The organism is Mycobacterium sp. IDUB_39 (assembly GCF_055419205.1).
In genome coordinates this window covers 453,830-568,648 of record NZ_JBVAXF010000005.1, presented here as the reverse complement: position 1 = coordinate 568,648, position 114,819 = coordinate 453,830, and the positions used below count along the sequence as shown (strand labels likewise).

108 protein-coding genes, 2 tRNA genes and 1 pseudogene (2 of these 111 only partly in view) are annotated in these 114,819 nt (G+C 67.9%); 49 read left to right on the top strand and 62 right to left on the bottom strand.

The window, feature by feature from the left end:
• Together ispF and carD are read right to left on the bottom strand one after the other, a co-directional pair.
• A protein-coding gene (ispF, locus tag ACZY0X_RS21445; protein WP_463773218.1) for a 2-C-methyl-D-erythritol 2,4-cyclodiphosphate synthase crosses the window boundary here: on the bottom strand, nt 1-175 show its 5' end (the start). It extends 320 nt beyond the left edge of the window; 175 of the gene's 495 nt are visible here — the first part of the coding sequence; its start codon is at nt 173-175; its stop codon lies off the left edge, out of view.
• A gap of 14 nt (nt 176-189) precedes the next feature.
• Nucleotides 190-678 (bottom strand): RNA polymerase-binding transcription factor CarD, encoded by a 489-nt coding sequence (gene carD / locus ACZY0X_RS21440; protein WP_043412998.1) that lies wholly within the window; start codon nt 676-678, stop codon nt 190-192.
• Nucleotides 679-1,027: 349 nt separating this feature from the next.
• Between carD and ACZY0X_RS21435 the strand changes: the two genes are divergently transcribed.
• The 3 genes from ACZY0X_RS21435 to disA are packed head-to-tail and all read left to right on the top strand — an operon-like array spanning nt 1,028 to nt 4,211.
• Nucleotides 1,028-1,642 (top strand): copper chaperone PCu(A)C domain-containing protein, encoded by a 615-nt coding sequence (locus tag ACZY0X_RS21435; protein ID WP_463773217.1) that lies wholly within the window; start codon nt 1,028-1,030, stop codon nt 1,640-1,642.
• A gap of 44 nt (nt 1,643-1,686) precedes the next feature.
• Nucleotides 1,687-3,075, top strand: coding sequence for a DNA repair protein RadA (radA, locus tag ACZY0X_RS21430; RefSeq protein WP_463773216.1), 1,389 nt, complete (start codon nt 1,687-1,689; stop codon nt 3,073-3,075).
• Between the two features lie 14 nt (nt 3,076-3,089).
• Nucleotides 3,090-4,211: a DNA integrity scanning diadenylate cyclase DisA gene (gene disA, locus ACZY0X_RS21425; RefSeq protein ID WP_241402838.1), complete on the top strand. Its 1,122-nt coding sequence runs from the start codon at nt 3,090-3,092 to the stop codon at nt 4,209-4,211.
• Nucleotides 4,212-4,214: 3 nt separating this feature from the next.
• On the opposite strand, the gene ACZY0X_RS21420 is transcribed toward disA, so the two are convergent.
• The 3 genes from ACZY0X_RS21420 to ACZY0X_RS21410 are packed head-to-tail and all read right to left on the bottom strand — an operon-like array spanning nt 4,215 to nt 8,231.
• On the bottom strand, nt 4,215-4,982 hold the full coding sequence (locus ACZY0X_RS21420) for a hypothetical protein (RefSeq protein ID WP_463773214.1): 768 nt from the start codon (nt 4,980-4,982) through the stop codon (nt 4,215-4,217).
• 59 nt (nt 4,983-5,041) lie between these two features.
• Nucleotides 5,042-7,858, bottom strand: coding sequence for an MMPL/RND family transporter (locus ACZY0X_RS21415; protein WP_463773213.1), 2,817 nt, complete (start codon nt 7,856-7,858; stop codon nt 5,042-5,044).
• On the bottom strand, nt 7,851-8,231 hold the full coding sequence (locus ACZY0X_RS21410) for a hypothetical protein (protein WP_463773212.1): 381 nt from the start codon (nt 8,229-8,231) through the stop codon (nt 7,851-7,853). Before ACZY0X_RS21410 ends, ACZY0X_RS21415 begins: the two co-directional genes overlap by 8 nt.
• 132 nt (nt 8,232-8,363) lie before the next feature.
• On the opposite strand from ACZY0X_RS21410, the gene ACZY0X_RS21405 reads away from it, so the two are divergent.
• Both ACZY0X_RS21405 and ACZY0X_RS21400 read left to right on the top strand, forming a co-directional pair.
• The gene (locus ACZY0X_RS21405) at nt 8,364-9,566 is read left to right on the top strand and encodes a sensor histidine kinase (RefSeq protein ID WP_463773210.1); all 1,203 of its coding nucleotides are present in this window, start codon (nt 8,364-8,366) and stop codon (nt 9,564-9,566) included.
• A complete protein-coding gene (locus tag ACZY0X_RS21400; protein WP_463773209.1) occupies nt 9,560-10,228 on the top strand; it encodes a response regulator transcription factor in 669 nt (222 codons plus the stop codon). The genes ACZY0X_RS21405 and ACZY0X_RS21400 overlap by 7 nt, the downstream gene beginning before the upstream one ends.
• 9 nt (nt 10,229-10,237) lie before the next feature.
• Here ACZY0X_RS21400 and ACZY0X_RS21395 read toward each other — a convergent pair whose 3' ends face one another.
• Nucleotides 10,238-10,858, bottom strand: a complete 621-nt coding sequence (locus ACZY0X_RS21395; protein WP_463773208.1) for a carbonic anhydrase — start codon at nt 10,856-10,858, stop codon at nt 10,238-10,240.
• Here ACZY0X_RS21395 and ACZY0X_RS21390 point away from each other — a divergent pair.
• Both ACZY0X_RS21390 and ACZY0X_RS21385 read left to right on the top strand, forming a co-directional pair.
• Nucleotides 10,857-11,783, top strand: a complete 927-nt coding sequence (locus ACZY0X_RS21390; protein WP_463773206.1) for an HhH-GPD family protein — start codon at nt 10,857-10,859, stop codon at nt 11,781-11,783. The genes ACZY0X_RS21395 and ACZY0X_RS21390 overlap by 2 nt on opposite strands.
• A gap of 9 nt (nt 11,784-11,792) precedes the next feature.
• Complete coding sequence (locus ACZY0X_RS21385) at nt 11,793-13,154, top strand: adenylate/guanylate cyclase domain-containing protein (RefSeq protein ID WP_463773204.1); 1,362 nt, start codon at nt 11,793-11,795, stop codon at nt 13,152-13,154.
• A 20-nt stretch (nt 13,155-13,174) separates the two neighbouring features.
• Here the strand turns inward: ACZY0X_RS21385 and ACZY0X_RS21380 are convergent, their stop codons facing one another.
• Entirely contained in the window at nt 13,175-14,146 is a 972-nt protein-coding gene (locus ACZY0X_RS21380) for a GlxA family transcriptional regulator (protein ID WP_463773203.1), read from the bottom strand.
• 71 nt (nt 14,147-14,217) lie between these two features.
• On the opposite strand from ACZY0X_RS21380, the gene ACZY0X_RS21375 reads away from it, so the two are divergent.
• On the top strand, nt 14,218-14,439 hold the full coding sequence (locus tag ACZY0X_RS21375) for a hypothetical protein (RefSeq protein WP_241402833.1): 222 nt from the start codon (nt 14,218-14,220) through the stop codon (nt 14,437-14,439).
• On the opposite strand, the gene ACZY0X_RS21370 is transcribed toward ACZY0X_RS21375, so the two are convergent.
• Nucleotides 14,413-15,183 (bottom strand): alpha/beta fold hydrolase, encoded by a 771-nt coding sequence (locus ACZY0X_RS21370; RefSeq protein ID WP_463773201.1) that lies wholly within the window; start codon nt 15,181-15,183, stop codon nt 14,413-14,415. The two genes, ACZY0X_RS21375 and ACZY0X_RS21370, sit on opposite strands and share 27 nt — an antisense overlap.
• 41 nt (nt 15,184-15,224) lie before the next feature.
• Between ACZY0X_RS21370 and mhuD the strand changes: the two genes are divergently transcribed.
• On the top strand, nt 15,225-15,542 hold the full coding sequence (gene mhuD, locus ACZY0X_RS21365) for a mycobilin-forming heme oxygenase MhuD (protein ID WP_241402831.1): 318 nt from the start codon (nt 15,225-15,227) through the stop codon (nt 15,540-15,542).
• Entirely contained in the window at nt 15,517-16,875 is a 1,359-nt protein-coding gene (locus ACZY0X_RS21360; protein WP_463773200.1) for a serine hydrolase, read from the top strand. The genes mhuD and ACZY0X_RS21360 overlap by 26 nt, the downstream gene beginning before the upstream one ends.
• A 90-nt stretch (nt 16,876-16,965) precedes the next feature.
• On the opposite strand, the gene ACZY0X_RS21355 is transcribed toward ACZY0X_RS21360, so the two are convergent.
• The 17 genes from ACZY0X_RS21355 to ftsH all read right to left on the bottom strand — a co-directional run bounded on the left by ACZY0X_RS21355 (nt 16,966) and on the right by ftsH (nt 33,678).
• Complete coding sequence (locus tag ACZY0X_RS21355) at nt 16,966-17,517, bottom strand: histidine phosphatase family protein (protein WP_463773198.1); 552 nt, start codon at nt 17,515-17,517, stop codon at nt 16,966-16,968.
• Between the two features lie 24 nt (nt 17,518-17,541).
• Complete coding sequence (locus ACZY0X_RS21350; RefSeq protein ID WP_463773197.1) at nt 17,542-18,345, bottom strand: CbtA family protein; 804 nt, start codon at nt 18,343-18,345, stop codon at nt 17,542-17,544.
• Nucleotides 18,346-18,382: 37 nt separating this feature from the next.
• The gene (locus ACZY0X_RS21345; protein ID WP_241402827.1) at nt 18,383-18,601 is read right to left on the bottom strand and encodes a CbtB domain-containing protein; all 219 of its coding nucleotides are present in this window, start codon (nt 18,599-18,601) and stop codon (nt 18,383-18,385) included.
• Between the two features lie 219 nt (nt 18,602-18,820).
• The gene (clpC1, locus tag ACZY0X_RS21340) at nt 18,821-21,373 is read right to left on the bottom strand and encodes an ATP-dependent protease ATP-binding subunit ClpC (protein WP_463773195.1); all 2,553 of its coding nucleotides are present in this window, start codon (nt 21,371-21,373) and stop codon (nt 18,821-18,823) included.
• 274 nt (nt 21,374-21,647) lie between these two features.
• Nucleotides 21,648-21,989, bottom strand: coding sequence for a histone-like nucleoid-structuring protein Lsr2 (lsr2, locus tag ACZY0X_RS21335; protein WP_463773194.1), 342 nt, complete (start codon nt 21,987-21,989; stop codon nt 21,648-21,650).
• A gap of 102 nt (nt 21,990-22,091) precedes the next feature.
• The gene (gene lysS / locus ACZY0X_RS21330; RefSeq protein WP_463773192.1) at nt 22,092-23,600 is read right to left on the bottom strand and encodes a lysine--tRNA ligase; all 1,509 of its coding nucleotides are present in this window, start codon (nt 23,598-23,600) and stop codon (nt 22,092-22,094) included.
• A 79-nt stretch (nt 23,601-23,679) separates the two neighbouring features.
• Nucleotides 23,680-24,483, bottom strand: a complete 804-nt coding sequence (locus tag ACZY0X_RS21325) for a type III pantothenate kinase (protein WP_241402823.1) — start codon at nt 24,481-24,483, stop codon at nt 23,680-23,682.
• A gap of 3 nt (nt 24,484-24,486) precedes the next feature.
• Nucleotides 24,487-24,894 carry an aspartate 1-decarboxylase gene (gene panD, locus ACZY0X_RS21320; protein ID WP_463773191.1) on the bottom strand — a complete coding sequence of 136 codons (408 nt, stop codon included), beginning with the start codon at nt 24,892-24,894 and terminating at the stop codon, nt 24,487-24,489.
• Nucleotides 24,894-25,838 carry a pantoate--beta-alanine ligase gene (gene panC, locus ACZY0X_RS21315; RefSeq protein WP_463773399.1) on the bottom strand — a complete coding sequence of 315 codons (945 nt, stop codon included), beginning with the start codon at nt 25,836-25,838 and terminating at the stop codon, nt 24,894-24,896. The genes panD and panC overlap by 1 nt, the downstream gene beginning before the upstream one ends.
• A complete protein-coding gene (locus tag ACZY0X_RS21310) occupies nt 25,835-26,764 on the bottom strand; it encodes a Rossmann-like and DUF2520 domain-containing protein (protein WP_463773189.1) in 930 nt (309 codons plus the stop codon). Before ACZY0X_RS21310 ends, panC begins: the two co-directional genes overlap by 4 nt.
• An 80-nt stretch (nt 26,765-26,844) precedes the next feature.
• Nucleotides 26,845-28,332 (bottom strand): DUF6779 domain-containing protein, encoded by a 1,488-nt coding sequence (locus ACZY0X_RS21305; RefSeq protein ID WP_463773188.1) that lies wholly within the window; start codon nt 28,330-28,332, stop codon nt 26,845-26,847.
• A gap of 77 nt (nt 28,333-28,409) precedes the next feature.
• Nucleotides 28,410-28,886: a DUF3180 domain-containing protein gene (locus tag ACZY0X_RS21300; RefSeq protein WP_463773187.1), complete on the bottom strand. Its 477-nt coding sequence runs from the start codon at nt 28,884-28,886 to the stop codon at nt 28,410-28,412.
• Nucleotides 28,886-29,401: a 2-amino-4-hydroxy-6-hydroxymethyldihydropteridine diphosphokinase gene (folK, locus tag ACZY0X_RS21295; RefSeq protein ID WP_463773185.1), complete on the bottom strand. Its 516-nt coding sequence runs from the start codon at nt 29,399-29,401 to the stop codon at nt 28,886-28,888. The genes ACZY0X_RS21300 and folK overlap by 1 nt, the downstream gene beginning before the upstream one ends.
• Nucleotides 29,398-29,781, bottom strand: coding sequence for a dihydroneopterin aldolase (folB, locus tag ACZY0X_RS21290; protein WP_463773184.1), 384 nt, complete (start codon nt 29,779-29,781; stop codon nt 29,398-29,400). Before folB ends, folK begins: the two co-directional genes overlap by 4 nt.
• Entirely contained in the window at nt 29,774-30,601 is an 828-nt protein-coding gene (gene folP / locus ACZY0X_RS21285) for a dihydropteroate synthase (protein ID WP_463773397.1), read from the bottom strand. Before folP ends, folB begins: the two co-directional genes overlap by 8 nt.
• Nucleotides 30,602-30,621: 20 nt before the next feature.
• The gene (gene folE, locus ACZY0X_RS21280) at nt 30,622-31,233 is read right to left on the bottom strand and encodes a GTP cyclohydrolase I FolE (protein WP_463773182.1); all 612 of its coding nucleotides are present in this window, start codon (nt 31,231-31,233) and stop codon (nt 30,622-30,624) included.
• 18 nt (nt 31,234-31,251) lie between these two features.
• Nucleotides 31,252-33,678, bottom strand: a complete 2,427-nt coding sequence (gene ftsH / locus ACZY0X_RS21275; protein WP_463773181.1) for an ATP-dependent zinc metalloprotease FtsH — start codon at nt 33,676-33,678, stop codon at nt 31,252-31,254.
• A 163-nt stretch (nt 33,679-33,841) separates the two neighbouring features.
• Here ftsH and ACZY0X_RS21270 point away from each other — a divergent pair, with 163 nt between their 5' ends.
• Together ACZY0X_RS21270 and ACZY0X_RS21265 are read left to right on the top strand one after the other, a co-directional pair.
• Complete coding sequence (locus ACZY0X_RS21270; protein ID WP_463773179.1) at nt 33,842-34,810, top strand: alpha/beta fold hydrolase; 969 nt, start codon at nt 33,842-33,844, stop codon at nt 34,808-34,810.
• A gap of 22 nt (nt 34,811-34,832) precedes the next feature.
• Nucleotides 34,833-35,576, top strand: a complete 744-nt coding sequence (locus ACZY0X_RS21265; RefSeq protein WP_463773395.1) for an SIMPL domain-containing protein — start codon at nt 34,833-34,835, stop codon at nt 35,574-35,576.
• Nucleotides 35,577-35,595: 19 nt separating this feature from the next.
• Here ACZY0X_RS21265 and ACZY0X_RS21260 read toward each other — a convergent pair whose 3' ends face one another.
• Genes ACZY0X_RS21260 through dacB form a run of 5 tightly spaced genes read right to left on the bottom strand, consistent with a single transcriptional unit; the run spans nt 35,596 to nt 41,949 of the window.
• A complete protein-coding gene (locus ACZY0X_RS21260; protein WP_463773178.1) occupies nt 35,596-37,881 on the bottom strand; it encodes a molybdopterin-dependent oxidoreductase in 2,286 nt (761 codons plus the stop codon).
• 18 nt (nt 37,882-37,899) lie between these two features.
• Complete coding sequence (hpt, locus tag ACZY0X_RS21255; protein WP_463773393.1) at nt 37,900-38,523, bottom strand: hypoxanthine phosphoribosyltransferase; 624 nt, start codon at nt 38,521-38,523, stop codon at nt 37,900-37,902.
• A 23-nt stretch (nt 38,524-38,546) separates the two neighbouring features.
• Nucleotides 38,547-39,524, bottom strand: coding sequence for a tRNA lysidine(34) synthetase TilS (tilS, locus tag ACZY0X_RS21250; RefSeq protein WP_463773177.1), 978 nt, complete (start codon nt 39,522-39,524; stop codon nt 38,547-38,549).
• A complete protein-coding gene (locus ACZY0X_RS21245) occupies nt 39,503-40,564 on the bottom strand; it encodes a zinc-dependent metalloprotease (RefSeq protein WP_463773175.1) in 1,062 nt (353 codons plus the stop codon). The genes tilS and ACZY0X_RS21245 overlap by 22 nt, the downstream gene beginning before the upstream one ends.
• The gene (dacB, locus tag ACZY0X_RS21240) at nt 40,561-41,949 is read right to left on the bottom strand and encodes a D-alanyl-D-alanine carboxypeptidase/D-alanyl-D-alanine endopeptidase (RefSeq protein ID WP_463773174.1); all 1,389 of its coding nucleotides are present in this window, start codon (nt 41,947-41,949) and stop codon (nt 40,561-40,563) included. The genes ACZY0X_RS21245 and dacB overlap by 4 nt, the downstream gene beginning before the upstream one ends.
• Before the next feature lie 132 nt (nt 41,950-42,081).
• On the opposite strand from dacB, the gene ACZY0X_RS21235 reads away from it, so the two are divergent.
• Both ACZY0X_RS21235 and ACZY0X_RS21230 read left to right on the top strand, forming a co-directional pair.
• Nucleotides 42,082-42,570 carry an inorganic diphosphatase gene (locus tag ACZY0X_RS21235; RefSeq protein ID WP_463773173.1) on the top strand — a complete coding sequence of 163 codons (489 nt, stop codon included), beginning with the start codon at nt 42,082-42,084 and terminating at the stop codon, nt 42,568-42,570.
• 92 nt (nt 42,571-42,662) lie between these two features.
• Nucleotides 42,663-43,178 (top strand): 2-oxo-4-hydroxy-4-carboxy-5-ureidoimidazoline decarboxylase, encoded by a 516-nt coding sequence (locus ACZY0X_RS21230; RefSeq protein ID WP_463773172.1) that lies wholly within the window; start codon nt 42,663-42,665, stop codon nt 43,176-43,178.
• A gap of 29 nt (nt 43,179-43,207) precedes the next feature.
• Here ACZY0X_RS21230 and ACZY0X_RS21225 read toward each other — a convergent pair whose 3' ends face one another.
• Nucleotides 43,208-44,512, bottom strand: a complete 1,305-nt coding sequence (locus ACZY0X_RS21225; RefSeq protein WP_463773170.1) for an acyltransferase family protein — start codon at nt 44,510-44,512, stop codon at nt 43,208-43,210.
• A 665-nt stretch (nt 44,513-45,177) separates the two neighbouring features.
• On the opposite strand from ACZY0X_RS21225, the gene ACZY0X_RS21220 reads away from it, so the two are divergent.
• Genes ACZY0X_RS21220 through ACZY0X_RS21200 form a run of 5 tightly spaced genes read left to right on the top strand, consistent with a single transcriptional unit; the run spans nt 45,178 to nt 52,759 of the window.
• The gene (locus ACZY0X_RS21220) at nt 45,178-49,119 is read left to right on the top strand and encodes a Pls/PosA family non-ribosomal peptide synthetase (protein ID WP_463773169.1); all 3,942 of its coding nucleotides are present in this window, start codon (nt 45,178-45,180) and stop codon (nt 49,117-49,119) included.
• The gene (locus tag ACZY0X_RS21215) at nt 49,116-50,447 is read left to right on the top strand and encodes a M1 family metallopeptidase (protein ID WP_463773168.1); all 1,332 of its coding nucleotides are present in this window, start codon (nt 49,116-49,118) and stop codon (nt 50,445-50,447) included. Before ACZY0X_RS21220 ends, ACZY0X_RS21215 begins: the two co-directional genes overlap by 4 nt.
• The gene (locus tag ACZY0X_RS21210; RefSeq protein WP_463773391.1) at nt 50,414-51,715 is read left to right on the top strand and encodes an MATE family efflux transporter; all 1,302 of its coding nucleotides are present in this window, start codon (nt 50,414-50,416) and stop codon (nt 51,713-51,715) included. Before ACZY0X_RS21215 ends, ACZY0X_RS21210 begins: the two co-directional genes overlap by 34 nt.
• A gap of 4 nt (nt 51,716-51,719) precedes the next feature.
• Nucleotides 51,720-52,421, top strand: a complete 702-nt coding sequence (locus tag ACZY0X_RS21205) for a glycosyltransferase family 2 protein (RefSeq protein ID WP_463773390.1) — start codon at nt 51,720-51,722, stop codon at nt 52,419-52,421.
• A complete protein-coding gene (locus ACZY0X_RS21200; protein ID WP_463773166.1) occupies nt 52,418-52,759 on the top strand; it encodes a DUF2304 domain-containing protein in 342 nt (113 codons plus the stop codon). Before ACZY0X_RS21205 ends, ACZY0X_RS21200 begins: the two co-directional genes overlap by 4 nt.
• On the opposite strand, the gene ACZY0X_RS21195 is transcribed toward ACZY0X_RS21200, so the two are convergent.
• The 3 genes from ACZY0X_RS21195 to ACZY0X_RS21185 form a co-directional block, all read right to left on the bottom strand.
• Nucleotides 52,756-53,349, bottom strand: coding sequence for a TetR/AcrR family transcriptional regulator (locus ACZY0X_RS21195; RefSeq protein WP_463773164.1), 594 nt, complete (start codon nt 53,347-53,349; stop codon nt 52,756-52,758). The genes ACZY0X_RS21200 and ACZY0X_RS21195 overlap by 4 nt on opposite strands.
• 1 nt (nt 53,350) lies before the next feature.
• The gene (locus ACZY0X_RS21190; RefSeq protein WP_463773162.1) at nt 53,351-55,138 is read right to left on the bottom strand and encodes an N-acyl-D-amino-acid deacylase family protein; all 1,788 of its coding nucleotides are present in this window, start codon (nt 55,136-55,138) and stop codon (nt 53,351-53,353) included.
• A gap of 113 nt (nt 55,139-55,251) precedes the next feature.
• Complete coding sequence (locus ACZY0X_RS21185; protein ID WP_463773160.1) at nt 55,252-56,187, bottom strand: NAD-dependent epimerase/dehydratase family protein; 936 nt, start codon at nt 56,185-56,187, stop codon at nt 55,252-55,254.
• A 47-nt stretch (nt 56,188-56,234) separates the two neighbouring features.
• On the opposite strand from ACZY0X_RS21185, the gene ACZY0X_RS21180 reads away from it, so the two are divergent.
• Nucleotides 56,235-58,040 (top strand): hypothetical protein, encoded by a 1,806-nt coding sequence (locus tag ACZY0X_RS21180; protein ID WP_463773158.1) that lies wholly within the window; start codon nt 56,235-56,237, stop codon nt 58,038-58,040.
• Nucleotides 58,041-58,070: 30 nt separating this feature from the next.
• The gene (locus tag ACZY0X_RS21175) at nt 58,071-58,448 is read left to right on the top strand and encodes a carboxymuconolactone decarboxylase family protein (protein ID WP_463773157.1); all 378 of its coding nucleotides are present in this window, start codon (nt 58,071-58,073) and stop codon (nt 58,446-58,448) included.
• Nucleotides 58,449-58,533: 85 nt separating this feature from the next.
• On the opposite strand, the gene ACZY0X_RS21170 is transcribed toward ACZY0X_RS21175, so the two are convergent.
• Nucleotides 58,534-58,609: transfer RNA gene (locus ACZY0X_RS21170), tRNA-Thr, on the bottom strand.
• A 111-nt stretch (nt 58,610-58,720) separates the two neighbouring features.
• On the bottom strand, nt 58,721-59,938 hold the full coding sequence (locus ACZY0X_RS21165) for a DNA polymerase III subunit delta' (protein ID WP_463773156.1): 1,218 nt from the start codon (nt 59,936-59,938) through the stop codon (nt 58,721-58,723).
• Nucleotides 59,939-60,021: 83 nt separating this feature from the next.
• On the opposite strand from ACZY0X_RS21165, the gene ACZY0X_RS21160 reads away from it, so the two are divergent.
• Entirely contained in the window at nt 60,022-61,647 is a 1,626-nt protein-coding gene (locus ACZY0X_RS21160) for an adenylate/guanylate cyclase domain-containing protein (protein WP_463773154.1), read from the top strand.
• Nucleotides 61,648-61,672: 25 nt separating this feature from the next.
• On the opposite strand, the gene topA is transcribed toward ACZY0X_RS21160, so the two are convergent.
• Entirely contained in the window at nt 61,673-64,519 is a 2,847-nt protein-coding gene (gene topA / locus ACZY0X_RS21155; RefSeq protein ID WP_463773153.1) for a type I DNA topoisomerase, read from the bottom strand.
• Nucleotides 64,520-64,651: 132 nt separating this feature from the next.
• On the bottom strand, nt 64,652-65,242 hold the full coding sequence (locus ACZY0X_RS21150) for a hypothetical protein (RefSeq protein ID WP_463773151.1): 591 nt from the start codon (nt 65,240-65,242) through the stop codon (nt 64,652-64,654).
• A gap of 181 nt (nt 65,243-65,423) precedes the next feature.
• Between ACZY0X_RS21150 and ACZY0X_RS21145 the strand changes: the two genes are divergently transcribed.
• The 5 genes from ACZY0X_RS21145 to ACZY0X_RS21125 all read left to right on the top strand — a co-directional run bounded on the left by ACZY0X_RS21145 (nt 65,424) and on the right by ACZY0X_RS21125 (nt 73,035).
• The gene (locus ACZY0X_RS21145; protein WP_463773150.1) at nt 65,424-67,751 is read left to right on the top strand and encodes a DEAD/DEAH box helicase; all 2,328 of its coding nucleotides are present in this window, start codon (nt 65,424-65,426) and stop codon (nt 67,749-67,751) included.
• Between the two features lie 182 nt (nt 67,752-67,933).
• On the top strand, nt 67,934-69,001 hold the full coding sequence (locus ACZY0X_RS21140) for a PAS domain-containing protein (protein WP_463773148.1): 1,068 nt from the start codon (nt 67,934-67,936) through the stop codon (nt 68,999-69,001).
• Nucleotides 69,002-69,123: 122 nt separating this feature from the next.
• Entirely contained in the window at nt 69,124-70,035 is a 912-nt protein-coding gene (locus ACZY0X_RS21135; RefSeq protein WP_463773146.1) for a helix-turn-helix transcriptional regulator, read from the top strand.
• 175 nt (nt 70,036-70,210) lie between these two features.
• Nucleotides 70,211-71,689 (top strand): amidase, encoded by a 1,479-nt coding sequence (locus ACZY0X_RS21130; protein ID WP_463773145.1) that lies wholly within the window; start codon nt 70,211-70,213, stop codon nt 71,687-71,689.
• Between the two features lie 260 nt (nt 71,690-71,949).
• Nucleotides 71,950-73,035 carry a hypothetical protein gene (locus ACZY0X_RS21125; protein WP_463773144.1) on the top strand — a complete coding sequence of 362 codons (1,086 nt, stop codon included), beginning with the start codon at nt 71,950-71,952 and terminating at the stop codon, nt 73,033-73,035.
• On the opposite strand, the gene ACZY0X_RS21120 is transcribed toward ACZY0X_RS21125, so the two are convergent.
• The 7 genes from ACZY0X_RS21120 to ssd form a co-directional block, all read right to left on the bottom strand.
• Nucleotides 73,027-73,434, bottom strand: coding sequence for an Rv3654c family TadE-like protein (locus ACZY0X_RS21120; protein ID WP_463773142.1), 408 nt, complete (start codon nt 73,432-73,434; stop codon nt 73,027-73,029). The two genes, ACZY0X_RS21125 and ACZY0X_RS21120, sit on opposite strands and share 9 nt — an antisense overlap.
• Entirely contained in the window at nt 73,382-73,624 is a 243-nt protein-coding gene (locus ACZY0X_RS21115; protein WP_463773141.1) for a TadE family type IV pilus minor pilin, read from the bottom strand. Before ACZY0X_RS21115 ends, ACZY0X_RS21120 begins: the two co-directional genes overlap by 53 nt.
• A gap of 85 nt (nt 73,625-73,709) precedes the next feature.
• Entirely contained in the window at nt 73,710-73,916 is a 207-nt protein-coding gene (locus ACZY0X_RS21110) for a DUF4244 domain-containing protein (RefSeq protein ID WP_463773139.1), read from the bottom strand.
• A gap of 60 nt (nt 73,917-73,976) precedes the next feature.
• Entirely contained in the window at nt 73,977-74,555 is a 579-nt protein-coding gene (locus ACZY0X_RS21105; protein WP_463773138.1) for a type II secretion system F family protein, read from the bottom strand.
• A complete protein-coding gene (locus ACZY0X_RS21100; protein ID WP_463773136.1) occupies nt 74,552-75,337 on the bottom strand; it encodes a type II secretion system F family protein in 786 nt (261 codons plus the stop codon). Before ACZY0X_RS21100 ends, ACZY0X_RS21105 begins: the two co-directional genes overlap by 4 nt.
• The gene (locus ACZY0X_RS21095) at nt 75,334-76,497 is read right to left on the bottom strand and encodes a TadA family conjugal transfer-associated ATPase (protein WP_463773134.1); all 1,164 of its coding nucleotides are present in this window, start codon (nt 76,495-76,497) and stop codon (nt 75,334-75,336) included. Before ACZY0X_RS21095 ends, ACZY0X_RS21100 begins: the two co-directional genes overlap by 4 nt.
• Nucleotides 76,494-77,570: a septum site-determining protein Ssd gene (ssd, locus tag ACZY0X_RS21090; protein WP_463773132.1), complete on the bottom strand. Its 1,077-nt coding sequence runs from the start codon at nt 77,568-77,570 to the stop codon at nt 76,494-76,496. The genes ACZY0X_RS21095 and ssd overlap by 4 nt, the downstream gene beginning before the upstream one ends.
• Nucleotides 77,571-78,075: 505 nt before the next feature.
• On the opposite strand from ssd, the gene ACZY0X_RS21085 reads away from it, so the two are divergent.
• Nucleotides 78,076-78,864: an HAD-IB family hydrolase gene (locus ACZY0X_RS21085; RefSeq protein ID WP_463773388.1), complete on the top strand. Its 789-nt coding sequence runs from the start codon at nt 78,076-78,078 to the stop codon at nt 78,862-78,864.
• A 438-nt stretch (nt 78,865-79,302) separates the two neighbouring features.
• Here ACZY0X_RS21085 and ACZY0X_RS21080 read toward each other — a convergent pair whose 3' ends face one another.
• Nucleotides 79,303-80,049 carry a Fic family protein gene (locus ACZY0X_RS21080; protein ID WP_463773131.1) on the bottom strand — a complete coding sequence of 249 codons (747 nt, stop codon included), beginning with the start codon at nt 80,047-80,049 and terminating at the stop codon, nt 79,303-79,305.
• Nucleotides 80,050-80,207: 158 nt separating this feature from the next.
• On the opposite strand from ACZY0X_RS21080, the gene acs reads away from it, so the two are divergent.
• Nucleotides 80,208-82,160 carry an acetate--CoA ligase gene (acs, locus tag ACZY0X_RS21075; protein WP_463773129.1) on the top strand — a complete coding sequence of 651 codons (1,953 nt, stop codon included), beginning with the start codon at nt 80,208-80,210 and terminating at the stop codon, nt 82,158-82,160.
• 18 nt (nt 82,161-82,178) lie between these two features.
• On the opposite strand, the gene ACZY0X_RS21070 is transcribed toward acs, so the two are convergent.
• On the bottom strand, nt 82,179-82,850 hold the full coding sequence (locus ACZY0X_RS21070; protein ID WP_463773386.1) for a S1 family peptidase: 672 nt from the start codon (nt 82,848-82,850) through the stop codon (nt 82,179-82,181).
• A gap of 197 nt (nt 82,851-83,047) precedes the next feature.
• Between ACZY0X_RS21070 and ACZY0X_RS21065 the strand changes: the two genes are divergently transcribed.
• Entirely contained in the window at nt 83,048-83,557 is a 510-nt protein-coding gene (locus ACZY0X_RS21065) for a phage holin family protein (protein WP_463773127.1), read from the top strand.
• Entirely contained in the window at nt 83,557-84,519 is a 963-nt protein-coding gene (locus tag ACZY0X_RS21060; RefSeq protein ID WP_463773125.1) for an alpha/beta fold hydrolase, read from the top strand. Before ACZY0X_RS21065 ends, ACZY0X_RS21060 begins: the two co-directional genes overlap by 1 nt.
• 8 nt (nt 84,520-84,527) lie before the next feature.
• On the opposite strand, the gene marP is transcribed toward ACZY0X_RS21060, so the two are convergent.
• From marP to nth, 4 genes are read right to left on the bottom strand one after another with little or no spacing between them, the layout of a single operon-like run.
• Nucleotides 84,528-85,715, bottom strand: a complete 1,188-nt coding sequence (gene marP, locus ACZY0X_RS21055) for an acid resistance serine protease MarP (RefSeq protein ID WP_463773124.1) — start codon at nt 85,713-85,715, stop codon at nt 84,528-84,530.
• Nucleotides 85,712-86,503 carry an NUDIX hydrolase gene (locus ACZY0X_RS21050; RefSeq protein WP_463773122.1) on the bottom strand — a complete coding sequence of 264 codons (792 nt, stop codon included), beginning with the start codon at nt 86,501-86,503 and terminating at the stop codon, nt 85,712-85,714. Before ACZY0X_RS21050 ends, marP begins: the two co-directional genes overlap by 4 nt.
• Entirely contained in the window at nt 86,500-87,150 is a 651-nt protein-coding gene (locus ACZY0X_RS21045) for a TlpA family protein disulfide reductase (protein WP_463773121.1), read from the bottom strand. Before ACZY0X_RS21045 ends, ACZY0X_RS21050 begins: the two co-directional genes overlap by 4 nt.
• Nucleotides 87,150-87,830, bottom strand: coding sequence for an endonuclease III (gene nth / locus ACZY0X_RS21040; protein WP_463773120.1), 681 nt, complete (start codon nt 87,828-87,830; stop codon nt 87,150-87,152). Before nth ends, ACZY0X_RS21045 begins: the two co-directional genes overlap by 1 nt.
• 185 nt (nt 87,831-88,015) lie before the next feature.
• Between nth and ACZY0X_RS21035 the strand changes: the two genes are divergently transcribed.
• Nucleotides 88,016-88,345: a hypothetical protein gene (locus ACZY0X_RS21035; RefSeq protein WP_463773118.1), complete on the top strand. Its 330-nt coding sequence runs from the start codon at nt 88,016-88,018 to the stop codon at nt 88,343-88,345.
• A 104-nt stretch (nt 88,346-88,449) separates the two neighbouring features.
• Nucleotides 88,450-89,124, top strand: a complete 675-nt coding sequence (locus tag ACZY0X_RS21030; RefSeq protein ID WP_241402751.1) for a Crp/Fnr family transcriptional regulator — start codon at nt 88,450-88,452, stop codon at nt 89,122-89,124.
• A 60-nt stretch (nt 89,125-89,184) separates the two neighbouring features.
• On the opposite strand, the gene ACZY0X_RS21025 is transcribed toward ACZY0X_RS21030, so the two are convergent.
• The 3 genes from ACZY0X_RS21025 to ACZY0X_RS21015 are packed head-to-tail and all read right to left on the bottom strand — an operon-like array spanning nt 89,185 to nt 90,601.
• Nucleotides 89,185-89,973 (bottom strand): MBL fold metallo-hydrolase, encoded by a 789-nt coding sequence (locus ACZY0X_RS21025; RefSeq protein WP_463773117.1) that lies wholly within the window; start codon nt 89,971-89,973, stop codon nt 89,185-89,187.
• On the bottom strand, nt 89,970-90,443 hold the full coding sequence (locus ACZY0X_RS21020) for a RidA family protein (protein WP_463773115.1): 474 nt from the start codon (nt 90,441-90,443) through the stop codon (nt 89,970-89,972). Before ACZY0X_RS21020 ends, ACZY0X_RS21025 begins: the two co-directional genes overlap by 4 nt.
• Nucleotides 90,440-90,601: a DUF4177 domain-containing protein gene (locus ACZY0X_RS21015; protein WP_241402748.1), complete on the bottom strand. Its 162-nt coding sequence runs from the start codon at nt 90,599-90,601 to the stop codon at nt 90,440-90,442. The genes ACZY0X_RS21020 and ACZY0X_RS21015 overlap by 4 nt, the downstream gene beginning before the upstream one ends.
• Before the next feature lie 48 nt (nt 90,602-90,649).
• Between ACZY0X_RS21015 and bagA the strand changes: the two genes are divergently transcribed.
• Nucleotides 90,650-91,690 (top strand): ATPase BagA, encoded by a 1,041-nt coding sequence (gene bagA / locus ACZY0X_RS21010; RefSeq protein ID WP_463773113.1) that lies wholly within the window; start codon nt 90,650-90,652, stop codon nt 91,688-91,690.
• A complete protein-coding gene (bagB, locus tag ACZY0X_RS21005; protein ID WP_463773112.1) occupies nt 91,691-92,809 on the top strand; it encodes an ATPase BagB in 1,119 nt (372 codons plus the stop codon).
• 17 nt (nt 92,810-92,826) lie between these two features.
• Here the strand turns inward: bagB and ACZY0X_RS21000 are convergent, their stop codons facing one another.
• Nucleotides 92,827-93,186: a WhiB family transcriptional regulator gene (locus ACZY0X_RS21000; protein WP_463773110.1), complete on the bottom strand. Its 360-nt coding sequence runs from the start codon at nt 93,184-93,186 to the stop codon at nt 92,827-92,829.
• A 312-nt stretch (nt 93,187-93,498) separates the two neighbouring features.
• Between ACZY0X_RS21000 and ponA2 the strand changes: the two genes are divergently transcribed.
• The 4 genes from ponA2 to ACZY0X_RS20980 all read left to right on the top strand — a co-directional run bounded on the left by ponA2 (nt 93,499) and on the right by ACZY0X_RS20980 (nt 98,469).
• Nucleotides 93,499-95,955, top strand: coding sequence for a transglycosylase/D,D-transpeptidase PonA2 (gene ponA2 / locus ACZY0X_RS20995; RefSeq protein ID WP_463773108.1), 2,457 nt, complete (start codon nt 93,499-93,501; stop codon nt 95,953-95,955).
• 98 nt (nt 95,956-96,053) lie between these two features.
• Nucleotides 96,054-97,013, top strand: a complete 960-nt coding sequence (locus tag ACZY0X_RS20990) for a metallophosphoesterase (protein ID WP_463773107.1) — start codon at nt 96,054-96,056, stop codon at nt 97,011-97,013.
• Nucleotides 97,010-98,116 carry an L-cysteine desulfhydrase Cds1 gene (gene cds1, locus ACZY0X_RS20985; RefSeq protein WP_463773105.1) on the top strand — a complete coding sequence of 369 codons (1,107 nt, stop codon included), beginning with the start codon at nt 97,010-97,012 and terminating at the stop codon, nt 98,114-98,116. Before ACZY0X_RS20990 ends, cds1 begins: the two co-directional genes overlap by 4 nt.
• A 279-nt stretch (nt 98,117-98,395) precedes the next feature.
• Nucleotides 98,396-98,469: transfer RNA gene (locus tag ACZY0X_RS20980), tRNA-Pro, on the top strand.
• 89 nt (nt 98,470-98,558) lie between these two features.
• Here ACZY0X_RS20980 and ACZY0X_RS20975 read toward each other — a convergent pair.
• Nucleotides 98,559-100,004 (bottom strand): cytochrome P450, encoded by a 1,446-nt coding sequence (locus ACZY0X_RS20975; RefSeq protein WP_463773103.1) that lies wholly within the window; start codon nt 100,002-100,004, stop codon nt 98,559-98,561.
• A gap of 160 nt (nt 100,005-100,164) precedes the next feature.
• Between ACZY0X_RS20975 and ACZY0X_RS20970 the strand changes: the two genes are divergently transcribed.
• Entirely contained in the window at nt 100,165-100,818 is a 654-nt protein-coding gene (locus tag ACZY0X_RS20970; protein ID WP_463773385.1) for a TetR/AcrR family transcriptional regulator, read from the top strand.
• A gap of 27 nt (nt 100,819-100,845) precedes the next feature.
• On the opposite strand, the gene ACZY0X_RS20965 is transcribed toward ACZY0X_RS20970, so the two are convergent.
• From ACZY0X_RS20965 to ACZY0X_RS20955, 3 genes are read right to left on the bottom strand one after another with little or no spacing between them, the layout of a single operon-like run.
• Nucleotides 100,846-101,832 (bottom strand): LLM class F420-dependent oxidoreductase, encoded by a 987-nt coding sequence (locus ACZY0X_RS20965; protein WP_463773102.1) that lies wholly within the window; start codon nt 101,830-101,832, stop codon nt 100,846-100,848.
• 36 nt (nt 101,833-101,868) lie between these two features.
• On the bottom strand, nt 101,869-102,333 hold the full coding sequence (locus ACZY0X_RS20960; protein ID WP_463773100.1) for a GatB/YqeY domain-containing protein: 465 nt from the start codon (nt 102,331-102,333) through the stop codon (nt 101,869-101,871).
• Between the two features lie 22 nt (nt 102,334-102,355).
• A complete protein-coding gene (locus ACZY0X_RS20955) occupies nt 102,356-103,291 on the bottom strand; it encodes an SRPBCC family protein (RefSeq protein ID WP_463773098.1) in 936 nt (311 codons plus the stop codon).
• 82 nt (nt 103,292-103,373) lie between these two features.
• Here ACZY0X_RS20955 and ACZY0X_RS20950 point away from each other — a divergent pair, with 82 nt between their 5' ends.
• Genes ACZY0X_RS20950 through ACZY0X_RS20930 form a run of 5 tightly spaced genes read left to right on the top strand, consistent with a single transcriptional unit; the run spans nt 103,374 to nt 108,771 of the window.
• Nucleotides 103,374-104,687: a hypothetical protein gene (locus ACZY0X_RS20950; RefSeq protein ID WP_463773096.1), complete on the top strand. Its 1,314-nt coding sequence runs from the start codon at nt 103,374-103,376 to the stop codon at nt 104,685-104,687.
• A 1-nt stretch (nt 104,688) separates the two neighbouring features.
• Nucleotides 104,689-105,342 (top strand): DUF4129 domain-containing protein, encoded by a 654-nt coding sequence (locus tag ACZY0X_RS20945; protein ID WP_463773095.1) that lies wholly within the window; start codon nt 104,689-104,691, stop codon nt 105,340-105,342.
• Nucleotides 105,324-106,484 (top strand): DUF4350 domain-containing protein, encoded by a 1,161-nt coding sequence (locus ACZY0X_RS20940; protein WP_463773093.1) that lies wholly within the window; start codon nt 105,324-105,326, stop codon nt 106,482-106,484. Before ACZY0X_RS20945 ends, ACZY0X_RS20940 begins: the two co-directional genes overlap by 19 nt.
• Nucleotides 106,481-107,449 (top strand): AAA family ATPase, encoded by a 969-nt coding sequence (locus tag ACZY0X_RS20935; RefSeq protein ID WP_241402736.1) that lies wholly within the window; start codon nt 106,481-106,483, stop codon nt 107,447-107,449. The genes ACZY0X_RS20940 and ACZY0X_RS20935 overlap by 4 nt, the downstream gene beginning before the upstream one ends.
• Nucleotides 107,449-108,771, top strand: coding sequence for a DUF58 domain-containing protein (locus ACZY0X_RS20930; protein WP_463773092.1), 1,323 nt, complete (start codon nt 107,449-107,451; stop codon nt 108,769-108,771). The genes ACZY0X_RS20935 and ACZY0X_RS20930 overlap by 1 nt, the downstream gene beginning before the upstream one ends.
• 1 nt (nt 108,772) lies before the next feature.
• Here ACZY0X_RS20930 and ACZY0X_RS20925 read toward each other — a convergent pair whose 3' ends face one another.
• Nucleotides 108,773-109,765, bottom strand: coding sequence for a stage II sporulation protein M (locus tag ACZY0X_RS20925; protein WP_463773091.1), 993 nt, complete (start codon nt 109,763-109,765; stop codon nt 108,773-108,775).
• A 29-nt stretch (nt 109,766-109,794) separates the two neighbouring features.
• Between ACZY0X_RS20925 and ACZY0X_RS20920 the strand changes: the two genes are divergently transcribed.
• The 3 genes from ACZY0X_RS20920 to lfrA are packed head-to-tail and all read left to right on the top strand — an operon-like array spanning nt 109,795 to nt 113,036.
• Nucleotides 109,795-110,700 (top strand): RDD family protein, encoded by a 906-nt coding sequence (locus ACZY0X_RS20920; RefSeq protein WP_463773089.1) that lies wholly within the window; start codon nt 109,795-109,797, stop codon nt 110,698-110,700.
• A gap of 48 nt (nt 110,701-110,748) precedes the next feature.
• On the top strand, nt 110,749-111,324 hold the full coding sequence (locus ACZY0X_RS20915) for a TetR/AcrR family transcriptional regulator (protein ID WP_463773088.1): 576 nt from the start codon (nt 110,749-110,751) through the stop codon (nt 111,322-111,324).
• Between the two features lie 56 nt (nt 111,325-111,380).
• The gene (gene lfrA, locus ACZY0X_RS20910) at nt 111,381-113,036 is read left to right on the top strand and encodes an efflux MFS transporter LfrA (RefSeq protein WP_463773087.1); all 1,656 of its coding nucleotides are present in this window, start codon (nt 111,381-111,383) and stop codon (nt 113,034-113,036) included.
• On the opposite strand, the pseudogene ACZY0X_RS20905 reads toward lfrA, so the two are convergent.
• Nucleotides 112,999-113,223 (bottom strand): annotated as a pseudogene (locus ACZY0X_RS20905) (anthrone oxygenase family protein); the annotation flags it as partial. The gene lfrA and the pseudogene ACZY0X_RS20905 sit on opposite strands and share 38 nt — an antisense overlap.
• 264 nt (nt 113,224-113,487) lie before the next feature.
• Between ACZY0X_RS20905 and ACZY0X_RS20900 the strand changes: the two are divergent.
• Nucleotides 113,488-114,420 (top strand): AraC family transcriptional regulator, encoded by a 933-nt coding sequence (locus ACZY0X_RS20900; RefSeq protein WP_463773086.1) that lies wholly within the window; start codon nt 113,488-113,490, stop codon nt 114,418-114,420.
• Here the strand turns inward: ACZY0X_RS20900 and ACZY0X_RS20895 are convergent.
• Nucleotides 114,399-114,819, bottom strand: partial view of a cation:proton antiporter gene (locus ACZY0X_RS20895; protein ID WP_463773085.1) — the 3' end only. Its footprint extends 728 nt past the window's final position; only the last 421 of its 1,149 coding nucleotides appear in the window; its start codon lies off the right edge, out of view; its stop codon occupies nt 114,399-114,401. The two genes, ACZY0X_RS20900 and ACZY0X_RS20895, sit on opposite strands and share 22 nt — an antisense overlap.

Genomic DNA, 114,819 nt, shown 5'->3' with positions numbered 1-114,819 from the left:
GGTCGCCGAGACCGGCCGCGCTCAGCAGCGCATCACATAGAGCATGGGCGGCGACGTCGCCGTCGGAGTGACCGGCGCAGCCGTCAGCACCATCGAAGTGCAGGCACAGCAGCCAGCACGGACGGCCAACCTCAATGGGATGGACGTCGGTGCCCAGGCCGATCCGCGGTATCACCTACAGCGGTGTCGTCAGGACGCGGCGGCCAGCGCCTCATCGAGAATGGTCGCAGCCTTCTCGTCATCCGTGTTCTCGGCGAGCGCGAGCTCGCCAACCAGGATCTGACGAGCCTTGGCAAGCATCCGCTTCTCGCCTGCGGACAGCCCGCGCTCCTGATCGCGGCGCCACAGGTCGCGGACGACCTCGGCCACCTTGTTCACGTCACCGGAAGCCAGCTTCTCGAGGTTCGCCTTGTAGCGGCGCGACCAGTTGGTCGGCTCCTCGGTATGCGGGGCACGCAGCACCTGAAATACCTTGTCGAGACCCTCTTGGCCAACCACGTCACGGACGCCCACGTACTCGGCATTGTCTGCGGGAACGCGAACTGTGAGGTCACCCTGCGCGACCTTCAAGACGAGGTATTCCTTCTGCTCGCCCTTGATGGTTCGGGTTTCGATCGCCTCGATCAACGCTGCGCCGTGGTGTGGATAAACGACGGTGTCTCCGACCTTGAAAATCATCAGATTAGAGCCCCTTTCACAACCCAATGGTAACACGGCGCCAAGACACGCGCGGATCAACGATGCAGGTCAGGGGCATTGCAGGTGGCGACGAGGGGTTGACAGGGCGAAGAATACGTGCACTGTGCAGGGGCGCGGGCAAACCCCCGCGGGCTATTGTGCGGCCGCTCCCGACGCCGCTTCGACGACCGTTGTCGTGTAATTTCGGGCAGTTTCGGACACCACACGCACACCCGGTGACCGCCCGGCCCCACCTCGGCTACCGCGCTCGAGGCGCACCTACTACTCTGCATAGTCGAAGCGTCGGACGCCCGTCCGCATGCTGCCGTGGCCCTAGCAGGAGGCTTCTGTGAACCGCCCCAGATCTCGCACATTCGCCGTCACCTCTGCCGTGGCGGCCTGCGGGCTCGCCGCGACAGTCGTGTTGTCCGGCTGCAGCGCCGGCCAGGTGTCTCAGACGGCGACGCAGCATCCGGCCGTCAATGGCAACAACGCCTGGGTCGGCGAGGAGAACTACGGCATCGCCCTGCGCAACCTTCACCTGAGGGCGGCGCAGACCTCCGACTTCGTACAGCCCGGCAGTTCCGTCGACTTGCTGTTTGTCGCCGCCAACGGCTCCGCCGAAGAGGGCGACAAGCTGGTGTCGATCACCTCCGACGTCGGCACGGTGTCGCTCACGGGCGACACCGAGGTCCCGATCGCGGGCACGCTGGTCGTCGGCACTCCGGACGGGCAGATCAGCCCGCTCGAAGCCGTCGAGAACGCCGAGACGGCAGAAGCAACGGTCACTCTGACCAAGCCGATCACCAACGGCATCAACTACGACTTCACCTTCACCTTCGAGCGCGCGGGTTCGCGCACCGTGCCCGTGCCGATCTCGGCGGGCGAGACACCGCGCCGCGACGGCGAGCCCAACGGCGGCAGCGCGAGCCACGGCGGCGGCGACACGGGCGGCGGCCACTAGCTCGGCTCAGCCGTTCTGTCGGTGCCGCCGGATAACGTCACGGCGTGGCACGGAGCAGCTCGAAAACGCGTTCGCAGTACCGCTGCTCGGAATGCAGTCACGTAGCGGCCAAGTGGGTCGGCCGCTGTCCCGACTGCGGTACCTGGGGCACGGTCAACGAGGTCGCGGTGCTGGCGGCGCTGGGCGGATCGTCGGTACACCGTGCCGTCACACCCACGTCCCCCGCCGTCCCGATCACCTCAATCGATCCTGGGTCGACGCGCCACTTCCACACCGGGATATCCGAACTGGACCGCGTGCTGGGCGGTGGACTGGTGCCGGGATCCGTCACATTGCTGGCAGGCGATCCCGGGGTCGGCAAATCGACGCTGCTGCTCGAGGTGGTGCACCGCTGGGCCGAGACGGGCCGTCGCGCCCTGTACCTGTCGGGTGAGGAGTCGGCGGGCCAGATCAGACTTCGTGCCGAGCGCACGGGCTGCACCCACGACGAGGTGTTCCTGGCCGCCGAGTCCGACCTGCAGACCGCATTGGGGCACATCGAGGAGGTGCGTCCCTCACTGGTTGTCGTCGACTCCGTGCAGACCATGTCGACCGCCGAGGCTGACGGCGTCACGGGCGGCGTCACCCAGGTGCGTGCCGTGACGTCGGCGCTGACCATGACCGCCAAGACCACCGGCATCGCGATGATCCTGGTCGGCCACGTCACCAAGGACGGCGCCATCGCGGGCCCGCGCTCGCTGGAACACCTCGTCGACGTCGTGCTGCACTTCGAGGGAGACCGCGCGACTGCGCTGCGAATGGTGCGGGGTGTGAAGAACCGCTTCGGTGCCGCCGACGAGGTCGGCTGCTTCCTGCTGCACGACAGTGGCATCGAGGGCGTCGCCGACCCGTCTGGCCTGTTCCTCGATCAGCGGCCCGCACCGGTGTCGGGCACCGCGGTCACGGTGAGCCTCGACGGTAAGCGCCCACTGATCGGCGAGGTTCAGGCGCTCATCGGCTCGGCGGCGACCGGCAGCCCCCGCCGCGCGGTCAGCGGTATCGACTCCTCACGCGCCGCCATGATCACCGCGGTGCTCGAGAAGCGTGCGCACCTGTCGGTCGGAACCTATGACATCTACCTGTCCACGGTCGGCGGTATGCGGCTGACCGACCCGTCATCAGATCTCGCGGTCGCGCTGGCGATCGCCTCGGCGTACGCAGATCTGCCGATGCCCTCGACAACCGTGGCGATCGGCGAGGTCGGCCTGGCCGGCGATCTGCGACGCGTCACCGGCATGGATCGGCGCCTGGCCGAGGCGGCTCGGCTGGGGTTCACGTGTGCGGTGGTCCCACCCGGCGTGCAGGATGGTCCGGCGAGTCTGCGGCTGATGAATGCGGACAATATCGGCGGGGCGTTGCGGGTTCTGCGGCAAATCGCGGAGAATGGCGGCTGATCCGAGGAGGGACGATGGGCGTGAAGTCCACCGGCAGGGCCACGCGGGGCAACGTCGTTCAACTGGCACGGCCCACACTGCGTGAAACCCTGGGGCGGCTCGCGCCCGGCACACCGCTGCGCGACGGTCTGGAGCGCATCCTTCGTGGCCGGACCGGCGCCCTCATCGTGCTGGGCTATGACGACAGCGTCGAGGCCATCTGCGACGGCGGGTTCTCCCTCGACGTCCGCTATGCCCCCACTCGCCTGCGGGAGCTGTCGAAGATGGACGGCGCCGTGGTGCTGTCCAGCGACGGCGCACACATCCTGCGCGCCAACGTCCAGCTGGTACCCGATCCGACAATCCCCACCGATGAGTCCGGCACCCGGCACCGTTCAGCTGAGCGCACCGCCGTGCAGACCGGTTTCCCGGTCGTGTCGGTCAGCCACTCGATGAGCATCGTGACGGTCTATGTGGCGGGCGAGCGTCACGTGGTGCCCGACTCCGCGACGATCCTGTCGCGGGCCAACCAGACCATCGCCACACTCGAGCGATACAAGACCCGGCTCGACGAGGTCAACCGGCAGCTGTCCACTGCGGAGATCGAGGACTTCGTCACGATGCGCGACGTGATGACGGTGGTGCAGCGCCTCGAGATGGTTCGCCGGATCAGCCTCGAGATCGACGCCGATGTCGTCGAACTCGGTACCGCAGGCCGTCAGCTCAAGCTCCAACTCGAGGAACTCGTCGGCGATAACGACACCGCGCGCGAGCTGATCGCCCGCGACTATCACGCCAATCCCGACCCGCCGACCGCCGCGCAGGTGACGGCGACCCTCGACGAACTCGACGGCCTCTCCGACAACGAGCTGCTCGACTTCACCGTTCTGGCAAGGGTTTTCGGCTATCCCTCAACGCTTGAGGCCCAGGACTCGTCGATGAGCTCACGCGGCTACCGCGCGATGGCGGGCATCCCCCGTCTGCAGTTCGCCCACGTCGATCTGCTGGTGCGCTCGTTCGGCTCGCTACAGGGCGTGCTGGCGGCCAGCGCGAGCGATCTGCAGTCGGTCGATGGCATCGGGTCAATGTGGGCGCGCCACATCCGAGAGGGGCTCTCGGCGCTCGCCGAGTCGACAATCGCCGACCAGCTGGCCTGATCCCTACCCGACGGGTGCCTCACCCTCGGGCGCGGGTGGCGGTGCGTCGCCGGGTGCCGGCGGCGCGGCCTCGGCGAGGATGAACGGGACTGCCGCGGACCGCAGATTGCCCAGCTGGACCACCAGGTTGTAGGTACCTGGGCCAATGGGTTCGCGGGGCAGCGGGCAGTTCGGCGCCGACCCCATACCGGTCCAGGTGACCTCGGTGGTCACCTGCTCTCCCGGCTTGAAGGTCTTGACCAGCGTCTCGTTGGATGGCGCGCAGTCGAGGTTGGACCACAGCCGGTTGTTGTCCAGCGAGTACACATAGGCCGCGAGCACGGCGGCGCCGACATCTCGCTGGCACCCGACCAGGCCGATATTGGTGACCACCATGGTGAACTTCGGCTGATCGCCGACGACGTAGTTGGGCTGGCTGGTGATGCCCTTGACCGCGAGTGTGGAATCGGGGCAGTCGTCGCCCTCGGTGAGCACTGGAGGCGGCGTGACGGCAGCGGACGGTGTGGGTGTCGGAGGCGGAGCTTGCTGCGCCGGCGGCTGGACCGGCGTCTTGACCTCAGGATTCTCACCCGGCAATGGAGTCGGCGGCGCCTGGCCCTCCGACGCGGAGGTGTTCTCCGCTGGCTTCGAGTCACCGGTGGCGTTGGACACGACGACGATGACGAGGATGGCGACTATCAGGATGACCAGCGCCGAGACACCGATTGCGAGCATCCGACGCCGCCGGTAGATCTCCTGCGGCAGCGGGCCGTTCGGTTCTAGATCCAGCACAATGTAACGGTAAGGCCACGTCATGACCGAGCGTTCGACCCGGCTCGGCGTGTCGCCTCTCAGGCTCGTGTGATGTCACTCAAAGTCGACGGCCGGATCGGCCACCAGAACCAGCGCCCCAGCAACGCCACCAGCGACGGCACCACGAACGTCCGGACGATCAACGTGTCCACCAGCAATCCGGCGCCGACGGTGAAACCGATCTGGGCGACGCTGCGCACACTACTTCCGACAAGGGCGAACATCGTGATGCCGAACACCAATCCGGCGGTGGTCACCACGCCGCCGGTGCCGGCGAAGGCCCTGACGATGCTCGTTCCGACGCCCGCCCGCGCCTCCTCCCGGATTCGCATCGTCAACAGGAGGTTGTAGTCGGCGCCTACGGCGACCAACGCTATGAACGAGATCGGGGCGACTGCCCAGTGCAGGTCGTGACCGAGCAGGTGCTGCCACACGAGGACGCTCACTCCCAGCGCCGATGCGTAGGACACGACGACGGTCCCGACCACCGCGAGGCCCGCCACCGGGCTGCGGAGCATCAACGTCACGATCAGGAAGACCAGGGCCAGGGTCGCCGCGACCAGCAGCACGATGTCATCCCTGACCGACTTCTGCAGGTCGCGGGTCGCCGGTCCGACGCCGGCGAGGTCCACTCCCATCGGTGTCAGCGTGCCCTCCTTCGTGGCCTCGGTGATCGCGGTGTCTATCTGCCGGGCGCGCTGGGCACCGTCGGGACCCCACTCGTGCCCATCGCCGAACACCAGGAGATAGGTCGCGCGGCCATCCGGCGACATCAGGCTGCGCAGCGCCTGCCGCAGGCGTGGGTCCGCCAGTGCGCGCTGAGGCAGGTAGAAGCCGCCGGTCCCGCTGCCCTGGAACTGGGCGTCGATCTCGGCTAGGTACTCCGTCAGCTCGCGCACTTGCGGCCCGATCGAGTTCACCATGTCCGACACATCGCCGATGGCCGATCTCGCCTCGCTGAGGCTTGCGCTCATGGTGCGCACGGTGGCGGGAAGTCCGGCCAGCGCCGCGGTTGCGGTGCCTGAACCCTCTGTCAGTTTGGCTGCGCCACTGGTCAATTCCGCCGAGCTGCGGACGACGTCGTCGACCGGCGCGACCAGCCGCGACACCACCGAGCAGATCGGGTTGGTCGGGCAGCCGGGCGTCGTGTCGACGAAGCTGCGCAACGGATCGAGATACCCCGACATCGACGTCATGTTGCCTTGCAGCCCTTGCATTCCCGCCTGCATGTCATCAGCGGCCGACCGAACCCCACCGAGTCCATCGGCGCCGCGCTGGAGTCCCTGGCCGAGTTGGGTCACCGCGGACGACATCTGCGCCAACATGGCATCCAGGTCGGCCACGCGTGCGAGCCGCTCGGTCAGCGTGTCGATCCCGTTGTCGAACCGTGCGCCCATCAGCCCGACCTGATGACTCAGGGTCGCCTCGTCGGGCACCCTGCCCGCGGGTCTGCTGGCGGACTGCACCATCCGCACCCCGGTAATCCCCATGATCTGGCGGGTGATGCGCTCGATGGCGATCAACCCGGCCGGGTTGCGCATGTCGTGCCCGGCCTCGATCGTGACGACGTCTGGCAGCAGCCGGTTGACTGGGAAGTGGCGGTCCATCGCCGCGTACCCGCGGTTGGATTCCACATCCGGCGGCGTCGCGGCCTGCTCGTTCCAGCCCATCCGCAGGCCCGTCAACGGCAGTGCGAGCAGGACGATGAGCCCGACGCTGACCACGAACAGCGGTCCGGGCCACCGCGCGCTTGCCACCCCGATGCGCCGCCAGCGCCGCGAGACAGCGGAGCGCCGAGGTTCCAGCAGCCCGCGCCCCGCCGCCAGCCTGATCAGCGCGGGCGTCAGCGTCAACGACGCGAGCATGGCGACCAGAACGCCGATGGCGCAGGGGATCCCCGCGCTGCGGAACACGCCGACCTCGGCGAAGCTCAAACACGCCAGCGCCACGGCCACCGTCAGCCCCGAACCCGCGATGACGGGCGCCACACCGCGGTACGCGTCGACCAGGGCAGCGGCCGGGTCGACGCCACACCGGCGACGCTCGTGGTAGCGGCCGATCAGGAATATCGCGTAATCGGTTCCCGCGCCCAGCATCATCGCCGCGATGAGGGCGACCGAGAACAGCGAGACCTCGATGAGTTCGGCCTGGCCGAGCAGTGCGACGATGGGCCGGGCGACGGCCAATGCCAACCCCACCGAGATCAGCGGGACCGCCGCGGCGACGGCGGACCGATACACGACGATCAGCAACAGCAGGATCAGCGCGACGGTGGCGGCGGTGATGCCCAACATCTGCCGATCGATCGCGGCGAACTCGTCGACGATCGTGCTGCCCGGTCCGGTGACGTGGACGTCGAGACCTTCGGGGGCGGAGAGCCCGGCCACCATCCCGCGGACTGCGCTGACGGACTCACTGGCCTGCGTCGTGCCCAGCATCCCCGTGAGCCGAAGCATGACGTTGACCGCTCGGCCGTCCTCGCTTTGAGCCACCGTCTCGGTGACCGGATTTGCCCACAGGTCGGTCACCGAGTGAACATGGGCGGTGTCGGCACGCAACGCCGAAACCAATGCGTCGTAGTATCGCCGGTCTTGCGGCTGCAGCGGTTTATCACGTTCCAGCACAACGTAGTTGAGGTTGTTTGTTGCCGCGTCGCCGAACAGCTCAGCCGATCGCTGCACGGCGATGGAGCTCTCCGCCTCGGCCGGCATGAAGGACCGGCTGTGCTGGGCGACGACGGTCTCCAGCTGTGGCACCAGCAGATTCCCCACACCGGCGGCGACCACCCAGCAGCACAGGATCAGCGGGGCGTACCGGCTGGTGAGCCGGGCAAACCGGTCGGCGACGTCACGCAACGGTCAGCCGGCCTTCCGAGGACCTGCCGTAGTAGTCGAGAATGCGCTGCTCGCCCCGCTGAATCGCGTGGACCCGCACCGACCTGAGCGCACCGGCGTCGAGCAGAGCGCGCAGCCCGGGCTGTCGGGAACCCAGTTCGGCACGCACCCGATCTACGGGGATGTCGTCGCGGACAGCCTGATCCAGCTTGGCGGTGAGCATCGTCGTCCAGCGCTGCTGCAACGCAAGCAGCAGGCCATCCACACTGCCGAACAGTCGTTCCACCTCGGAGAGGTCGCCGTTGAAGCCAAGTGCCCCTTCGACGTCCACAGCGGCCTGTTCGATCAGGTCGGCGATGAACGCCATGCGCTCGTGCAGTTGTGACCATGTCATGTCCCCCACGCTAGGAACGCCCCGCCAGCGGCACATCGTGCCCACGTCGACTCCTGCCCTCCACCCGTGGGCGGAGTGCGAGACCGACCGCGGCATGATGTCTGCCGCGCGTAGCCCTTCTACGATGGGTCGGTGCCACGGGCCGTGACGACCTACGTGCGTGACCGGATTCGCCAGCGGGGTGAACTCATCCCGGTGGGATTCACGTGGGCCGTGGTCATCGTGACCGACATCGCCATGCTGGTGGCCGTCGTCGTGGCGTCAATACAGCGACCGGGTTCTGACTGTGCGCTGGCACTCGGCGCCTGTGTCATCGCGATCAGCCCGTTCGTGCTGTTCTTCGTGTCCGGGATCCGCTTCAATCCCCCGCTGATCTCAGCGACGTCGTTGGCGTCGACGGCGATACTCCTGTTCGCCACGTCGACTCCCATTCCCGGCGATTTTGCCCCGCTGATCCTGGTTCTCATGGTCGGCGTGGTCGGGTCTCTGGCATCGGTGCCGGGCGGTCTGCTGGCCGCCGCACTGGCGGCCGCTCTGCTTGGGATCGCCGCCATGATGCACCGCCTCGACGGAATCGCCCTGTACCTCAGCTTCGTCGCCATGGGCTGGCTGGTGGGTTTCCTATTGCGGACGCAGCGGGAGCTGCTGGTCAGACAGCATGAGATGCAGGCGGATCTGGCCGCGCACGCCGCCGCCGACGAGCGCCGACGTATCGCCAGGGAGGTGCATGACGTCATCGCTCATTCGCTCACCGTCACGCTGCTGCATGTGACTGGAGCCCGCCGGGGCCTGCAGGAGGATCGCGATATCGATGAGGCGGTTGATGCGCTGCGCGACGCCGAGCGACTCGGACGCCAGGCGATGGCCGATATCCGTCGCACGGTCGGCCTGCTGGACCAGGGCCCGTCCAGGATCGTCCCTGAACCCGGCATCGGCGATATCGCGGTGCTCATCGCCGATTTCAGCCAGGCCGGACTCACCGTCACCTTCGACACCGATGGACCATACGAGCAGGTGTCGGCGGCGGTCGGCCTTGCGCTCTATCGCATCACGCAGGAATCGCTGGCGAATACCGCCAAGCACGCCCCCTCTTCCAATACCGCTGTGCGACTGTCTATCTCACGCGCCAACGCCACACTCTCCATCGTCAACGAACTGCCCGTCTCGTTCACCGCCCAACCCGAGTCCGACGGGCGTGGCCTGCACGGGATGCGCCAGCGCGTCGAACTCCTCGACGGCGCAATCGAGATCGGCCCCATCGGCAACGACTGGTCGGTACGGGCGAAGATCCCATTGACCGCTGTCGAGGCACCGGGAGCCGGGTGCAAATGGTGATCGCCGAGGGCGCCGACATCTCGGTCCTGCTGGTGGACGACCAGGACCTGGTGCGTTCCGGGTTGCGCCGGATCCTGCGCCGCAAGGACGGTTTCGTGATCGTCGCGGAGTGCTCGGACGGTGACGAGGTGCCCGCCGCGGTGGCCACGCACCGTCCGGACGTGGTGGTGATGGACCTGCGGATGAAGCGGGTCGACGGGATCGAGGCGACCCGCAGGCTGACCGGTGCGGATTCACCGCCCGTGCTGGCGCTCACCACGTTCAACGAGGATGAGCTGCTGTCCGGCGCACTGCGCGCGGGCGCCGCGGGCTTCGTCCTCAAGGACTCGTCGGCCGAGGAGTTGATCCGGGCGGTGCGGGCGGTGGCCAGGGGCGACGGCTACCTGGATCCGGTGGTGACCGATCGAGTTCTAAGCACCTACCGGCGGGCCGCCGGCGAACGGCGGACCTCCGATGCCGTGGCCCAGCTGACGGTGCGCGAACTGGACGTGCTGACCCTCATCGGCGCGGGTCGCTCCAACACCGAGATCGCCGAGGAACTCTTCATCTCCGCTGTCACCGTGAAGAGCCACGTCGGCCGGATCTTTCAGAAGCTGGACCTACGCGACCGCGCAGCGGCCATCGTCTACGCCTACGACCACGGTATCGTCGCGCCGCGCTGACGAGCCCCCTCAGGCCTCGCCGATGTTGCCCAGATGATCGCGCAACGCCACCCTGCCGTCGGCCAGGTGGTAGGTGAGGCCAACGATCGCCACCTTGCCCTCGATGATTCGCTGGGCGATGGCCGCTGAGCGGATCCGCAGCTGGGCGACGGTCTCGTTGACGTGCCGGGCCTCGAACTCATCGACGCGGCTCATCCCCATCTGGCGTCCCAGCAGGATGGACGGTGTGACCCGTTCGACAATGTCACGGACGTACCCACCGGGTACCTCGCCCTCATCGAGTGCTGCCAGGGTCGCCTTCACCGCGCCGCAGCTGTCGTGGCCCAACACCACGATCAGCGGCACGTCGAGCACCGTGACGGCGTATTCGATGGAACCCAGCACGGCAGAGTCGGCGACGTGGCCGGCGGTCCGCACCACGAACATATCGCCGAGCCCCTGGTCGAAGATGATCTCGGCGGCGACCCGGCTGTCGGCGCAACCGAACACCACCGCGGTCGGCTTCTGCCCGTGAGCCAGCCTCGCCCGGTCCTCGATGCTCTGGCTCGGATGCTGTGGCTGGCCGGCGACGAACCGGTCGTTACCATCCTTGAGTGCCTTCCAAGCGGACACGGGGTTCGAGTTGGGCATGTTCGCCATTCTGCCCGAGGCCGCGGTGACGGTCGACGCGGGTGAGCTTCTGACGTGGTATGACGCTCAGAAGCGGGACCTGCCGTGGCGACAACCACCCACCAGCGCCTGGCAGATCCTGGTCAGCGAGTTCATGCTGCAGCAGACCCCGGTGGCTCGGGTCGAGCCGATATGGCTCGACTGGGTGGCGCGCTGGCCGACACCGTCGGCGACGGCGGCGGCCTCGGCTGCCGACGTGCTGCGGGCCTGGGGCAAGCTCGGCTATCCGCGCAGGGCGAAGCGATTGCACGAGTGCGCGCGCACCATCGCCGTCGACTACGACGACCGCGTGCCCGACGACGTCGAGACGTTGCTGACGCTGCCCGGCGTTGGCGCCTACACCGCGCGGGCCGTGGCGTGCTTCGCCTACGGGCACAACGTCCCGGTCGTGGACACCAACGTGCGCCGCGTCGTCGCGCGTACGGTACACGGTCGGGCGGATTCACCGGCGAGCGTTCGCGACCTCGCCGACGTGGCGGCACTGCTTCCCAATGGCGATGAGGGACCGCGCTTTTCGGTTGCCATCATGGAACTCGGTGCCACGGTGTGCACGGCGCGCTCGCCGCGATGCGGCGTGTGTCCGCTGAGCCGGTGCGCGTGGCGGTCCGCTGGCTTCCCTCCGGCGAGCGCACCGGCGCGGCGGCCACAGCGGTATGCAGGCACCGACCGGCAGGTCCGCGGGAAGCTGCTGGACGTGTTGCGCGGCAACACCGTCCCGGTGACCCGCGCCCAGCTGGACGTGGTGTGGCTCTCGGACACCGCGCAACGGGACCGGGCGCTGGATTCGCTCCTGGTGGACGGCCTGGTGGAACAGACCGCGGATGGGTTGTTCGCACTGGCGGGCGAGGGTGGGGAATCGCAGTCGCCGAGGCACGCAGTCAATTAGCCTTTGCATGTGGCCGGACGTGGTTCGCAGACTCCGCGGACTCACTATGCATCCCGCGGCGATCTGGACATCGCCTATCAGGTACTCGGCAGCGGCCCCGTCGATCTGGTGGTGATGCCGGGTCCGTTCGTTCCGATCGACTCCATCGACAGCGAGCCGTCGATGTACCGCTTCTACCGCCGTTTGTCGTCGTTCTGCCGGGTGATCCGCTTCGACCACCGCGGCATGGGAATGTCCTCTCGCATCGGTTCGGCCGCCACCGTCACACCGTCGTGCTGGGCGGAGGACGCCATCACGGTCATGGACGCCGTCGGGTGTGAACGCGTCGCGGTGCTGGGGTCGGGATTCACCGCGGTCAGCGCGCTGCTGCTGGCCGCCGACCACCCCGACCGGGTCAGTCATCTGGTGGTGCTGAACGGCAGTGCCCGGGCGCTGTGGGCGCCCGACTACCCCGTCGGCGCCGAGGCCAGCGGCGCCAGTCCGTTCACCACGGTCGTCATCGAACCCAATGCGCTCGAGCAGGGTTTCGACGTGCTGTCGGTTATCGCGCCGTCGGTCGTCGGCGACGGCCCGTTCCGCACCTGGTGGGATCACGCAGGCAATCGTGCCGCCTCACCGAGCATGGCCCGCATGGCAAATCGGGTGCTCGCCGAAGCCGATGTGCGAGAGAAACTTCCGTCGGTCACCGCACCGACGCTGGTGATGCACCGGGCCGCGTCGAAATTCGTCAATGTGGGCCACGGCCGGTATCTGGTCGACCACATCGCCGGGGCGCGCTTCGTCGAACTCGACGGCGCCGACACGCTCTACTGGATCGGTGACACCACGCCCATCCTCGATGAGGTCGAGGAGTTCATCACCGGCGTGCGCACGGGATCAGAGGCCGAGCGTGTCCTGACCACGATCGTGTTCACCGATATCGTCGGATCCACGGCGCGGGCCGCGACCATGGGCGACGACCGCTGGCGCGACCTACTGGATCATCACGACGCCAGGATCCGACACGAACTCGAGAGGTTCCGCGGCCGCGAGGTCAACACCGCCGGTGACGGTTTCGTCGCGACCTTCACCACGCCCAGCGTCGCACTCGACTGCGCCGAGGCGATCGTCGACGCCGTCCGACCGCTTGGCCTCGAGGTCCGCGTCGGGATACACGCCGGTGAGGTCGAGATGCGCGGCGACGATATCGCGGGCATGGCCGTGCACATCGGCGCACGGGTCGCCGCACGCGCGGGCGCGGGTGAGGTGCTGGTGTCCTCGACGGTGCGTGAGATCGTCACCGGTTCGCACCACGAGTTCACCGATCGCGGTCAGCACGAACTCAAGGGCATTCCCGGGCAGTGGCGGCTGCACGCCCTGTCATCCCCCTGAGCCAGCCCCTAAGCCAGCCCCTAAGCCGTTGCCGCGCAGGTGGAGCCATCGCAGGCGAAGCTGCGCCGGTAGTCCGACGGCGTGACGCCGATGATGCGCCGGAAGTGGTGGCGCAGCAGTGTGGCGGTACCGAACCCGGACCGGTCAGCGACGCGGTCGATGTCCAGATCCGTCTGCTCGAGCAGCGTTCGCGCGTAGAGCACCCGTTGATCGGTGACCCACTGCATCGGCGTGCGGCCGGTCTCCTCGACGAAGCGGCGCGCAAACGTGCGGGCCGACATGCTCGCCCGCTTGGCCAGGCTCGCCACGGTGTGAGGGGTCTCGAGGTTGGCCAAGATCCAGTCCAGATGCGGCGCGAACCCGTCGGAGCAACGCACCGGGATGGGCTGTTCGATGTACTGGCGCTGCCCGCCGTCACGCTGCGGCGCCACCACCATCCGACGCGCGATCTTGTTGGTGACCTCACTGCCCAGTTCGCGACGGACCAGATGCAGGCACGCGTCGATACCCGCGGCGGTGCCCGCGCTTGTGATCAGGTTGCCGTCGTCGACGAACAGCACGTTGCGGTCCACGCGTGCCGTGGGATATGCCCGCGCGAGTTCATCGGCGTGCATCCAGTGCGTGGTGCAGGGTCGGCTGTCCAGCAGCCCCGCCGCACCCGCGACGAAGGCGCCTGAGCAGACGGTCAGGATGATCGCACCGCGCTGTGCGGCTCGGCGGATCGCGTCGAGCGCCTCGGGCGGGTAGTCGGGTCCGGCGATGGCGGGGATGGCGACCAGGTCGGCGTTGACCAGGTCCTCGAGGCCGTGGTCGGGGATCAAGGTGGCGCCGACCGACGTCCGCACCGGCCGCCCAGGTTCCGGACCGCACACCTTGAAGTCGAAGTTCGGCACGCCATCCGCCGCCCGATCGATGCCGAACACCTCGCAGATGACGCCGAACTCGAAGACGGCGGTTCCGTCCAGCACCAGCGCGGAGACACTCTTGATCATGGCAGTATCTTATCTCCCGAGGTCACTTCTGCCACTGTTGGCGGAATGTATTCGACCGAATAATTGCTGCCATGGACATGTTGTTGACCTTCCTCATCCTCGCCGCACCTTTCGCCGTGGCCGCCGTGGCGAGCTGGTCGGCACACCGCAGCCAGCCGACCCGCGGCTACCTTCAGGGCCTCGTCGACGACCCCGACTGGTACCGCATCCAGCACGACGCCGACGCGGCACGCACCCGCTTCGAGCAGGCCCCGACGTGGCCCGTCTCAGGAGTGCGCGGCGAACGTCGCTAGAAACGCCTCGACCGCGTCCCGGTATTCCCGCGGACGGTCGTCATGCACCAGATGGCCGGCTCCGGGAACCTTCAGATACGTTGCCCGGTGGCCGATTTCACTCATCCGGGCCATCTGTCCGGGCGGGGTGACGCCGTTGCCCGCCTCGATCAGGAGCGCAGGCGCGCGCACCGACTGCCACTGGCTCCAGTAGTCCCGGGTGCCCCACTCCGCGGCGATCTGCACCCATCGCTCGGGGTCCCCGTGCAACCGCCAGCCGCCCGGGGTCCGATCGAATGCCTCCATGAAGTACTGCCCCGCGACGTCACCGAACTCATCGAATATCGCCCGCTGGGAGGTGAACTCGACGGGGAGCGCGTGCACCCACGGCTCCCAGGGACCAGTGGTGCGGCCGCGGAAGTCGGGAGCCATGTCCTCGACGATCAGCGCACGAACCAGATCGGGGTGCTCAGCTGCCACACACCACGCGTGCAGGCCTCCCATCGAGTGGCCGATCAGCGTGGCCGGACGCCCCAGCGCCGCGACGGCGTCAGCGAGGTCGGCGACGAAGCGCTCGGTGGCGATCGGCTCGGAGTCGGTCACATCGCGTCCCCTGTGCCACGGCGCGTCGTAGGTGAACACCTGTGCGGACGCCGTGAGCCACGGCAGTTGACGCGACCACGTGCTGCCACGCCCCATCAGCCCATGCACGAGGACCACGGGCTGACCCCGGCCACCCCGATCCGTCAGTAGTTCGGAACGCATGGGTCAATCCTGCCCGCAGGCGTAGCGGTAGCCTGAAGCGCATGGCAGTGGTGAAGATCAACGCGATCGAAGTTCCGCCCGAAGCTGGCCCCGAGTTGGAGAAGCGCTTCGCCAACCGTGCCCACTCCGTCGACAACCAGCCCGGATTCCTGGGCTTTCAGTTGCTCCGTCCGGTGAAGGGCGAGAATCGCTACTTCGTCGTGACGCAGTGGGAGTCCGATGAGGCCTTCCAGGCCTGGGCGGGCGGCCCCGCCGCTGAGGCACATGCCGGGCAGCGGGCGAATCCCGTGGCCACCGGCGCATCGTTGCTCGAGTTCGAGGTTGTGTTGGACGTTGCGGGGCCCGGCACCTCGTCGTAGCGCAGGCCGGTCGCGACAACGAAGGATCGGCGCTGCGCTCGCCACCGCTCTCGTCGTGACCGTGGCCTGCGGTTGTGGACACACCGGTCCGGCACCGGCCGAGGCGCGCGCATACGTCGACACGAACACACCACAGGGGCTGCGCGCCAAGCAGACCCTCGACATGATCAACTCCGATTGGCCCATCGGCACCGTCGGCGTCCGCACGCTCGCCTCACCCGACCAGGTCCAGGACGTCACGGGGAAGATGGACCGGCTGTGGTGGGACCGCCCGTTCACCGTCACCGGTGTGGACATCGGCGCGGGACACGCCACACTGCGAGTCCTCACCTCGTACGCGGTCGCGCAGACCATCGAACTGCGCACCGATGACGCGGGGCTGGTCGATCGCTTCGACGTCTCACTGCAGCGCCCCGTCATCCGGCAGTGGTCAGATATCGACGCCGAGCTGACCAAGTCGGGCGCGCGCTACTCCTACCAGGCCTCGAAGGTCACCGATGGCCGGTGCGAGGCGGTCGCGGGCACCAACCTCGACGAGTCCCTGCCTTTGGCGTCGATCTTCAAGCTGTACGTGCTGCTGGCGGTGGCGAACGCGGTCAACGCCGGGACACTGCAGTGGACCGACCAGATGACGATCACGGCGGAGGCCAAGGCCGTCGGCTCCGCGGGTCTGGACGAACTGGAGCCCGGCGCCACGGTGTCGGTGCGCGAGGCTGCCCAGCAGATGATCTCGGCCAGCGACAACATGGCCACCGATCTGCTGATCGCCCGGCTCGGACCGGGTGCGGTCGAACGCGCGCTGGCCGCAGCCGGCCACCACGACCCGGCGAGCATGACGCCGTTCCCCACCGCGCACGAGCTGTTCTCCGTCGGATGGGGTGAACCTGATCTGCGCGAGCAGTGGAAGGAGGCCACCCCACAGGGCCGCGCGCGGCTGCTCCAGCAGACCAATGAACAACCCTACGAACCGGATCCGCAGCGCACCCACACGCCCGCATCGCCGTACGGCGTCGAGTGGTACGGCAGCGCGGCCGACATCTGCCGGGTGCACGCGGCGCTGCAGGCGGCCGCCGTCGGCCCCGGCGCACCGGTGCGAGAGATCCTGTCGGCGATCCCCGGAATCGAACTCGACGGCAAGACGTGGCACTACATCGGCGCCAAGGGCGGAAACCTGCCCGGGGACCTGACGTTCAGTTGGTACGCCGAGGACCGCACGGGACAAGCCTGGGTGGTCAGCTTCCAGCTGAACTGGCCGAGGTATACGAGTCAGACGGCCGCGGGTTGGTTGCTCGCCATCGCCGAGCAGACGTTCGGGCTGATCCCCGTCCACTAGCCCGCTCAACGTGACACCACTGCGAAGAATCGGCGAAACTTTCGCAGTGCGTACACGTTCGACGACGTGGCGACCGCGTCATCGAAGTGCCTAGCCTGTCGAACGCAGCGTCCAGGCGTGCCCGCGCCGATGCATGACGGTTCGGCTGGCCGGAGCAATGTCGATGCGCCAGAACGACTTCGGTGGAGAATCGAGGGTCGCCAGGATGGCGGCGCGGATGACCGCCGGATGTGTCACGGCCACCAGTCGGCCCGGCCGGGTGCCCACGGATTCCAGCCACTCCCCAACCCGCACGATCAGGGCCACAACCGACTCGCCGCCGTGCGGTGCCTGTGTGGGATCGGTCAGCCACACCGTCAGGTCGCCGGGTGGGACCTTTGAGATCAGGCTGCCCCGCCACGCCCCGTGATCCAGATCGGCCAGCCGCGTATCGGTCTCGGCGCGCAGGCCCAGAAGTTCGGCGGTCTGCCGCGTCCGCTTCTCCGGGCCGCACCACACCGCATCGACCGGGCCCAGGTCCATTGTGGCGTCGACCTGGCGGTGGCCCAGCGCATTGAGTGGTTCGTCGGTGGGAAACCGTCCGGCTGACATGGCGTCGGTCATTGCATGCGACACCAGGGTCAGCCGGACGATCTCACTCACGGACGCTCACGCGGACCGTTCTTCTCACGCGACGGCGGGCTCTCGGCGCTTGCCCTCGAGCAGACGGGAAGCGAGCACTCCGAACACCAATCCGATCGTCGCGTAGATCACGACCTGGGTGCCCAGCGCGTAGAGCCGGAAGTCATACAGCAGGTCGGCGGGGAAACCCTCGTAGACGATCGTGCCCGCGTCGTTCTTCAGCGGTGCCGGTGTCTCATCGATGGTCGGCAGCACCAGCATCACCACGGCGACCGCCACGATGTAACCGGCGCCGGCGGCCAGCGTGGCGTTCCACGCCCCGAGCTTCTCGACGAGCCGCCCGCGCAGATAGACCGCTGCGACGAACAACGCCACCGACAGCACCACCATCAGCAGGTACAGCAGCGTCCGCTGGCGGATCGTCTCGTCGAGGCTGAGCGCGGGCGGGCTCGGCGGGTACTTCAGCGCCGGGACGATGAACGCGCTCACCAACATGCCGCCCGCAACATACAGCGACAACAGCTTGGCCGACACGTTGCCGACCCTGCCGTAGGCCACCGCGAAGACCACGGCGAACAGCGCTCCGATCGCGACGCTGAACAGCAGCACGCCAAGACCCATCCCGATGTTCATCTGGATGGCGCGGGTGAATCCCCCGCCCTCCTCACCGTGACTGTGCCCGGCGGCACCTGCCGCTGTCTCCAGGGCCTCGTGGGCCGCGCCGATACCGTCCTCGTAGCCGATGGCCAGTTCGATAACCGGCTCAAGGAAGATCCGAGCGAAGACGAACGCGAGCACTCCAGCTAGGGCGCCGGCCAGGAGGCCGCGCCCGATGATCTGTTTCTCCATATTTTTCTCTGACGTCCTTTGTCCCGGTACCGATTCGTCAGTGGCAGGGGAAGCCGAGGAGATGGCGGGCGTCGTGGATGAACTCGTGGATCGTGGTGTTGTCGGCGCCGAACACCGACGTCGCCCCCTGATCCATGCCGACGAAGTAGAGCACCAGAAGCGCGAGGAATGCGGTGGCCGACAGCCACACCGCCGCGCTGGCAGCGGAGAGGTCGATGGCGGGAGCCTTGGCCACGCGGGCCTTGGAGGGAGTCATGTCTACGTTCCTTTCGGGAATTCGCGTCCCGTATCACAGGGGTGACGGCGTCGGGTCTGACTATTCACAGTGGCGCGACCGTTCTGGATTTCCACCAGATTCCTTTATCCGTCGATTACAGCAGCATTCTATGCAGAGGGAGTGCCGGATCGAACAGTCCAGTGCCTGCGGAGACGAAAAGGGCCCCGACTCGCGTCGGGGCCCTTCCGTGATTCGTCGCTACTCGGCGGCTGTCGTCGCTCCGGCCGCGGCGCCGCCCGTTCCGGCACCAGCCAGATCGGGCTCGACGACCGGTTTGCGCGCACCGGCGAACGTGAACACCGCGTTCTCGATGTTGGCGCTCTCGCCGTCCCAGCCCTCGACGTCGACGGAGACGATCTGACCGGGGCCGATCTCCTCGAAGAGGATCTTCTCCGACAGGGCGTCCTCGATCTCGCGCTGGATGGTCCGGCGCAGCGGCCGGGCTCCCAGCACCGGGTCGAAGCCGCGCTTGGCCAGCAGCGACTTCGCCTTGTCCGTCAACTCCATGGCCATGTCCTTGGCCTTCAGCTGCTTCTCCACACGGCCGATCATGAGGTCGACCATCTGGATGATCTCCTCCTTGGTCAGCTGGTGGAAGACGATGATGTCGTCGATGCGGTTGAGGAACTCCGGGCGGAAGTGTTTCTTCAGCTCGTCGTTGACCTTCTGCTTCATCCGCTCGTAGTTGTTCTCGCCACCACCCTGGGTGAAGCCGAGCCCAACCGCCTTGCTGATATCGGACGTACCGAGGTTGGAGGTGAAGATCAGCACGGTGTTCTTGAAGTCGACCGTGCGACCCTGGCCGTCGGTGAGGCGGCCGTCCTCGAGGACCTGCAACAGGCTGTTGTAGATCTCCTGGTGGGCCTTCTCGATCTCGTCGAACAGCACGACGCTGAACGGCTTGCGACGCACCTTCTCGGTGAGCTGGCCGCCCTCCTCGTAGCCGACGTACCCGGGAGGGGCACCGAACAGCCGCGACGCGGTGAAGCGGTCGTGGAACTCGCCCATGTCGATCTGAATGAGCGCGTCGTCGTCGCCGAACAGGAACTCGGCGAGCGCCTTGGACAGCTCGGTCTTACCGACACCGGACGGGCCGGCGAAGATGAACGAGCCCGACGGGCGCTTCGGATCCTTGAGCCCCGCACGGGTACGGCGGATCGCCTTGGAGACGGCCTTGACGGCATCCTCCTGGCCGATGATCCGCTTGTGCAGCTCGTCCTCCATGCGCAGCAGGCGCGTGGTCTCGGCCTCCGTCAGCTTGAACACCGGGATGCCGGTCCAGTTGCCGAGGACCTCGGCGATCTGCTCGTCGTCGACCTCGGCGACCACGTCAAGATCACCGGAGCGCCACTGCTTCTCCCGCTCGGCGCGCTGCGCGACCAGCTGCTTCTCCTTGTCGCGCAGATTGGCGGCCTTCTCGAAGTCCTGCGCGTCGATCGCAGACTCCTTCTCGCGGCGCGCATCGGCGATCTTCTCGTCGAACTCGCGCAGGTCTGGCGGAGCCGTCATCCGGCGGATTCGCATCCGGGCGCCGGCCTCGTCGATCAGGTCGATGGCCTTGTCCGGCAGGAACCGGTCGTTGATGTACCGGTCGGCCAGTGTCGCCGCGGCGACTATCGCGCCGTCGGTGATCGAGACACGGTGGTGTGCCTCATACCGGTCACGCAGACCCTTGAGGATCTCGATGGTGTGCTCGACGGTCGGCTCGCCCACCTGAACCGGCTGGAAGCGGCGCTCGAGGGCCGCGTCCTTCTCGATGTACTTGCGGTACTCGTCGAGAGTGGTGGCACCGATGGTCTGCAGCTCACCGCGAGCCAGCTTCGGCTTGAGGATGCTTGCGGCGTCGATCGCGCCCTCGGCGGCACCCGCGCCGACGAGCGTGTGCAGCTCGTCGATGAACAGGATGATGTCGCCGCGGGTGTTGATCTCCTTGAGCACCTTCTTGAGGCGTTCCTCGAAGTCACCGCGGTAGCGGCTGCCCGCGACCAGGGAACCCAGGTCGAGGGTGTAGAGCTGCTTGTCCTTGAGCGTCTCGGGAACCTCGCCGTGCACGATGGCCTGCGCGAGACCCTCGACGACGGCGGTCTTGCCGACGCCGGGCTCACCGATCAGCACCGGGTTGTTCTTGGTGCGGCGGCTCAGCACCTGCATGACCCGCTCGATTTCCTTCTCGCGGCCGATGACCGGATCGAGCTTGCCCTCCATGGCAGCAGCGGTGAGGTTACGGCCGAACTGATCCAGGACCAGCGACGTCGACGGGTTACCCGCCTCGCCGCCACGGCCTCCGGTACCGGCCTCGGCGGTCTCCTTGCCCTGGTAGCCGCTCAGCAGCTGGATGACCTGCTGGCGCACCCGAGTGAGTTCGGCACCAAGCTTGACCAGCACCTGGGCTGCGACACCCTCGCCCTCGCGAATCAGCCCCAGCAGGATGTGCTCGGTACCGATGTAGTTGTGGCCGAGCTGCAGCGCCTCGCGCAGGGACAGCTCAAGGACCTTCTTGGCCCGCGGCGTGAAGGGGATGTGTCCGGACGGCGCCTGCTGGCCCTGGCCGATGATCTCCTCGACCTGGCTGCGCACGCCCTCCAACGAGATGCCGAGAGATTCCAGCGACTTGGCCGCCACGCCCTCGCCCTCGTGAATGAGTCCCAAGAGGATGTGCTCGGTGCCGATGTAGTTGTGATTGAGCATCCGGGCCTCTTCTTGGGCCAGGACGACGACGCGCCGTGCGCGGTCAGTGAAGCGTTCGAACATCGGTGGTTACCTGCTCTCGATCAGATAGCGCAGCTCGTCACGCGGTAGCACCGCGTCCTGCACCTGCCGTCCACTGTAGTGGGCGGCAGCCCCGGCTGCCCTGGGTGTCTCCGGCAACCGAGCGCTACGCAATTGGCCTGTTACGTGACCAACGCCAGGTAGGCGCCGAACGTTCCGCAACAAAGTCCAATCGGTACGCCACGAGCGAACGCCAATCTGCGCCCAATGACCGGCGCAGACAGAATCGGCAATGTCTGTCTACGTTGCCGTCTGCCTACGTTGCCGCGTGGAACGCGTCGATGACGTCTGCCGGGATACGGCCGCGCGTCGACACATTGTGTCCATTGCGGCGTGCCCACTCCCGGATGGCAGCGCTCTGCTCCCGGTCGATCGAGGCCCGGCCACGGCCAGTGCCCACAGATCGGCCACGTCGACGGCCGCCGACACGACGCCCCGCCTCGAGCCATTGCTTCATATCGTTGCGCAACTTCGCGGCATTCTTGGACGAAAGGTCGATCTCATAACTCACGCCATCGATCGCAAATTCGACGGTTTCGTCTGCAGCACCTTCACCGTCGAAATCATCGACCAACGTGACGGTTACCTTCTTCGCCATAAGTCCACACTGACCCTTCTGCTGCACTGACGGGTCCAACGAACCCTCACGGCAATATTGGCACAAGAACTCAAATCATTCAACAAGTATGATATCTGGAGATCAGTTCCCGTGACGACGGACAATCGGGAACAAAACCGTCTCCCTAATCGACAAGCCCGTCAATGCCATCAATAATCGGTCGATACCCATTCCCGTTCCCGTGGTGGGCGGCATGGCGTACTCCAATGCGGTCAGGAAATCCTCGTCGAGAAGCATTGCCTCGTCGTCACCCGCCGCGGCGGCACGGGCCTGAGCCGCGAATCGCTCGCGTTGGATCACCGGATCAATGAGTTCGGAGTATCCCGTCGCCAGCTCGAACTTGCGGATGTAGAGATCCCACTTCTCGGTGACACCGGGAATGGTGCGGTGTTCACGTGTGAGAGGCGACGTCTCGACAGGGAAGTCCCGCACGAACGTTGGGGCCCACAGCTTGTCGCCGACCTGGTGCTCCCAGAGCTCCTCGACCAGCTTGCCGTGGCCGAAACCGCGGTCTCGGGGAATCTCCACGCCGAGGCCATCCGCGATCGCCCACAACCGATCGACACCGGTGTCCGGGGTGATCTCCTCACCCAGGGCCGATGACAGGGACGGGTACATTTCCACCATGTCCCATTCGCCGTCGAGATCGTAGGTGGACCCGTCGGGCAGCGGGACGTTTCTGGTGCCAATCGCCTCGTCGGCGACCTCCTGAATAAGCTCCCGCGTCACGATCGCAGAATCGTCGTAGGTGCCGTACGCCTGATAAGTCTCCAACATCGCGAATTCCGGCGAATGCGTGGAATCCGCGCCTTCGTTACGGAAAACCCGATTCAACTCGAAGACTCTCTCGAATCCTCCGACCAAGCATCGCTTGAGGAACAACTCAGGTGCGATCCGGAGGAACAGGTCGGTGTCGAGGGCATTCGAGTGGGTGACGAATGGCCGCGCCGCGGCACCGCCGGCGAGCGTCTGCAGTATCGGCGTCTCGACTTCGAGAAATCCGCGGCGCTCCAGTGCGGAGCGAACGGCACGGACAACCGCGATGCGCTGGCGGGCAATGCTGCGCGCCTCCGGGCGGACGATCAGATCGACGTAACGCTGACGGACCCGCGACTCCTCACTCATCTCCTTGTGCGCGACAGGGAGTGGCCGCAGAGCCTTCGAGATTATTTGCCACGAATCCGCAAGCACAGAAAGTTCACCGCGACGGGAGCTGATCACCTCGCCGTGCACGAAGACGATGTCGGCAAGATCGACATCGCCCTTCCACGCATCGAGGGATTCCTGGCCGACCTTGTCGAGGCTTAGCATCACCTGGAGTTGGGTGCCGTCGCCCTCCTGCAGCGTCGCGAAGCACAACTTCCCAGAATTGCGGGCGAACACCACGCGCCCGGCGACACCCACGTACTCGCCCGTCTCGACCGCGGGCTCGAGGTCGGGGTAGGAAGCCCGAACCTCGGCGAGGGTGTGGGTACGTGGCACCTCCACCGGGTACGGGTCGCGGCCCTCGGCGAGCAGTCGCTCCCGTTTGGCCTGACGGATCCGAAACTGCTCGGGGACGTCGGACTCGAGATCATCTGCAGTGCTCACGACGTGCCAGCTTAAATGAAGTCGCGCCCGGGCCCACCGACGCGACCGCTGAGGCCACGCTCCTCACGCCCAGGCGCGGTTAGCGCTTGGCCCGTTGGTTGTCTCTATTGCGCTCGAACACCATGCGCAGCCCGTCCAGTGTCAGGTGCTTGTCGTAGTGCTCAACGGTGCGCAGATCGGGCAGCACCAGCGGCGCGGTGTGTCCGGTCGCCACGACCGCGACGTCGTCGCCGCCGAATCCGTCGATATCGTCGCGGATCCGGTTCACCAACCCGTCGACCAGACCGGCGAAGCCGAACACCGCACCGGACTGCATCGACTCCACGGTGTTCTTGCCGACGACCGAACGCGGCCGAGTCAGCTCGACTCGGCGCAGCGCGGCCGAGCGCGCCGCGGCCGCATCCGAGGACACCTGCACGCCGGGGGCTATGGCACCGCCCAGGAACTCCCCCTTGGCCGACACGACGTCAACGCATATCGACGAGCCGAAGTCGACGACGATCGCGGCACCGCGGAACCGGTGATAGGCGGCAAGACAGTTGACGATGCGGTCGGCCCCAATATCCTTCGGGTTGTCGACGAGCAGCGGAATACCGGTTCGCACACCAGGTTCGATGAGCACGTGCGGAACAGAGGGCCAGTACTGCTCGAGCATCACCCTGATCTCGTGCAGCACCGACGGCACCGTGGACAGCCCGGTGGCGCCGGTGAGGCGTTCGGCGTCGTCGCCGATCAGGCCGTCGATGGTGAGCGCCAGCTCATCGGCGGTGACCTCCGACTCGGTGCGAATTCGCCAGTTGTGCACCACCTTCGCGTGGTCACCCGAGCCCGATATCAGCCCGACGACGGTGTGGGTGTTGCGGACGTCGATAGCGAGTAGCACGGTCTACCGCGGGGACATCAGGCCGGCGGCGTTGGCCGGCACGTGGGCGGGATCGACACCGAGGTCGATCTGGCGGTTCTGTCCGTCGACGAAGACGATCCGGGGCTCATACGACCGGGCCTCGGCATCCGCCAGCGTGGCATAGGCGATCAGGATCACCAGATCGCCAGGGTGAATCAGGTGGGCCGCCGCACCGTTGATCCCGATGACGCCGCTGCCGCGTTCACCGGTGATGGCATAGGTCACCAAGCGGTTGCCATTGTCGATGTCGACTATGGTCACCTGCTCGCCCTCGAGCAGGTCGGCCGCGTCCATCAGATCCTCGTCGATGGTCACCGATCCGACGTAGTGCAGGTCCGCCTGCGTCACCGTCGCCCGGTGAATCTTTGACTTCAGCATTGTGCGGAACATCAATTCCTCCAGGGCAATTCGTGGTTCCTATCCGACTCGACCCGGGAGTGCCCGTCGATGCCGGCGGATGCGCCGATGTCGATCGCGATATTGTCCAGCAGCCGCGTTCGCCCGAGCCTGCCCGCCACCAGCAGGCGGGCAACCCCCTCGGCGGGTGGTGGCCCCAGCCAGGTGTCGCGGATCTCGATGTACTCGACGTCAATGGCCGGCACCTCGTCGAGGACGGCCCGGGCCGCATCCAATGCGGCGTCCACACCGCGCGACGCGGCGTACATACCTGCCAGCAGCGCAGCGGACAACGCACCCGCGTGTTCGCGTTGCACGTCGTCGAGATAGGCGTTGCGCGAGGACATCGCGAGTCCGTCGGGTTCCCGCACGATGGGTACCGCGACGATCCGCACGTCGAGATTGAAGTCGTCGGCCATCTGCCGGACCAGCACCAACTGCTGGTAGTCCTTCTCGCCGAAGAACGCCCGGTCCGGTCGCGCGATCTGCAGCAGCTTGAGAACGACGGTCAGCATGCCCGCGAAATGCGTTGGCCGCGAATCGCCTTCGAGTTCGGCACCCAGCGGGCCCGGCAGGACCGTGGTGCGCTGGCCCGCCGGATACATGTCGGCGGCCGTCGGTGTGAAGGCGATCTCGACGCCCTCCGCCCGCAACAGCGCGAGGTCCGCGTCCAGCGGACGCGGATAGGCATCGAGGTCCTCACCGGCGCCGAACTGCAAGGGGTTCACGAAGATCGACACCACGACGACGGAGCCCGGCACCCGCTTGGCGGCGCGCACCAAGGAGAGGTGCCCGTCGTGCAGCGCGCCCATCGTGGGCACCAGCATGACGCGGCGACCGGTCGCGCGCAGGGCACGCGAGACATCGGCCATCTCGCTCGGTCGCGAGTAGACGTTGAGTTCGCCCGGGTTGAACTTGGGCGGTTTGCGAGTACTCAGGGCTTCTCCCCGGGATCGGTGGTCAATACGGCGAATACGTCTTCGGAGGCGTGCGCCCGCTGCGCGGTACGCAGCGAGTTCGCCCGGTATGCCTGCCCGAGTTCGGGATCGGCTTCGGCGAAGGCCAGCAGGTGTGCGCGCACAGCCGATGCGTCACCGCGGGCCACGGGGCCCGTCAGAGCACTCTGGCCGCGGCGCAAGGCGTTGTCGAGCGATGCCCGAGCCAATGGGGCGATGACCCGCTCGGCGAGCCCGCCCGGGCCGTCACCGACGAGTTCCTGGCCCAGCAGTTCCTGTCCCCGCAGCGCGACGCGCAGTGCCTCGACGGCGTCAAGCACCACGGTGCTGACGTGATTGCCCGCGTGTGCAAGAGCTGCGTGGTACAGCGTTCGGGCGTTCTCCCGCACCCGGAACGGCTCACCGCCGATCTCGAGGACCAGGGACTGCGCGATGGCGTAGCCGACCTCGTCGGCCGCGGTGATACCGAAGCAGGACTCCGATAGCCGGGCGATGTCCTCGTCGGCTCCGGTGAAGGTCATCGCCGGGTGGATCGCCAGCGGGATGCAGCCCTGTTCGGTGAGGGGGTTCAGCAGCGTGACGCCGTTGGCTCCCGAGGTGTGGACGACGATGGTGCCCGGTCGGACCGAGCCGGTGGCCGCCAGGCCCGACACCAGGCCCGACAGTTCGGCGTCGGGCACCGCCAGCAGCAACAATTCAGCGCGGCGCGCAACCTCGTCCACGGGTAACACTGGGGAATCGGGCAGTCGCTGCTCGGCGCGCCGCAGCGAGGCACTCGATATGGCGCTGCAGGCCGCCACGACGTGTTCGGCCCGTTCGAGCGCTACCCCGAGAGCCGTACCCACCCGACCTGCGGAGATGATGCCCACCGCGAGACGGGCAGGGCGGAATGCGTTGGGGGTCCCCACTGCGACGACCTCGCTGACGTCATGAGTTAACTCGTTCCAGTCCCGCTCCACGGGTACCGGACGGACGCCAAGAGACTAGCTCACTCCTCGCGACGACGGCGCCTGCCGCCTCCCGTCGCGCTTCCCTGCAGCCGTGCCAGCAACTCCGATGCAGGCAGGCCACCGCTGTGCTGCCCTTCCGGTTCGCTGGGTTCCTCGCGTTCCTGGGGTTCTTCCGGGCCGCGGTGCCGCGACGGGCGCGGCTCCTCGGGCTCGCGGGGCGCCGGCGGCGCAGCGGTCGCGAGGGTGGGCGGCGACGGCCGGCCCGGATCCTGCCCGGGAGATGAGTGCCGTGCCCGACGCGCCGGCTCCGAGGCCGCCGGGTCCTGAGGCGTCCAGTGTCTGCCGCCGGCCCCGGGCCCGGTCGGAGGCGGTGTCATGGCGGGAGGTGTCATGGCGGGAGGCGGTGTCACGGTCGGAGGCACGAGGGGTGCGGCGGGAGTTGATGGGAGCTCGGCCCCGTTGTCCACCGTCGGGGCGACCCAGTTGCTGCCCGGGGTGCCTGCGGGGATGAACTCGCCCTCGGCCGGTACGGGCCGCCACCCGGTCGAGGTGGCGGCGGGTTCGGGATCCGTGGTGTGTCGACCGGGACGCTCGGGTTCCTGCCACGGCGAACGCGCCGCGGGCTGCTGCACGGGCGGTGGCGGTGGCGGCAGCACCGTGGCAGGCGGGGTCGTCGGTGGTGCGGACACCGGAGGCTGGGAGGGCAACCACGGACGCGCGGCCTCGGACGCCGCAGGGGCGGGCGCCGGCTCGGGTTTCCACGTCGGCGGCGCTACCGGCGGCGGTGGCGGCGGTGGCGGGGTTGCCGGCGGCCGTGACGGTGTCACCGGTGGCGGTGTTACCGGTGGCGGCGTCGGCTGGGCCGCCGGGGCTTGCCAGCGCGATGCCGGGTCGACCTCGGACGGCCGCCGATGCGCACCAGCGGCCGGCTGCACGGCCCAATCGGGTTCCGACGGCGGTGGCTCGACGGGGACGTCGATGATCGGGCTCTCCTCGGTATTGGGGTCGGCCGCGTCAGCATCCTCGGTGTCGATACGGCTGCTTATGACGCGGCCCGGCGCGACACGCTCGGTCTCCAGCGCGGGGCGGTGCGCCAGATCGGTGTCGAAGAGGATCTCGAGGTTCGCACGCAGTGCCGCGAGTTCGGCGCGCAGGCTGGCCACCTCGTCGGCGGCCTGCGACCGCATCTCGGAGGCCAGCTCACGTCGCACTGCGGACTCGACGGACAGTTCGTACTCGCGGCGCGCCGAGATCTCGCGATCGAGCTGCAAGTCGTAGACGAGTTTGAGGTCACGGGCCCTGGCGGAGTCGACGTCGGCCTGCCTGCGGTAGATGAAGGACACGAACGCCGCGACCACTGCGGCCCACAGTGCGACAATCACGGCAAGCTTCAGCAGCTCAACGCGATTGGTGAACACCAGCGCAGAACTGGCCAGAATGGCGAGCACCAGCAACGTCGTCATAAGCGCCCAACCCGGCCTCCGGGTGGCGCGCCGCGAGCGCGTCCCACGAGTCGGATCGGTCATGGGCCGACTGTACCGGTCACAGCTCACATCGCGTGTCGACCAGTTCGGCGATTCGGCGCTCCGACCTTGGAGATCGGCTACTCCGGAACGCCATCCGGGTCCTCGGAGTGGTCCTGCGGAGACTTGCAGCAATGCTGGAGCCAGAGCGCCCCGATCACCAGAGCCAGTGCGCTCAACGCCGCGACTACGGCACCCGCGGTGTCCTCGCCCGCCACCCTGATCACGTGTCGACGCGGGAGCAGATAGACGATCACGCCGATCCACCAGCCGAGTACCACCGCCCCCATCCACGCCGACGCCTTCGCGATGGTGACCGCACGCGCCACGGCCAACGGGTGCACCCGCCCGCGTCCTGGCCCGATCTCACCGGCGCCGATCTTCGACCGGATGTAGAACCCCCACCCGGCCTCGGCGGCCCCGACCAGGAGAAGCGATAACCCGGTCCACACCGTCAGCGGCGGGAACCACCGGTACAGGCCGATCACCAGGATGTAGCCGGCGACGGCCGCGATCAGGGTCGCCACCGTCAGGTCACGCTTGCGGGTCGGTCCCATCAGAGAGCCAACGCCAGATCGACTTGGCGCACGCCCGCCCGCTCGTCGGCGTCGATGGCCTCGAGCAGACGTGCGACGGGTGTCGTCTCACAGGCCACCGTCAAAGTGGCCGACGGATCCACTGCCAGCCAGGGGGCCAGCACGAAGGCCCGCTGATGTGCCAACGGATGCGGCAGGGTTAGTTCCTCGTCGTCAGACGTCACCTCGGCCGAGCCGTCATGGCACGTGATGATGTCGACGTCGAGTGTGCGCGGGCCCCAATGCACCTCGCGGACACGGTCGGCTGCGCGCTCGAGTTCCTGGCCACGCTGCAGCCACGCCCGAGCGTCCAACGCCGGATCGTCGGCGATCACCACGGCGTTGAGGAAGGGGCCCTGTTCGACACCACCCCACGCTGGGGTCTCATAGACCGGGGACACGGCCCGCACCGCGGCACCCAGACCGTCCACCACCGATTGCAGCCGGGCCAGGCGATCGCCGAGGTTCGATCCGATGGACAGCACGACTCGAGTCACTCGGGGCCACCCCTGCCGGAGCGCCTGGACCTGCGAGCCACAACGGCAACATCGCTGAACGACAACGGGATCGGTGCGTGCGGCTTGTGCACCACCACCTCAACGGCGTGCACTCGTGCATCGACCATGACGTCCTCGGCGATCTCGGCGGCGACCGTCTCGATCAGGTTTCGCGGCGGTCCGGCAATGATGTCCGCCGCGCGCTGCGCCAACGATCCGTAGTCGAGGGTGTCGGCCAGGTCATCGCTGGCGGCCGCGACGGCGAGGTCGACCCACACCGTCAGATCCACGACGAAGTCCTGGCCCTCGACCCGCTCGTGCTCGAACACACCGTGGTTTCCTCGAACGGTTAAGCCGCGCAGCTCAATTCGATCAGCCATGGTCGCCGACACCCTCCACATCGCTTCGCCCCTGCCAGGCACCGAGGACCTTCAGTGCGTCCACCGACGCACGCACATCGTGCACTCGAACACCCCAGGCGCCGTGCAGCGCGGCCAGCGCGGAGATCACCGCGGTGGCCGTCTCCCGGCCGTCCGGTGGTCGTGCCTGGCCCGTGGACTCGGCGAGCAGCGTTCCGAGGAACCGCTTGCGTGACGCCCCCACCAGGACCGGGATTCCGGTGGCGACCAGATCGGGCAGCGCCCGCAGCAGCGCCCAGTTGTGGGCGGCGGACTTCGCAAAGCCCAGACCCGGATCGATGATCAGGTTGGCGGGGTCAACACCGGCTGCCACGGCGGCGTCAACGGCGGCCAGGAGTTCGGTGCGCACATCGGTGACCACGTCGCGATAGTCGGGCACCTGGTGTGGCTCACCGGCGTCCAGCGAACGCCAGTGCATCAGCACCCACGGCACTCCGGCGTCGGCGAGCAGTGGGGCCATGGCCGGGTCGGCGCGCCCACCGGAAACGTCGTTGACGATGCTGGCGCCGCTCTCCAACGCGGCCCGCGCCACGTCGGCGTGCATGGTGTCGATGCTGACCGTGATCCCCTGCTCGGCAAGCTCTTTGACGACGGGAAGCACACGGGCGGTCTCCACGGATGCCTCGATCCGCACCGCGCCGGGTCGGGTCGACTCGCCGCCGACGTCGATGATCTGCGCACCCTCGGCAGCCAGTGCCAAACCGTGCTCGACGGCCCGCTGCCTGTCGAGAAAAAGTCCGCCGTCGGAGAAGGAGTCATCGGTGACGTTGACGACTCCCATCACCAGAGCGCGTGTCAGGGTCACCGTCGCAGAATCAGGTCCAGCGCCTCGGCCCGTGATGCGTTGTCGACCTTGAACTGACCGCGCACTGCCGATGTCGTGGTGATGGCGCCGGGCTTGCGAACACCACGCATCGCCATGCACAGATGCTCGGCCTCGATCACGACGATGGCACCACGTGGATTGAGCCTGCGCATCAACCCGTCCGCGACCTGAGCGGTCAGCCGCTCCTGCACCTGCGGACGCTTCGCGTAGAGGTCTACGAGCCGCGCGATCTTGGACAGGCCCGTCACGCGCCCGTCAACGCCCGGGATGTAGCCGACGTGCGCGACCCCGTGGAACGCCACCAGATGATGCTCACACGTGGAGTACATCGGGATTTCCTTGACCAGGACGAGTTCGTCGTGCTGCTCGTCGAACGTGGTGTCCAGCACGTGGTCGGGATCGATGTAGAGGCCCGCGAACATCTCCTGGTACGCGCGCGCCACCCGCGCCGGGGTGTCGATCAGTCCGTGCCTGTCGGGATCCTCACCGACCGCGATGAGCAACTCACGGACTGCCGCCTCGGCACGGGCCTGGTCGAACGCCGGGGGCGCAGTGTGCCGCACCGGGTCGATCTCCGACCGCGTCATCTGGTCACTCCGTTCGTATCAGCCCGGTGGGGGTGGGTTGGGCTGGTCGCCGGACCGGCCGTCTCCCTGTTCGTCTTGCGGGGGGCTCGGCGTCCGGTTCGGATCGTGTGAGCGCCCCTGCGGGACGTGTGGCCCGGGCTGCGGGTACGGCTGATACTGCGGATACGGCGGTTGGCCGCCTGGCTGCGGCGCCCACCCCGACGGCGGCGGTGGCGGTGGCGGATACCACTGCCCCTGCTGGCCCGGGTGACCTTGCTGGCCTGGCCGAGGTGGCCAGCCCGGTGCGTGCCAACCGGCGGGGGCGCCGTAGTCGGGCTGGGTCTGCCCGGCACTGTCGGGCGCGCCGTTGGCGGGGGCACCGTTGGGCCATCCGCCGTGGGCGCCCTGCCCGTTGACACCGGTCCCGTTGCCGCCGGAGCCATTCGGGCCGCCGGGGCCGTATGGCCCTCCGGCCGCCTCGGCGGCGCGCGAGGCGGCCGCGATGGCCGCCTTGAACGCCGGCTCCGGAGCGGGCTTCGGCCACTCCTCGCCGCGTTCGATGGCGAGTTCACCGGGAGTCTTGATGGGCGGCTTGTCCGACGGCACGCGGCCCCCGAAGTCGTCGAACATCGTGAGCCGGGGCCGCTTCTGGACATCACCGAAGATCGCCTCGAGTTCGACGCGGTGCAGCGTCTCCTTCTCGAGAAGCTCACCGGCGAGGATGTCGAGCACGTCGCGGTACTCCGACAGGATCTCCCACGCCTCGGTGTGGGCGGCCTCGATGAGCTTGCGGACCTCGTCGTCGATGATCTGCGCGACCTCGTGGCTGTAGTCGGCTTGCGTGCCCATCGTGCGACCCAGGAACGGGTCACCGTGCTCGGTGCCGTAGCGGACCGCACCCAGCTTGGCACTCATGCCGTACTCGGTGACCATGGCGCGCGCGATCTTGGTGGCCTGCTCGATATCGGACACCGCGCCCGTCGTCGGCTCCCGGAACACCAGTTCCTCGGCGGCACGACCACCCATCGCGAACACGAGCCGGGCGATCATCTCTGACCGGGTCATCAGACCCTTGTCGTCCTCCGGAACGGCGACCGCGTGGCCGCCCGTGCGACCGCGGGCCAGGATCGTGACCTTGTAGATCGGCTCGATATCGGGCATCGCCCATGCCGCCAGGGTGTGACCACCCTCGTGGTAGGCGGTGATCTTCTTCTCATGCTCGCTGATGATGCGGCCCTTGCGGCGCGGCCCGCCGACGACACGGTCGACGGCCTCCTCCAGTGCGGCGCCGGTGATGACGGTGCCGTTCTCACGGGCGGTCAGCAGGGCGGCCTCGTTGATGACGTTGGCCAGATCGGCGCCGGACATGCCGACGGTGCGCTTGGCCAACCCGTCGAGATCGGCGTCAGGGGATATCGGCTTGCCCGCCGAGTGCACGCGCAGCACCGCGCGCCTGCCCGCGATATCGGGGTTGGACACCGGGATCTGACGGTCGAAGCGGCCCGGCCGCAGCAGCGCGGGATCGAGGATGTCGGGTCGGTTCGTGGCGGCGATCAGGATGACGCCCTGACGGTCGCCGAACCCGTCCATCTCGACCAGCAGCTGGTTGAGCGTCTGCTCGCGTTCGTCGTGGCCTCCGCCCATACCTGCGCCACGCTGACGACCGACGGCGTCGATCTCGTCGACGAAGATGATGCACGGGCTGTTCTGCTTGGCCTGGTCGAACATGTCGCGAACGCGGGAGGCACCCACGCCGACGAACATCTCGACGAAGTCCGATCCGGAGATCGTGTAGAACGGGACCTCGGCCTCACCCGCGACGGCGCGCGCCAGCAGCGTCTTGCCGGTACCGGGCGGACCGTAGAGCAGCACACCCTTGGGGATCTTGGCGCCGAGCGCCTGATACCGGGTCGGGTTCTGCAGGAAGTCCTTGATCTCGTAGAGCTCCTCGACCGCCTCGTCGACGCCCGCGACGTCGGCGAACGTGGTCTTGGGCATGTCCTTGCTCAGCTGCTTGGCCTTGGACTTGCCGAAGCCGAAGCCCATCCGTCCACCCGACTGCATGCGGGAGAACATCACGAACAGGCCGACCAGCAGGAGCAGCGGCAACAGGTAGATCAACAGCGAGCCCAGCACACTGCCCTGGTTGACGACGGTGTTGACCTTGGCGTTCTTGGCGTTCAGTGCCTCGAACAGCTGCACCCCGTACCCCGTGGGGTACTTGGAGATGATCTTGTTGCTGTTCTCGGTGTCGCCGTTGCCGTTCTTCAGGTCGAGACGCACCTGCTGCTCGCGGTCATCGATCTGGGCGCTGTCGACGTTGTCGGCATTGACCTGCGCGATCGCCACCGAGGTGTCGACGGGCTTGTACCCACGAGTGTCGTCGCTGAAGTAGAAGAAGGACCACCCCAGCAGCAACACGACCGCTATCGCGCTGAGGGTGCGGATGACGTTCTTTCGGTTCATCGTTGTTTTTGGCCGACTGGCGCTACGTCGGCCTGGTCCTTCCGGTACTCACAGTTTGGGTTGTTCAAGGCTACCGCTTGCCCAACGTCGCACGGTCGCCGCCGGGTTCCCACCAACCCGATCCACCCACCGCCGCGCTCGGCCGCTGTGCTTGGCTGAGCCCGTGGTCGCCCCCATCGAACGCTACGTCGAGGTCAACGGGGTGCGGCTGCGGGTCACCGAGGCCGGTGAGCGCGGCGCGCCGGTGGTCCTCCTCGTACACGGCTTCCCCGACCTCGCCTACGCCTGGCGCCATCAGGTGCAGGCACTGGCCGATGCCGGATTCCACGTGCTGGCACCCGATCAGCGTGGCTACGGGGGCTCGTCGCGACCCGAGGCCGTCACCGACTACGACATCATCGCCCTGACCGGCGATCTCGCCGGGCTGCTGGATGACGTCGGCGCCGAACAGGCGGTCGTTGTCGGCCACGATTGGGGCGCCATCCTCACCTGGCACTTCCCGCTGCTCTACCCCGACCGGGTGACGGCCGTCGCCGGGCTGAGCATGCCACCGGTGCCGCGGCCCAAGCGCCCACCGACCGAGGCGCTGCGACGGACGTTCGGCGAGCACTTCTTCTACATGCTTCATTTTCAGCAACCCGGTGTGGCCGACGCCGAGATGGACCGCGATCCGGCGACGACCCTGCGGCGGATCATGAGCGGCACCGATCCGGACGACCCGTCCGCCGCGACTCGTATGCACGCACCGGGACCGCTGGGGTTCATCGACCGGATTGCCGAACCCGGCGGGTTGCCACCGTGGATCGGCCGCCGCGAGTTCGACCACTACGTCGCGGAGTTCACCCGCACGGGATTCACCGGCCCGCTGAACTGGTATCGCAACCTCGATCGCAACTGGGAGCTGACGGCGGTGATGCCGGCGACCACCATCACCGTGCCCGCGCTGTTTGTCGGCGGTTCGGCCGATCCGGCGCTGACGGTCAACCGGCCCGCCCGGGCGCGCGAGGTCGTCACCGGTGACTACCGCGAGGTGATGATCCCCGGCGCCGGGCACTGGCTGCAGCAGGAGCGCCCCGACGAGGTCAACGCGGCCTTGCTCGAGTTCATCGGCGCACACGGATCAGATCTGTAGGGTGCGGGGTATGCCAGTCCGTATGCCGTTGTGCGCGTGGATGAAGAAGCCCTCCCGGATCCTCGTTCTCGCCGCGGCGGGGCTGATGGTGGCCGGCCTCTCGGCGTGTGACGCCTCCCCCGCATCGCCGGTCTCCGGACCCGACGGACCCGTTCCCCGGCAGGTCACCGTGGTGGGTGAGGGCAAGGTCCAGGGCGCACCCGACACCGTCACGGTCAACGCCGCGATCGAGTCGACCGCACCGGATGCCACCGCCGCGATGAACCAGACGAACGAGCGCATGACCGCGGTGATCGACGCCGTCGCGGGTCAGGGCATCGACCGCAAGGACATCAGCACCACTGACGTCAGCCTGTCGCCGCAGTACGGGGACAACTCCGTCATCACCGGTTACCGGGCGAGCAATTCGATCGCGGTGAAGATCCGCAGTATCGATGCCGCGTCGCCGACAATCACGGCGATTCAAACCACCGGCGGCAACGCCACTCGGATCAATTCCGTCAGCTTCTCCATCGAGGACAACTCCCAGCTGGTGAAGGACGCCCGCGCCCGCGCGTTCAACGACGCCAAGGATCGTGCCCAGCAGTACTCGCAGCTGTCGGGTCTGGGCCTGGGCGACGTCATCTCGATCTCCGAGGTCGATTCGGGCAGCACACCGCCGCCGACGCCGATGCCACGCTTCGAGGCGATGCAGGCCGATGCGCCGCTGCAGCCCGGCGAGCAGACCGTCGGGTTCTCGGTGACGGTGGTCTGGGAGCTGCGCTAGGCCGGGCCTACGCCGGGACCTATCCCCCGGTCGCTTCGCTCCTGCCCGCCGGTGAAATCTGCACCGGAATCCCGCTCAGCACAGACGTTCCCGACAACGGATCCAGCGACGTGCCGTCGTTGAGCTGATTGACATTCACCCCGGCCTGCCCCGCGGCGACGGCCTGTCTGGTTCCGCTCTGGCCGTGGCCCCACCCGTGCGGCAGGGAGACGACGCCGCGGCGGATGGTGTCGGTGATCTCGACGGGGGCCTCGAGTTCACCACCGGGACCCTTGATGCGGGCCCAGTCGGTGACGCCGAGTTCGGCCGCGTCGGCCGGGTGCATGCGCAGCGTGCAGCGGTTGGTGCCGCCGGCCAGCGCGGGCACGTTGTGCATCCAGCTGTTGTTGGACCGCAGATGGCGACGGCCGATCAGCACGAAATCGTCCACGCCGCGGTCCAGTGAGGCCGCCAGCCGCGCCACGTCGGCAACCAGCGCCGCGGGCGCGAGTTCCACCTTGCCCGACGGGGTGCGCAGCACCTCGGTCAGCCGGGGCCGCAACGCGCCGAGGTCGATTCCGTGTGGGGCGTCCTTGAGCCGCTGCAGCGTGAGCCCCTCTGGGTTCGCGCCGAACCAGTCGCCGTACGGGCCGAGGCGCAGCATCATGTCGAGCCTGCGCTCGTACCCTCGCCCCGACGCCAGCATGGCGGTCAGCTCCTCGGGGTCGCGGCCCGCCACGGGTGAGTCGGGGTCGGCGGTCTCCTTGGCCAGTGTCATCGCGATGACCTGCTCGTCGACGAGCGCCGGATCGGCGAACGGGCCCATCCCGTACAGGACAAGCGCGAGGCGCGCCAGGATCTCCGGCTCGTCGGGTTGATCCGGCGCGAGCTCGATGGCAGGCGGCGAGTAGCGGGCGTTGTTGCGCACCGGCGTGTTGCTCAATGCGACGTCGAAGTGGGCGCTACGCGACGGCGGCGGTGGCGGCAGGATGACGTCGGCGTGCCGGGTGGTCTCGTTGAGGTAGGGGTCGACGCTGAGCATGAAGCCGACTGCGTCGAGCGCATGGCTCAGGCGGTCACCGTCGGGCGCCGACAGCGCGGGGTTGCCCGCGACGGTGATGATCGCCGTGGGCTGCCCGTCACCGGGTGTCTCGAGTTCCTCCGCCAACGCGGCGGCGGGCAGTTCGGAGAGCACCTCGGGATGTCCGGAGACCCGGCTGTGCCACCGACCGGTGCGAAAACCCCTGCCCGGCTTGGGCGGTCGCGGCGCGGGCCCGACGGGCGACTGCGGGAACATCGCACCACCGACCCGGTCGAGATTCCCGGTCAGGATGTTGATGACGTCGATGAGCCAGCTGCCGACGGTGCCGAACTCCACGGTCGAGGTGCCGATCCGGCCGTACACCGCAGCGCTCGGGGCGGCGGCCAGTTCACGTGCCACGGTGCGGATCTCCTCGGCGGGCACACCGCAGTGCGCGGCGACCGTCTCGGGCGCGAACCCCGCCGACAGGACGGCGACGTCCTCGAGGCCTTCGACGTGACGCTCAAGTCCACCCAGGTCGTCGGACACCAGGCCCTCGTCGAAGAGCGTGTGCACGATGGCGAACAGAAGCGCGGCGTCGGTTCCGGGCCGCGGTGCGATGTGGTGGTCGGCCAGCTCCGCGGTTCGGGTGCGGGCCGGGTCGATGACGACGAGGCGCCCGCCGCGGCGGCGCATCGCCTTGAGCTTCCCGCCGAAGTCCGCGGCGGTGGCCAGGCTCCCGTTGGACACCAGCGGATTGGCGCCGATGACGACGAGGTGATCGGTTCGGTCGAGGTCGGGCACGGTGAACGCGAGCGGATTGCCGAACATCAGCCCGAGCGCGACGTGTTTGGGCATCTGGTCCAGCGTGCTCGCGGAGAAGGTCAGATGAGTGCCGAGACCCTTGATGATCAGCGGCAGATAGAGCGCGCCGGCGATGGTGTGCGCGTTCGGATTGCCGATGTAGACCGCGACCGACTGTCCGCCGTGCTCGCGCAGTACGGCGCCGAGACCGTCCGCGGCCGCCTGGAAGGCCTCGTCCCAGCTGACCTCGACGAGCACGCCGTCCCGGCGGATCAGGGGTGCGGTCAGACGATCGGGGTCGGCGTCGAGTTCTCCGAAGCTCGCACCCTTGGGGCAGATGAACCCGGCGCTGAAGACGTCGTCGCGGTCACCGCGGGCCGATGTCACCCGGCCCGTGTCGATCGTGAGGGTCAGGCCGCACGTCGCCTCGCAGAAGGGACAGATGCGCAGTGCCGTATGGACGTCCGCGCCGGATTCGACTCCGGTTTCCGTTCGAGCCATATCGCACGCTGCCCTTCGTCAGGAGTCTGAGTACACCTTGGGGTCGAGGGTGCCGATGTAGGGCAGATCGCGATAGCGCTCGGCGTAGTCGAGCCCGTAACCGACGACGAACTCATTGGGGATGTCGAAGCCGACGTAGGTGATGTCGACGTCGGCGCGCACGGCATCGAGCTTGCGCAGCAGCGTGCACACGGCCAGTGACCTGGGGCCGCGGGTGGCGAGGTTGCGCAGCAGCCACGACAGCGTCAGCCCGGAGTCGACGATGTCCTCGACGATCAGCACGTCGCGGCCGTTGATATCGCGATCGAGGTCCTTGAGGATGCGCACCACACCGGATGACGATGTGGCCGAGCCGTAGGAACTCACCGCCATGAACTCGAGCTGCGTGGGGATCGGGATCGCCCGCGACAGGTCGGTGACGAACATGACGGCACCCTTGAGCACCGTGACGAGGAGCAAGTCCTGACCGTCGTCCCCGATGGCGTCGCGGTACACGGATGCGATCTGGTCACCCAGCTCAGCGGTCCGCGCTTGAATCTGCTCCTCGGAGAGGAGCACCGACTTGATGTCACCGGGGTACAGGTCGGCGGCACGATGCGCTGGCACGGCACCAGCGTGCCACGTCGGGACGCCTGCGACCAATACGACCGAGCAAGCGCTTCCGCTCACACGAGTTCGCGGGTCAGCTCGAGCCGTCCGTCGCGACGCACGGCGACGAGTCGCTCGCGGTGCAGCGGTGATCCGACAGCGACGCCACCCTGTCCCCGCCACCCGGTGACCAGGACGTCGATACCGCGAATCTGCTTGTCGGTCAGGCCCGTCGCGCCGCCGGTCAGCAGCCAGCCACGGATCACCCGGCGCCGGACCGACGCGGGCAGCCCGATCAGGTCGGTGATCGCCAGGCCGGCCCCTGGCGCGCACCCGGCCAGCACGTCATGCGCGATGGCGTCGAGGGTCTCGGTGTCCTCGCGCAGGGCGGCGGCGGTGCGGGCCAGCGATTCGGCGACACCTCCACCGAGCACGTCCTCGAGCAGCGGCAGCACCTCGGTGCGCAGCCGCACCCGGGTGAACCGCCGGTCGGCGTTGTGCGGGTCGTGCCACGGTGACAGCCCCAGTTCCGCACAGGCCGCCTCGGTGACGGTCCGACGCGTCCCGAGCAGGGGTCGGCCCCACGGCGGGTCAAACGCGCGCATCCCCGCGATGGATCGCGGACCCGACCCGCGGCCCAGCCCAAGCAGCACCGTCTCGGCCTGATCGTCGAGCGTGTGCCCGAGCAGCACGGGCAACTCCGCGCGCGCGGCATCCAGCGCGGCGTAGCGGGCGCTGCGCGCGGCGGCCTCGGGACCACCAACCGAGCCGACGCTGACCGGCAGCACGCGGGCGTCCACACAGCCCAACGCGAGCGCCTGCTCACGCGCAGTGGCGGCGACCCCGGCCGAGCCGTCCTGCAGTCCGTGGTCGACGATCAGCGCTGTGGTGGGACGTAAGCGCGCCGCGACGGCGGTCAGGGCGAGCGAGTCGGCGCCACCGGACAGCGCGACGCACCATCGGTTCGCGGCGGGCGGGTTCGCGTCGGGCATGCTCGCACGGATGAAGTCCTCCACCGCGCGACGCAGCGCAGCTACAGGACCCGTTCGATCCATCGCTGCGGCTCGTCGACTTCGCTTGGCAGTGGCAGGGTCTCGGGTGACGTCCACACCGTGTTGAACCTGGCCATACCCACCTTGTCCACCACGTCGTCGACGAAGGCCTTGCCCCGGGTGTACTGACTCATCTTGGCGTCCACACCGAGAAGCGCACGGATCACGCGCTGCAGTGGGGGTTGTCGGCGTTGCCTGCGCTCGTTGAACCTGCGCCGGATGGTGGCCACCGACGGCACCACGGCGGGGCCGACAGCGTCCATCACGTGGTCGGCGTGGCCCTCCAGAAGGGTGCCCAACACCAGCAGCCTGTCGAGCGCCTCGCGTTGCGGTTCGGACTGCACGGCCCGCATGAGTCCGACGATGCCCTCGGAATTCGGTTGCGCGGGTTCGCCGTTCGAGTTTCTGCGATCGCGCACGAACTCATTGAGCCGGCCGATCATCGCACCGAGGTCCTGGCCCTCCTCGTCGGTGAGCACCCCGAGCGTGCTCGACATGTACCCGGCCAGCCACGGATTGGCCCGGAACTGCACCCGGTGGGTGACCTCGTGCAGGCACACCCAGAGCCGGAAGTCCGCTGGCGACACCCGCATCAGGCGCTCGACGGCGATGACGTTGGGGTACACCAGGAGTAGCTCGCCGCCGTTTGCCGTGAACGGGTCGTACTGGCCGAGGATGCCCGACGAGATGAATGCCAGGACTGCGCCGGTCTGGGCGCCTGTGATGCGGCGCGTCAGCAGGCCGCTCGACTTGCCCTCGTCATTGTCACCGCCGGTCATGACGCGCATGGATTCGGTGGCGGCGCACACCCATTCACGACGGTCGATGATGCGCGCCTCGGCGATCTCGGAGCCCTCGTTGAGCCCGGTGACCTCACGCACCGGCAGCTCTGCACGCCGTGCGGAGTCGGCCAGTTCCTCGATGACCTGCCTGCGCGTGTAGTCGGTGGTCGCCGGCGCGGGCCTGACCAGCTTGCCTCCGACGGTGGCGGCGAAATTCCAGTCGACGGTTCGGCCGACCGTCGGGCCTGCAGCGGAACTCATGCGCTGCACCCGCAGGACCGCAGCGCGGCGGCCACCGCGTCGATCGAAGTACGTCCGGTGGGACCGGCCTCGTTCGAGATCAGGGAGAACGTCAGCACCCTGCCGCTCGCATCGGTGACGATGCCCGCCAATGCGTTGGTACCCGTCAGCGAACCGGTCTTGGCGCGTAGGAAGCCCGCGGCGTCACGGCCCGGGGCGGTGTCCAGGAACCGGTTGGACAGCGTGCCGCTGCCACCGGCGATGGGTAGCAGATCGACGAGTGGACGCAATCGGGGTTCCCCGTCGCCGGTGGCGGCGACGACGACCTCATCCAGCGTCTGCGCAGTCAACCTGTCGTCGATCGACAGCCCGCTGGAGTCGAACAGCACCGCCCCGGCGGTGTCGATTCCGGCGTCACCGATCTCGTCGAGCACCGCGTGGGCGGCTCCGTCGAAACTCTGCGGCCGGCCCAGTGCCGCGGCGACCTCGCGGCCAATGCTCTCGGCCATCACGTTGTCCGAGGCGTTCATCATGTCGCGCAGCCGTTCCATGAGCGGTGGCGAGGAGACCGAGGCGATCTCGTCCCCCTCACCCACCGTCGAGGGCACGACACCGACCTTCGCCGGGTTGACGCCCAGCGCCACCGCCAATGCCCGTCCGGCATCGAGGCCAGGCGTGTTCGACCGTCGCGACTCGACGCTGACCGGCTGGGTGCGACCACCGTCGAGCATCACCGACTCGATCGGGGCGATATCGCCGTTCTGGATGTCCAACGGATCCCAGCCGGGTGCCATGGTGGGGCCGCTGTAGGCGCTCAGGTCCACCATCACCGATCTGACGGCGGTACCGGACTCGCGCACCTGATCGGCCAGGTCGGCGATCCGGGCCGCGTTGCGGTACCAGGTCTGCGTCTTGGGGCCTGCCGCCGACAGCGTCGGATCACCACCACCCTTGAGGATCACCACGCCCGGTGAGTCGACGTCGGTGTGCACCGTGGTCGTCAGCGTGGCGTCGCGATCGAGCGCGAGCAGCGCGGCCGCTGCGGTGAGTGTCTTGTTGGTCGAGGCCGGCTGCATCGGGATCGACGCACCCTGGGTCCACAGTTCGGTCCCGGTGACGGCGTCGGTGACGCGGCCGGTGAGCCGTCCGAGATTCGGATCGGCGATAACCGGGGCCAGCCTGGCCGCGAGCAGGGTGGGCTTCGGCTCGGGGGCGGTGTGCGCGAGCCCGAAGACGGCGGGCTCCGCGACGGCCGGTGCCGGCTGCCGATCGACGGCCTGCGCCGCGTCGGATGCGGGACCGCCCGCGGTGAGCATGGCGCCCACCGCCACCACCGCGGTGACGAGCAGCAGCACCGCGACACCCACGAGTACGTGGGTGGACCGACGCCACCTAGCGGGCCGCATGACTCTCCTGGGATGCGATTGCGAGACCCGGGCTGCCGAGCAACCCGTATTGGCCAGGGTATCGCTCGTCTATGGTGGACCCGCGCCGTCACCCGACGAGCCACAGACTTTAGAGACGAAGGAGCCGCGACGGTGGAGTTCGAGGTTGTCGTCGAGATCCAAAAGGGCTCACGCAATAAGTACGAGGTGGATCACGAATCCGGCAAGCTGAAGCTGGACCGCTACCTCTACACGGCCTTCGGCTACCCGGCCGACTACGGCTTCATCGAGGACACCCTCGGCGAGGACGGGGACCCGCTGGACGCGCTGGTGCTGCTGCCTGAGCCGCTGTTCCCGGGGGCGGCGCTGGATGCCCGTCCGGTCGCGATGTTCCGGATGACCGACGAGAAGGGCGGCGACGACAAGGTGTTGTGCGTCCCCGCAGGCGATCCGCGCTGGGACCACGTCCAGGACGTCGGCGACGTCAACGAGTTCGAACTCGAGGCGATCAAGCACTTCTTCGTGCACTACAAGGATCTCGAGCCGGGCAAGTACGTCAAGGCCGCCGACTGGGTCGGACGCGAAGAGGCCGAGGCCGAGGTGAAGGCCTCCATCGAGCGGTTCAAGAACAGCGGACACTGAGATCCGTGGCCCCGATCCGGGGCTGATTTAGCACCGTCGTTACACGGGGTAACCCAGGTGTTCTCTGCGCCTTCGATCATGGAGTCGTGTTCATGTATCAGGGGGTTGGCCTCGATGCGTTCAACGCGTGGCCTGAGCGCAGGGCTGCCTACGCGTTGTACGAGTGCGCCAACTGTCTGAGACTGTCGCGCGACCTTGCGCGTGGACGGCCCTACCCCGACCACGCCACGTTGTTTCGGCAGGCCGATGCGCTGCTGTTCGCGATGCCCGAGGCCGCGATCGATCAGATCCTGGAGGCGTGCCCAGACGTCGGTCGTCGACCCCGCAGCCCCCGCAGTTGCGCCGAGCAGTGCTCGGTGTGGGATGACGACACCGCCGTGATGGCGGCCCTGTCATCGGCGGCTGGGGCCTACGCGCAGCGGTTCGGGTTCGGATTCGTGATGTTCGTCAACGGGCTGAGCGCCACGGACGTGACCGAATCGGTGATCGGCCGCATGCACAACGACCCCGAGACCGAACGCAAGGTGGTCCGCAACGAACTCGCGAAGGTCAACCGGAGTCGGTTGGAGCGAATGCTGGGACCCGAAGGCGGGTACCACAATTGGTGAGACGCCGCGCACGCGAGGAGCAGATCGGATTAGGGCGCGCTGGGCGCAGGTTCGGCGGGTACCGGCTTCGCGCCCTGCCCTAGCGCGAGCCTCCTGGTTCGGCGGCTCTTGATCCACCTCATGACGGGCTTCTCGACGGCGTAGTAGGTCACCGAGGCGACCGCGATGGTGACGGTCAGTAGCAGCACGATGTTGCGCCACATGCCCGCTGCGGTGTCACCCGCCATCAGACCCATTCGGTCCAGCATGAGCATGACCGGGAAGTGCCACAGGTAGGCCGATAGCGAGATCTCGCCGACGTAGCGGATGGGGCGGCTGTCCAGCCACACCGCCAGCCTGGTCCGCTCACCGCGCGCCAGCGGTGTCACGATCACCAGGATCATCAGTGCGGCGACCACGGCGACGCCCGCGGTGACGAACTGGTTGGCCACCACGAGCAGCACCGCGGACACCGCGAATGTCGGCAGGATCGCCACCGCGCTGATCGTCCGCACCCGAGCGCTCCATCGCTCGATGAGCGCACCCCGTTCGATCGCCACGAACACCACGGCGGCGAACATCCCGAGGGCGAAGTTGTCCGCGTTGGTCAGGAAGCTCTTGGTGAAGACGGCGGCCCAGTTCGGCCCCCAGTTGAGCAACATGAAGTCCGTCGTCCCGGCGTGGGCGAACACGACGGGGATGAGCGACCGGCCGACCAGCCCCACGATGAGCAGCAGGGCAGGTGCCAGCGCCGCCAGCACGAAGGGGCTGAGGTTGATCCGCTTGCGCAGCGCGAACAGGATCATGCCGAGCAGCGGCAGGGACGCGTAGAACGCGTACTCCAGCGTCAGCGACCACGCGGGATTGATGCCGGTCTGGATGTAGGCGGGAAAGTAAGTCTGGGTCAGGGTGAGGTTGGCGAGCAGCATTCCGGGGTCGGTGATCATTCCGGTGCCGTCATCGGTGCCGAGCGGCTGCAGCGCGGGATTCTGGACGTACGCGACCTGCAGTACGTAGTTGACGATCAGGAAGATCACCAGATAGCAGGGCATGATCCGGGCGATTCGGTGCAGCGCATAGTCGCGCACACCGGGCATCTTCGCGGCGGCGCGATCCACGACGAGATTCCGCACGTACGGCAGGAACAGCAAAAAGCCACTGAGGACGAAGAAGTACACCAGGGAGAACCCCAGCAGGCTCGTCATCCACGTCTCGGCGGTCTTCGGTGTGTAGTGCGTGGTTACGTGGGTGATGGCGATCGACAGGCACAGCAGACCGCGCACGCCGTCGAGCCCGATGATCCGAGCCCGCAACTTCGCGCCACCCGACGCGGGGGGCGTCTCGGTTGAACCCACAACGATCCCTTTCGTTCAGTACACGCCGAGCCGGGGATTCGCACCCGAGGCTGGGAAGCGTTGCCGCATTCCATACCTATAGTTTGCTGTTTCGGGGACAGTTCGAGCCAGAATGCCACTCGATCTTGGCCTTATCGAATTTTGCCAGCAGGAGAACGCTAGCTGAAAAGCTCGACCGACGCAGCATCCGAGGGCCATTCCCTGCCGAGCGAGCAGCACCGCCAGCTAGCGCCAACGACGATGACCCCGGTTCTGGCTATGGATATCGCCGGTATCGATACCTGCCGAACACCAAGAATGGTTGCGATCACCAGCGCCAGCTAACTGCATCGACTGGAATGGACCTGCCCGTTTCGGCCTCGGCTACGCGGCCAGCGCGGCAATGTGACGCCCGATGGGCAACGCCGCGGTGGAGCCTCACCACGGGTTGTCCACCGGAGGTCAGCTCGCTGACGTCCTCGCCTGCCTCATCAGCCACAAAGATCCGCACCACCGTCACGCTAGGCCTCCGAGTGGATGCGTGCGATGTTTGTGATCAGCCAGAGTCCAACGGAATCCGCATTTCAGTGGAATCCACACGCGACATCGATCGGATCCCGATATCGATGTGATCGCGCCGCCGTGCGCCGTCAGCCGAACCCCACGAGCCTTAGTAGTTTGTACTCGTGACAGCAGACGAGGGACATCCGGCGTTCGGCATCCCCGCCCAGTACCTGTTGTCCTCGGCGGCGACGGAGCCACGCACGCTGATCGACATCCTCTACGCCACCGCCGAGCGCCATCCCGACGCACCCGCGCTTGACGACGGTGACGTTCAGCTCACCTACGCCGAGCTGATCGCCGACGTCGAGGAGAGCGTGGAGTGGCTGGCCGCCCGGGGTATCGGGCGCGGCGACCGCATCGGCATCCGCATGCCGTCGGGCAGCTACGCGCTTTACGTGGCGATCCTGTCCACCCTCGCCGCAGGCGCGGCATACGTGCCGGTCGACGCTGACGACCCCGATGAGCGGGCCGCCCTGGTGTTCGGCGAGGCCGGCGTCGTCGGCGTCATCACTGAGGCCGGCCTCATCCGCGGTCACGGCTCGTCGCGGGGCTGGCGCGCCGCCAGACCGCTCGGTCGCGACGACGCATGGATCATCTTCACGTCCGGCTCGACCGGAACGCCGAAGGGCGTCGCGGTGACGCACCGCAACGCGGCGGCATTCGTCGACGCCGAGGCGCAGATATTCCTGGAGGGCAATCCGCTGGGGCCCGGCGACCGGGTACTCGCCGGGCTGTCGGTGGCCTTCGACGCGTCATGTGAGGAGATGTGGCTGGCCTGGCGGCACGGCGCATGTCTGGTGCCTGCGCCCCGCTCGCTTGTGCGCAGCGGCATGGATCTGGGGCCGTGGCTGGTGGCGCGCGACATCACGGTGGTCTCGACGGTGCCGACGCTGGCCGCGTTGTGGCCCGCCGAGGCGCTGGAGGCGGTCCGCCTGCTGATCTTCGGCGGCGAGGCATGCCCGCCGGAACTGGCCGAACGGCTCGCGGCAGGCCCCGATTCGGCGGGCCGCGAGGTCTGGAACACCTACGGCCCCACCGAGGCGACGGTCGTGGCGTGCCTGGCCAAGCTGGACGGGAGGGGACCCGTCAGCATCGGCCTGCCGCTGCCCGGCTGGGATCTGGCCGTCGTGGACAAGGACGGCCAGCCGGTGCGCGTGGGCGAGATCGGGGAGCTGGTGATCGGCGGCGTGGGTCTGGCGCGCTACCTGGACCCGGAGAAGGACGCCGAGAAGTACGCGCCGATGCCGACGTTGGGCTGGGCGCGGGCCTACCGCAGCGGCGACCTGGTCCGTCTCGAGTCCGACGGCCTCTACTTCCAGGGGCGCGCCGATGATCAGGTCAAGGTCGGTGGGCGTCGCATCGAACTCGGCGAGGTCGACTCGGCGCTGGTCAACCTGCCCGGAGTCAGCGGCGGTGCCGCGGCGGTGCGCAAGACCGCAAGCGGCACACCGCTTCTGGTCGGTTACATCGCGAGCGCCGACCCGGCCTTCGACGTCGCCGCGGCGCGCATCGCGCTGGCCGAGTCGCTGCCCGCCGCTCTCGTGCCGCGCCTGGTGCTGGTCGACGAACTGCCAACGCGCACATCGGGCAAGGTCGACCGCGACGCCCTACCGTGGCCTATTGAGGGAGACACCGAAGCCGACGACCCCGACCTCGCGGGCACCACGGGCTGGCTGGCCGGTCTGTGGCGCGACGTGCTGGCCGCGCCCGTCGCCGGACCCGAGGAGGACTTCTTCGCGCTCGGCGGTGGCTCGCTGTCGGCGGCGCAGTTGGTCGCCGCACTGCGGGCGCGCTACCCCCAGGTGACGGTCGCCGACCTGTACGACCACCCCCGGCTGGGATCGCTGGCTGGGTACCTCGACGAACTGGACCCGCCCCCCGCCGTCGTCACGCGGACCGTCAAGAAGGTGTCGCGTCTGACGCAGCTGGCACAGGTTGGGCTCTCACTGCCGCTGGCAACCCTGACCGGTATGCAGTGGGTGGTGTGGCTGGCGCTGTTCAACAACGTCGCCGCGGGTCTGGGCCTGCTGTCGTGGGCCACTCCGATCAGCTGGTGGTGGGTGCTGGCCGGGTTCCTCGTCTTCGTCACGCCCCCGGGGCGAATGGGTATCGCGGTGGTGTGCGCACGCATGCTGCTGGGCGGCCTCGAACCGGGCACCTACCGCCGCGGCGGCGCGGTACATCTGCGTGTCTGGCTGGCCGAGCGCCTCGGGGAGGCAAGCGGGGCGGAGAACCAGGCAGGCGCACCGTGGCTCGTCTACTACGCCCGGATGCTGGGCAACAGGGTGGGCAAGGGCGTCGACCTGCACTCCGCACCGCCCGTCACCGGCATGCTCACGCTCGGGCACCGATGTTCGATCGAGCCGGAGGTCGACCTGACCGGGCACTGGATCGACGGCGACCAGTTCCACGTCGGCCCCATCGAGGTCGGCAACGACGCGACGATCGGCGCGCGGACCACCCTGCTGCCCGGTGCCGTGGTGGGCAAGAACGCCGACGTCGCACCGGGTTCCGGCGTGGTGGGCAAGGTCAAGGCCGGCCAGTTCTGGAAGGGCTCACCGGCGCTCAAGTCGGGTAAGGCTCGCCACCCGTGGCCCGACGAGCGGCCGCGCCGCGCCCCGATCTGGGTGCTCATGTACGGCCTCACCTCGGTACTTCTCGGCGGCGTGCCGCTGGCCGCGCTTGGCACCGGCCTGGCCGTGGTGGGCTGGGCGATCCGCGACACCGCGTCGCTGACCGAAGCCATTGTCCCCGCGCTGATCTGGACTCCCGTGGCCACCCTGGCCGCCGTTGTCGTCTACGCGGGGTTGACGGTGATTGGCGTCCGCATGCTGGCGCTGGGTCTGCGCGAGGGTTACCACCCGGTGCGCAGCCGCGTCGGCTGGCAGCTGTGGGCCACTGAACGGTTGATGGACGCGGCGCGCAACTATCTGTTCCCGATCTACGCCAGCCTGCTCACACCGTGGTGGCTACGCCTGCTGGGCGCGAAAGTCGGTCGCGGGACCGAGATCTCGACCGCTCTGCTCCCCCCGAAGTTCACGGTCATCGAGGACGGCGCCTTCCTCGCCGATGACACCATGGTGGCGTCCTACGAACTTGGCGGCGGCTGGATTCACGTGGCCAAGGCGACAATCGGCAAGCGGGCGTTCCTCGGCAACTCCGGCATCACCCAGCCCGGCCGTCGGGTGCCCGACGACGGGCTGGTGGCGGTGTTGAGCGCGGCGCCACACAAGGCCAAGCCGGGCTCGTCGTGGTTGGGCAGCCCCCCGATCCGGTTGCGCCGCCAGCCGGCGCCGGCCGACGCACTGCGCACATTCGACCCGTCGCCGCGACTGAAGCTGCTGCGCTCGCTGGTCGAGACCTGCCGCGTCATCCCACTGTTCGTCACCTTCGCCATCGGCGTCGCGGTGCTCGGCACGCTGCAGTACCTGGCCGGCGAGTTCGGTTACGCGTGGGCCGCGCTGGGTGGCGGTGTGGTGCTGTTGGCGGCCGGCGCGGTCGCCGGAACCATCGCGGTGATCGCGAAGTGGTTGGTGATCGGCAGGATTCGCGCCATCGAGCATCCCCTGTGGTCGTCCTTTGTCTGGCGCAACGAGGTGTCGGACACCTTCGTCGAGACGGTCGCCGCACCCTGGTTCGCCCGCGCGGCCAGCGGCACGTTCGTGATGAACCTCTGGCTGCGGGCGCTCGGCGCGAAGATCGGGGCCGGGGTGTGGTGCGAGACCTACTGGCTGCCCGAGGCCGACCTGGTCGAGCTGGGCACGGGCGCGACGGTCAACCGCGGCTGCGTCGTGCAGACACACCTGTTCCACGACCGCATCATGCGGATGGACACCGTGACACTCGAGGCGGGTTCGACGCTCGGGCCGCACTGTGTGGCGCTACCCGCCGCAAAGATCGGCGCGGGCGCCACGGTGGGGCCCGCCTCCCTGGTGATGCGCGGCGACGAGGTCCCGGCCTCGAGCCGTTGGCAGGGCAACCCGATCGCGCCATGGAACCCGTTGCGCAAGAAGCGCAGCGGCCGCGCGACGAAGCCAAAGAAGTCCGGAGCCTCCGCCGCGTGACCCGGTTCAAGAAGGCGCTCAAGGCATCTCCCCCGGTGATCGACCCCTACCTGCCCGGAAACGGGAACTTTGGCTACCGGGTGTCGCGGTACGAACTCGACCTCGAGTACAAGGTCAACATCAACCGGCTGTCGGGTGCCGCCACCATCACAGCGGCGACCCTGGCGTCGCTCAAGACGTTCACCCTGGACCTCGCCGACACACTGTCGGTGTCCAAGGTGTCGGTCAACGGGCGCAGGCCCGCGTCGTTTCACACCTCACGCGGAAAGCTTCAGATCACCTTGGCCTCCGCACTGCCCGCGGGAGCCGCGATGGCCGTGGTGGTGCGCTACGGCGGAACCCCGCGTCCCATCCAAACCCTGTGGGGCGAAGTCGGATTCGAGGAGTTGTCCAGCGGGGCGCTGGTGGCGGGCCAGCCCAACGGGGCGGCGTCATGGTTCCCGTGTGACGACCATCCGAGCAGCAAGGCGAGCTACCGCATCGCGATCACCACCGAGAATCCCTACCACGCCGTGGCCAACGGCAAGCTGGTGTCGCGCCGTACCCGCGCGGCGATGACGACGTGGACCTACGAGCAGGCCGAACCCACCTCCACCTACCTCATGACGCTGCAGATCGGCGAGTACGAGGAGCACCGGATCACCAAGTCGCCGGTGCCGATGAGCGTCGTGCTGCCGGAGCGTCTGCGCGCCAACTTCGATCATGACTTCGGGCGTCAGCCGCAGATGATGAAGCTCTTCGTCAAGCTCTTCGGCCCGTATCCCCTCTCGACGGGCTACACCGTGGTGATCACCGACGATGACCTCGAGATTCCCCTTGAGGCACAGGGAATCTCGATATTCGGCGCCAACCACTGCGACGGTACGCGCCGTGCCGAGCGACTCGTCGCCCATGAGATGGCGCATCAGTGGTTCGGCAATTCGGTGACGGCGCGACGCTGGCGCGACATCTGGTTGCACGAGGGTTTCGCCTGCTACGCCGAGTGGTTGTGGTCGGAGGAGTCCGGTGATCGCACCGCCGACGAACGCGCCCGGTACTACTACCAGAAGCTCGCGTCCTCACGTCATGACCTGCTGCTGGCCGACCCCGGCCCACGCGACATGTTCGACGACCGGGTGTACAAACGGGGCGCGGTGACGCTGCACGTGTTGCGCCGCACCATCGGTGACGAGAACTTCTTCGACCTGCTCCGGGAGTGGACCACTCGGTACCGGCACTCGACCGCCGTGACCGACGACTTCACCGGTCTGGCCGCCAACTACTCCGACGAGTCGCTGCGCCCGCTGTGGCAGGCCTGGCTGTACTCCACCGCACTGCCGGACCTGTGACCGACGGCGCGTCGCCCGTTCCCGCGCTGGGGCCGGTCACCAGGGGCAGCGTCGTCAGGGTCGGTATCGCCACGCTGATCAGCGCGGTGTGCGGGTACCTGGTGCTCTACCTCGCGGCACGCGACCTCGAACCGGCGGGATTCTCGGTGTTCGCGGTGTTCTGGGGTGCTTTCGGGTTGCTGGCCGGGGCCGCCAACGGCCTGCTCCAGGAGTCCACCCGCGAGGTGCGCGAGGTCGCGCAAGCCGGTGCGGCGCGGTACCCCACCGGTCCGCGTATCCGTCCGATTCGGGTGGCGGTACTTGTCGGTCTGACCTCCGCGGTGGCCGTCGCCGTCACCGCCCCGCTGTGGTCGAGCCACGTCTTCGTCGAGTCCCGCTGGCTGAGCGTGAGCCTGCTGGCCGCGGGTATCGCCGGCTTCTGTGTGCACGCCACGCTGTTGGGGGTGCTGGCCGGGGTTAACCGGTGGAGCCAGTACGGGGCGCTGATCGTCGGTGATGCCATCGGCCGGGTCGCGGTGGCGATCGCCACCTTCCTGGTCGGGTGGGCGCTGGTCGGTTACCTGTGGGCGACCGTCGCAGGTTCGATGGCATGGCTGATCCTGCTGCTGGCCTCCCCTGCGTCGCGCGCCGCGGCGCGGCTGCTGACGCCCGGTACCGTCGGCACGTTCCTGCGGGGGGCGACGCACTCCATCGCCGCGGCGGGCGCCAGTGCGGTTCTCGTCATGGGCTTCCCGGTGCTGCTGAAGGCCACCTCAGCCGACCTCGGCGCGGCCGGCGGCGTGGTGATCCTGGCGGTCACGCTGACCCGCGCGCCGCTGCTGGTGCCGCTGACTGCCATGCAGGGCAACCTGATCGCCCACTTCGTCGACCAGCGCGAGGCCCGGTTGCGTGCCCTGCTGATGCCGACCCTGGTCGTCATCGGTCTCGGCGCACTGGCCGTGGCGATCGCGGGTCTCGCCGGACCGTGGCTGCTGACGGCCGCGTTCGGCCCCGAGTATCAGGCCAGCGGCACGCTGCTGGCCTGGCTCACCGCGGCGGCGATCGCCATCGCTCTGCTCACCCTGACAGGTGCCGCCGCCGTCGCCGCCGCACTGCACCGCGCGTACGCCGCCGGCTGGGTCGGGGCAACGCTGGCCTCGACGCTTCTTCTGCTGCTGCCCCTGGATCTCGCGACCCGCACGGTGGTGGCCCTGATGTGCGGACCGCTGGTCGGAATCGGCGTGCACCTGGTTGCGCTGCGCAAGGGCGCACCCAGCATGGGCGTGTAACTTGATCGGCATCGACAGCTCGTACCGCGACGTGTGGATCGTCGTCCCAGCCTTCAACGAGGCGAGCGTCATCAGCGACGTCATCGCCGACGTTCGCACCGTCTTTCCCAATGTGGTGTGCGTCGATGACGGCAGCCGCGACGACACCGGCGAGCGAGCGCTGCGAGCCGGGGCGCACCTGGTGCGCCACCCGGTCAACCTGGGCCAGGGCGCGGCCATCCAGACCGGCGTCGAGTACGCCCGTGCCCGGCCCGGCGCAGCGGTGTTCGTGACGTTCGACGCCGACGGTCAGCACCGGGTGAAGGACGTCATCCGGATGATCGACCGTCTTGTCGCCGAGAACCTCGACATCGTCATCGGCACCCGCTTCGGCGGCAGCGTGCCCGCGCGCATGCCCGCGCTGCGGCGGATGCTGTTCCCGCTCATCGCCAAGCTCAGCCCGGCCAGCCGCAAGCTGGGGCTGACCGATGCGCACAACGGTCTGCGCGTTTTTGGCAGGACCGTGGCCGAATCGCTCAACATCACCATGAGCGGGATGAGCCACGCCAGCGAGATCATTGCGCTGATAGTCGAGAACGGTTGGCGGGTGGCCGAGGAGCCCGTCGAGATCATCTACACCGACTACTCGATGTCGAAGGGGCAGCCGTTGGTCAACGGCGTCAACATCGTCTTCGACGGACTGCTGCGCGGAAGGATGCGTCGATGAACTGGATCCAGGTCCTGCTGATCGCGGCCATCATCACGCTGCTGGTGTACCTGCTGCGGTCACGGCGCAGCGCGCAGGCCCGGGCGTGGGTGAAGATGGGCTACGTCCTGTTCGTGGTGGCCGCGGTCTATGCGATCGTGCGACCCGACGACACGACGGTGCTGGCCAACTGGCTCGGCGTCGACCGCGGGTCCGACCTGCTCGGATACGCACTGATCGTGGTGTTCCTGTTCACCACGCTCAGCACCTACATGCGCTTCAAGGACCTCGAACTGAAGTACGCGCAGTTGGCCCGGGCCGTCGCACTCGACGGTGCGCGTGCGCCCGAGGACGCCTAGCCCGGCAGTGTGCCGTTGAGCAGTGCCGACAGCAGCGCGATGCGGCCGTCCTCGAGTTCGGGTTGTGGGAGCACACCGCGCACGATCGCGGCACCGTCGAACGCGTTCGTCAGGGTGGCGACGACTACCGCCAACACGTCCGGCGGGAATCGGTCGGCGCCGGGCAGCGACTTCGCGACGTCGTAGATGTTCGCGGCGTACTCGGCGAGGACCACCTGCAGTGTCGCCCTGAGCTTCTCGTCGGTGCGCGCGGCGATGAGCAGCTCGTACATCACAGCGTTCGTCGCGTTGCCGGTGACATCGCGCAGGACTATCAACGAGGCATCGAGCGCCGGTTGGTCGGCGGGGATCTCGGCGACCCGCTTGGTGAACGCGTCGAGTTGACGCCGCATGACCTCGTGGGCCGTGGCGGCCATGAAGTCACCCATCGTGGGGAAGTGCCGGAACAGCGCGCCGTCGGACACCTTGGCGCGCTTGGCGATCACCGCGGCCGATGACCGCGCGTAGCCGACCTCGACGATGGTGTCGATGCAGGCGTCGAGAAGGCGCGCGACGGTCTCCTCGCGGCGCTGCTGTTGAGTTCTGGCCATGTCAGAGTGTCGTTCTCGCGCGCCGCGGCTGAGCGGCACCGGCCCGAAGGAAGCGACCCGTCCCGGCGCCGCCGGCGTAGCCCTCGGCGAACTCGCCGTTGCGGAACACTACCGAGCCGTTGACTCCAGTCGCGACCACTGCGGCGTCGTTTCGGTTGACCATGCGCGAGAGTCCGCCGTAGAAGGGAACTTCCGACTCGTGGTAGGCGTCGACCGAGGCATCGAGGCCCGCGGGGTCGACGACCACGAAGTCGGCGCGGTCACCCTCGCGCAGGGTGCCCGCCGGAACGCCGAACCAGTCGGCGACCTCGGCGGTGAGCCGGTGCACCGCGTGCTCGATGGTCAGGAACGGCCTGCCTGCCCGGTCGGCGTCACGTGTGCGCTTGAGCAGCCGCAGCGCGTAGTTGTAGAACGCCATATTGCGCAGATGCGCACCGGCGTCCGAGAAGCCCATGTGGATGGACGGTTCGGCGGCAAGTCGATCGAGGTGCTTCGGTCGATGGTTCGCCACGATGGTCGTCCAGCGGACGTTGCGCTCGCCGTTCTCGACCAGGACGTCGAGGAACGCATCCAACGGGTGCAGACCGCGCTCGTCGGCGATCTGCCCGAAGCTCTTGCCGATAAGAGACTCGTCGGGGCACTCCACGATGACGGCGTCGTGGAAGTCCCTGTGCCACAGGCTCGGTCCGAGCTTCTTGCGGTCGAAGGAGCGGCGGAACCGACGCCGATACTCGGTGTCGGCGAGAAGTTCGTTGCGCTCCAACTGGTCACGCAGGTGCAGCGCGGCGGTCCCTGCGCCGAACTCCTCGAAGACGGGCAGATCGATTCCGTCGGAGTACAACTCGAACGGTACGGGCAGGTGCTGGAAGCGCACGGACGAGCCGAGCAGCTTGTTGAGGAGCCGGGTGCCGGGCCCGAACACGTGCACGGCCGCGGGCGCTGACTTGGCGTCGGCCGACACCAGCAGGCTCATCCGCACACCCGACCGGCGGCCGAGCATGCGACTACTGGACAGGAAGAACAGCAGCGCGGAGATCGGGCTCTTCACATTCGGCGCGCTCTGCAGGATGCGGCCTCGTTTGCGCAGGACGGCAATGAGCCTGCGCCGCTCGCGCCATGTCGCGAAGGTGGACGGCAGCGCGCGGGACCGGTAGCGGTCCCCGTCAAGCTTGTCGATCGCCGCGTCCATCCCTGACATGCCGAGAAGGCCTGCGTCGAGCGCCTTTTCGAGCATTGCCGCCATCCGGTCGAGTTCGGCGTCAGTCGGCCGCACGTCGTCGGTGGTGGCACGGTCGAGGCCCAGCACGGCGGTGCGCAGGTCCGAGTGGCCCAGCATCGAGGCGACGTTCGGGCCCAGCGGCAGCTCGTCGAGTGCCGCCACGTACTCGGCGGGTGTGGTCCAGCACTTCTTGGCCTCGAGCGCGCCGAGCACGTACTGGCGGGGCACCGCCTCGACACGGCTGAACAGATCGGCGGCATCCTCGGACGACGCGTACACCGTCGACAGCGAGCAGTTGCCGAGCAGCACGGTGGTGACGCCGTGGCGCACGGATTCGCGCAGACCCGGGTCGAGCAGGACCTCGGCGTCGTAGTGGGTGTGCACGTCAATGAAGCCGGGGAGCACCCACTTGCCGTCGGCGTCGATGACGTCGGGACAGCCGGCCTCGTCGAGCGGTCCGGCCGATACCGCGGCGACGACGCCGTCGCGGATGCCGAGCGTCCTGGTCGCGGGCGCGCGTCCGGTGCCGTCGAACCACAGGCCGTTGCGAATGATGACGTCGAACGTCATGGCGTCTCCTTGCGGACGTGAGGAGCGGAAGTCCTCAGCGGACGTGAGGAGCGGAAGGCCTCAGGTTGACGCCAACCTACAACAGAAAGTGAGTACTCACAATCTTTTCGTGATCAGTCCTCGCGGAAGTAGTCGACCGTCCGGCGCACGCCGTCGGCCAGAGGGACCCGCGGAGCCCATCCCAGCACGTCGTGGGCCCGGGAGGCATCCAGCCGCGAGCGCCTCAGGTCGCCGAGCCGGGGCGGATGCAACTCGGGCTCGTCGGGTTTGCCCGCCGCCTTGGCGATCGCCGTGTGCAGCTGCCGGGTCGAGGTCTCCACCCCGGTGCCGACGTTGAACCGCTGGCCACCCCCGGCCTCGCCGCCGGCCCGCACGAAAGCGTCGACGACGTCGTCGACGAACACGTAGTCACGCGTGTCCGTGCCATCGCCGAAGATCTTGGTGGCCCGATCCGCCAGCAGCGCCTGGGAGAAGATCGCGACAACGCCGGCCTCGCCGTGCGGATCCTGGCGCGGGCCGTAGACGTTGGCCGGCGCGATATGCGAGCAGTCCAGCCCGTAGAGGTTGCGGAACATATTGAGGTACACCTCGCCGCACACCTTGCTCGCCGCGTACGGCGAGGACGGGTCGACGGGCATCTCCTCAGTGGTCGGGTAGGCCGGCGGAATCCCGTAGATCGACCCGCCCGACGACGTGTGCACCACCTTGCGCACACCCGCCCGGCGGGCGGCCTCGGCCAGCCGAACCGTGCCGACGACGTTGACGCTGGAGTCGCGCTGCGGATCGTCAACGGAGTGTGAGACCGAGATCTGCGCGGCGAGATGGAAGATCACCTCGGGCTTGACGTCGGCCAGCAGCGCGATGAGGTCGGCATCGACGATGTCGGCCTTGGCGAACTCGAACGCGTCGCTCTGTTCGGCCGTGGTGATGTTGGTACTGCGACCCGAGCTGAGGTCATCGACGCCGACGACACTGTGGCCGTCGGCCAGCAAGCGGTCTACCAGCGTCGATCCGATGAAACCGGCCGCGCCGGTGACGAGTGTTCGCACGGGGCCACCATACCGAGGGTGCTCCCCCATCCGTACAGTCGGCGGACGTGAACATCCGGCGGGCAGGAGCGCAGCGACCGGGGGTGGTTACCTGGGTCCCCCGCACAGCCGCCGCACTGATCGCGCTGCAGCTGCTGGTCCGCGCGGTGCTCGCATCTCACGGCTACTTCTACTGGGACGACCTGATCCTGACCGGCCGCGCGGGCACTCAGGGCCTGCTGTCGGCGTCATACCTGTTCGACGACCACGACGGGCACGTCATGCCCGCGGCGTTCCTGATTGCCGGCGGTATCACCCGGCTGGCGCCGCTGGACTGGATCGGCCCGGCCATCAGCCTGGTGATCCTGCAGCTGGTCGCATCCCTGGCGTTGTTGCGGGCGCTCTACGTCATCCTCGGCTGGCGTCCCGTGCTCCTGCTCCCGCTGACCTTCGCACTGTTCACCCCGCTGGGGTTGCCGGCCTTCTCGTGGTGGGCGGCCGCACTCAACGCACTGCCCATGATCGCGGCGATGGCGTGGGTGTGCGCCGACGCAATTCTGTTGGTGCGCACCGGTAACCAGCGATACGCCGCCACAGGCGTCATCGCGTTCCTCGTGGGGCTGCTGTTCTTCGAGAAGGCCGCGGTGATCCCGTTCGTCGCGTTCGCGGTGGTCGCACTGCTCGCGCACGTCGGCGGTGACAACGCGGCGTGTAAGACCGTGTGGCGGCGCGGCATCCGGCTGTGGTCGGCATGCCTGGCGGTGCTGATCGCGTGGATCGGCGTCTATCTACTGGTGGTCGATCAGCAGCGGTGGAGCTTCGATCTGGGCATGACCTCTGACCTCCTACTGCGGTCGGTGACGCACGGGATTGTGCCCGGCCTGGTTGGCGGACCGTGGGACTGGCAGCGCTGGGCGCCCGCATCTCCCTGGGCGACACCACCTTTGACGGTCATGGCGCTGGGCTGGGCCGCACTCGCCGCGGTCTTCGTGGTGAGCCTGGCGCGCAAGCAGCGGATCGGCTGGGTGTGGCTGGCGGCGATCGGCTATGCGGTGGCCTGCCAGATACCGATCTACCTGATGCGGTCCTCTCAGTTCACGGCGCTGGAGTTGGCGCAGACGCTGCGCTACCTGCCGGACCTGGTGGTGGTGCTGACGCTGCTGTTCGCGGTCGGGCTGTGCGCGCCGAACAAGGAGTCAGCCACGTGGCTGGACTCCTCACGCGCGCGGACGGTCGTCATCGGCGTCTGCACGGCACTGTTCGTCGCGAGCAGCTTGTACTCGACGGCGACGTTCAACACCATCTGGCAGGACAACCCGACCAGGTCCTATCTGCAGAACGGGCGGGCGTCCCTGGCCCAGGCGGCCGCCGCGTCGGATGCGCCGATGCTCGACCAGGAGGTCGACCCGCTGATCCTGCAGCGGATCCAGTGGCCGGAGAACCTGCTGAGCCACGTGTTCGCCCTGATCCGCGACCGTCCCGAGTTCGCCTCGGCCACCACCGACCTACGCATGCTCGACATGTCGGGACGGCTGCTCGGCGCCAAGGTGACGTGGGTGCGCTCGATGCAACTCGGCCCCCTGCCGAGCTGTGGCTACCTGGTGCAGCCCGACGCGCCAGTGCGGATCCCGCTCGACGGGCCGCTGCTGCCATCGGAGTGGACCGCCGAGCTCAACTATCTGGCCAACAGCGATGGGTCGATCACCGTCTCGCTGTCGGAGGGGACGCAGGTGAAGGTGCCGGTGCGGCCCGGCCTCAACCGGGTGTTCGTGCGACTGCCCGGTGCGGGCGATGCCATCGACGTGCAGGCCAACACCTCGGCCCTGTCGGTGTGCGTGGCGTCGGGTCCCGTCGGATATCTGGCACCGAGGTAGTCCCGCACGCCCCGTGCCAGAATAGTAAGCATGACTAACTTGCGCGATGAGGGCCTGCGGGTCTTCCGCGAGCTGCTGCCAGGCACCATCCCCGACGACGACGGTGACGTCGACTTCAGCAGCGGCTTCGCGCCCGAGCTGATGGATCTCGGCGTCGAGAGCGTGTTCGGCAGGCTCTGGAGCCGTGATGGCATCAGCCGACGCGACCGCAGCCTCGTCACGCTCGGAATCCTCATGGCGCTGCGGGCCAACGACGAGTTGCACGCCCACTTCAGGATCGCCCGCACCAACGGTCTCACCGACGACGAGCTGGCCGAGGTTATCTACCACGCGACCGGCTATGCGGGATTCCCGGCAGCCGCCACCGCGGCGAAGATCGCCGAAGCCGCGCTCGCCGAGGACGTTTAGGCCGCAGGTGCACTCGCCGAGCGTGACGTGAGCGCGAGAATCGGGGCGGAGAATCGCCGTGGTGTCACGTTCGACGAAGAGAACATGGAGCCGCCTGGGGGAATCGAACCCCCGACCTTCTCATTACGAGTGAGACGCTCTACCGACTGAGCTAAGGCGGCGATGCCCAGCCGATGAGCGCTTGCAAGAGCAGCCAAGCGTTCGAGTGGCAGGCGCAGCAGAGTCTACGGCAGGCCACGCCGCCAACCCAATTCGCGCCTACCCCGCCGGAGTCACCCGCGCAGGGCCTGCCCGACGGTCGCGACCATCGCATCCACGGCGAACTTCGGCTTGACGTTGATCGCCAGCGCCTCCCGGCACTCCAGCACCGCCTCGATACAGCGCAGCAGCCGGTCGGCGGGCACGTGCGCCGCCATGGCCCCCACCTTCTCGGCCATGTCAGGGTGGTTAGCCTGAACCGTCGCAGCCCCGGCCGACACCACCAACGCGTCGCGGAAATACGTCGCCAGATCGATCAAAGCGCGGTCCAGAGCGTCGCGGGACGCCCTCGTCTGACGTGACTTCTGTCTCTTTTCCAGGTCCTTGAGCGCACCCGCCGAGCCGCGCAACGCACCGGCGGCACCCTTGCCGGTGCCGCCCGCACCGAGCGCCGTGCGCAGTTCCTCGGTCTCCACCTCATTGCGCTCACCTGTCAGCGCCTTGGCCTCGTCCTCGGCGGTGACCACCAACTCCTCGGCTGACGCGTAGGCCCGCGACGGCGTGGCCGCATCACGCGCCAGTCCCAGAGCGCGCTCGCGGCGACGCCGGGCCTCGGCGTCGGTGGCCAGGCGGCGAGCCCGACCGACGTGGCCACCACTGACCGACGCCGCCCACGTGGCGTCGGCCTCGGGCAGTCCGTCGGTGTCCATCAACACCTGGGCGATCGCCTCCAAGCGGGGTGTCACCAGGGCCACGTGCCGGCACCTGGACTTGAGCGTTATCGCGATGTCCTCGGGGTCCACCGACGGTGCGCACAGCAGGAACACCGTGGACGGCGGCGGCTCCTCAACCACCTTGAGCAGCGCATTCGCCGCACCCTCGGTCAGTCGGTCGGCATCCTCGACGAGCACGACCTGCCACCGGCCCGTGCCTGGGCGCCGCGACGCGATCTGAACGATCTCGCGCATCTCCCCGACACCGATCGACAGCCCCTCGGGAACGATCCGGCGAACGTCACCGTGGGTGCCCGCCATGGTCGTCGTGCACGCGCGGCACTCACCACACCCCGGGGCGCCATCCGACGTGCACTGCAGGGCTGCGGCGAAGCACAGCGCGGCGATCGAGCGGCCCGACCCGGGCGGACCCGTGATCAGCCAGGCGTGAGTCATGGTGCCGCTCGAGGTCGGCATGTCCGCCCTGTGAGCCGAATCACCGCGCGCGGCGACGGCGGCACCCACCAACTCCGCCTCGACCGCATCCTGGCCAACCAGACGCGAGAAAACACCGCTCATATCGTCCCAACCCTAGTGCCGACACCGACACAACCTGCGTAACGGGGACGCTAACGGTCACCGTGGACCGATACGGTTATCGCATGACCACAGGGGCTGGACCGATCGGGCGAATCACCGCATTCGTCCGGTGGGTGGCCCGTACCCCGTGGCCGGTGTTCACCCTCGGCATGCTGCAGGCCGACATCATCGGCGCGCTGTTGGTCCTGGGATTCCTGCGGTTCGGACTGCCGCCCGAGGACCGCATCCAGCTGCAGGACCTACCGGTGTTCAACCTGGCGGTCTTCCTGAGCTATCTCTTCGTGTCGTTCGGCGTGGGCGCCTACCTGACCCTGCGCATGCTCATGCCGGTGATCCGCTGGCAGCGCAACGACACCCTGCTGAGTAGCTCAGACCCCGCTATCACCGAACTCGCCCGTGCGCGCGCGCTGAAGATGCCGTACTACCGGTCACTGATCAACGTGACGAACTGGCTGCTGGGCTCCATCGTCTTCATCGTCGCGAGCTGGCCGGTGGCCAGCAAGTCCGCTCCCGTCGTGGCCGTCGCCACGGCGCTGGGTGCCACGGCGACCGCCATCATCGGCTACCTGCAGTCCGAGCGGGTGCTGCGGCCGGTGGCCGTGGCCGCGCTGCGCGGTGGCGTGCCTGCCAACTTCCGGGCGCCCGGCGTCATTCAGCGGCAGGTCCTGACCTGGGTGCTCTCGACCGGCGTGCCGATCCTCGCGATCGTGCTGGCAGTCGTGGCCAGCAAGTTCGAGATCCTCACCGCACCCGCCGATCGGCTGACCACACCGATCCTGCTGCTGGCCATCGCCGGGCTGGTCATCGGCCTGTCCGGGACGGTGCTGGTCGCGATGTCCATCGCCGACCCACTGCGCCAGTTGCGTTGGGCGCTCGGCGAAGTGCAACGCGGCAACTACAACGCGCACATGCAGATCTACGACGCCAGCGAACTGGGTCTGCTGCAGGCCGGGTTCAACGACATGGTCCGCGACCTCGCCGAACGACAACGGCTGCGAGACCTCTTCGGTCGCTACGTCGGCGAGGACGTGGCCCGGCGCGCACTCGAACGCGGCACCGAGCTCGGCGGTCAGGAACGCGACGTCGCCGTCCTCTTCGTCGACCTGGTGGGCTCGACGCAGCTCGCCTCGACCGTGCCCGCCTCTGAGGTCGTGAGCCTGCTCAACGACTTCTTCCGCGTCATCGTCGACACCGTCCACCGTCACGGCGGGTTCGTCAACAAGTTCCAGGGCGACGCGGCGCTGGCGATCTTCGGCGCCCCCATCGAACACCCCGACGCCTCCGGCGCCGCGCTGGCGGCATCCCGCGAGGTGCACGACGAACTGGTGGCGGTGCTGGGCCAGACCGAGTTCGGTATCGGCGTCTCCTCCGGCCGCGCCATCGCCGGCCACATCGGCGCGCAGGCCCGCTTCGAGTACACCGTGATCGGTGACCCGGTGAACGAGGCCGCCCGCCTCACCGAGCTGGCCAAACTCGAGGAGGGCCACGTGCTGGCATCGGCCATCGCCGTCAGCGGTGCCGTGGACGCCGAGGCGCTGTGCTGGGAGGTCGGCGAGATCGTCGAATTGCGCGGCCGCGTCGCACCGACGCAGCTGGCCCGACCGACGAACCTGTTCTCGCCACCGCCGATCCGCGATGACGTGGAGGCCGAAGCGCCCCACCCGGCGCCGACGCCGTCAGACGCCTAACCCCAACCGCTTAGGATCCGACCGCTTAGGCCTTCTTCGCGACCTTCTTGGCCGCGGCCTTCTTGGCGGGCGCCTTCTTCGCGACCTTCTTGACGGCGGCCTTCTTGGCGGGCGCCTTCTTGGCCGCCTTCTTTACGGGGCCACGGGCGCGACGATCCGCCAGCAGCTCGGAGGCCCGCGCGTCGGTGATCGACAGCACGTCGTCACCCTTGCGCAGGCTGGCGTTCGTTTCACCGTCGGTCACGTACGGACCGAACCGGCCATCCTTGATCACCATCGGTTTCTCGGAGACGGGGTCGGTGCCGAGTTCGCGCAGCGGCGGCGTCGCAGCACCCTGACGCCCACGCCGCTTGGGCTCGGCGTAGATCTTCAACGCCTCGTCGAGCGTGATGTCGAACATCTGCTCTTCGGTGGCCAGCGATCGAGAGTCCGTGCCGCGCTTGAGGTATGGGCCGTAGCGGCCGTTCTGCGCGGTGATCTCCTCGTTGTTGCTCGGATCGACACCGACAACGCGTGGCAGCGACAGCAGTCGCAAAGCGTCCTCGAGCGTCACCGTCTCAAGGTCCATCGATCGCAGCAGCGACCCGGTGCGAGGCTTGGGACCGGTCGGCTTCTTGCCCTTCTTCGCCGGCGCACCGTCCTCCGGCTCCTCCGGCGGTTGCGGCAGTACCTCGGTCACGTACGGGCCGTAACGCCCGTCCTTGGCCACGATCTCGTGGCCGGTCTCGGGGTCGACGCCGAGCGTGCGGCCCTCCTGCGGTGTGGCGAAAAGCTTCTCGGCGAGTTCGAGGGTCAACTCGTCAGGGGTCAGCTCGTCCTTCAGGTTCGCCCGCTGCGGCTTGAGCTCACCCGGGTTGTCGGGGTCGGCGACCATCCGCTCCAGATACGGACCGTTGCGACCGACACGGACGTTGACCGCGCGACCCTCTTCGTCGTCGAACAGCTTGATCGAGTTGACGACTCGAGCGTCGATCTCCTCGAGATTGCCGCCGACGAGTTTCTTCAGACCACCCGCGCGGGCGATCGAGCCCTCCACGCCGTGGTCGCCGCCGAAGTAGAAGTTGTTGAGCCAGTTGGTCCTTCGCTCGTTACCGGAGGCGATCTCGTCGAGCTCATCCTCCATGGCAGCGGTGAAGTCGTAGTCGACCAGCCGCCCGAAGTGCTGCTCGAGGAGCCCGATGACGGCGAACGCCACCCACGACGGGACCAGCGCGCTGCCCTTCTTGTGGACGTAGCCGCGGTCCTGGATGGTCTTGATGATCGAGCTGTACGTCGACGGGCGCCCGATGCCCAGTTCCTCGAGAGCCTTGATCAGCGACGCCTCGGTGTACCGGGCGGGCGGGTTGGTGGTGTGCCCGTCCGGGGTCAGGTCGGTGGCGTCCACCTGCTGGCCCTGGGTCAGGTTCGGCAGCCGGCTCTCGGCGTCATCGGCCTCGCCGCCGGCCTGCTCGTCGAGGCTCTCGACGTAGGCCTTCAGGAAGCCCGCGAAGGTGATGGTGCGGCCACTGGCGCCGAACACCACCTCACGTGGGGCTGCGCCGTCGGCGCTCGAGGTACCCGAGATGCGCAGCGACAGCGTCGTACCCCTGGCATCAGCCATCTGGGAGGCCACGGTGCGCTGCCAGATCAGCTCGTAGAGCCGGAACTCGTCGGTGTCGAGCGCGGCGTGCAGCTGACCCGGTGTCTGGAACACGTCACCGGCGGGGCGGATGGCCTCGTGGGCCTCCTGCGCGTTCTTCACCTTGCGGGTGTACTGGCGCGCCGTCGGGTGCACGTACTCCTCGCCGTAGAGCTGGCGAGCCTGGTTGCGTGCGGCGTTGATGGCCGACTCCGACAGCGTCGTCGAGTCGGTACGCATGTAGGTGATGTAGCCGTTCTCGTACAGCCGCTGCGCGATGCTCATGCAGCGCTCGGAGCTGAACCGCAGCTTGCGGCCCGCCTCCTGCTGCAGCGTCGAGGTCATGAACGGTGCGTACGGCTTGCGCGTGTAGGGCTTCTGCTCCACCGAGGACACCGTCATATGCGCCCCGCGCAGCCCCGTGGCCAGCGACGTCGCCGCCGCCTCGTCGAGCACCAGCACCTCGTCGGGCTTGCGGACCGCGCCCAGCGAGTCGAAGTCGCGCCCGGAGGCCACCCGCCGCCCGTCGACGGAGTTGAGCTTGGCGGTGAACTTCGGCGGTGACGCCTGCGGATCGGACACGCTGGCGTCTAGTTGGGCGGTGACGTCCCAGTAGCCCGCACTGCGGAACGCCATGCGTTCGCGTTCGCGGGAGACGATGATGCGCGTCGCCACCGACTGCACGCGACCCGCTGACAGCTTCGGTGCGACCTTCTTCCACAGCACCGGGCTGACCTCGTAGCCGTACAACCGGTCGAGTATGCGTCGGGTCTCCTGGGCGTCGACCAGGTCTATGTCGAGGTCACGCGGATCCTCGGCGGCCGCCCGGATGGCGGACTCGGTAATCTCGTGGAACACCATCCGCTTGACCGGGACCGTCGGCTTGAGCGTCTCGAGCAGGTGCCAGGCGATGGCCTCGCCCTCGCGGTCACCGTCCGTTGCGAGATAGAGCTCGTCGACGCCCTTGAGCAGGTCCTTGAGCTCGGTGACGGTGCTCTTCTTGTCAGGGCTGACGATATATAGGGGCTCGAAGTCGGCATCGACATTGACCCCGAGGCGCGCCCAGGGTTCGGACTTGTACTTCGCGGGGACATCGGCGGCCGATCGCGGCAGGTCGCGGATGTGCCCACGCGACGATTCCACGACGTAGTTGGACCCCAGGTAACCGGCGATTTTGCGCGCCTTAGTCGGCGACTCGACTATGACGAGTCGCCGCACCCTGCCGTTGCCGCTGCCACCACTCTGGTCAGCCAACCTCGTACCCACTCCACTTCTGTGCCGCCACCCGGTCACCAGTCACGCTTGCACGCGCGATTCGGCCCATGGCAACTGTCAATTTCGCATTCTGCGGCAGCCTATGCAAACCGGCTCACCCGGCGAAGCGTATTAGGTTCGCGGCCATTGTAAGAATGCCTCGGCACCGCTTGGAGGTTCCCCCACGTTCTCTACCAGGCGTAATAGCCGCCTGCGACCGCTGATTCGTAGTGCCGGATGTGCCCCCCTAGTGCCGATTAATGTTGGTGCCATCCCGACCCGCATCATTGCCGAGGCGAGTGCGGAATGCGTATCCGGCGCGTGCGGGTCCAGTCCGAGCAGGTAGCGGTCGGCTTCGGGAGTTCCCGCGGCCAGCGTCCACGCGCGCAGCTCGCGCGGCCCGGGCAGCCACTGGGGCGGCACGGTCTTGACCGCTCCCCGCGTCCAGTCGGCCGCGATCGGTACCAACCGCCGATCGACCTCGGTGCGAACCAACGGCGTTTCCTCGTCGGTGCGGGAGATCTCAGGGGTGAGTCCGGCCTCGGCGATCATCACGGCCAGCGCCTCCGCGCGCCACACGGCATCGACGACCACCGACAACCGGACCGCCTGCGCTGCGCCGCTGCCCACCAGGACCACCTGTCCCGAGGCAGCGAGCATCCCGGTCAAGTCGGAGACCGCTGGCGGCACCGACTCAGCCGAGAAGAACGACAGCTGACTCACGAAAACGACACTAGGCCAGCAGGCCAGTCCGATCGTGCCGCCGGGCCGTACGAGCGCTCAACGGCTCCCTGTGACATGTGCCTTCCTTCCTTTAATACTGCCTACTACTACGGGCGCGCATCGTGCTTCGATGACCAGGCGGATCACGACCACCGCGACCCCGCGGCCAAGGAGGTGAGAGGTGTCGGATTTCGGCCGCGAGCTGCTGGACTGCGCGGTCGGCGGTACCGACGCCGACGAGCATCCGCTGCGTCACGTCGAGGGTCTCGCCGCGCGCGGTGCACACCCTCGCCCGTGGCCGCGGTGGGCAGAGCCCGATGTCGTTGCGGCCTTCGTCGCGCGGGGCATCGCCGAGCCGTGGACGCATCAGGTCGCGGCGGCCGACCTCGCGCACTCCGGGCGCCACGTGGTGCTGTCCACCGGCACCGCGTCGGGCAAGTCCTTGGCCTATCAGCTACCCATTCTGTCCTCGATGGCGTCGGACCCACGCGCCCGCGCGCTCTATCTCTCGCCCACCAAGGCACTGGGCCACGACCAGTTGCGCGCCGCGCAGTCCCTGACCGCTGCCGTGCACCGGCTGGCCGATGTCGGTCCGAGTCCCTACGACGGCGATAGCACCACCGAGGCGCGGCAGTTCGCCAGGGAGCGGTCACGCTGGATCTTCTCCAATCCGGACATGATCCATCTGTCGCTGTTGCGCAACCACGCCCGCTGGGCGGTGTTCCTGCGCAACCTCCGCTACATCGTGGTGGACGAATGTCACTATTACCGAGGCATATTCGGCTCCAACGTGGCGATGGTGCTGCGGCGACTGGTGCGGTTGTGCGCCAGGTACTCGGCCGGCTCGGCGGAGCCGACGGTGATCTTCGCCAGCGCGACGACGGCCGCACCGGCGGCCACCGCCTCAGAACTACTCGGGCACACCGTCACCGAGGTGACCGAGGACGGCTCGCCGCAGGGCAGTCGCACTGTCGCACTGTGGGAGCCCGCCCTGCGCACCGACTTGGCGGGTGAGAACGGCGCACCGGTCCGTCGTTCGGCGGGCGCCGAGGCCGCCCGCGTGATGGCGGACCTAGTGGCCGAGGGTGCCCGGACCCTGACCTTCGCCAGGTCCCGCCGAGGTGCCGAACTCACTGCGCTGGGTGCCCGCGCCCGACTCGAGACGACGGCCCCCGACCTGGCGGAGTCAGTCGCGTCCTACCGCGCCGGCTACCTGGCAGAGGACCGGCGCGCGCTCGAACGGGCGCTGTCCGATGGCACCCTGCGGGGCCTGGCGACGACCAACGCCCTCGAGTTGGGTGTGGACATCGCAGGACTCGATGCCGTGGTCCTGGCTGGCTTCCCCGGGACCGTCGCCTCGTTCTGGCAGCAGGCGGGCCGGGCGGGCCGGCGCGGCCAGAGCGCACTGGTCGTGATGATCGCCCGCGACGATCCGCTGGACACCTACCTGGTGCACCACCCGCAGGCGCTGCTGGGCAAGCCCATTGAACGCGTCGTCATCGACCCCGCCAACCCGTATGTGCTTGGCCCGCAACTCCTCTGCGCGGCGGCCGAGCTCCCTCTGACCGATGCGGAGGTGCGGACGTGGAACGCCGAGGCGGTCGCCGCGGAACTCGTGGACGACGGACTGCTGCGGCGCAGGCCCACCGGCTATCACCCCGCCCCCGGCCTTGATCCCCATCCAGCAGTGGACATTCGGGGTTCATCGGGTGGTCAGATTGCGATTCTCGAGACCGGAACGGGCCGCATGCTGGGCACGACGGGGGCCGGGCAGGCACCCGCCTCGGTACACCCTGGCGCTGTCTACCTGCACCGCGGGGAGACCTACGTCGTCGACTCGCTCGACTTCGAGGACGGCGTCGCGTTCGTCCGGCCCGACGACCCCGGGTACACCACGTCGGCGCGGGAGGTGACCGACATCGTCGTCACGGGCCAGGGTGAGCGGCGCAGCCACGGTCCGATCACCATCGGCATTGTCCCAGTATCGGTGTCCAACACCGTGGTTGGCTACCTGCGACGCAGGCTCAACGGTGAGATCATCGACTCGGTCGAGGTCGACATGCCCACCCACACCCTCGACACCAAGGCCGTGATGTGCACCATCACCCCGGAAGCCCTGCAGAACTGCGGTTTGGATCCCATCCGCTTCCCCGGATCGCTGCACGCCGCCGAACACGCGTCCATCGGACTGCTGCCACTTGTGGCCAGTTGCGATCGCGGTGACATCGGCGGGGTCTCCATGGCAGTGGGCCCCGATGACGGTGCCCCAACGATCTTCGTCTACGACGGCTATCCCGGCGGCGCGGGCTTCGCTGACCGCGGTTTCCGCCGGATCTCGACGTGGTGGTCGGCCACGGCGGCCGCCATCGAGGCGTGTGAGTGTCCGCAGGGCTGCCCGTCGTGTGTGCAGTCGCCGAAGTGTGGCAATGGGAACGATCCGCTCGACAAGGCGGGAGCGGTCGCAGTACTGCGCCTGGTACTCGCAAACCTGCCCGAACACAGTCGGTGAACCACCGGCTGGACGACCCACCCCTCGACGGTCGTCGGCCAGCACGCAGTCGAAAAGTACCTCTCGACAGGGCCTCACGCAACCCCTACCAGCACTTTCCCAGTCTGCTTGGATCGACCACATGGCACGATTCGGGGCCTTCGCGCACCGGTTTGCGCACCCCTGCCCGGTAGAATGCCTGCATGACCCACGACTGGCTCCTCGTGGAGACGCTGGGCGCTGAGCCCGCGGTGGTCGCGCAGGGCAGTCTGACCAAGAACTTGATCCCGATCAGCGCCTTCCTGCGACGCGATCCCCATCTGATGGCGATCCAGTCCGCGATCGGCGAATCGGTCCGGGCCGGCAATGGACTCAGCAGCATCACCCCCAAGAACGACCTCGTGATTCGCACGGAGGTCGTGCAGATGACCGACGGCCGGATTCACGGTGTCCATGTGTGGTCCGGCCCGCCAGACCTCGAGCCGCCGGAGCGCATTGTGCCGGGCGCCCTGAAGTGGGATCTGACCAACAGAATCGCCACGGACACAGCCGAATCGCTGTGCAACAGCGGGATGAACCCGACAATCGAGGCCACCCAGGGCCGGGCCTTCGCCGAGGATCTACCCACCCGCGACCTCAACCCGAGTGAGACCAGGGTCCTCGCGGTGGCGATCAACCCGAAACCCGGCCGGACGTTCTGCAGCACCTGGGATGTCACCGACTATGAGGGCAACCCGATCGCGGTGGGATTCGTCGCGCGAGTCCTGTTGGAGAGCGACGGCGGACCCGAACGCATGATCTGCCGCGCGATGAACTGGCGCGCCGTCCGTGATCGGTCCACCATCGTCCCGCACGACCTGGCTCAGCGAATCCTCAACGGGCTGGCCGAGCCCGGAGTGCATCGTGCGATCGTCGACCTGAGGTCCTGGACGCTGCTGAAGTGGCTCGACGAGCCGTGCCCGTTCTACGACTGGCGCAGCCGCGCCGACGGCGAGCCGCTTGCCCACCCCGATGACAACGACCAGGTGTCCGCCATGGTCGCGGACTTCGACAGAGGGCCGGTGTCCAGCGTGCTGCGGCTGCGCGCCAACGGCGGCGGGTGGACACCCGTGCACGTCACCGTGCATCGCGTCGAGCTCGAGGACGAGGTGTTCGGGGGCCTGCTGTCGCTGCGTGAACCCACCGATGACGAACTCGCCGAGTACGAGGGCCGCGCCAAACCCCGGCGTTCCGGGCGCCTGACGCTCAAGGGCAGGACCGCGCGCACGTAGGCGGCGAAGTTGACCCGGCACCCTAAACTAGGGATATGTCGCGGCCATCGCCGTTGGTATCCATCCGCCGAATCTCGGCGATCGTCGCCGACTCTGCGCCAGCTCAGGATCGGGCGAATGCGGTGCTCGACGAACTGACGAACGTCTTCCCTTACGCCGCCGCACAGATCGCCGCCTGGGATGACCGAGCATCGACACACGTCACCGTTGCCAGCCGCGGCTACACGGCTTACATGCGCAGCGCACTGAACGGCCCTCGATATCGCAACGACAAGGTGTGGCCGGTCCTCGAGCGGCAGCACGACGCCACCTTCTGGAGAGACTGCCCGTTCGATCGACGCGAGTCCGAGTTCTACGTCAAAGCGATTGAACCCAACGGGTTTAAAGAAGGCGCCACCATGCTGCTGCGCGGGACTCATGGGGCATATCTGGGTATGTTCACCGTAAATCTTGAATCTGCAACGGCTCCAGGAGAGTTCGAGCAGCAGATGCTGGAGATCGTCGGAGCCGGACTTGTTCCACTCGTTGACCGACTCGCTGCGGCACGACAGTTCGCTGCCCTCATCGCGCCCAACCAATGCTGCGCCGCGCTGGACTACGCCCGCGGTTGGGTTTCGCTAACCGGCGACGAGCTGCCGCCTCCTGCACTACTCGAAGCAGCTACCGACGCCCTGCGGGATGCGCAGCGACCTGTTCGATTCACTTGGATCGATGATGTCCGCGGGCGTCGCTCCCGTAAGGGCGATCCGGTCGGCGTGTCGCTGATTCCGCTCCACGATGCCAACTACAGCGCGCTGCTCTGTTGGCAACCCATGACACTTCCCTATGGGCTCACCAGGCGCGAACTGGATGTTCTGGCGGGCCTGACGGCCGGGCTGTCCAACGGTGAGATCGCGGATCGGCTGTCGACAAGCACCCGAACGGTGACCACACACGTCGAACACATTCTGGCGAAGCTCACCGTTGCCACGCGCACCGCCGCCGCGCTACTCGCCGACCGCGAGGGCCTCGTCACCCTGCCCGAAAATACGTAATTCCACCGACGATCTTCTGGGTCGGGCAGCCTACGTTTCTACTCATCGGGCACTTCGTGACGTAGACCACACCATCGGTCAGATCTTCGCGATGAGCACGACACAGACGAGGCGTTGAGGTGTTGAGCGCGTTGCCGTTCGCTCAATTACTCACGGCCACAACAGGAGTAGGTAAATGACCCTCGATTCCGAACTACACACGCTCTCCGCCGCAGACATCGCCCGCGAGGTGCGCGCCAAGCGGTTGTCGCCAGTGGAGACGACACAAGCCGCCATCGACAGAATTGAACAGCGCAATCCGTCCCTGAATGCCGTGACCTACAAGGGATATGACGATGCACTCGACCGCGCACGGAAACTTGAATCCATATTGATACAGGGCGCCGACGTAGGACTGCTCGCTGGCGTACCCACTCTCATGAAGGATTTGTTCGGGTTCAAGCCGGGCTGGCCTGCAACGCTAGGACTGCTCTCAGCGCTCAAGGACAACATCGCCGACACCTGGAGTACCTATCCAGCTAGGATCGAGGCCGCCGGCGCGGTCATCGTTGGCCAGACCAACAGCCCCGCATTCGGATTTCGGGGTACAACCGATAACAAAGCTGTTGGCGCAACCAGAAACCCGTTCGATACCAGGAGGAACCCCGGCGGTTCCTCAGGAGGTAGCGCGGCAGCCGTGGCCGACGGTATGGTCCCTCTAGCCGGGGCGACCGACGGCGGCGGATCGATCCGCATCCCCTCGGCGTGGAGCGGCGTGGTCGGCTTTCAACCTTCCGCAGGCCGAGTTCCATTCATCGCTCGCCCCAATGCTTTCGGTGTCTCCTACTACCTATACGAAGGACCGATCACCCGCACAGTTGAGGACTCCGCACTGGCGATGACCGCACTTCATGGGTACGACCCACGCGATCCCAGCTCCAAGACCGACTCGGTCGACTTCATCAGTGCACTCACCCGCGGTGTACGTGGGAAGCGAATCGGCTTCACAGCCGACTATGGGATCTTCCCGGTGCAGGGAGAAGTTCGCACCGTCGTGTCTGAGTCGGTACGTGCCTTCGAGACGCTCGGCGCATCGGTGGATGAAGTCGACTTGGCCATCCCCTTCGCGCAGCACGAGCTCAGCGACATGTGGGCGCGAATCACGGCGCTGGGCGTTCACGAGATCATCGAGTCCTTGGCCGCCGACGGCATCGATCTCAGAAGCACCTACCCCGACGAACTCCCCAAGGCCATGATGCAGTGGGTTGACTCGGCAGCTCGCCTGACGATTGACGATCTCATCCGCGACCAGATCACCCGGACCAAGATCTTTGATTGCTTCCAGGAAGCATTCACCAAATTTGATTTCATCGTTGCGCCGACTCTCGCGTGCCTACCCGTCCTCAACGGCACCGACGGCGAGACGCAGGGGCCCACCGAAATCAACGGAGAGGATGTCGACCCGTTGATCGGTTGGTGCATGACGTATTTCACCAACTTCATCGGTCACCCGAGCGCGTCAGTACCCGCGGGACTCTGCGACGGCCTACCCGTCGGCATGTTGGTGATTGGCCGTCGGCATGACGACGCTGGAGTGATGGCTGCCATCGCCGCCTTCGAGCAAGCACGACCATGGGTTGACAGCTACAACATTCCCGCCGAACGCCAGCTCTGACCGACACCGCCCGCGGCAGGGCTTCTCCGATCCCTTGAGCTATCTACGGCCGACTACCAATATCTCGTTCGCTGCCGGCTTGGGCTCTCCCGTGTAATTCGCGACGCCTGAGTCCTGTTCGGCATGTCGTTGGAAGGCAATCCATCATGAGCGGAACATCCCCACAGTTGGAAAGCAAGCGAGTCCGATACTCCGCCACTCTGGAAACGATCACGGGTGCGGTGACGCTAGCAACCGTCACCCTCCTGGTGTGTGTAGTGATGAAATCGGTTGAGAGTTCGCGCACGAACGGCAGCACCTTTCAGCAGTGGATCGACAGCACGACGTCGTCATGGACGGCGTGGGGGCTGTGGGTAATCGGTGACGTGTCAGAGCCCAGCTCCTACAAGAGTCCCCTGGCCTCGCTCGGCCTGATTGCCGGCGCGCTCGCCGCGTACCTCCTGTGGCGATGGGGATCGAGGTGGGCCGGATTCCCCGTGTCGTACGGCTTCGGGGATCGCTTCCCGTGGTTGCTCGGATCTGCGGGTTTGTCGCTGGTGATCTCGAACGTGGTGTTCCGCGGTCTGCTCGACGGCGGGCAATGGCAGCCCACGTTCGTAGTGGTGGCATCGGTGCCAGCAGCAATCGTCCTCCTGTATGGGCGCGGATGGCGCGTGTTGATCACCGCCGCGGTCTTGGGTGTGCTTACCGTGCCGCCGCTCTCGATGCTGCTCATCGTGGCGGTCTGTCAACCCGCAGGCATCCCGAATGTCGTCGGCATCGTCACAGCTATGGGCATCGGTGGGCTGGCTGCCTGCGCAGTCTGCCTGTTGTTGCCATGGATGCGCCGAGCACCGACTCCGACGCTCTCTACGTTCCCCGCGCCAATTCGGCACCGACACAACGAATTCACGTGGACGATGCGTCGGGTGCTAGCCGACTTCTCCGAGGCTCAGTTCATCGGCAATGAGTGGGCAGGGGGCCTTCTCATAGCGGGCGTATGTGTCGGATATCTAATCAACCCGCAGATTCCAGGGTACGGGCTTGAACTCATCCCGGAGATTCTGTTCGCACAAGTCTTGGCCTCAGCCGTGGGCGTCGTGCTGTGGCGGCGCTGGTACCGCGACGGAGGGTGGACCGCGACCTATGTCCCGGTGGTGTCCGCCGCCCCCACCGCGGTGATCGCGTTTGAAGGTTCCTGGCCGGCACTGATCGTCGGCTCGGTGCTGGGTGGGATACTCGGCGCACCGACTGCTCGCCTGCTGACGAGGCCACTCTCGCCGCACTTTCACCCGTTCATTGCCAACGTGTTCTCCATGGCGACAACGACACTGGCGGTCGTCGCCACCTTGCGAATCCTATTCTGATGACCTCCAGCGATCCTCCACCGGACCCGCCCGGGCCGCGGCGCGCGCCGTGCCGACACCCCACCGGCCCAGTTCCGCAGCGACGTCCACACTGACCACGACGTCGAGGCCGTCAACGGCACACGACGCGATCGCCGCACCCATGCGCCGCGCAATCGACGCCGCCGAGGCGCATGCCGCGTCACCGCCGAGAGCGATCCGGCCCGCCGCCGCCAGCGCCCCCAGATCCGCGGCCGCCTGCGCGCGGTGGCGGGCGATGACCGCCGAGCCGACGGCGACACCACCGAGGCTGATCACCACCAGCACGACGAGCATCGCCGCCGCGAGCAGAGTCGCCGAACCACGCTCAGCCCGAATCGAATTCGACGGCGGCGACCGCCTCCGCGGCGATGACGACACCCGGCAGCAAGGGCGCAGGAACCGAGACGCGGGCGATGACGTGCCCAGCCTCGGAGCGAAGACGCAGGTCGGCGCCCTCCGGCCCGACGCCGCGCACCGCCGCCTCCGCCGAGGCCCGGTCACCTCGTGCGGCCAGCCGCGCCGCCTCCCGCGCGGCGTCGACACACCGCACCTGGGTGGCCACCGCCACGAGCCCTGCGATGCACAACAGCAGAACCGCGACCAGCGTCGTGATCGCGAACGCTGCTCGACGGTGACGGCACCCGCGTCCCCGTTCACACGTTGGTGGTGAGCGCCCGGCCGATCAGGTTGGTGAGCGCGCTGACGATGGAGTCGCCGGTCACCACCGAGTACAGAATGGCGCCGAACGCCGCCGCGGCGATCGTCCCGATTGCGTACTCGACCGTGGACATCCCGGACTCGTCGACCACCAGCAGCGTCATCCGGGCGCGTATCCGCCGAATCACAGTGTCCATCATCATGTTTCCTCCCATCGGTCGTGGCCGCGGCGGATCCGCCAGCCAACGCGAAACCCGGTGTGGTCACAGCACTCCGGTCCTCAGTACGTCACCGGCCAGCCCCACGACCACGGGCACGATGCCCAGGCACACGAACGCGGGCAGGTAGCACAGACCAAGCGGTCCGGCGATCAAGACCGACGCGCGCTCGGACGCCGCCTTGGCGGTATCGGCCGCGTCCAGCCGGGACTGGTCGGCCAGTTCGGCGACGCCCTGAGCCAGCGCGGCACCCGATGCCGACGACCGCCGGGCCAGCCGCAGCAGGGCCGCCACCCTCCTGTCGTCGACAGCGGTGTTCGACCATGCGAACGCAGGCTCGGCGCCGAGCGCGAGGAGGTCCGCTGCGCGGTGCAGAACGTCGGCCAGCGCCCGGGGTGCCGACGTGGCCGCGGCCCCCGCCGCCCCCGCGACCGTCATTCCCGACGACAGGCAGGCCGACAGAACGTCCAGCCCGGACGCCACGGCGAGCGGGTCGCACGCCGTCTCAGGAGCCCGAGTGCTCGCAGCGCCCGCGCCAGCCGTTGGAGTCAGCCGGCGACGCGTGCCACCGGGCGTGCCGCCGACGACGACCGCCAGCGCCAACAGCAGTGCCGCCCAGCTCATGTCAGCACCCCGCGGACGATCCGATCCGACCACAGCAGCCCGCAGCAGGACAGCGTCACACCGACGACCAGCAGCCACCCGCCGGCTCCGTCGGACATCAGGAATGACAACGGCTCGGCGCCGATAAGGTGGCCGAGCCCGATTCCCAACACCGGCAGACCCGCCAGCACGGCAGCCGTGGCACGGGCACCGGCCATACCCGCGAGCACCTGCGACGAGAAGCGTTCCCGCTCGGTGATGTCGCGATGGGCCGTCCGCATCAGCGTCGCGATCGCCAGTCCGTGTGCCTCGGCCAGTCGCCAACACACCGACAACCTCTCCCAGTGCGCACCCAGCGCGGACGCGCTCGCCTCGGCAGACAGCCCGACGGCGACATCGGCACCTAGGCGGGCGCGGGCCGCCACTGAACGCAACCCGTCGGCCACCGGCCCGTCCACCTCACGCGCCGCGACGTCGAACGCCGCCACCGGGTGCACCCCGACACGCAGTTCGCCGATCAGCACGGCCAGCGCGCCCTGCAACGCATCTGACTCCCGCGAGCGACGCGCATCCGATGCCGACCGGCGCCGCCGCACCGTGAACGTCGCCGCCACGATCGTCGCAGCCACCACCACAGACACCGGAATGACCAGGGCGAAAAGTGCCAAGGCGGCCGCGCTCACCGCGCCCATGGAGCCCCGAGGCCACGTCATCGGTGACCCTCGCCTCGGCATCAGCCGACGCCCCGGTGAGGGCGACACGAGGAACACCGCGGCGGCGAGCAATAGCGCCGCAGCGGTCACGACGGCGCCCCGCGGCCGTGAAGCAGGCTCCGCAGACGCTCGATACCGCTGCCGAATCCGGTGTCGGAATGCCATGCGGTCCTGGTCGATACCAGGCCGTCGGCACCGCGTTGCAGGATCGCGATCTCCTCGAGCCGTCGACATCCACTGACGTCCCGGCCGACGTGTAGCAAGACCTGCACGGCGGCAGCGAGTTGGCTGTGCAGCGCCGGCCGGTCCAGCCCGCCGGCTGCGGCCAGCGCCTCGAGCCGGGCCGGCACCTCAGCGGGACTGTTGGCGTGCACCGTGCCCGCTCCCCCATCGTGGCCGGTGTTGAGCGCGGCGAGCAGGTCGACGACCTCGCCACCTCTCACCTCGCCGACCACGATCCGATCGGGCCGCATTCGCAGCGCCTGACGCACCAGGTCCCGCACGGTCACCTCACCGACTCCCTCGATGTTGGCGGTGCGCGCGACAAGCTTGACCAGGTGAGGGTGCCGCGGCGCCAACTCGGGCGCGTCCTCGACACACACCAGTCGCTCGCGAGCCGGCACCGCGCCGAGCGCGGCCGACAGCAGCGTCGTCTTTCCCGCACCTGTACCGCCGGAGACCAGGAACGCTCGGCGTGCGGCGATGACGCCGCGCAGCAACCGAGCCGCATCCGAGGCGATGGCGCCCGAACTCACGAGCGCGCCGAGGTCCTGCGTCGCGGGCCGGAGCACCCTCAGCGACAGGCATGTTCCGGCGGCCGCAACCGGGGGAAGGACCGCGTGCAGGCGGACGGTGAACTCGCCGAATCCGGTGAGCTGCCCGTCCACCCAGGGCTGCGCATCGTCGAGGCGTCGCCCCACCGCGAGTGCGAGCCGCTGCGCCAGGCGACGCACCGACGCCTCGTCGGCGAATCGGATCGAACTGCGCCGCAGCCCGGTTCCGTCATCGACCCAGACCGAGTCGGGTGCTGCCACCAGAACGTCGGTGGTGCCCGCAGCTCGAAGTAGCGGCTCCAGGATGCCCGCGCCGGTCAGTTCGGTCTGCATCACCCGAAGCCCGGTGAGCACCTCGGCGTCACCGATCACACCGCCGGACTCCGCACGGATTGCCGCGGCGACGACGCTGGGACGCAGGGCAGCCGACTCTCCGGCCAGCCGCTCGCGGACCCGTTCAACCAGCGAGGCGCTCACGCCACACCCACCGCGTCGGCGTGGGGCAGCGCCTGTCTCCCCAGCACCGCGTGCACGCGCCGCGCGGCGACGGCCAACGGCGATCGTCGACGCAGCTCGAGCCCTCCGTGCTCAAGCGTGATCGCCACCTGGTGCTGGGGCCGCATCGCCGCCAACAGCGGAAGGCCGGTGATCCGTTCGACGTCGGCGCAGCGCAGGCCGCCAGGAGAGGGCCCGCGCACGACGAGCCCGACGTTCGGGTTCGACGTGCCGAGCCAGGCCCCCAACGCCGCCGACGCGGCACACGATCGGACGTCGGCGCAGCTGACCAATGTGACGAGATCGGCTGCTGCCAAGACTGTTTCGGCCGCGGGCGAGTCCCGACGCGGAAGATCGCACACGACCGTGGCACCGCCTCGACATCCCGCCTCCAGCACGGCGGCAACGGCGCGGGCGTCGATATCGCTAACGCTTCGGCCCGCCGACAGCACCGCGACGCCGTGGCGGACAGGAAGCGCCTCGCGCAGCGCCGCGTGACTCAACCGGCCGCCCGCAGAGCTCAGGTCCGGCCAGCGCAGACCGGGTTGCGCCTCACTGCCCAGCACGAGGTCGATGCCGCCACCCCACGGGTCGACGTCTACCAGCAACGCATCGCGGGCGGTCATGGCGAGGGCGGTGGCGAACACCGATGCGCCGGCGCCACCGCTCCCACCGATCACGGCAATGACCGCGCCGCGGCGTTCGGCGCGGTGACCGTCGGCCACATCGGACAGTTCGGCGGCGAGCTCGTCCTCCTGCTCGGGCAGCATCAGCACCCGCTGCGCACCGACACCGATGGCGGCCTGCCAGCGATCCGGAGCGGCTTCGCCGCGGCCGATCAGATACACCCGCGCGCGGCGGGACAGCCCGAACTCCGCACATCGCATGGCGGCTTGATCGTCGATCACAACCGCCGAAGCCGACATCCACACCTTGCGGTGGGACGGCTCGACCGCGTGCACCACACGCATGCCGATAGCCGCGGCGACGCGGTCCACGGCGGCGCGCAGACCGGTGTCGTCGACCAATGCCAACAGGCCGCCTGCAGAACTCATGGACCAACTGTGCGTGCGTTTCGTGGTCTACCCCGACGCCGCGTGCAGGTTTAGCAACGAATTGTGGATCAAGTCGCGACTGTGGATAAACACACCGGAGTACGCGATTTCCGCAACGTGATCGGGGCACTTCCGGTTTCACGTGCCTCACGACGGTGGACACACGCCGGAGAAAAGCCCCCGAAAAAGGGACGACCCCCGCCAGGGGGGGAGGAGGCGGAGGTCGTCGTGTATCAGCCCCGGGGGGTCGGGCTGATACACACCCGACATAAGCCGAGTAATGCTCACTATACACAAGGGAGCCGGACGTGGCGCAAGTCCTGCTTGACTACGAAATCACCCGGTGACCAGGAATATTGCAGCCACCGACAGGTGTCCGACGCTGCCATTTGAGGGTCATCACCGCTTCGCCCGCCGACGCGCCACCTATGCTGAAGACGTGCCCGCAACCGACGCGGCCCGCCATGGCGAGGTCCCGGTCCCCGAGTCCGACGCCGATCACCCCGTGCGCACCGCTGCGTTCTTCGACCTCGACAAGACAGTCATCGCAAAGTCGAGCACGCTCGCCTTCAGCAAACCATTCTTCGATCAGGGGCTGATCAATCGGCAGACCGTCCTGAAGTCCGCGTACGCCCAGTTCCTGTTTCTGATGTCGGGTGCTGACCACGATCAGATGGACCGGATGCGCTCCTACATCACCAACATGTGCACGGGCTGGAACGTCGAGCAGGTGAAGTCGATCGTGGCCGAGACCCTGCACGACATCGTCGATCCCCTGGTCTTCGCCGAGGCCGCAAATCTCATCGCCGACCACAAGCTGTGCGGACGTGACGTCGTCGTCGTGTCCGCCTCGGGCGAGGAGATCGTCGCGCCCATCGCGCGCGCCCTGGGCGCCACCCACGCGATGGCAACCCGCATGGTCGTCGAGGACGGCAAGTACACGGGCGAGGTGGCCTTCTACTGCTACGGCGAGGGCAAGGTCGAGGCCATCCGGGAACTCGCTGCGCGCGAGGGCTATTCGCTCGAGCACTGCTACGCGTACTCCGACTCGATCACCGATCTGCCGATGCTCGAGGCCGTCGGTCACCCGACGGTGGTCAACCCGGACCGCGCACTGCGCAAAGAAGCCGCCGCCCGTGAGTGGCCGGCCCGCACGTTCTCCCGACCTGTCCCACTGCGCGGCCGGATTCCGGCACCGTCGGGAGCTGCCGTCGCCACGACCGTCGCCGTGGGCGCCAGCGCGCTCGCCGCGGGCGCACTGACCTACTCCCTGCTGCGCCGATTCGCTTTGTGAATCAGCTCGCCGGGCAGTGGCCAGCCCGGGTAGCTGAGACGCGTGGGCGTAACGATCGGGACTCGCCAACACCTCCGACTTGATGTGATCGCCGTCACGGAGTACAAAGGAGGCACGGAAGCTTGGGAAGGCCAAGACCGGGCCGGAAGAGAAGGCACGGGCTCCCAACTCAAGCAACCCAGCACGAATTCCGGCACCCACGCGGAGCACAAGCCGCGATAATGGCAGAAGTGTTGCGGGCCTGCGGAATTGCGGAGAGCGGACGGTACGACAGCCTCTTGGGTGAGGTTGCAGCCGTAGCGCATCGCGAGAACGCCGAGGCCAACCCACGCAACCCACCTAGCACGCATGGTAACCGGTATTCGTGCTAGCGGGCGGCGACCTGAACCACCTCAGTGAGGTGAGTCGGGACGCCGCCCGCTTTGCGTTTGCTGGCACCTACCCCGTCATCGCCTGAGCTATCGACAGCGCTTCGCGTGCACCGGCATGCAGACCCCGCGAGCTGTTGATCAGCCACGCGGTCAAGCCATCCGGTGTTCCCGACGCAAACCCCCGCGCCGACGCACGGTAGTCGCCGGATTGCCGCATCCAGTAGACCTCCGGGACGCCGAGGCCGTGCGGGTCCAGGCCGCTGCTGATCGTGATCAGCCGCGACACCGCCCGAGCCACCACACCGTCGGCGACCCCGAACGGCTCCAGCGTGAGCAGCTCGCCGTGTGCGACGGCCGCCAGCACGTGCGCCGGCACCCGGGTGCCACCCATCACGAGGTCGCCAAGCAGTTCCAGCCGCCGTGCCACGTCGGCCTCCGGGCGGGGCCGCCCGAGTCGGTCATCGTCGGTCAGGTCCGAGGCCGCCAGCGCGTGCAGCCTCGCGATGGCCTGCAGCGGCGCGCGCTGCCAGGTACCCACCAACGAGGTGGCGCCACCCTCAAGCGCCTCGGCGACGCGCAACGCCCCCGTCAGCACGGGGTCGACCTCACCCGCATCGGCAAGGTTGAGTGACCCGCCGTCGAGCACCGACGATGCCCGTGCGGCGCGGACCGAGGCCTCGGCGGCCGTCGCGGGCCACCCCCGCAGGTTGTACTTGTGCCGGTGTGCCCGGCCCAGTGCCTCGCGCGCCTCGTCGCCGGCGGCGGCGACGCCAGGCAGCTCCGCCAGCGGGGCGAGGGGATCGGGTGCGGCCACGACAGCACACGGTAATGCCTGCCGTCCGTGGTCCCGCGCACGGTCAACCGACCGTTGGGCTCGTTATGCCGCTCGTTCGTCGCTCACCATGCACCGTCCGCAGCTGGCAGTGTGAGTCGCCAACCTCCGTGCAACCTCGGGTGACTACCCTCACACTCATGTCTGACACGCATGCTGAGGTCCAGGCGTCCTACCCGCCTGCCGCCGACTTCGCCGCCAACGCGAACGCCACCGCCGAGCTCTACGACCGGGCCGAGAAGGACAGGTTGGCGTTCTGGGCCGAGCAGGCGAACAGGTTGACCTGGAACACACCGTTCACGGAGGTGCTGGACTGGTCGCAGGCGCCGTTCGCGAAGTGGTTCGTCGGCGGCAAGCTCAACGTCGCCTACAACTGCGTCGACCGTCACGTGGAGGCCGGCAACGGTGACCGCGTCGCCATCCACTGGGAGGGCGAGCCGGTCGGCGATGCCCGCTCCATCACCTACGCCGAACTCAAGGACGAGGTGTGCAGGGCCGCCAACGCACTCACCGACCTGGGCCTGGTCGCGGGTGACCGGGTCGCGATCTACATGCCGATGGTCCCCGAGGCCATCGTCGCGATGCTGGCCTGCGCACGCCTCGGCGTGATGCACTCGGTCGTCTTCGCCGGGTTCTCGGCGTCAGCGCTGAAGGCCCGCATCGAGGATGCCGAGGCCAAGGTGGTGATCACCACCGACGGGCAGTACCGCCGCGGCAAGGCCGCCTCCCTCAAGGACGCCGTCGACGAGGCCGTCGACGGCCAGCCGTCGGTCACCAACGTTCTGGTGGTGCGCCGCACCGGAATCGACACGGCGTGGACGCAGGGCCGCGACCTGTGGTGGCATGACGTCGTCGACTCCGCGTCAGCCGACCACACCCCCGAGGCATTCGATGCCGAGCACCCGTTGTTCCTGCTGTACACGTCGGGCACCACCGGCAAGCCCAAGGGCATCATGCACACCACGGGCGGATACCTGACGCAGACCAGCTACACCCACTACAACGTCTTCGACGTCAAGCCCGAGAGCGACGTCTTCTGGTGCACGGCTGACATCGGCTGGGTCACCGGGCACAGCTACATCGCGTACGGGCCGCTGTCCAACGGCGTCACGCAGGTGGTCTACGAGGGCACGCCGGCCTCGCCCACCGAGCATCGCCACTTTGAGATCATCGAGAAGTACGGCGTCACAATCTATTACACAGCGCCGACCCTCATCCGGACCTTCATGAAGCTGGGCCGCCAGATCCCTGCCGAGCACAACCTGACCAGTCTGCGGCTGCTGGGTTCGGTCGGCGAGCCGATCAACCCCGAGGCGTGGCGCTGGTACCGCACGGTGTTCGGCGCCGAGCAGACCCCCATCGTCGACACCTGGTGGCAGACCGAGACGGGCGCGATCATGATCTCGCCGCTGCCCGGTGTCACCGAGACCAAGCCGGGTTCGGCCATGACGCCTCTGCCGGGTATCTCGGCCAAGATCGTCGACGATGACGGCAACCAACTCGAGCCGGGCGTCGATCACGGCGAGCAGGCCAGCGGATACCTGGTCCTCGACAAGCCGTGGCCGGCGATGCTGCGCGGCATCTGGGGCGACCCGGAGCGATTCAAGGAGACCTACTGGTCGAGGTTCGCCGAGCAGGGCTGGTACTTCGCAGGTGACGGCGCCCGCTACGGCAAGGACGGCGAGATCTGGGTGCTCGGCCGCATCGACGACGTCATGAACATCTCCGGCCACCGCATCTCGACCGCGGAGGTTGAGTCCGCACTCGTCGGCCACGCTGGAGTCGCCGAAGCCGCCGTCGTCGGAGCCACCGATGAACAGACCGGCCAGGCCATCTGCGCGTTCGTCATCCTGAAGGCCAGTGCCGAGGGCGGCGCAGACGGCATGGTCGACGAGTTGCGCGCCGAGGTGGCCAAGGAGATCTCGCCGATCGCCCGACCGCGTGAGATTCACGTCGTGCCCGAACTGCCCAAGACCCGCAGCGGCAAGATCATGCGTCGTCTGCTGCGCGACGTGGCCGAGGGACGCGAACTCGGCGATACCTCGACGCTGTTGGACCCCGGCGTGTTCGAGGCGATCCGCGCCAGCAAGTAACCCTGTTCGCGGACCGCGCTAGGCGACCGCGCCGACCGGAACGAAGCCCGAACCCGGCCGGTCCTTGGCGGCGATATCGGCGAGGATCGCGTTCATCGACATCGTCACGGCCGGTGTGTGCAGCGGGATGTACTTGATCACGCAGGTCGGCAGTCCCTCGGTGAAGGCACCGTGGATCATGCCGACCAGCCGGTTGTTCACCGTGACAGGCGCACCGGAGTCACCCGGCTGACCGCACACCTGGCTCACGATCGTGCCGGGATCCTTGCCCGGCCCCCACGTGACACCGCACGAGTAGCCGGTGGTGCGGCCGAGCTTGCACGACACCGCGCCGAACGCCGGATCGGGTCCGATGCCGTCGATCTGGAATCCGTTGACGTTGTTGGTCGGTGCGACGAGCGCCGGGTCGAACTGGATGACGGCGTAATCCAGCGCGTCATTGCCTGCCACCATCGTGCCAAGCACGCCACGGTCCTCGGCACCCTCCGCGGCCACCTGGGCTCCCGGCCCACCGCAGTGCGCGGAGGTGAAGCCGATCAGGTTCCCGCGGTTGTCGTTGCCGATCGCGGTCAGCGTGCAGAACGACTCACCGTTGACGATGATGCCGGAGCCACCGCCCAGCGGTACCGGGTCGGCGGCAGTCGCGGTTGTCGCGAAGGACACGCCCACCAGTGCGAGCAGGAAGACCAAGGTCGCCGCAACGGCACCTCGTTGAGCAGGGCCGTACCCGCGGTGTCTCAACAGCACCCCTATCGTCTGCCCCGGCCCAATGTTCTTTTGACGCGTGTTTTGGAGAACACCGTCAGTCTATCGTCGGCCGGGATCGTTGCCCCCGACGCGACATGGCAACATGGGCCGCATTGACCTCGACGCGGGAGGACGTGTCCATGAGCGCTGGCGACCGTAAGAACGGCGTGCCGACCACCGTGACGTCGATTCCCCTGGTGGATCCGCACGCACCCAAGGCCGATCCGTCGATCGGCGATCTCGTCAAAGACGCGACAACGCAGATGTCGACACTGGTCCGTGCCGAAGTGGCCCTGGCCAAGGCCGAGGTGACCCGCGATGTGAAGAAGGGCCTCACGGGCAGCGTCTTCTTCATCCTCGCGCTGGTCGTGCTGTTCTACTCGACGTTCTTCTTCTTCTTCTTCCTCGCCGAGGTGCTCAACCTGTGGCTGATGTCATGGGCCGCCTACCTCATCGTGTTCGGGCTCATGGTGCTGACCACCATCGCTTTCGCGTTCCTGGGCTATCTGAAGGTCCGTCGGATCAGGGGACCGCAGCAGACCATCGAATCGGTCAAGGAGGCGCGCGTCGCCCTGGTGCCGGGTGGTGACAAGCCCTCCCCCAACGGTGACGGCCGCGCGGCGGCGACCACAGATCCATCAGGCTGGTAATGGCCCGTAAGGGCCGCGGCAATCGGCCGCCGCCCGACCCGTCGGTGACACGCATCGAGGGTCCGTGGCGGCATCTGGAGGTGCACGCCAACGGGATTCGCTTCCACGTCGTGGAAGCGCAGTCCGACGAGATGGCCGCGGCTGACCGACCGCTCGTAATCCTGCTGCACGGGTTCGGGTCATTCTGGTGGTCGTGGCGTCACCAGTTGCGGGGACTGCGCGGAGCCCGGGTGGTTGCCGTCGATCTGCGGGGTTACGGCGGCAGCGACAAGCCGCCGCGCGGCTACGACGGCTGGACCCTGGCCGGCGACACGGCGGGCCTCGTCCGCGCGCTGGGGCATGAGAGCGCCACCCTGATCGGCCATGCCGACGGCGGACTGGTGTGCTGGGCGACCTCGGTGCTGCACCCGCGAGCGGTGCGGGCCATCGCCCTGGTGAGTTCACCCCATCCGGTGGCGCTACGGGCATCGGCCCTGACCCGGCGCGACCAGGGCCTGGCACTGCTGCCCCGAATGCTGGGCTACCAGTTGCCGTTCTGGCCCGAGCGTGTGTTGACCCGCGGTGACGCCGCGGATCTCGAAACACTGGTGCGAAGCCGCGCTAGCGAGAAGTGGCAGTCCTCACCGGACTTCGCCGAGACGATCGGGCACATGCGACGAGCCATCCAGATTCCCTCGGCGGCGCACTCCGCGCTGGAGTATCAACGATGGGCCGTGCGCAGCCAGCTTCGCGGCGAGGGCCTGCGCTTCATGAGGTCGATGAAGCGTCCGCTCACGGTGCCGATCCTGCATCTGCGGGGTGACGCCGACCCCTACGTGCTGGCCGACCCGGTGAATCGCACCCACCACTACGCGCCGCACGGGCGGTACGTATCGATCTCCGGTGCAGGCCATTTCGCGCACGAGGAGCAACCGGAGGCGGTCAACGAGCGGCTGACCCGGTTCCTGAACGACAGCGTCTAGCGCCGGGCTCAGGAGATGCAGGTACCGGTGGGCACCTTCTCAGTGGCGCCCACCCCGGCCATCTGCTTGGCCACCTCGTTGGCGGTCAGCACGAACCCGGTGTCGGCGTCGTCGACGGCGGCGCCGAACACCACGCCCAGCACCCTGCCCTTGCGATCGATCAGCGGCCCACCGGAATTACCCTGCCGGACAGTGCCTCTGACCGTGTAGACCTCGCGCGTCACCGTCGTGGTGTGGTAGATGTCGGGCCCGTTGAGCTGGATGATCTCGCGGATCCGGGCGGGCGTGGCGGTGAAGTCCCCGCCGCCGGGGTAGCCCATCACCACTGAGTCGGTTCCCGAGGGCGCCTCCTGCATGTGGAACACCAGGGGCGCCGACGGCAGGTTCGGCACGTCGAGGATCGATATGTCGGCGTTGGGGTCATAGGACACCACGTGGGCGTCGTAGCTCTTGCCCTCGGCCTCGACCGTGACACTCTCCGACCCCGCCACCACGTGCGCGTTGGACATCACGCGGTTGGGGGCGACGACGAATCCGCTGCCCTCCAGTACCTTCTGGCAGCTCGGCGCGACACCGCGAATCTTCAACACGCTCGGGCGCGTGCCCGCGACAACGGGGTCGGTCGCCAGGGCGGCGTCGGGTACGTCGACGTTGGCGACCGGGGTGCGGCCGAACGGTTGCAGGACATCGGGCAGGCCGGAGGTGTCCAGCAGACCCGACAGGCGCGCGGGTACTCGCTGCAGCCACGACGGCGCGAGATCATTGACCTGAGCCAGAACCCGCGACCCTCGCACGGCGGCAGCGAGATTCGGCTGGTCCGACGATGTGAGCGGGGTGGCCAGCAGCCAGGCCGCGACCAGGACCGCGACCAGCTGAATGGCGACGCCGACCACGGAGTCGAACGATCGCAGGGTGCGATTGCGGATCGCACCGCGAACCGCCCGTCCGAGCACCACGCCCGCGATCTCACCGATCACGACCAGGCCGAGGATCAGAAACAGGGAGACGAACAGCTTGGTGCGGGCCCCATCGATATTGCTGACGACGTGGGGAGCCAGCAGCACACCGGCCACCGCACCCAGGATCACGCCGAAGAAGGACAGCAGAGAACCCAGCGCCCCGGAACGCCAGCCGGATACGGCGGCGACGAAGGCGACGGCGAGTACGGCCAGATCGAGCCATTGAGAGGAAGTCATCGTTGGCCTTCACGGTAGCCGCTGGTGGCCCCGACGAGGGCCATTGCCGCGTCGAGTTCAAGTACGTCGTCGGTGTTCCATGGCTTGGCCCATCCCGCGACGTCGAGCGCCGCCGAGATCACCTGCCCGGTGAATCCCCACACCAACATCTGGTTGAGCAGGAACGCCGGGCCTGCGTACCGGCGTGAGCGCTCCTTGCGGTACACCATCAACCGGTTCTCGGGGTTGACGAAGGCACGCACCGGAACCCTGGCCACGATGGCCGTCTCCCCCGGGCTGACGGCGTGCACGGGGCCGGGATCCGGCGAGTACGCCAGGACTGGCACGACGTGGAAGCCCGACGGCGGGATGAACATCCGTTCCAGGGTGGCCAGGGGACGAAGTCGACCGGTGTCGACACCGGTCTCCTCGTTGGCCTCACGCAGCGCCGTGGACACCGGACCGTTGTCCTCGGGGTCGGACGCCCCGCCGGGAAAGGCCGCCTGCCCCGCGTGGTGACGAAGTGTCGAGGCGCGCACGGTGACCAGCAGGTCGGCGTCGTCGGGTAACCCGCCTGCGGGCGCGTCCTGCGCGCCCGAGAACAGCACCAACACCGCGGCATCGCGCTTCGTGCCGGACACCGTGGCGGCGGCGTTGGCGACCTTGAACGCCGCTGCGACGTCCGCGGGAATGTGGCTGCGGTACGCGCGGGGCACCTCGCCGATGTTGTCGACCAGGGGTTTGAGCCACGCGGGGGCGGCATCGGGGAAGAACTCGACCCCACTGCCGGCCCGGCGCTCCGAACTCAACCCGGCACTCCCATCCGTGGGTTCACAGCCTCCGCGATCTCGTCAGCCGTGGCGAAGGATCGGGGCAGAATCTGGGCAACGCTACCGTCCGAACGCAGGACAACCGTCGCGGGCATGACGTTGGGGACCTTCAGTGCCGCGGCGATCAGACGCCTGCCGTCCTGCAGTGTCGGCAGATGTACGCCGAGTTCGGCGAGTCGCAGCAGCGCTGCGGTCTCGTTCTCGTCCTGGTGGACGGTCAGCACCGTCACCTCCGAACCCATGCGGCGCTGGTACTCGGCCATCGCGGGGAGTTCGTCGGCGCACGGCCCGCACCAGTAGGCCCACAGGTTCAGGACCACGATGCGGTCGTCGACCGCGCGGGCGACATCCACCGTCGACCCGTCGGCCGCGCACTCGACCGAGATGCCACGCAGCACCTCCGGCCCGGGTCCGGGGCCGTCGGGAGGACATGGCGCGAGGTCGGCGGCGGCACGTGGCCCGGCCAGCGCCTCGGGTGTGTCGGCGTCGCGGTGATCACGTGCGACCGGTGATCCGGTGGGGCTGGTCGAGGTGTCGGCATCGTCGCCCAGTTCCTGCCAGAACGCGAAGCCGAGTGCCACCAGGACGACCAGAACCGCGGCCGTCCACCGCGCCCCACTGCTCATCAGAGCCCGGCCAGTGCCAGCAGGTGTTCGGTCTCGGGCCCCTTGACCAGGGCCGCGGCGGTCAGCGGGTCGGTCGGGCCCGCGCCGAAGGAGGGACAGTCCTTGGCCAGCACGCACACGCCGCACGCCGGACGGCGGGCGTGGCAGACGCGTCGGCCATGAAAAATGATGCGATGACTCAATAACGTCCACTCCCGGCGCTCGATCAGCTCGCCGATGGCGAACTCGACCTTGACCGGGTCCTCCAGCGTCGTCCAGCCCCAGCGCCGCACCAGGCGCCCGAAGTGGGTGTCCACGGTGATGCCCGGGACGTCGAACGCATTCCCGAGGACCACGTTTGCGGTCTTGCGGCCGATACCCGGAAGCGTGACCAACTCCTCGAGTGTGTCGGGGACCTGGCCGTCGAACCGCTCGACGAGCTCCTGGCCGAGCCGCATCAGGGACGTCGCCTTGTTCCGGTAGAAGCCAGTGGGCCGAATAATCGACTCCAACTCCTCGCGGTCGGCCTGGGCATAGTCCAGCGCCGTCGAGTACTTCTTGAACAGCGCAGGCGTGGTCAGGTTCACCCGCTTGTCGGTGCTTTGCGCAGACAGGATCGTGGCGACGGTGAGCTCGAGCGGGTTGGTGAAGTCCAGTTCGCAGTAGACGTGCGGAAAGGCCTGTGCGAGAGCACGATTCATACGCCGCGCGCGACGAACCAGACCGAGGTGAGTTTCTTCGGCCCATTTTTTCTGGGAGGCCCGCTTGCTCGCGGGCACGCGTCCTGCCACGGCATTCAGCCTACTGAGAGGTCAACGAGCACGGCGAACAGACCGGTGGCATTTCGTGATCACGCCGAGATATTGGCCGTGTTTACTTCAGTCTTGTGTCGTGGTTGCTGGTTGTCTTCGTCCCGGGGTTGCTGATGTTGGCGACCTTCGGGCTTGACCGCCTGGAATCAAGTCTCGTCGGTGACGCAGTCTCCGACGAGGACGTGGCCGCCGCCCTGGACCGGGCCAAGGCCGACTGCGCGCGTCCGCCCGCACGCAACGACGTCGACGACGATTTGGACGCCGACTGTGTGTACGAGCCGTTCCACACCCGCTTCAGTGAGTCGATTCCGAGCACCGCATCGCGAGGTGCGCCTGCCCGGATCTACATCCATCACCGGGGCAATCCCGAATTTCTGCCGACCCGGCAGCCCGATCGTGTGTAGCGTTGGCACGTCGCGAACCGGGCACCCACTAGACTGACGTTCGCTATCGCGCGGCGGCCTAGCCTGCGCGTGTCATATCACCCGAGAACAAAAAGAGGGGCAACGTGGACGAGATCCTGGCTAGGGCCGGAATCTTCCAGGGCGTCGAACCGACCGCAGTATCGGCGCTGGCCAAGGAGTTGCAGCCCGTCGACTTCCCGCGCGGACATACGGTGTTCGCCGAAGGCGAGCCCGGTGATCGGCTGTACATCATCATGTCCGGCAAGGTGAAGATCGGTCGCCGCTCACCCGATGGTCGCGAGAACCTGCTGACCATCATGGGTCCGTCGGACATGTTCGGCGAGCTGTCCATCTTCGATCCCGGTCCGCGGACCTCGAGCGCCACCACCATCACCGAGGTGCGCGCCGTGGCGATGAATCGCGACGCGCTCAAGGCGTGGATCAAGGACCGTCCAGAGATCGCCGATCAGTTGTTGCGCGTGCTGGCTCGCCGGCTTCGCCGCACCAACAACAACCTGGCCGACCTCATCTTCACCGACGTGCCCGGCCGGGTCGCCAAGCAGCTGCTGCAGCTGGCCCAGCGTTTCGGCACCCAGGAGGGCGGCTCGCTGCGGGTCACGCACGATCTGACCCAGGAGGAGATCGCCCAGCTGGTCGGCGCCTCCCGCGAGACGGTGAACAAGGCGCTCGCCGACTTCGCCCACCGCGGCTGGATTCGCCTCGAGGGCAAGAGCGTCCTGATCAGCGACTCCGAGCGTCTAGCCCGCCGAGCCCGCTGACAACCGTGTGATTTCGGCGCGCTTTCGTTCGCTCAGCGACGGAAAGCGCGCCGAACTCGCTCAGCTGCGCAGGTAGTTCAGCTGCGCCTGCACCGACCACTCCGCGTGCGGCCACAGCTTCTGGTCCACGTCGGTGTAGACGTGCTCCACGATCTGCCGGGCGGTGGCGTCCTCACCGAGCACCTTCAGCGCGTCCCGCACCTGGTCGAGCCGTTCCTCGCGATGCGCCAGGTACATCCCCGCGACCGCCTCGATGTCACCCAGATCGGGACCGTGCCCCGGCAGCACCGCGCGCTTGCCCAATCCACGCAGACGGCGCAGCGACTCCAGATAGTCGCGAAGGCTGCCATCCTCGTTGTCGATCACGGTCGTTCCCCGCCCGAGGACCGTGTCCGCGGTCAGAACGGCGTCGTCAACCAGAAAGCACAGCGAGTCGGCGGTGTGGCCGGGCGTGGCCATCACGGTGATGCGCACGCCGGCGGCGTCGATCACCTCACCGTCGGTCAGCGGACCGCCGAGGCCGCGAAGGAATCCGCTACCCAGCGCGCGCACGGTCGCACCGGTCCGATCGACCAGTTTGTCGATGGCATCGGTGTGGTCGCCGTGCTTGTGGCTGATCAGGATCAGCGGGATCTTGCCCAGGCTCGCGATGGCGTCGACATGCGCGTCGTCATCGGGCCCGGGATCGACGATCACCATCTCGTCGCTGCCCGGTCCCTGAAGCACCCACGTGTTGGTGCCGTCGAGCGTCAGCAGGCCGGGGTTATCGCACAGGAGGACGGACGCCGTGTCGGTCACGCGACGCAGCGCCCCGTAGGCGGGGTGCTCCAATGCCGCGCTGGAGGTCACGCCTCCGCGACCTCCACGATGAGCTCGACCTCGACCGGTGCATCCAGCGGCAACTCCGACACCCCCACGGCGGAGCGGGCGTGCGCGCCCGCCTCGCCGAAAACGTCACCGAGTAGCGCCGATGCGCCGTTGATGACGCCGGGTTGTCCGTTGAAGCCGGGTGCGGACGCAACGAAGCCAACCACCTTCACCACGCGGACGACGGCATCGATGCCGACGAGAGCGTGCACGGCGGCCAGCGCGTTGAGCGCGCATGTCCGCGCGAGATCCTTGGCGTCGGCGGGGTCGACGTCGGCGCCGACCTTTCCGGTGCGCGGCAGCTCGCCCGACTGCATCGGCAGCTGCCCGGACGTGTAGACCAGGTTGCCGGTGCGGACGGCGGGCACATAGGCGGCCAGCGGAGCGACCACGGCGGGCAGTTCGATGCCCAGTTCCGTGAGGCGCGCCGACCAGGTTCCGGACGCCGTCACTTGGGTCGCTTCAGATAGGCGACATGCTGCTCGCCGGTCGGGCCCGGTAGCACCGAAACCAGCTCCCAGCCGTCCTCGCCCCATTGGTCGAGGATCTGCTTTGTCGCATGGGTCAGCAGGGGGACTGTGGCGTACTCCCACCGAGTCAGTTCGCTCATGCGGCTGAGCTTACGGGTCAGCCGGTGCGGCTTGGTTAGCATGCATAGGTGGCTCCCCCCTCCTCCGCACCCACCGGTCGAAACGCCGTCGGCTGGTCCTCGCGATCAACCAAGGCTCGGCTGCACTTCGTGACCGGAAAGGGTGGCACCGGAAAGTCGACAATCGCCGCAGCCCTTGCCCTGGCGCTCGCCGCCGGCGGCCGCCGCGTGCTGCTGGTGGAGGTCGAGGGACGCCAGGGCATCGCGCAGCTCTTCGACGTCCCGCCGCTGCCGTACGAGGAGGTGAAGATCGCGACGGCCGACGGCGGTGGTCTGGTCAATGCGTTGGCCATCGACACCGAGGCGGCGTTCCTGGAATATCTCGACATGTTCTACAACCTCGGCATCGCCGGGCGCGCAATGCGTCGCATCGGTGCCGTCGAGTTCGCGACCACCATCGCGCCGGGCCTTCGCGACGTGCTGCTGACGGGCAAGATCAAGGAACTCGTGGTGCGCAACGAGAAGGAGCGGGAGAAGGCCAAGCACCAGGCTTATGACGCCGTCGTCGTCGACTCGCCGCCCACCGGTCGCATCGCTCGCTTCCTCGATGTCACCAAGGCGGTGTCCGACCTGGCCAAGGGCGGTCCCGTGCACTCGCAGGCCGATGGCGTGGTCAAGCTACTGCACTCGGATCTGACCTCGATCCATCTGGTGACTCTGTTGGAGGCCCTGCCGATTCAGGAGACGGTGGAGGCCATCGAGGAGCTGCAGGAGATGGGGCTGCATGTCGGCAGCGTCATCGTGAACCGCAACATCCCGGCCTATCTCGGTGCCGACGATCTTGCCAAGGCCGCCGAGGGGGACGTCGACGCGGACGCCGTCCGAGCGGGACTCGCGAAGACCGGAATCACGTTGTCGGACTCCGACTTCGCGGGCCTGCTGACCGAGACCATCCAGCACGCCACGCGGATCACGGCCCGCGCCGAGAGCGCGGAGCAGCTCGACCTGATCGACGTTCCACGACTGGAGCTGCCGGCCCTGCGCGACGGGGTCGACCTGGGCAGCCTGTATGAACTCGCCGAAGAACTCGCCCAGCAGGGAGTCCGATAGATGAGCACCACACCGCTCACGCTCGACATGCAGGCAATCCTGTCTGACACCTCCAACCGCGTCGTGGTGTGTTGCGGCGCAGGCGGTGTCGGCAAGACCACCACGGCCGCCGCGATGGCGCTGCGGGCCGCCGAGTACGGCCGCACCGTCGTGGTGCTGACCATCGACCCGGCCAAGCGTCTCGCGCAGGCCCTCGGCGTCAAGGATCTGGGCAACACCCCGCAGCGGGTACCGCTGGCCCCCGAGGTCACCGGCGAGTTGCACGCGATGATGCTCGACATGCGTCGCACGTTCGACGAGATGGTGATCCAGTACTCGGGATCCGATCGGGCAGACGCGATTCTGGAGAACCAGTTCTATCAGACCGTGGCAACCTCCCTCGCCGGGACGCAGGAGTACATGGCGATGGAGAAGCTCGGACAGCTGCTGGCCCAGGACAAGTGGGACCTGGTGGTCGTCGACACCCCGCCGTCGCGCAATGCGCTTGACTTCCTCGACGCGCCGAAGCGCCTCGGCAGCTTCATGGACAGCCGGCTGTGGAAGATGCTGCTCGCGCCGGGACGTGGCATCGGCCGCCTGGTGACCGGCGCCGTCGGCCTGGCCATGAAGGCACTGTCAACGGTGCTCGGTTCCCAAATGCTCTCCGACGCGGCAAGTTTCGTGCAGTCACTGGATGCGACATTCGGCGGTTTCCGCGAGAAGGCGGACCGCACCTACGAACTGCTCAAGCGACGCGGCACCCAGTTCGTGGTGGTGTCGGCGGCCGAGCCCGACGCGCTGCGGGAGGCATCGTTCTTCATCGACCGCCTGTCGCAGGAGAAGATGCCGCTTGCCGGGCTGATCCTCAACCGCACGCACCCCACGCTGTGCGATCTGAAGCCCGAGCAGGCCAGCACCGCGGCTGACTCGTTGACCGAGGACGACGCGTTGACCGCGGCGGTGCTGAGGATTCACGCCGATCGCGCGCTGACGGCCAAACGGGAGGTGCGACTGCTCTCACGCTTCACGGGAGCAAACCCGCACGTCTCGATTGTCGGCGTACCCTCGCTGCCGTTCGACGTGTCGGATCTCGAGGCGCTTCGCGCCATCGCCGATCAGATCACCGGGGAAGCCGCCTGAGCCGAAGCGGCTCGGTACTAAACCGCGCTGCGGTGCTTACGCTGAGCGGCAAAGAAGTCAGCCCAGGACACGACCTCGGGATGCTGCTTGAGCAAAGCGCGACGCTGACGCTCGGTCATGCCACCCCACACCCCGAACTCGACGCGGTTGTCGAGTGCATCTGCGCCGCATTCGGTGATGACCGGGCAGTGCCGGCAGATGACTGCGGCCTTCCGCTGTGCGGCCCCCCGCACGAACAATTCATCAGGATCGGCTTGCCGGCATCTTGCCTGCGACACCCATGCGATGCGGGCCTCGGCCTCGACACCTTGGACAACAACTGCATTTACAGGGGAACTCATGATTGTCCTGCGAGCCGCCGGCCGTGTACCTGACACGTGCGATCCCTCCTCCAGCCGCCATTTCGGCGGTCAACCCCAAGCGATAGCACGCTGTTGCGAGCTGCGCCACATTGCGACCGGTAGTGTTACCTAGATCGCACTGTCTGTCCAAGCTAGGTGGTCAGGGGGGTTTTGCGCAACAGTCAAATCACGAATTTTTGGGACGACCGTGCCGTGACTTGACTTATGCAGGCACCAGCAGGGTCGCATACCGCTCTGACAGGCCATACAGCACCCGGCCAAGTGTCGAGCAGGGACGATACAGCGGCTGAAAAGTTGTCGTTAGCCGACGTCGCTACTCTGTAACCCATGTCCGAGCGCCCGCCGACTCGTCCACCCACCGCGGTGACGGTCATCAAGTTGGCGTGGTGCTGCGTTTTGGCCAGCGTCGTGGCCGCCGCATTCATGTTTCCGCTCGTCGGCGGCTTCGGCCTGATGTCGAACCGCGCGTCCGACGTCGTGGCCAACGGATCCACCCAACTCGTCGAGGGTGACGTGCCCGCGGTTTCCACCATGGTGGACGCTCGCGGCAACCCCATCGCCTGGTTGTACAGCCAACGACGGTTCGAGGTTCCGAGCGAACAGATCGCCAACACGATGAAGTTGGCGATTGTCTCGATCGAGGACAAGAGGTTCGCCGACCACAATGGTGTCGACTGGCAGGGCACGCTGACGGGCCTGTCTGGCTACTTGTCCGGCGCCAGCGACACCCGCGGCGGCTCAACCCTCGAACAGCAGTACATCAAGAACTACCAACTCCTGGTCGTCGCGCAGACCGAGGCCGAGAAGCGCGCGGCCATCGAGACCACTCCCGCACGCAAGCTGCGCGAGATCCGGATGGCACTGACACTGGACAAGACGTTCACCAAGCCCGAGATCCTCACCCGATACCTCAACCTGGTGTCCTTCGGTAATAACGCGTTCGGGGTGCAGGACGCGGCCCAGACCTACTTCGGCATCAACGCCTCCGAGTTGAACTGGCAACAGGCCGCACTGCTGGCGGGCATGGTCCAGTCGACCAGCGCGCTCAACCCGTACACCAACCCCGACGGTGCGCTGGCACGGCGGAACGTCGTGCTGGACACGATGATCGAGAACCTGCCCCACGAGGCGTCGGCGTTGCGGGAGGCCAAGGAGCAACCCCTTGGCGTGCTTCCGGTGCCGACGGAGCTGCCGCGAGGCTGCATCGCCGCGGGCGACCGCGCCTTCTTCTGCGACTACGCACTCGAGTACCTGGCACGCGCGGGCATCAGCAAGGAGCAGGTCGCCAAGGGCGGTTACCTCATCAAGACGACGCTCGATCCCGACGTGCAGGCCTCGGTGAAGTCCTCGATTGACGGGATCGCGCCGCCCGACCTCGACGGTGTCGCCAGCGTGATGAGCGTGATCAGGCCCGGCAAGCAATCGCATCCGGTGGTCGCGATGGCGAGTAACCGCACCTATGGGCTGAACCTGGACGCCGGCGAGACCATGCAGCCCCAACCGTTCTCGCTGGTGGGCAATGGCGCGGGGTCGGTGTTCAAGATCTTCACCACCGCGGCGGCCCTCGACATGGGTATGGGCATCAACGCGCAGTTGGACGCGCCGTCCAGGTTCGAGGCCAAGGGACTGGGCAGCGGCGGCGCCAAGGGCTGCCCGCCCGCCACCTGGTGTGTGCAGAACGCGGGCAACTACCGCGGCTCGATGACCGTGACGGACGCGCTGGCCACCTCCCCGAACACCGCCTTCGCCAAACTGATCTCCCAGGTGGGCGTGCAGCGCACCGTCGACATGGCGGTCAAGTTGGGCCTGCGTTCCTACGCCCTGCCCGGCACCGCGCGCGACTACGACCCAGAGAGCAACGAGAGCCTGGCCGACTTCGTCAAGCGCCAGAACCTGGGCTCCTTCACCCTGGGCCCCATCGAGGTCAATGCGCTCGAGCTGTCGAACGTCGCGGCGACGCTGGCCTCAGGCGGCACGTGGTGCCCGCCGAACCCGATCGACAAGGTCTTCGACCGGTCCGGTCAAGAGGTCTCGGTCACCACCGAGACGTGCGAACAGGTAGTGCCCGAGGGCCTGGCCAACACCCTGGCCAACGCGATGAGCAAGGACGACACCGGCTCGGGTACCGCGGCGGGCGCGGCCGGATCGGTCGGCTGGAACCTGCCGATGTCGGGCAAGACCGGCACCACCGAGGCGAATCGGTCGTCCGCGTTCCTGGGCTTCACCAGTGAGTACGCCGCGGCCAACTACATCTACGACGACTCCACCGCCCCCACGGAGTTGTGCTCGTTCCCATTGCGGCAATGCGGATCGGGCAACTTGTTCGGCGGTAACGAGCCCGCCAGGACCTGGTTCACGGCCATGAAGCAGTTCACGCCGGACACCGTGCAGTTACCACCCACTGACCCGCGTTTCGTCGACGGCGCACCGGGGTCGAAGGTGCCCAGCATCGCCGGAATGAATGAGAGCCTGGCCCGTCAACGTCTGAGGGACGCGGGCTTCCAGGTCGCCGATCAGTCCAACCCGGTCAACAGCGATTTGCGGCTGGGCACGGTCGTCGGAACCTCGCCGGCCGGCCAGACGGTGCCGGGGTCGATCATCACGATCCAGGTCAGCAATGGCATCCCGCCCGCGCCGCCACCACCACCAATCGGCCTACCGCCGTTCCCGGGCATGGACGGGCCGCCAGCTCCCGTTGGCTCGACGGTCATTCAGATCCCCGGCCTTCCGCCGATCACCGTGCCGGTCCTGGGGCCACCGCCGCCACCGCCGCCACCACCGTGATCGGCGCCCCGCCCGACGGGCGGGGTATCGACTGTGGGGTTGATAACGGCTCGCTGTGCTTTGGGCGGCCTGCACCCATCTGGCAGTAGGCTGCGAGCATGCCCGACCCATCGACCGTTCTGAAGAACACCGCGGCGGTCGCCGCTGGCTCGCTGGTCGCCGGGATCGCCTACGGTTCGCTCATCGAGCGCAACGCGTTCGTGATTCGCGAGGTGACCATGCCGGTGCTGACGCCCGGTTCGTCGCCGCTGCGGGTGCTGCACCTGTCGGACTTCCACATGCGCCCGGGACAGCAACGCAAGCAGGGTTGGCTGCGCGACCTGGCGCGCTGGAGCCCGGACCTGGTGGTGAACACCGGTGACAACCTCGCGCACCCGAAGGCCGTGCCGTCGGTCGTACAGGCCATGGGCGATCTGCTGTCGGTGCCGGGACTGTTCGTGTTCGGCAGTAACGACTACTTCGGGCCGCGGCCGAAGAATCCCGCCAGCTACATCTTCAACAAGTCCAAGCGCATCACCGGTGTGCCGCTGCCGTGGCAGGACCTGCGGGCGGCGTTCACCGAGCGCGGCTGGCTGGACATGACCCATACCCGGCGCGAAGTCGACGTCAACGGTCTGGTGATCGCGGCCGCCGGTGTCGACGACCCGCACCTCAAGCGCGACCGCTACGAGACCATCGCCGGCCGCCCCAATCCGGCGGCCAACCTGACGCTCGGCATCACCCATGCGCCCTACACGCGGGTGCTGGACCGGTTCGCCGCCGACGGCTACCAGCTGGTCATGGCGGGCCATACCCACGGCGGGCAGCTCTGCCTTCCGTTCAAGGGCGCCCTGGTGACCAACTGCGACCTTGACCCGTCACGGGCCAAGGGACCGTCCCGGTGGGGCACCAACACCCAGCTGCACGTCTCGGCGGGCGTCGGCACCTCGCCGTACGCGCCGCTGCGGTTCTGCTGCCGCCCGGAGGCCACGCTTCTCACGCTGGTCGCTGCTCCCACCGGTGGCGGTCACGCCGGAACCAGGGCAGGTGTCTCGCAGTCGACCGTCGCGGCACGGTGAGCGACAGCGCCACGGACGCTGTGCGGACTCAGCCACGTCAGTGGGTTGATAACGCCGTACGCCTGATCGAGGCCGACGCCCGCCGCAGTGCGGACACACATCTGCTGCGGTATCCGCTGCCCGCAGCGTGGTGTGACGGTGTCGACGTCGAGCTGTATCTCAAGGACGAGACGACGCACATCACCGGCAGCCTCAAGCATCGGTTGGCAAGATCGCTTTTCCTGTACGGGTTGTGCAACGGATGGATCGGCGAGAACACCACGGTCATCGAGGCGTCGTCGGGTTCGACGGCCGTCTCCGAGGCCTATTTCGCCGCGATGCTCGGCCTGCCGTTCATCGCCGTGATGCCGTCGTCGACCAGCACCGCGAAGATCAAGCTCATCGAATCACAGGGTGGCCGTTGCCATTTCGTCGCCGAGTCGTCTCAGGTGTACGCGGAGGCCGAGCGTCTCGCCGCCGAGACCGGCGGCCACTATCTCGACCAGTTCACCAACGCCGAGCGCGCGACCGACTGGCGCGGCAACAACAACATCGCCGAGTCGATCTTCGATCAGATGCGTGAGGAGCGACACCCCTGCCCAGAGTGGATTGTGGTGGGTGCGGGGACCGGCGGGACGAGCGCGACCATCGGGCGCTACATCAGGTACCGCCGCTACCCTACGCGGCTGTGCGTCGTGGACCCGGAGAACTCGGCGTTCTTCCCGTCCTATGCCCAGGGCAGGAGTGACATCGTCACGGGCGCGTCATCGCGCATCGAGGGCATCGGTCGTCCGCGGGTGGAACCGTCGTTTCTGCCCGATGTGGTCGATCGCATGATGGTGGTCCCCGATGCGGCCTCAATCGCCGCCGCACATCACGTCGGCTCGGTCCTGGGACGACGGGTCGGCCCGTCGACCGGCACCAATGTGTGGGGCGCCTTCGGCCTGCTGGCCGAGATGATCGCGCAGAAGCGCAGCGGGTCGGTCATCACGCTGCTCGCAGACAGCGGCGACCGCTACGCCGACACCTATTTCAGTGACGAATGGCTGACCAGCGCGGGGCTGGACACCTCAGCGTCGAAGGCCGTGCTGGCCGAGTTCGAACGCTCCGGCACCTGGGTCTGACCGCGCCGGTTGCCGACCGCGTCCGACGTCAGGAAAAGCCACAGCGCAGCGATACCGAAGAACCCGCCGTAGAGAGCTGCTCCCAAGCTGGTCATCGAATCTCTCCTCCCTCGTGTGGTGCGCATTTCTGATGGTGACAACGCCGAGGTGCGCCGAATTCATCCCACGCCGCGTGTTGATCAAACGGTTACCCTCACCCAGGCGCCACACGACGCCGTGGCACAGACCAGGCGTTTGGCGTCCGTCGGGCCCCGTGCGATACGCTGTCGTGGCTTTACTCGGGGTGTGGCGCAGCTTGGTAGCGTGCTTCGTTCGGGACGAAGAGGTCGCAGGTTCAAATCCTGTCACCCCGACTCGTGTAGGCAGATAGAGGCCCTGACTGGTGATCCAGTTCAGGGCCTTCTTTCTTTCTGTCCGTAGCGGGCTTTCTGTCCGTAGCGGGCTATGCCTGCCCGCGGGCTCGCAGCGTGATGGGCAGATCGTCGGCTGGCGTCGGGCCGGTTCCCCAGGTCAGCGGGAGCCGGTAGCCGTCGGCCACCCTCCACTCGAAGCGCCGCAGCATCTGGTGCATGGTGGCCTTGACCGTCATGTCGGCGAACTGTTGACCGATGCACTTGTGCGCCCCGCCGCCGAACGGGGCGAAAACGTAGCGGCTCACCGCGGCGCGAGAGTCGGAGCTATCGACGAAGCGCGAGGGGGCGAAGGTGTCCGGCTCGGGCCACCAGTCGGCGAGCCTCATGGAGGCGTAGACGTTGATCGCCACCTGAGTCCTCGCGGGCACGAAATGTCCGAGTATGTCTGTGTCGCGCACTGTTTGACGAAACAGCGTGCCCGCCGGGGCGTACATCCGAAGGATCTCCTTGAACGCGGCGTCGAGCAGCGGGTAGGCGTCCAGATCCAGGACGGTGGGCGCGTCGTTTGGCTGGGCCGTCGCCTCGTCGCGAAGTGCGTCCTGCCAGTGCGGGTTTCGGCCCAGCTCGTAGGCCAACATGGACAGGGCGATCGCTGTGGTGTCGTGCGCGGCCATGAGGAGAAAGATCATGTGGTTGACGACGTCGGCGTCGGTGAATCTCGCACCGTCGTCGTCCTCGCTGCGGCACAACATGGAGAACAGGTCAGTGCCGTCGCCTCGCTGGCGGGCGGGAATCTGGTCGCCGAAGAAGCGTTCGAGCCGTTCTCTAGCGCGCAGTCCCCTGGCCCACACGCCGCCCGGCACGTCTGCGCGCAGCAGTGCCTGCCCGCCGCGGACGGTGTCATGGAAGTCCGCCGCGAGCTGATCGGTCTCGGGGCCGAGTCGAGAGCCGACGAAGACCTCAGCAGCCTGCTCCAACAGCAGGTGCTTGATGGACGGGTAGAACGGAAAGCTCTGGGTCGACGGCCAGCCACGCAGCGTTCGGTCGATGCTGGGCCGCATCAGGTCGAGGTAGCCGTCGAGCGCGCTGCGGGTGAAGGCCTGCTGCATGATGCGGCGGTGGTCGCGGTGCTCCTCGAAGTCCATCAGCATGATGCCGCGGTGGAAGAACGGTCCGATGACGGGCGCCCAGCCGCGCGTGCTGGAGAAGACCTTGTCCCTGTTGACCCACGCCGTCTCCAGCGCGTCGGGACCCATGAGGGTGACGACGCGGAACCCCACCCCACCGGCCCACGACACCGGCCCGTACCGCTCGTAGCGCCGGCGGGCGAAGTCCAGCGGCTCGGCGAGTGAGCTCAGCACGTGGCCGAGCACCGGAAAGCCGTAATTGCCCATCACGGGTTTGAGGTCCGATCCGGCGGGCGCGGTGGCGAGCGGCTGGTCGCCACTCGGGAACCGCGATGTGATCGCCGCGCCGACCGAGTGCAGGCGATGTCGGTTGGCCGGTGTGTTCACCGCGGCGGTCAGTGCCGTCATCCGCCGATCCGATCCAGGTAGGCGCCGGCCTCGGCGTTGTCGGCTGCCGTCGTCATGTGTCCTCCTGATGGATGCATCTGGTACGGAACCGTGCCAGACTGTCCTCGTGGTGTCAACGGTCAGAGACGACGGCCGACCCGGCGAGTGCGACGATCGGGCGGTGCCCGATGCCACGCAGCGTCCCTATGGGGGAAAGACGGCCGACGCCCGTCGCCAACACCGACGAGAACGCCTGCTGGACGCCGCGATGGACTCGATGGCACGAAACGAGTGGCGCAGCGCGACGGTCGACAAACTGTGCTCCGCGGCGGGCCTGAACAAGCGGTACTTCTACGAGAGCTTCACCGACTTGGACGCACTCTCCGCTGCGGTCGTCGACGACATCGCCGAGAGCGTCCGCACCGCAACGGTTCACGCGGCGGATGCGGCAGCGCAGGAACCCCTGGAGGTGCAGGCCTTCGCCGGGGTCGCCGCCGCCGTACGTGCCCTGGTCGACGATCCGCGCCGCGCGCGGGTCCTGCTGGGCGGCGTCGCCGCATCACCCGAGCTGAACGACCACAGAGCCACGGTCATGCATCGACTGACTGAGGTGCTGATCGACCACGGACGAGTCGTGCACGGCGTCGAGCTGGAGACCGATCCGTTGGCGAAGGTGGCGCCGGCATTTATCGTCGGGGGCACGGCGGATGCCATTCTGACCTTCGTCAACGGTGGCGTCGACCTGTCCCTTGACGACTTCATCGCTCAGCTCGCCACCCTGTGGCTGATCACCGGGAACGGTGCCGCGCACATCGCCCGCGCGCGGGTGTCCTGAGGAGATCCAGCGACAGGGGCACAACGCTCAGCCGACCGCCTCGCGCAGCATGGCCAGTAACGGCTTGGCGGCTCTATCGAGGAATCGGTCCTGCCCGTCGTCGCCGACCTGAACCAGCGCGATATCGGTGAAGCCCGCCTGCCGGTACTCGTCGACCGCGGTGACGATCGCCTCCAGGTCGGGGCCACATGGGATGTTCGACGCGGTGTCCTCCGGCGTGACGAACTGGGTCGCGCCTGCGAATCCCGCGGTGGTCGGCAGGTCGGCATTGACTGCCCACCCACCGGCGAACCACCGGAACTGCTCATGAGCACGCGCCACCGCGGCATCGCGATCGGGATCCCAGCAGATTGGCAACTGCCCGATGGCGCGGACCTCGCCGCGCAGCCCGGTCGCCTTGCGCGCACGGCCCCACGCGTCCACCAGGTCCTTGTCGGGTTGCACGGCGATCAGGTGGTCGGCCAGCGGCGCGAATGCCTCCACGGACCGGTCCCCCGACACCGCGGCGGCGATCGCCACCGGAACCTCGGGTAGATCCCACAGCCGGGCCGAGTCCACCTGAAAGTAGTCGCCCTTCCAGTCGACCACCTCGCCGGTGAACAGCTCCCTGATGATCTGGATCGCCTCGCTCAGCATCTCCTGACGCCGCGCGATGGTCGGCCAGCCCTGACCGACCACGTGTTCGTTCAGGTTCTCCCCGCTACCCAGGCCGAGAGTGAAGCGACCGTCGGCCAGAATCTGCAGCGTCGCCGCCTGCTGGGCCACCACCGCGGGGTGATAGCGCATCGTCGGGCACGTCACGTAGGTGAGGAGTTCGACGGTGTCCGTCGCGTGCGCGACCGCGCCGAGCACCGTCCACGCGTTGGGCGCATGTCCCTGTGCCGTCAGCCACGGCGAGAAGTGGTCACTGCAGACCTCGAAGTCGAAGCCCGCCCGTTCCGCCGAAACGGCGTACTCGACAAGTTGTTTGGGTCCGCTCTGCTCCGTCATGAGGGTGTATCCGAAACGCGTCATGGATTCCGGATACCCGGGCGCGTCCCGGGAAAACGGCTACAACCGGTCCTTCACGGCTGCCGACAGACGCGACCCGTCGACCCTTCCGTCGGCGATGGCCGTCGCGGCCTTCATCACCTGGCCCATCTGCTTCATGCCGGGACCGTGCCCGATCTCCTCGGCCACCTGCGCGATCGCGGTGTTCACCACGTTGGCCACTTCGTCGTCGTTGAGCTGGGTCGGCAGGTACTCGTCGATCACGCTGGCCTCGGCGCGCTCGTTGGCCGCCAGTTCGCCGCGACCGTTCGTGATGTAGATCTGTGCGGCCTCGCCACGCTTGCGCGCCTCACGGGTCAGCACCTTCAGCACGTCCTCGTCGGACAGTTCGCGTGACGACTTCCCCGACACCTCCTCGGCCTGCACCGCCGCGAGCACCATCCGCAGCGTCGCGGTGCGCAACTTGTCCCGCGACTTCATCGCCGTCGTCAGATCTGCCCGCAGCCGTTCCTTGAGTTCCGCCATGGCCGAGACGCTACGCCGAGGACTAGGTGTGGTGGTAAAGCTCGGCCAACGCGCCGGCACGTCGCATGTCCTCGCGCAGCGCGCCCGTCCGATCGTCGTGCGACGGCATCAGCACACCCACCATGGCCGACATCCACGCCGGCAGCGCGACGGTCTGGAATGCCTGCTCGAGGCGGGCGCCCGTCGGTGTCGGCGACACCCGGAAGTGCCACGCCGTCGCATCGCCGGTGCCGCTGGAGGTGACGTAGCCGAACTCCCGGCCGGGTTCGAACGCGAAGATCGTGCACACCCGCGACCACGTGGTGCGTCCCGAGCGGTTGACTCCCTTGAAACGCACACCGAGCCCGGATTCGGTTGCGCCGTCCAGGAACTGGGCACCGTTGCACTCGTGGCTCCATTCGGCGGTGCGGGTCGGGTCGGAGATCACCCGCCACACGGCGTCCGCGGGTGCAGCCACGTCGACGCTCACGTGGGCACTCAGATTGCGTTTGAGGCCGCAGTGCTCTGGCAGATACCAGCACCCGTAGGCCCGGCGCCGGTAGGCACGCTCGAGGCGCCTCGACACGCCCAGCGCGCGGCGTTCTGCGGCGGGAGCGCCATCGGCCAGCCACGGCAGCGCCAGGGTCGAGGTCGGCATCCCCACGGTCACCTCGTTCAGCAGCGGGGCCAGCACGCCGAGCGCGTCGGCGACGTCTTCTCGGTGCGCGGCGTCATCGGCGTACCGTCGCGCCGCGCCGATCACCCCGGCTGAGGCAGCCGCGGCCGGGATTTCCACGCGGGCAACCGGCTCCAGCATCCACACCAGGTGTTCGGCGATAGCGCGGCGCTGCGCGTCATCGGGATGGGGCCACTGCGTCAGCGCGGTCAGCGCCCGCGCGACGTCGCGGCGGATCGCCCGGTTGACGAGCGGCGCCGCGTCGGCGGGCCCGGTGTCGGTCATGTGGGTGGGTCCCTTCATCGGCCGCGATCGTGAAGACACGGTATCGGCCCGACGAGGGTGCACGTTGTCAATCCGGTCCGCTCTCGACAGGATGGTGGACATGAGCAACGACGCCGGTGGGTTCGGTCCGGTCGGCCCGCCACCGTCGGGATACCCGCCTCCCGGGTACCCGCCGCCCGGGCAGGACCAGAGCGGCGCTGCGCCGTATCCGCAGAACTACCCCGGGTATCCACCGCCCGACTATCCGCAACAGGGCTATGCGCAGCCGGGATACGCGCAGCAGGGTTATCCGCCACCGGGGTACGCCCCGCAGGGTTACCCGCCACCCGGGTACCCGCCACAGGGCTACGGCCCGCAGGGGTACGGCCCGCAGGGGTACGGCCCGCAGGGGTACGGCCCGCAGGGCTACTCACCGGTGCCGCCCGCGCTCAAGCCGGGTGTCATCCCACTGCGGCCGCTGAGCGTGTCTGACATCTTCAACGGTGCCGTCGCCTATATCCGGATGAACCCCAAGGCCACACTCGGCCTGACAGCGGTCGTGGTGGTTGTCGCGCAGATCATCGCGCTGCTGCTTCAGATCGGCCCCCTGGCCGCCATGGGAGAACTGACCAACACGGTCGGTATGAACGGCGGCGAACCCACCACTGCCGGACTGGTCGGGTCGCTGCTGTCGGGCCTCGCGAGCGCCTTCACCACGTTGGTGTCGTCCATCGTGCTCAGCGGCCTGCTCACCGTCGTGGTGGGCCGCGCGGTCTTCGGCGCGAGGATCACCATCGCGGAGGCCTGGGAGCGGGTCCGCGGACGTCTGCCCGCACTGTTCGGCATCGTCGCGATCGAGATCGTCGGCGCCCTGGTCATCATCAGCGTCGCCGCGGGCATCATCGCCATGGTCGCCGTCGTCATCGGCGGTGTGGCTGCCTTCGTCGTCGGTGTGCCGGTGGTTCTGGCCGTGATCGCGGGGCTGATCTACCTCGGCACCATGCTGGTCTTCGCACCCACCCTGGTGGTGCTCGAACGACTCAGCGTGATGCCTGCCATCACGCGCTCGTTCGCGTTGGTCAAGAACGACTTCTGGCGCGTTCTGGGCATCTGGCTGCTCAGTCAGCTGGTGGCAGGGATCATCGCGGCTGCCGTATCCATACCCTTCAGCATCGCCGGCGAGATGCTGATCGTCGGCGCCGCCACGGCGACCGGAGCGGTCATCGCGATGATTCTGATGTCCATTGGATCGGCGATCGGTCAGATCATCACGTCCCCGTTCAACGCGGGCGTGATCGTGCTGCTCTACGCCGATCGCCGCATCCGTGCGGAGGCCTTCGACCTCGTCCTGCAGACCGGGGCTGCGGTCCCGCCCGGCGCATCGCCAGACTCGACCGACTACCTGTGGCTGACCTCGCAGACCCCGCATCGGTGACGTGTCGACCGTAGACATCGACCGGGACGCCGCGCATGACGCCGCCCTGCGCGAACTCTCGAAACCGATGTACCCCAACGCATCGCTGACCGAGCGGTTCTTCGACTGGATCGACGATCTGCTCTACAAGATCATGGTGGAGGGCGCGTCGATCCCCGGCGGCTGGTTCACCATCACCGTGCTGCTGATCATCCTGGGGATCGCCGCCGTGGCGGCCGTGCGGGTGGCGATGCGAACCATGCGCACCAATCGGGGCCGTAGTGCCGCCCTGTTCGACTCGCACGAGCTGACCTCGGCCGAGCATCGCGCCACCGCTGAGCAGTATGCGGCGCAGGGCAACTGGGCCGCAGCCATCCGCCACCGCCTGCGCGCCGTCGCCCGCCACCTGGAGGAGACCGCGATCCTCGATCCGGTCCCGGGACGCACCGCCACCGAACTCGCCCGCGACGCCGCGGCGGCCGTGCCGGACCTGGCGGCCGAACTACGTCGTGCCGCAGTCACCTTCAACGACGTCACCTACGGCGAACGCCCGGGCACCGAGACCGCCTACCGCACCATCGCCGACCTCGACGACCACCTGCGCACCCGCAGGGCCGCCGGCGCGACGGCACCGACAACACCTGGTGCGGCCGACGGATGGGCCGAGATCCGATGACGCAGACCCCCACCGCGCCTGTCGGTCCCAAGGCGACGGGGCCCTGGCGCACGACGAAGTGGGTGGTTCTGGCCCTTGTCATCATCGCCGCGGTGTCGACAATCAGCACCTATCTGACCGCGCCGCGCCCCGGCGGCCGAATGGACCCCACGGCCACATCGCCGGACGGCGCACTGGCCCTGGTGTCCCTGCTGCGTGACCGCGGCGTCGATGTCATCGAGGCTCAGTCGCTGGCCGACGTTGAGCGCGCCGCACGCCCGGACACCCTGCTCGTCATCGCCGAGACCTTCTTCCTGGTCGACGACGATGGCCTGCGTCGCCTCGCCGACCTGCCCGGCGACCGGCTCCTCGTCGAACCCGTATCGCGCACCCGCGAGGCCCTGGCCCCCGAGATCGGCATCGCCGACGAGACCAGCTTCGGCGGCGAACCCGACTGCGATCTGCGCGCGGCCACACGCGCCGGGGAGACCCAACTCGGGACCGCCACCACCTACGAGGCGACCGGCGACGTCGACGTCACGAGCTGCTATGGCGGCGCGGTGGTCCGCTACGCCGACGACGGGCGCACCGTCACCGTGGTCGGGACCGCCGACTTCATGACCAACTCCGGCCTGACGAAACAGGGCAACGCCGCTCTGGCGATGAATCTGGCGGGCAGCCGCGAGCGGGTCATCTGGTACACCCCGACGCTAATCGAGGGCGAGTCCGACGCCTCGGCCTCAATCATGGATCTCATCCCCGACCGGGTGAGCTGGATTGTGCTGCAGCTGTGCCTGGTCGTGCTGTTCGTCGCGCTGTGGCGTGGCCGACGGGTGGGCCCACTGGTCGCCGAGGACCTGCCGGTGGTCGTGCGTGCCTCCGAGACCGTCGAGGGACGCGGCCGGCTGTATCGCTCACGGCGCTCACGTGATCGCGCCGCCGATGCCCTGCGCACAGGCGCACTGCATCGCATGCTGCCGCGCCTTGGCCTCACGGCCACCGCCGCGCCCGCTGCCGTCGCCGCCGCCGTCGCCGCGCGCATCGGTGGCGATCCGAATACCCACGGGCACACGCTGTTCGGTCCACCTCCGGCTACCGATGCCGAATTGGTCACCCTCGCCCGCCAACTGGACGACATCGAAAGACAGGTATCTCAGTCGTGACACAGCCAACCACCGTGAGCGCCGACGCTGCCCGAAATGCACTGCTGGCCTTGCGGACGGAGATCGCCAAGGCCGTCGTCGGCCAGGACGCCGTGGTCAGCGGGCTGGTGATCGCCCTGCTGTGCCGCGGCCACGTCCTGCTCGAGGGGGTGCCCGGCGTCGCCAAGACGCTGCTGGTGCGCACCCTGTCGGCGGCATTGCAGCTGGACTTCAAGCGGGTCCAGTTCACGCCCGACCTGATGCCGGGAGACATCACCGGCTCCCTGATCTACGACGCGCGCACCGCCGAGTTCGAGTTCCGCTCCGGCCCGGTGTTCACCAACCTGCTGCTCGCCGACGAGATCAACCGGACGCCACCGAAGACCCAGGCCGCCCTGCTGGAGGCCATGGAGGAACGGCAGGTCAGCGTCGACGGTGAGGCCCGGCCGCTGCCCGACCCCTTCATCGTCGCCGCCACCCAGAACCCCATCGAGTACGAGGGCACCTACCAGTTGCCCGAGGCCCAGCTCGACCGCTTCCTGCTCAAGCTCAATGTGCCGCTGCCGCCGCGCGATCAGGAGGTGGCGATCCTGTCCAGGCACGCCCAGGGATTCGACCCGCGCGACCTGTCGGCGATTCGCCCCGTCGCGGGACCCGACGAACTGGCCGCCGGGCGCGAGGCCGTGCGCCAGGTGCTGGTCGGCGATGAGGTGCTTGGCTACATCGTCGACATCGTCGGGGCGACAAGGCATTCGCCGTCACTGCAGCTGGGGGTGTCCCCGCGCGGCGCGACCGCGCTGTTGTCGACATCGCGGTCCTGGGCCTGGCTGTCGGGACGCAACTACGTCACCCCGGACGATGTCAAGGCCATGGCCCGTCCGACCCTTCGGCACCGCGTGGCCCTTCGGCCCGAGGCCGAACTCGAGGGCGCAACCCCCGACGGTGTGCTGGACGGGATCCTGGCCGCGGTCCCGGTACCGCGCTAGTGATCCTCACCGGCCGCACCGGCCTGGTCGCCCTGATCTGCGTCCTGCCGATCGGGTTCGCGCCATGGCCTGCAGCGGCTTTCGCCGTGCTGCTCGCCCTCCTGGTGCTGGCGGTGCTGGCAGACGTCGCGTTGGCCGCGAGCACCCGCAAGCTGAGCCTGCGCCGCAGCGGCGACACCTCGGCCCGGCTCGGCGAGACCATCGACGCGGTACTGGTGATCGAGAATGACGGAAGCCGCAGGTTCCGTGGCGTGGTACGCGACGCGTGGCCACCGTCGGCACGTGCCCAACCCCGCACACACCCCGTCGATATCGCTGCGGGGCAAAGCCTTCGGGTCGTCACGACATTGCGACCCAACCGTCGCGGAGATCAGGTGTCCGCCGCGGTCACCGCACGCTCGATCGGCCCACTGGGGCTGGCGGGCAGACAGAGATCGCAACCCGTGCCGTGGCAGATCCGCATCCTTCCGCCGTTCCTGTCGCGTAAGCATCTGCCGTCGCGGCTGGCCCGCCTGCGTGAACTCGACGGCATGGTGCCGGTGTTGATCCGCGGGCAGGGCACCGAGTTCGACTCGCTGCGCGAGTACGTGGTGGGTGACGACGTGCGCTCGATCGACTGGCGGGCAACGGCACGACGATCCGATGTCGTGGTGCGGACCTGGCGACCCGAACGGGACCGTCGCATTGTCATCGTGCTCGACACCGGGCGCACGTCAGCTGGCCGGGTCGGCATCGACCCCACGGCGGGCGACCCTAGCGGGTGGCCGCGTCTGGACTGGTCGATGGACGCCGCACTTCTGTTGGCGGCGCTGGCCTCCCGAGCCGGAGACCACGTCGACTTCATCGCACATGACCGCGTGCCCCGGGCAGGGGTCTACAACGCGTCGCGCACCGAGGTGTTGGCCCATCTCGTCGATGCGATGGCACCACTGCAGCCCGCGCTCGTCGAATCCGATGCCGCCGCAACGGTGTCCACCATCCTGCGGCGCTTCCGGCGGCGCGCACTCGTCGTACTGCTCACCGACCTCAACGCGTCGGCACTCGATGAGGGGCTGATGGCGGTGCTACCGCAGTTGGCCGCCAAACACCAGGTGATGCTCGCCGCGGTGGCCGACCCCCGGGTGGACACGCTGGCCGCGGGCCGCGCCGATGCCGCGCAGGTGTACGACGCGGCGTCCGCCGAACGTGCCCGCAATGACCGCATGTCCATCGCGACGAGGCTGCGCCGCCACGGCGTCGACGTCGTCGATGCCCAACCCGAGGATCTGGCGCCTGCACTCGCGGACCGCTATCTGTCGCTGAAAGCCACCGGCAGGTTGTGACTCATCCCGTCGGGACGACGTCGGGTGCGTCCTCGATGTCACCCGTCTCCCCCGCCCGGGCGGCCTTACGCCCGAAGTGCACCACGTAGCCGAGAAACGCGATCTCGGCGGCCACGCCGATGGCGATCCGGGCGAACGTCGGCAGCGGTGACGGTGTCACGAGTGCCTCGATCAGGCCGGCGATCAGCAGCACCGCGACCAGGCCCACGGCGACCGATACGACGGCGCGCCCCTGTTCGGCGAGGACCTGGCTGCGCGGCCGGTCACCGGGCGATATCACCGACCATCCCAGGCGCATCCCCGCGGCGGCGGCCAGGAACACCGCGGTGAGTTCGATAAGACCGTGCGGCGCCAGGAGGCCGAGGAAGATGTCACCCTTGCCCGCGTTGAACATCAGGCCGCCGGAGACGGCGACGTTCGCAGCGTTCTGGAAAAGGATGTAGGGGATCGGGATTCCGAGCAGAATCGCGAAGCCGATGCACTGGGCCGCCACCCACGCGTTGTTCACCCACACGCGCAGCGCGAAGGATCCGGCCGGGTTCTCGCTGTAGTACGAGGCGAAGTCGTGGTTGACCAGTTGCTCGATGTCGGCTGGTGTCCCGATCATCGACTGCACCTCGGGGTTGCCCGCCACCCAGGCACCCATCACGATGGCGACCACGAAGAAGGCAACCGCCGATCCGAGCCACCACCGCCACGACCGGTAGGCGACCACGGGGAAGGACACCAGCCAGAAACGGACAAACTCACTCCACAGCGGTGCATGCGCACCGGTAACTGCGGCACGGGCGCGCGCGACAAGCCCTGACAGGCGACCGACGATGACCGAGTCCGCCGACGCCGACCGCACCATCGACAGATGCGTGGACACCCGCTGGTACAGGTCGACCAGTTCGTCCACCTCGGCACCGGTCAGCTTGCGGCGCCGCTTCACCAACTCTTCGAGGCGGTCCCACGACGCGCGGTGTGCCAGCACGAACGCGTCGACATCCACGCTTGGGAATCCTAGTAGCGTTGTGTTTCATGGTGGCCCAACCCGAGCCGATGGTGACCGGCGACGCCGTGGTGTTGGACGTGCAGATCGCCCAGTTGCCGGTGCGCGCCCTCTCGGCGTTCATCGACCTGACCGTCATCTTCGTCGGCTACGTGATCGGGGTGGCGCTGTGGGCGGCCACGCTCCGCGACCTCGACTCGGCGTTCTCCGCGGCGGTGCTGATCATCTTCACGGTGCTCGCCGTCGTCGGCTACCCGATCATCTTCGAGGCCACCACGCGCGGACGGTCGCTCGGCAAGATGGCGATGGGCCTGCGCGTCGTCTCCGACGACGGTGGACCGGAACGGTTCCGGCAGGCGTTGTTTCGCGCCCTGGCCGGCTTCATCGAACTCTGGATGTTCACCGGCGGTCCGGCGGTGATCTGCAGCCTGTTGTCGGCCAGGGGAAAGCGCATCGGCGACATCTTCGCGGGCACCATGGTGATCAGTGAGCGCGCGCCCAAGCTCAGCCCGCCGCCGGTGATGCCGCCGCAGCTGGCGTGGTGGGCGGCCTCGCTACAGCTCTCCGGGCTCGGTGCGGCGCAGGCCGAGCGGGCGCGTCAGTTCCTCTCCCGGGCCACCCAGTTGCAGCCCGAGTTCCGCGACCAGATGGCGCACCGGATCACCGCCGAGGTTGTCGCGCAGATCTCCCCGCCACCGCCGCCCGGCACGCCGCCGCAACTGGTGCTCGCGGCCGTGCTCGCCGAGCGCCACCGCCGCGAACTCATCAGGTTGCGTCCGGCTGCGCCGCCGCCCCAGTTCTCACCCGGCTACGCGCAGGCTCCGCCACCGGCGTACGCGCCTCCACCACCGGCGTACGCACCCGCGCCGCCGGCGTACGCGCCCGCGCCGGCCACCCCTCCGTCACAGACACCGGGATTCGCACCACCCGATTAATGGGACACCACTGTCCCACTTTGGTCAGATTGTGCTACATTAAGCCTCATGACAGCTCCGCAATCGATCGAAGGTGGCTCGCGCGCTCGCACGCGTCGGGCAATTCTCGATGCGGCGATGACACTGCTCGCCAACGACCCCACCACCTCGCTGGGTGACATCGCGGCCGAGGCCGAGGTGGGCCGGAGCACCCTGCACCGCTACTTCCCCGAACGCTCGGATCTGCTGCGCGCACTCGCGCGTCACGTCCACGCGCTGAGCAACGCGGCCATCGAACACGCGGAGCCCGACTGCGGACCACCGGTGGAGGCACTGCGCCGTGTCGTCGAGTGCCAGCTCGACCTCGGCCCGATCGTGCCCTTCATCTTCAACGAGCCGACGCTCGTCGCCGACCCGGAGATCGCGGCCGAGCTCGACACGGGCGACGAATTGATCGTCGAGATGCTCAACCGTGCGTCGTGTCAGGGGTCGGCCGGACCTCCCGGGTGGCCACGGCTGGTCTTCTGGGCGCTTCTGAACGCCGGCTATGAGGCCATGAAGCTCAACAGTGCGCCCCGCGTACAGATCGTCGACGCCATCATGGCGAGCCTGGTCGAGGGCACGATCAACCCGAACTCGAGCTGAGACGCGGCCGTCCGCCCGTCCACAACTTTCCGCTTTTCCGTACTACAGGAGTGACCATGTCCATCCGGCATGACGCCAACGAGGCGTCGAGCCACCAGCCCATCACGACCCCACGGCGGGCGTGGGCGGCGCTCGCCGTCCTATTGCTGCCGGTGCTGCTCATCGCCGTTGACAACACCATCCTGGCGTTCGCCCTGCCCAGCATCGCCCAGGAGTTCCGCCCGGCGGCCACCACCCAGTTGTGGATCGTCGACGTGTACTCGCTGGTGCTCGCCACGCTTCTGGTCGCGATGGGAAGCCTCGGCGACCGGATCGGACGGCGCCGCATGCTGATGATCGGCGCGACCGGCTTCGCCCTGGTGTCGGCGGCGGCGGCCTTCGCGCCCAGTGCCGGCTACCTCGTCGCCGCGCGCGCCGTGCTGGGCTTCTTCGGCGCCATGCTCATGCCGTCGACATTGTCGTTGATTCGCAACATCTTCGAGGACGCGTCGGCACGCCGGCTCGCCATCGCGATCTGGGCATCGTTCTTCACCGCCGGGTCCGCGCTGGGCCCCATCGTCGGTGGCGTCCTGCTCGAGCACTTCCACTGGGGTGCGGTGTTCCTGGTCGCGGTGCCGATCCTGCTGCCGCTGCTGATATTCGCGCCGCGGCTGGTGCCCGAGTCGCGTGACCCCAACCCCGGGCCGCTCGATCCGATGAGCGTCGTGTTGTCGCTGACGACGATGCTTCCGCTGGTCTGGGCGATCAAGTCCGGCGCCCACGACGGCCTGTCCTGGATGGTCGGCGGCGCACTGGTCGTGACGATCGCCTCCGCCATGCTGTTCGTGCGGCGCCAGAATCACAGCGCCACACCGATGATCGATATCAAGCTCTTCGGCTACGCCCCGTTCGCATCGTCGATCCTGGCGAACTTCCTGTCGATCGTGGGGCTCATCGGGTTCATCTTCTTCGTGTCCCAACATCTACAGCTGGTGCTGGGGCTGAGCCCCCTGACGGCCGGCCTGGTGACGCTGCCCGGCGCCGTGCTGTCCATGGTGGCGGGCATCGGGGTCGTGCGACTGGTCAGGTGGTTCGCCCCGCACGCCCTGGTCGTCACGGGTCTGGTTCTGGTGTCGCTCGGCTTCGGCATGATCCTGCTGTTCCGCCACGACCTGACGGTGGCCGCCGTGGTGGCGTCGTTCATCGTGCTGGAGGTCGGCGTCGGCATCTCACAGACGATCACCAACGACACCATCGTGTCATCGGTGCCACCGGCCAAGGCTGGCGCGGCCTCAGCGGTTTCGGAGACCGCGTACGAACTGGGCGCGGTGGTCGGTACCGCGATCCTGGGCACCATCTTCACGGCGTTCTACCGCGCTAATGTCCAAGTGCCACAAGGTCTTTCCGCCGGACAAACCGCCGACGCCGCGGAGAGCATCGGCGGCGCGACGGCCGTGGCCCAGCAGTTGCCGCCCGAGGTGGCCGACAAGCTGCTGGACTCGGCGAAGGTGGCGTTCGACTCCGGTATCGCGCCGACGGCGATCATCGCGGGCCTGCTCACCCTGGTGGCGGCGGTCGTGGTCGCACTCACGTTCCGAGGCAACCGATTCAGCGCTGCGCCAAGCCGATCAGCATCAGAGCCGAGCCCACCAGTGGCGCAACCGTCCGAACGTGGTTCCACGCCGTCCACGGCACCAGATAGTCACGCCACTGGCGTACTGCCTCAGCCGTAGACAGGACGGCCGGGTCGACAGCGTCGAGCCGGTTGTTCAGCGGGACGTTGAACGCCATGGTGACGACGAACGCCACCAGGCCCAGTGCGGCGCCGGCCAACACGTAGGGCGCGCCGGGTGAGGACAGGCGAAGCGCTGCAGCGATGCCGACGCCGAGAGCCAGCAGGGTCGATCCCACGAAGAGCATCAGGAACGGTGCATTCGCCTGGGCTTCGGCATTCATGCCCCGCATGGCGGTGATCGCCTCAACTGGTTCGGTGCGGTCCAACCCCTTCATGACGAAGGTGGAGAACGCGTAGAAGAGACCGCCGACGGCGGCGGTCGACACCGCAGCCGCCGTGGTGGCGATGACGTACGGGCTCGTTGACATGGCCTCAGTCAATCGCTGGACCGCGAGACGTTCCATGGCCAAATAGCTCATCTGCATACGCCATCGTCTACATTCTCTTGTGTGGACGCACTGGGTGGGCTCCTCGACGGTGTCCGTGCGCGCGGAGCGTTCGTGCTGCGGACGTCACTGGACCCACCGTGGGCGATGCGCATCCAGGACGACGCCCCGCTGTCACTGATCTGCGTCACGCACGGCCAGTCCGTCATCGTCACGGAATCGGGTGACGTGCTCGACCTCAGTCCCGGTGACGTCGCCGTCACGCGTGGGACCGAGCACTACCGGTTCGCGCACGACGCCGACACCGAACCTCAGGTGGTAGTCCATCCGGGAAACCGGTGCACGACGTTGAGCGGCGAGAGTCTGCGCTTCGAGATGTCGGTGGGCGTGCGGACATGGGGCAATGCGACCACAGGGGCGGATCGTGCGGTGATCTGCGCCTACGAGGGGCGCAGCGAGGTGAGTTCCCGTCTGCTGAACGCACTTCCGACGGTGCTCGTGCTGCGTGGCGACGAGTGGCAGACCCCGCTGGTCGGCCTGCTCGCCGCGGAGGCGGGACGTGACGGCACCGGCCAGGCGGCCTATCTGGACCGGCTGCTGGATCTGCTGCTGATGGACGTGCTGCGCACCTGGTTCGACCGCGACGAACGCGCCCCGGCGTGGTGGCACGCCGAGCGGGACCCTGTCGTCGGGCCTGCGCTGAGGCTCATCTACAACAATCCCGCCCACCCGTGGACAGTGTCCGAACTCGCTGCCGCCGTGGGGAACTCACGGGCCGCGTTCGCGCGCCGTTTCGCCGGAGAGATCGGCGAGTCCCCCATCGCATTCCTGACCGGCTGGCGTCTGGCGCTGGCTGCCGACCGCCTCCGGTCGAGCGAGGCGACCATCGCCGCGATCGCACGTCAGGTCGGCTACAGCACGCCTTTCGCGCTGAGCAGCGCGTTCAAGCGCGCATACGGCGTCAGCCCCAACACCTACCGGCTCGACGCCAGCTGACGACGCTTGGCGAACCCGCCGGCAATCGACGTCACCGCGATCGTCAGCAGTGCGCCGAGGATCAGCGCCGCCGGCTCCCCGGGGCCCAGCAGGTTCTGCGCGGTACCGAGCGCGGCGGCGGCGACCGGCACACCCAGTTGGGCGGCGGCCATCGCCGCCAACGCAACGGGCTGGCGCAAGATGGCACCCGCGCAGTGCGCGACGACGGCGCCCACCCCGAGCGCGAGACCCAGTGCGATGAGCTCGGGATGGTCGGCGAGTTCACGAACCTGTAGCGACGCCCCGAGCCACACGAAGAACAGTGGCGCGAAGAAGCCCTCGGTGATGCCCAACAGTTGGCGGGCAAGCCGTTTCGGCTCACCGATCCCGCTGACCACCAAGCCGAGCGCGAAGCCCGCC

Coding starts and splice junctions, on each gene's coding strand:
- carD (WP_043412998.1), bottom strand. CDS start 678: ATGATTTTCAAGGTCGGAGACACCGTCGTTTATCCACACCACGGCGCA.
- tilS (WP_463773177.1), bottom strand. CDS start 39,524: ATGGATCGAACGGGTCCTGTAGCTGCGCTGCGTCGCGCGGTGGAGGAC.
- bagB (WP_463773112.1), top strand. CDS start 91,691: ATGAGCACCACACCGCTCACGCTCGACATGCAGGCAATCCTGTCTGAC.
- ACZY0X_RS21200 (WP_463773166.1), top strand. CDS start 52,418: ATGAACTGGATCCAGGTCCTGCTGATCGCGGCCATCATCACGCTGCTG.
- ACZY0X_RS21265 (WP_463773395.1), top strand. CDS start 34,833: ATGCCGTTGTGCGCGTGGATGAAGAAGCCCTCCCGGATCCTCGTTCTC.
- ACZY0X_RS20920 (WP_463773089.1), top strand. CDS start 109,795: ATGGTGGCCCAACCCGAGCCGATGGTGACCGGCGACGCCGTGGTGTTG.
- ACZY0X_RS20990 (WP_463773107.1), top strand. CDS start 96,054: ATGCCCGACCCATCGACCGTTCTGAAGAACACCGCGGCGGTCGCCGCT.
- ACZY0X_RS21165 (WP_463773156.1), bottom strand. CDS start 59,938: ATGAGCGGTGTTTTCTCGCGTCTGGTTGGCCAGGATGCGGTCGAGGCG.
- marP (WP_463773124.1), bottom strand. CDS start 85,715: ATGACTTCCTCTCAATGGCTCGATCTGGCCGTACTCGCCGTCGCCTTC.
- ACZY0X_RS20950 (WP_463773096.1), top strand. CDS start 103,374: ATGAGCAACGACGCCGGTGGGTTCGGTCCGGTCGGCCCGCCACCGTCG.
- ACZY0X_RS20955 (WP_463773098.1), bottom strand. CDS start 103,291: ATGAAGGGACCCACCCACATGACCGACACCGGGCCCGCCGACGCGGCG.
- ACZY0X_RS21045 (WP_463773121.1), bottom strand. CDS start 87,150: ATGAGCAGTGGGGCGCGGTGGACGGCCGCGGTTCTGGTCGTCCTGGTG.
- ACZY0X_RS21345 (WP_241402827.1), bottom strand. CDS start 18,601: ATGACTCCCTCCAAGGCCCGCGTGGCCAAGGCTCCCGCCATCGACCTC.
- ACZY0X_RS21130 (WP_463773145.1), top strand. CDS start 70,211: ATGACCCTCGATTCCGAACTACACACGCTCTCCGCCGCAGACATCGCC.
- clpC1 (WP_463773195.1), bottom strand. CDS start 21,373: ATGTTCGAACGCTTCACTGACCGCGCACGGCGCGTCGTCGTCCTGGCC.
- ACZY0X_RS20915 (WP_463773088.1), top strand. CDS start 110,749: ATGACAGCTCCGCAATCGATCGAAGGTGGCTCGCGCGCTCGCACGCGT.
- mhuD (WP_241402831.1), top strand. CDS start 15,225: ATGGCAGTGGTGAAGATCAACGCGATCGAAGTTCCGCCCGAAGCTGGC.
- ACZY0X_RS21015 (WP_241402748.1), bottom strand. CDS start 90,601: ATGAGCGAACTGACTCGGTGGGAGTACGCCACAGTCCCCCTGCTGACC.
- ACZY0X_RS21065 (WP_463773127.1), top strand. CDS start 83,048: ATGAGCGCTGGCGACCGTAAGAACGGCGTGCCGACCACCGTGACGTCG.
- ACZY0X_RS21370 (WP_463773201.1), bottom strand. CDS start 15,183: ATGCGTTCCGAACTACTGACGGATCGGGGTGGCCGGGGTCAGCCCGTG.
- ACZY0X_RS21245 (WP_463773175.1), bottom strand. CDS start 40,564: ATGAGTTCCGCTGCAGGCCCGACGGTCGGCCGAACCGTCGACTGGAAT.
- ACZY0X_RS21105 (WP_463773138.1), bottom strand. CDS start 74,555: ATGAGCTGGGCGGCACTGCTGTTGGCGCTGGCGGTCGTCGTCGGCGGC.
- lfrA (WP_463773087.1), top strand. CDS start 111,381: ATGTCCATCCGGCATGACGCCAACGAGGCGTCGAGCCACCAGCCCATC.
- disA (WP_241402838.1), top strand. CDS start 3,090: ATGGGCGTGAAGTCCACCGGCAGGGCCACGCGGGGCAACGTCGTTCAA.
- ACZY0X_RS21410 (WP_463773212.1), bottom strand. CDS start 8,231: ATGACATGGTCACAACTGCACGAGCGCATGGCGTTCATCGCCGACCTG.
- ACZY0X_RS21125 (WP_463773144.1), top strand. CDS start 71,950: ATGAAATCGGTTGAGAGTTCGCGCACGAACGGCAGCACCTTTCAGCAG.
- ACZY0X_RS20975 (WP_463773103.1), bottom strand. CDS start 100,004: ATGACGGCACTGACCGCCGCGGTGAACACACCGGCCAACCGACATCGC.
- ACZY0X_RS21140 (WP_463773148.1), top strand. CDS start 67,934: ATGACCCACGACTGGCTCCTCGTGGAGACGCTGGGCGCTGAGCCCGCG.
- ACZY0X_RS21260 (WP_463773178.1), bottom strand. CDS start 37,881: ATGGCTCGAACGGAAACCGGAGTCGAATCCGGCGCGGACGTCCATACG.
- ACZY0X_RS21110 (WP_463773139.1), bottom strand. CDS start 73,916: ATGATGATGGACACTGTGATTCGGCGGATACGCGCCCGGATGACGCTG.
- ACZY0X_RS21230 (WP_463773172.1), top strand. CDS start 42,663: ATGTATCAGGGGGTTGGCCTCGATGCGTTCAACGCGTGGCCTGAGCGC.
- ACZY0X_RS21380 (WP_463773203.1), bottom strand. CDS start 14,146: ATGATCAAGAGTGTCTCCGCGCTGGTGCTGGACGGAACCGCCGTCTTC.
- ACZY0X_RS21175 (WP_463773157.1), top strand. CDS start 58,071: ATGACTAACTTGCGCGATGAGGGCCTGCGGGTCTTCCGCGAGCTGCTG.
- ACZY0X_RS21160 (WP_463773154.1), top strand. CDS start 60,022: ATGACCACAGGGGCTGGACCGATCGGGCGAATCACCGCATTCGTCCGG.
- folB (WP_463773184.1), bottom strand. CDS start 29,781: ATGGCTGATCGAATTGAGCTGCGCGGCTTAACCGTTCGAGGAAACCAC.
- ACZY0X_RS20965 (WP_463773102.1), bottom strand. CDS start 101,832: ATGACGCGTTTCGGATACACCCTCATGACGGAGCAGAGCGGACCCAAA.
- ACZY0X_RS21375 (WP_241402833.1), top strand. CDS start 14,218: ATGGACATGTTGTTGACCTTCCTCATCCTCGCCGCACCTTTCGCCGTG.
- lsr2 (WP_463773194.1), bottom strand. CDS start 21,989: ATGGCGAAGAAGGTAACCGTCACGTTGGTCGATGATTTCGACGGTGAA.
- ACZY0X_RS21305 (WP_463773188.1), bottom strand. CDS start 28,332: ATGACCGATCCGACTCGTGGGACGCGCTCGCGGCGCGCCACCCGGAGG.
- ACZY0X_RS20940 (WP_463773093.1), top strand. CDS start 105,324: ATGGGCCGAGATCCGATGACGCAGACCCCCACCGCGCCTGTCGGTCCC.
- ACZY0X_RS21195 (WP_463773164.1), bottom strand. CDS start 53,349: ATGGCCAGAACTCAACAGCAGCGCCGCGAGGAGACCGTCGCGCGCCTT.
- ACZY0X_RS21190 (WP_463773162.1), bottom strand. CDS start 55,138: ATGACGTTCGACGTCATCATTCGCAACGGCCTGTGGTTCGACGGCACC.
- folE (WP_463773182.1), bottom strand. CDS start 31,233: ATGACGCGGTCGGAGATCGACCCGGTGCGGCACACTGCGCCCCCGGCG.
- folP (WP_463773397.1), bottom strand. CDS start 30,601: ATGGGAGTCGTCAACGTCACCGATGACTCCTTCTCCGACGGCGGACTT.
- ponA2 (WP_463773108.1), top strand. CDS start 93,499: ATGTCCGAGCGCCCGCCGACTCGTCCACCCACCGCGGTGACGGTCATC.
- panD (WP_463773191.1), bottom strand. CDS start 24,894: ATGTTCCGCACAATGCTGAAGTCAAAGATTCACCGGGCGACGGTGACG.
- ACZY0X_RS21060 (WP_463773125.1), top strand. CDS start 83,557: ATGGCCCGTAAGGGCCGCGGCAATCGGCCGCCGCCCGACCCGTCGGTG.
- ACZY0X_RS21300 (WP_463773187.1), bottom strand. CDS start 28,886: ATGGGACCGACCCGCAAGCGTGACCTGACGGTGGCGACCCTGATCGCG.
- ACZY0X_RS21400 (WP_463773209.1), top strand. CDS start 9,560: ATGGTGATCGCCGAGGGCGCCGACATCTCGGTCCTGCTGGTGGACGAC.
- nth (WP_463773120.1), bottom strand. CDS start 87,830: ATGAATCGTGCTCTCGCACAGGCCTTTCCGCACGTCTACTGCGAACTG.
- acs (WP_463773129.1), top strand. CDS start 80,208: ATGTCTGACACGCATGCTGAGGTCCAGGCGTCCTACCCGCCTGCCGCC.
- ACZY0X_RS20960 (WP_463773100.1), bottom strand. CDS start 102,333: ATGGCGGAACTCAAGGAACGGCTGCGGGCAGATCTGACGACGGCGATG.
- ACZY0X_RS21390 (WP_463773206.1), top strand. CDS start 10,857: ATGTTCGCCATTCTGCCCGAGGCCGCGGTGACGGTCGACGCGGGTGAG.
- ftsH (WP_463773181.1), bottom strand. CDS start 33,678: ATGAACCGAAAGAACGTCATCCGCACCCTCAGCGCGATAGCGGTCGTG.
- ACZY0X_RS21350 (WP_463773197.1), bottom strand. CDS start 18,345: ATGGAGAAACAGATCATCGGGCGCGGCCTCCTGGCCGGCGCCCTAGCT.
- ssd (WP_463773132.1), bottom strand. CDS start 77,570: ATGAGTTCTGCAGGCGGCCTGTTGGCATTGGTCGACGACACCGGTCTG.
- dacB (WP_463773174.1), bottom strand. CDS start 41,949: ATGCGGCCCGCTAGGTGGCGTCGGTCCACCCACGTACTCGTGGGTGTC.
- ACZY0X_RS21395 (WP_463773208.1), bottom strand. CDS start 10,858: ATGCCCAACTCGAACCCCGTGTCCGCTTGGAAGGCACTCAAGGATGGT.